At 57.3% G+C, this 113,515-nt stretch carries 105 protein-coding genes, 2 tRNA genes and 3 pseudogenes (1 of these 110 cut by a window edge); 47 read left to right on the top strand and 63 right to left on the bottom strand.

Annotated elements, in window-relative coordinates; all coding sequences use genetic code 11:
* Positions 1–61: 61 nt before the first annotated feature.
* Together CLU84_RS22110 and CLU84_RS01885 are read right to left on the bottom strand one after the other, a co-directional pair.
* Positions 62–262: a hypothetical protein gene (locus CLU84_RS22110; protein WP_199173669.1), complete on the bottom strand. Its 201-nt coding sequence runs from the start codon at positions 260–262 to the stop codon at positions 62–64.
* 8 nt (positions 263–270) lie between these two features.
* The gene (locus CLU84_RS01885; protein WP_199173668.1) at positions 271–954 is read right to left on the bottom strand and encodes a M28 family peptidase; all 684 of its coding nucleotides are present in this window, start codon (positions 952–954) and stop codon (positions 271–273) included.
* Between the two features lie 189 nt (positions 955–1,143).
* Between CLU84_RS01885 and CLU84_RS01880 the strand changes: the two genes are divergently transcribed.
* From CLU84_RS01880 to CLU84_RS01855, 6 genes are all read left to right on the top strand, one after another.
* Positions 1,144–2,988, top strand: coding sequence for an ABC transporter ATP-binding protein (locus CLU84_RS01880; RefSeq protein ID WP_099735681.1), 1,845 nt, complete (start codon positions 1,144–1,146; stop codon positions 2,986–2,988).
* Between the two features lie 183 nt (positions 2,989–3,171).
* Positions 3,172–3,438, top strand: coding sequence for a DUF2164 domain-containing protein (locus CLU84_RS01875; protein WP_099735680.1), 267 nt, complete (start codon positions 3,172–3,174; stop codon positions 3,436–3,438).
* Between the two features lie 90 nt (positions 3,439–3,528).
* Positions 3,529–4,785 carry an exonuclease subunit SbcD gene (sbcD, locus tag CLU84_RS01870; protein ID WP_099735679.1) on the top strand — a complete coding sequence of 419 codons (1,257 nt, stop codon included), beginning with the start codon at positions 3,529–3,531 and terminating at the stop codon, positions 4,783–4,785.
* Entirely contained in the window at positions 4,782–8,219 is a 3,438-nt protein-coding gene (locus CLU84_RS01865) for an AAA family ATPase (protein WP_099735678.1), read from the top strand. The genes sbcD and CLU84_RS01865 overlap by 4 nt, the downstream gene beginning before the upstream one ends.
* A 307-nt stretch (positions 8,220–8,526) precedes the next feature.
* Positions 8,527–10,311, top strand: coding sequence for an NAD(P)/FAD-dependent oxidoreductase (locus tag CLU84_RS01860; protein ID WP_099735677.1), 1,785 nt, complete (start codon positions 8,527–8,529; stop codon positions 10,309–10,311).
* A 356-nt stretch (positions 10,312–10,667) separates the two neighbouring features.
* Complete coding sequence (locus CLU84_RS01855) at positions 10,668–11,237, top strand: hypothetical protein (RefSeq protein WP_099737810.1); 570 nt, start codon at positions 10,668–10,670, stop codon at positions 11,235–11,237.
* 6 nt (positions 11,238–11,243) lie between these two features.
* Here the strand turns inward: CLU84_RS01855 and CLU84_RS01850 are convergent, their stop codons facing one another.
* The 6 genes from CLU84_RS01850 to pyrC all read right to left on the bottom strand — a co-directional run bounded on the left by CLU84_RS01850 (position 11,244) and on the right by pyrC (position 16,480).
* Positions 11,244–12,041, bottom strand: a complete 798-nt coding sequence (locus tag CLU84_RS01850; protein ID WP_099735676.1) for an oxepin-CoA hydrolase, alternative type — start codon at positions 12,039–12,041, stop codon at positions 11,244–11,246.
* A 95-nt stretch (positions 12,042–12,136) separates the two neighbouring features.
* The gene (locus tag CLU84_RS01845; RefSeq protein ID WP_099735675.1) at positions 12,137–12,505 is read right to left on the bottom strand and encodes a YXWGXW repeat-containing protein; all 369 of its coding nucleotides are present in this window, start codon (positions 12,503–12,505) and stop codon (positions 12,137–12,139) included.
* A gap of 113 nt (positions 12,506–12,618) precedes the next feature.
* Complete coding sequence (gene htpX, locus CLU84_RS01840) at positions 12,619–13,491, bottom strand: protease HtpX (RefSeq protein ID WP_099735674.1); 873 nt, start codon at positions 13,489–13,491, stop codon at positions 12,619–12,621.
* 73 nt (positions 13,492–13,564) lie between these two features.
* Positions 13,565–14,413: a DUF3025 domain-containing protein gene (locus tag CLU84_RS01835; RefSeq protein WP_369826783.1), complete on the bottom strand. Its 849-nt coding sequence runs from the start codon at positions 14,411–14,413 to the stop codon at positions 13,565–13,567.
* The gene (locus CLU84_RS01830; protein ID WP_099735673.1) at positions 14,410–15,282 is read right to left on the bottom strand and encodes an NYN domain-containing protein; all 873 of its coding nucleotides are present in this window, start codon (positions 15,280–15,282) and stop codon (positions 14,410–14,412) included. The genes CLU84_RS01835 and CLU84_RS01830 overlap by 4 nt, the downstream gene beginning before the upstream one ends.
* Positions 15,283–15,442: 160 nt before the next feature.
* On the bottom strand, positions 15,443–16,480 hold the full coding sequence (pyrC, locus tag CLU84_RS01825; protein WP_099735672.1) for a dihydroorotase: 1,038 nt from the start codon (positions 16,478–16,480) through the stop codon (positions 15,443–15,445).
* Positions 16,481–16,602: 122 nt separating this feature from the next.
* Between pyrC and CLU84_RS01820 the strand changes: the two genes are divergently transcribed.
* Positions 16,603–17,709, top strand: coding sequence for an ornithine cyclodeaminase (locus CLU84_RS01820; RefSeq protein ID WP_099735671.1), 1,107 nt, complete (start codon positions 16,603–16,605; stop codon positions 17,707–17,709).
* Between the two features lie 2 nt (positions 17,710–17,711).
* Positions 17,712–18,677, top strand: a complete 966-nt coding sequence (gene rocF, locus CLU84_RS01815) for an arginase (protein ID WP_199173667.1) — start codon at positions 17,712–17,714, stop codon at positions 18,675–18,677.
* A gap of 144 nt (positions 18,678–18,821) precedes the next feature.
* Here rocF and CLU84_RS01810 read toward each other — a convergent pair whose 3' ends face one another.
* The 5 genes from CLU84_RS01810 to CLU84_RS01790 all read right to left on the bottom strand — a co-directional run bounded on the left by CLU84_RS01810 (position 18,822) and on the right by CLU84_RS01790 (position 23,520).
* Positions 18,822–19,559 (bottom strand): amino acid ABC transporter ATP-binding protein, encoded by a 738-nt coding sequence (locus CLU84_RS01810; RefSeq protein ID WP_099735670.1) that lies wholly within the window; start codon positions 19,557–19,559, stop codon positions 18,822–18,824.
* A gap of 141 nt (positions 19,560–19,700) precedes the next feature.
* Complete coding sequence (locus CLU84_RS01805) at positions 19,701–20,372, bottom strand: amino acid ABC transporter permease (RefSeq protein WP_099735669.1); 672 nt, start codon at positions 20,370–20,372, stop codon at positions 19,701–19,703.
* Position 20,373: 1 nt separating this feature from the next.
* Positions 20,374–21,126, bottom strand: a complete 753-nt coding sequence (locus CLU84_RS01800; RefSeq protein WP_099735668.1) for an amino acid ABC transporter permease — start codon at positions 21,124–21,126, stop codon at positions 20,374–20,376.
* A 114-nt stretch (positions 21,127–21,240) separates the two neighbouring features.
* Positions 21,241–22,140, bottom strand: a complete 900-nt coding sequence (locus CLU84_RS01795; protein ID WP_099735667.1) for a transporter substrate-binding domain-containing protein — start codon at positions 22,138–22,140, stop codon at positions 21,241–21,243.
* A 429-nt stretch (positions 22,141–22,569) separates the two neighbouring features.
* On the bottom strand, positions 22,570–23,520 hold the full coding sequence (locus CLU84_RS01790) for a LysR family transcriptional regulator (protein ID WP_099735666.1): 951 nt from the start codon (positions 23,518–23,520) through the stop codon (positions 22,570–22,572).
* Positions 23,521–23,879: 359 nt separating this feature from the next.
* Between CLU84_RS01790 and CLU84_RS01785 the strand changes: the two genes are divergently transcribed.
* The 3 genes and pseudogenes from CLU84_RS01785 to CLU84_RS01775 all read left to right on the top strand — a co-directional run bounded on the left by CLU84_RS01785 (position 23,880) and on the right by CLU84_RS01775 (position 26,931).
* Positions 23,880–24,443, top strand: a complete 564-nt coding sequence (locus CLU84_RS01785; RefSeq protein ID WP_099735665.1) for a TRAP transporter small permease — start codon at positions 23,880–23,882, stop codon at positions 24,441–24,443.
* Positions 24,440–25,737 (top strand): annotated as a pseudogene (locus CLU84_RS01780) (TRAP transporter large permease). Before CLU84_RS01785 ends, CLU84_RS01780 begins: the two are co-directional and overlap by 4 nt.
* 156 nt (positions 25,738–25,893) lie before the next feature.
* The gene (locus CLU84_RS01775; protein ID WP_099735664.1) at positions 25,894–26,931 is read left to right on the top strand and encodes a DctP family TRAP transporter solute-binding subunit; all 1,038 of its coding nucleotides are present in this window, start codon (positions 25,894–25,896) and stop codon (positions 26,929–26,931) included.
* A gap of 279 nt (positions 26,932–27,210) precedes the next feature.
* On the opposite strand, the gene CLU84_RS01770 is transcribed toward CLU84_RS01775, so the two are convergent.
* From CLU84_RS01770 to CLU84_RS22290, 4 genes are all read right to left on the bottom strand, one after another.
* On the bottom strand, positions 27,211–28,152 hold the full coding sequence (locus CLU84_RS01770) for a 2-hydroxyacid dehydrogenase (protein ID WP_099735663.1): 942 nt from the start codon (positions 28,150–28,152) through the stop codon (positions 27,211–27,213).
* A 102-nt stretch (positions 28,153–28,254) separates the two neighbouring features.
* Positions 28,255–29,733: a nucleotide pyrophosphohydrolase gene (locus CLU84_RS01765; RefSeq protein ID WP_099735662.1), complete on the bottom strand. Its 1,479-nt coding sequence runs from the start codon at positions 29,731–29,733 to the stop codon at positions 28,255–28,257.
* Positions 29,734–29,774: 41 nt separating this feature from the next.
* Entirely contained in the window at positions 29,775–31,595 is a 1,821-nt protein-coding gene (locus CLU84_RS01760) for an ABC transporter ATP-binding protein/permease (RefSeq protein WP_099735661.1), read from the bottom strand.
* Positions 31,553–32,137 (bottom strand): hypothetical protein, encoded by a 585-nt coding sequence (locus tag CLU84_RS22290; protein ID WP_233209901.1) that lies wholly within the window; start codon positions 32,135–32,137, stop codon positions 31,553–31,555. Before CLU84_RS22290 ends, CLU84_RS01760 begins: the two co-directional genes overlap by 43 nt.
* 112 nt (positions 32,138–32,249) lie before the next feature.
* Between CLU84_RS22290 and CLU84_RS01750 the strand changes: the two genes are divergently transcribed.
* On the top strand, positions 32,250–32,723 hold the full coding sequence (locus CLU84_RS01750) for an acyl-CoA thioesterase (protein ID WP_099735660.1): 474 nt from the start codon (positions 32,250–32,252) through the stop codon (positions 32,721–32,723).
* Between the two features lie 68 nt (positions 32,724–32,791).
* On the opposite strand, the gene CLU84_RS01745 is transcribed toward CLU84_RS01750, so the two are convergent.
* From CLU84_RS01745 to argB, 15 genes are all read right to left on the bottom strand, one after another.
* Positions 32,792–33,412 carry a polymer-forming cytoskeletal protein gene (locus tag CLU84_RS01745; RefSeq protein ID WP_099735659.1) on the bottom strand — a complete coding sequence of 207 codons (621 nt, stop codon included), beginning with the start codon at positions 33,410–33,412 and terminating at the stop codon, positions 32,792–32,794.
* 244 nt (positions 33,413–33,656) lie between these two features.
* Complete coding sequence (locus tag CLU84_RS01740; RefSeq protein WP_099737806.1) at positions 33,657–34,172, bottom strand: thioesterase family protein; 516 nt, start codon at positions 34,170–34,172, stop codon at positions 33,657–33,659.
* 10 nt (positions 34,173–34,182) lie between these two features.
* On the bottom strand, positions 34,183–34,359 hold the full coding sequence (locus CLU84_RS21970) for a hypothetical protein (RefSeq protein WP_158235159.1): 177 nt from the start codon (positions 34,357–34,359) through the stop codon (positions 34,183–34,185).
* Positions 34,360–34,381: 22 nt separating this feature from the next.
* Positions 34,382–35,176 carry an enoyl-CoA hydratase gene (locus CLU84_RS01735; RefSeq protein ID WP_099735658.1) on the bottom strand — a complete coding sequence of 265 codons (795 nt, stop codon included), beginning with the start codon at positions 35,174–35,176 and terminating at the stop codon, positions 34,382–34,384.
* A gap of 45 nt (positions 35,177–35,221) precedes the next feature.
* Positions 35,222–36,055 (bottom strand): acyl-CoA thioesterase II, encoded by an 834-nt coding sequence (locus CLU84_RS01730; RefSeq protein WP_099735657.1) that lies wholly within the window; start codon positions 36,053–36,055, stop codon positions 35,222–35,224.
* 52 nt (positions 36,056–36,107) lie between these two features.
* A complete protein-coding gene (locus CLU84_RS01725; protein WP_099735656.1) occupies positions 36,108–37,031 on the bottom strand; it encodes an alpha/beta fold hydrolase in 924 nt (307 codons plus the stop codon).
* A gap of 16 nt (positions 37,032–37,047) precedes the next feature.
* Positions 37,048–38,244: an acetyl-CoA C-acyltransferase gene (locus CLU84_RS01720; protein WP_099735655.1), complete on the bottom strand. Its 1,197-nt coding sequence runs from the start codon at positions 38,242–38,244 to the stop codon at positions 37,048–37,050.
* Between the two features lie 22 nt (positions 38,245–38,266).
* A complete protein-coding gene (locus CLU84_RS01715; RefSeq protein ID WP_099735654.1) occupies positions 38,267–40,669 on the bottom strand; it encodes a 3-hydroxyacyl-CoA dehydrogenase/enoyl-CoA hydratase family protein in 2,403 nt (800 codons plus the stop codon).
* Between the two features lie 79 nt (positions 40,670–40,748).
* A complete protein-coding gene (locus CLU84_RS01710) occupies positions 40,749–41,192 on the bottom strand; it encodes a DUF2147 domain-containing protein (protein ID WP_099735653.1) in 444 nt (147 codons plus the stop codon).
* 86 nt (positions 41,193–41,278) lie between these two features.
* Complete coding sequence (locus CLU84_RS01705; protein WP_099735652.1) at positions 41,279–43,075, bottom strand: acyl-CoA dehydrogenase C-terminal domain-containing protein; 1,797 nt, start codon at positions 43,073–43,075, stop codon at positions 41,279–41,281.
* Between the two features lie 70 nt (positions 43,076–43,145).
* The gene (locus CLU84_RS01700; protein ID WP_099735651.1) at positions 43,146–43,964 is read right to left on the bottom strand and encodes a TetR/AcrR family transcriptional regulator; all 819 of its coding nucleotides are present in this window, start codon (positions 43,962–43,964) and stop codon (positions 43,146–43,148) included.
* Between the two features lie 186 nt (positions 43,965–44,150).
* Entirely contained in the window at positions 44,151–44,846 is a 696-nt protein-coding gene (slmA, locus tag CLU84_RS01695; RefSeq protein ID WP_099735650.1) for a nucleoid occlusion factor SlmA, read from the bottom strand.
* 174 nt (positions 44,847–45,020) lie between these two features.
* Entirely contained in the window at positions 45,021–46,520 is a 1,500-nt protein-coding gene (locus tag CLU84_RS01690; protein WP_099735649.1) for a sensor histidine kinase, read from the bottom strand.
* Positions 46,521–46,667: 147 nt separating this feature from the next.
* The gene (locus CLU84_RS01685; RefSeq protein ID WP_099735648.1) at positions 46,668–47,387 is read right to left on the bottom strand and encodes a response regulator transcription factor; all 720 of its coding nucleotides are present in this window, start codon (positions 47,385–47,387) and stop codon (positions 46,668–46,670) included.
* Positions 47,388–47,544: 157 nt separating this feature from the next.
* Entirely contained in the window at positions 47,545–48,444 is a 900-nt protein-coding gene (gene argB, locus CLU84_RS01680; protein WP_099735647.1) for an acetylglutamate kinase, read from the bottom strand.
* 148 nt (positions 48,445–48,592) lie between these two features.
* On the opposite strand from argB, the gene CLU84_RS01675 reads away from it, so the two are divergent.
* From CLU84_RS01675 to CLU84_RS22610, 9 genes and pseudogenes are all read left to right on the top strand, one after another.
* A complete protein-coding gene (locus tag CLU84_RS01675; protein ID WP_099735646.1) occupies positions 48,593–49,702 on the top strand; it encodes a glycosyltransferase in 1,110 nt (369 codons plus the stop codon).
* Positions 49,699–50,442 carry a glycosyltransferase family 2 protein gene (locus tag CLU84_RS01670; RefSeq protein WP_099735645.1) on the top strand — a complete coding sequence of 248 codons (744 nt, stop codon included), beginning with the start codon at positions 49,699–49,701 and terminating at the stop codon, positions 50,440–50,442. Before CLU84_RS01675 ends, CLU84_RS01670 begins: the two co-directional genes overlap by 4 nt.
* Before the next feature lie 2 nt (positions 50,443–50,444).
* Positions 50,445–51,566, top strand: a complete 1,122-nt coding sequence (gmd, locus tag CLU84_RS01665) for a GDP-mannose 4,6-dehydratase (protein ID WP_099735644.1) — start codon at positions 50,445–50,447, stop codon at positions 51,564–51,566.
* A 2-nt stretch (positions 51,567–51,568) separates the two neighbouring features.
* Positions 51,569–52,546 carry a GDP-L-fucose synthase gene (locus CLU84_RS01660; RefSeq protein WP_099735643.1) on the top strand — a complete coding sequence of 326 codons (978 nt, stop codon included), beginning with the start codon at positions 51,569–51,571 and terminating at the stop codon, positions 52,544–52,546.
* Positions 52,546–53,967 (top strand): mannose-1-phosphate guanylyltransferase/mannose-6-phosphate isomerase, encoded by a 1,422-nt coding sequence (locus CLU84_RS01655; RefSeq protein ID WP_099735642.1) that lies wholly within the window; start codon positions 52,546–52,548, stop codon positions 53,965–53,967. The genes CLU84_RS01660 and CLU84_RS01655 overlap by 1 nt, the downstream gene beginning before the upstream one ends.
* On the top strand, positions 53,968–55,017 hold the full coding sequence (locus tag CLU84_RS01650; protein ID WP_099735641.1) for a glycosyltransferase family 1 protein: 1,050 nt from the start codon (positions 53,968–53,970) through the stop codon (positions 55,015–55,017).
* A gap of 797 nt (positions 55,018–55,814) precedes the next feature.
* A pseudogene (locus CLU84_RS01645) lies at positions 55,815–56,080 on the top strand (DUF1153 domain-containing protein).
* A gap of 187 nt (positions 56,081–56,267) precedes the next feature.
* Positions 56,268–56,447 (top strand): hypothetical protein, encoded by a 180-nt coding sequence (locus CLU84_RS21965; protein ID WP_158235158.1) that lies wholly within the window; start codon positions 56,268–56,270, stop codon positions 56,445–56,447.
* 149 nt (positions 56,448–56,596) lie between these two features.
* Entirely contained in the window at positions 56,597–56,878 is a 282-nt protein-coding gene (locus CLU84_RS22610) for an integrase core domain-containing protein (RefSeq protein ID WP_369826782.1), read from the top strand.
* Positions 56,879–56,918: 40 nt separating this feature from the next.
* Here the strand turns inward: CLU84_RS22610 and CLU84_RS01635 are convergent, their stop codons facing one another.
* From CLU84_RS01635 to glyQ, 4 genes are all read right to left on the bottom strand, one after another.
* On the bottom strand, positions 56,919–58,109 hold the full coding sequence (locus CLU84_RS01635; protein ID WP_158235157.1) for an O-antigen polymerase: 1,191 nt from the start codon (positions 58,107–58,109) through the stop codon (positions 56,919–56,921).
* Between the two features lie 2 nt (positions 58,110–58,111).
* The gene (locus CLU84_RS01630; protein ID WP_099735639.1) at positions 58,112–59,326 is read right to left on the bottom strand and encodes an oligosaccharide flippase family protein; all 1,215 of its coding nucleotides are present in this window, start codon (positions 59,324–59,326) and stop codon (positions 58,112–58,114) included.
* A 78-nt stretch (positions 59,327–59,404) separates the two neighbouring features.
* Positions 59,405–61,519, bottom strand: a complete 2,115-nt coding sequence (gene glyS, locus CLU84_RS01625) for a glycine--tRNA ligase subunit beta (protein WP_099735638.1) — start codon at positions 61,517–61,519, stop codon at positions 59,405–59,407.
* Between the two features lie 83 nt (positions 61,520–61,602).
* Positions 61,603–62,541: a glycine--tRNA ligase subunit alpha gene (gene glyQ, locus CLU84_RS01620; protein ID WP_099735637.1), complete on the bottom strand. Its 939-nt coding sequence runs from the start codon at positions 62,539–62,541 to the stop codon at positions 61,603–61,605.
* A 378-nt stretch (positions 62,542–62,919) separates the two neighbouring features.
* Here glyQ and CLU84_RS01615 point away from each other — a divergent pair, with 378 nt between their 5' ends.
* Positions 62,920–64,029, top strand: coding sequence for an SPFH and helix-turn-helix domain-containing protein (locus tag CLU84_RS01615; RefSeq protein ID WP_099735636.1), 1,110 nt, complete (start codon positions 62,920–62,922; stop codon positions 64,027–64,029).
* A 211-nt stretch (positions 64,030–64,240) separates the two neighbouring features.
* Complete coding sequence (locus tag CLU84_RS01610; protein ID WP_099737805.1) at positions 64,241–65,335, top strand: zinc ribbon domain-containing protein; 1,095 nt, start codon at positions 64,241–64,243, stop codon at positions 65,333–65,335.
* Positions 65,336–65,445: 110 nt separating this feature from the next.
* On the opposite strand, the gene rfbC is transcribed toward CLU84_RS01610, so the two are convergent.
* The 5 genes from rfbC to CLU84_RS01585 are packed head-to-tail and all read right to left on the bottom strand — an operon-like array spanning position 65,446 to position 69,688.
* A complete protein-coding gene (rfbC, locus tag CLU84_RS01605; protein WP_099735635.1) occupies positions 65,446–65,997 on the bottom strand; it encodes a dTDP-4-dehydrorhamnose 3,5-epimerase in 552 nt (183 codons plus the stop codon).
* Positions 65,994–66,881, bottom strand: coding sequence for a glucose-1-phosphate thymidylyltransferase RfbA (gene rfbA, locus CLU84_RS01600; protein ID WP_099735634.1), 888 nt, complete (start codon positions 66,879–66,881; stop codon positions 65,994–65,996). Before rfbA ends, rfbC begins: the two co-directional genes overlap by 4 nt.
* Before the next feature lie 19 nt (positions 66,882–66,900).
* The gene (gene rfbD, locus CLU84_RS01595) at positions 66,901–67,794 is read right to left on the bottom strand and encodes a dTDP-4-dehydrorhamnose reductase (RefSeq protein WP_099735633.1); all 894 of its coding nucleotides are present in this window, start codon (positions 67,792–67,794) and stop codon (positions 66,901–66,903) included.
* Positions 67,791–68,861, bottom strand: coding sequence for a dTDP-glucose 4,6-dehydratase (rfbB, locus tag CLU84_RS01590; RefSeq protein WP_099735632.1), 1,071 nt, complete (start codon positions 68,859–68,861; stop codon positions 67,791–67,793). Before rfbB ends, rfbD begins: the two co-directional genes overlap by 4 nt.
* Positions 68,862–68,914: 53 nt before the next feature.
* Positions 68,915–69,688 carry a type III pantothenate kinase gene (locus CLU84_RS01585; protein ID WP_099735631.1) on the bottom strand — a complete coding sequence of 258 codons (774 nt, stop codon included), beginning with the start codon at positions 69,686–69,688 and terminating at the stop codon, positions 68,915–68,917.
* A 172-nt stretch (positions 69,689–69,860) separates the two neighbouring features.
* Here CLU84_RS01585 and lysM point away from each other — a divergent pair, with 172 nt between their 5' ends.
* Both lysM and galE read left to right on the top strand, forming a co-directional pair.
* Positions 69,861–70,331, top strand: a complete 471-nt coding sequence (gene lysM / locus CLU84_RS01580) for a peptidoglycan-binding protein LysM (protein WP_099735630.1) — start codon at positions 69,861–69,863, stop codon at positions 70,329–70,331.
* A 70-nt stretch (positions 70,332–70,401) separates the two neighbouring features.
* The gene (gene galE, locus CLU84_RS01575) at positions 70,402–71,424 is read left to right on the top strand and encodes a UDP-glucose 4-epimerase GalE (protein ID WP_099735629.1); all 1,023 of its coding nucleotides are present in this window, start codon (positions 70,402–70,404) and stop codon (positions 71,422–71,424) included.
* Positions 71,425–71,443: 19 nt separating this feature from the next.
* On the opposite strand, the gene CLU84_RS01570 is transcribed toward galE, so the two are convergent.
* The 10 genes from CLU84_RS01570 to CLU84_RS01525 all read right to left on the bottom strand — a co-directional run bounded on the left by CLU84_RS01570 (position 71,444) and on the right by CLU84_RS01525 (position 80,578).
* Entirely contained in the window at positions 71,444–71,860 is a 417-nt protein-coding gene (locus tag CLU84_RS01570) for a rhodanese-like domain-containing protein (protein WP_099735628.1), read from the bottom strand.
* Positions 71,861–71,896: 36 nt separating this feature from the next.
* Positions 71,897–72,877: a M48 family metallopeptidase gene (locus CLU84_RS01565; protein WP_099735626.1), complete on the bottom strand. Its 981-nt coding sequence runs from the start codon at positions 72,875–72,877 to the stop codon at positions 71,897–71,899.
* 20 nt (positions 72,878–72,897) lie between these two features.
* A complete protein-coding gene (locus CLU84_RS01560) occupies positions 72,898–73,644 on the bottom strand; it encodes a 1-acyl-sn-glycerol-3-phosphate acyltransferase (RefSeq protein ID WP_099737804.1) in 747 nt (248 codons plus the stop codon).
* A 120-nt stretch (positions 73,645–73,764) separates the two neighbouring features.
* Entirely contained in the window at positions 73,765–74,349 is a 585-nt protein-coding gene (locus CLU84_RS01555) for an HAD-IIIA family hydrolase (protein WP_099735625.1), read from the bottom strand.
* 86 nt (positions 74,350–74,435) lie between these two features.
* Positions 74,436–75,659: a beta-ketoacyl-ACP synthase I gene (gene fabB / locus CLU84_RS01550; RefSeq protein ID WP_099735624.1), complete on the bottom strand. Its 1,224-nt coding sequence runs from the start codon at positions 75,657–75,659 to the stop codon at positions 74,436–74,438.
* On the bottom strand, positions 75,656–76,180 hold the full coding sequence (fabA, locus tag CLU84_RS01545; protein ID WP_099735623.1) for a bifunctional 3-hydroxydecanoyl-ACP dehydratase/trans-2-decenoyl-ACP isomerase: 525 nt from the start codon (positions 76,178–76,180) through the stop codon (positions 75,656–75,658). The genes fabB and fabA overlap by 4 nt, the downstream gene beginning before the upstream one ends.
* Before the next feature lie 218 nt (positions 76,181–76,398).
* On the bottom strand, positions 76,399–78,039 hold the full coding sequence (lnt, locus tag CLU84_RS01540) for an apolipoprotein N-acyltransferase (protein ID WP_099735621.1): 1,641 nt from the start codon (positions 78,037–78,039) through the stop codon (positions 76,399–76,401).
* 66 nt (positions 78,040–78,105) lie between these two features.
* Complete coding sequence (locus tag CLU84_RS01535; RefSeq protein WP_099735620.1) at positions 78,106–78,987, bottom strand: HlyC/CorC family transporter; 882 nt, start codon at positions 78,985–78,987, stop codon at positions 78,106–78,108.
* A gap of 236 nt (positions 78,988–79,223) precedes the next feature.
* The gene (locus CLU84_RS01530; protein ID WP_099735619.1) at positions 79,224–79,946 is read right to left on the bottom strand and encodes a GNAT family N-acetyltransferase; all 723 of its coding nucleotides are present in this window, start codon (positions 79,944–79,946) and stop codon (positions 79,224–79,226) included.
* Between the two features lie 149 nt (positions 79,947–80,095).
* A complete protein-coding gene (locus tag CLU84_RS01525; RefSeq protein WP_099735618.1) occupies positions 80,096–80,578 on the bottom strand; it encodes an Lrp/AsnC family transcriptional regulator in 483 nt (160 codons plus the stop codon).
* Positions 80,579–80,797: 219 nt separating this feature from the next.
* Between CLU84_RS01525 and hppD the strand changes: the two genes are divergently transcribed.
* From hppD to CLU84_RS01500, 5 genes are all read left to right on the top strand, one after another.
* Entirely contained in the window at positions 80,798–81,919 is a 1,122-nt protein-coding gene (gene hppD, locus CLU84_RS01520; RefSeq protein WP_099735617.1) for a 4-hydroxyphenylpyruvate dioxygenase, read from the top strand.
* Positions 81,920–82,169: 250 nt separating this feature from the next.
* Positions 82,170–83,255, top strand: coding sequence for a tripartite tricarboxylate transporter substrate binding protein (locus CLU84_RS01515; RefSeq protein WP_099735616.1), 1,086 nt, complete (start codon positions 82,170–82,172; stop codon positions 83,253–83,255).
* A 131-nt stretch (positions 83,256–83,386) separates the two neighbouring features.
* Positions 83,387–84,352, top strand: coding sequence for a Bug family tripartite tricarboxylate transporter substrate binding protein (locus tag CLU84_RS01510; protein ID WP_369826781.1), 966 nt, complete (start codon positions 83,387–83,389; stop codon positions 84,350–84,352).
* A 54-nt stretch (positions 84,353–84,406) separates the two neighbouring features.
* A complete protein-coding gene (gene phhA, locus CLU84_RS01505; protein ID WP_099735615.1) occupies positions 84,407–85,252 on the top strand; it encodes a phenylalanine 4-monooxygenase in 846 nt (281 codons plus the stop codon).
* Positions 85,253–85,437: 185 nt separating this feature from the next.
* Entirely contained in the window at positions 85,438–87,882 is a 2,445-nt protein-coding gene (locus tag CLU84_RS01500; protein WP_099735613.1) for a DUF3772 domain-containing protein, read from the top strand.
* 2 nt (positions 87,883–87,884) lie between these two features.
* Here the strand turns inward: CLU84_RS01500 and CLU84_RS01495 are convergent, their stop codons facing one another.
* On the bottom strand, positions 87,885–88,829 hold the full coding sequence (locus tag CLU84_RS01495) for a triacylglycerol lipase (RefSeq protein ID WP_099735612.1): 945 nt from the start codon (positions 88,827–88,829) through the stop codon (positions 87,885–87,887).
* A gap of 172 nt (positions 88,830–89,001) precedes the next feature.
* Between CLU84_RS01495 and CLU84_RS01490 the strand changes: the two genes are divergently transcribed.
* From CLU84_RS01490 to CLU84_RS01480, 3 genes are all read left to right on the top strand, one after another.
* Positions 89,002–90,711 (top strand): AMP-binding protein, encoded by a 1,710-nt coding sequence (locus CLU84_RS01490; protein WP_099737802.1) that lies wholly within the window; start codon positions 89,002–89,004, stop codon positions 90,709–90,711.
* Positions 90,712–90,778: 67 nt separating this feature from the next.
* Positions 90,779–90,853 (top strand) — tRNA-Val (locus CLU84_RS01485).
* A 6-nt stretch (positions 90,854–90,859) separates the two neighbouring features.
* Positions 90,860–90,934: transfer RNA gene (locus CLU84_RS01480), tRNA-Val, on the top strand.
* A gap of 146 nt (positions 90,935–91,080) precedes the next feature.
* On the opposite strand, the gene istB is transcribed toward CLU84_RS01480, so the two are convergent.
* Positions 91,081–91,866, bottom strand: a complete 786-nt coding sequence (gene istB, locus CLU84_RS01475; RefSeq protein ID WP_099735610.1) for an IS21-like element helper ATPase IstB — start codon at positions 91,864–91,866, stop codon at positions 91,081–91,083.
* Positions 91,856–93,382 (bottom strand): IS21 family transposase, encoded by a 1,527-nt coding sequence (istA, locus tag CLU84_RS01470; protein WP_099735609.1) that lies wholly within the window; start codon positions 93,380–93,382, stop codon positions 91,856–91,858. Before istA ends, istB begins: the two co-directional genes overlap by 11 nt.
* Positions 93,383–93,462: 80 nt before the next feature.
* On the opposite strand from istA, the gene CLU84_RS22605 reads away from it, so the two are divergent.
* The 3 genes from CLU84_RS22605 to CLU84_RS01455 all read left to right on the top strand — a co-directional run bounded on the left by CLU84_RS22605 (position 93,463) and on the right by CLU84_RS01455 (position 95,596).
* A complete protein-coding gene (locus CLU84_RS22605) occupies positions 93,463–93,777 on the top strand; it encodes a 4'-phosphopantetheinyl transferase superfamily protein (RefSeq protein ID WP_369826780.1) in 315 nt (104 codons plus the stop codon).
* 204 nt (positions 93,778–93,981) lie between these two features.
* Positions 93,982–94,434, top strand: coding sequence for a bacteriohemerythrin (locus CLU84_RS01460; protein WP_099735606.1), 453 nt, complete (start codon positions 93,982–93,984; stop codon positions 94,432–94,434).
* Positions 94,435–94,642: 208 nt separating this feature from the next.
* On the top strand, positions 94,643–95,596 hold the full coding sequence (locus CLU84_RS01455; protein ID WP_099735605.1) for an MBL fold metallo-hydrolase: 954 nt from the start codon (positions 94,643–94,645) through the stop codon (positions 95,594–95,596).
* Here CLU84_RS01455 and CLU84_RS01450 read toward each other — a convergent pair.
* Both CLU84_RS01450 and CLU84_RS01445 read right to left on the bottom strand, forming a co-directional pair.
* A complete protein-coding gene (locus CLU84_RS01450) occupies positions 95,590–95,871 on the bottom strand; it encodes a DUF2798 domain-containing protein (RefSeq protein WP_199173745.1) in 282 nt (93 codons plus the stop codon). The genes CLU84_RS01455 and CLU84_RS01450 overlap by 7 nt on opposite strands.
* The gene (locus CLU84_RS01445; RefSeq protein WP_099735604.1) at positions 95,864–96,655 is read right to left on the bottom strand and encodes a siderophore-interacting protein; all 792 of its coding nucleotides are present in this window, start codon (positions 96,653–96,655) and stop codon (positions 95,864–95,866) included. The genes CLU84_RS01450 and CLU84_RS01445 overlap by 8 nt, the downstream gene beginning before the upstream one ends.
* A gap of 77 nt (positions 96,656–96,732) precedes the next feature.
* Here CLU84_RS01445 and CLU84_RS01440 point away from each other — a divergent pair, with 77 nt between their 5' ends.
* Complete coding sequence (locus tag CLU84_RS01440) at positions 96,733–97,173, top strand: MarR family winged helix-turn-helix transcriptional regulator (RefSeq protein WP_099735603.1); 441 nt, start codon at positions 96,733–96,735, stop codon at positions 97,171–97,173.
* Between the two features lie 62 nt (positions 97,174–97,235).
* Positions 97,236–97,352, top strand: a pseudogene (locus CLU84_RS01435) (PKHD-type hydroxylase); the annotation flags it as partial.
* Positions 97,353–97,428: 76 nt separating this feature from the next.
* On the opposite strand, the gene CLU84_RS01430 reads toward CLU84_RS01435, so the two are convergent.
* From CLU84_RS01430 to CLU84_RS01420, 3 genes are all read right to left on the bottom strand, one after another.
* Positions 97,429–97,992 (bottom strand): DUF4124 domain-containing protein, encoded by a 564-nt coding sequence (locus tag CLU84_RS01430; RefSeq protein ID WP_099735601.1) that lies wholly within the window; start codon positions 97,990–97,992, stop codon positions 97,429–97,431.
* A gap of 199 nt (positions 97,993–98,191) precedes the next feature.
* On the bottom strand, positions 98,192–100,372 hold the full coding sequence (locus CLU84_RS01425; protein ID WP_099735600.1) for a TonB-dependent receptor domain-containing protein: 2,181 nt from the start codon (positions 100,370–100,372) through the stop codon (positions 98,192–98,194).
* A gap of 362 nt (positions 100,373–100,734) precedes the next feature.
* Positions 100,735–102,714 carry a lytic transglycosylase domain-containing protein gene (locus CLU84_RS01420; protein WP_099735599.1) on the bottom strand — a complete coding sequence of 660 codons (1,980 nt, stop codon included), beginning with the start codon at positions 102,712–102,714 and terminating at the stop codon, positions 100,735–100,737.
* A gap of 15 nt (positions 102,715–102,729) precedes the next feature.
* On the opposite strand from CLU84_RS01420, the gene CLU84_RS01415 reads away from it, so the two are divergent.
* Together CLU84_RS01415 and CLU84_RS01410 are read left to right on the top strand one after the other, a co-directional pair.
* Positions 102,730–103,302, top strand: a complete 573-nt coding sequence (locus CLU84_RS01415) for a 5-formyltetrahydrofolate cyclo-ligase (RefSeq protein WP_099735598.1) — start codon at positions 102,730–102,732, stop codon at positions 103,300–103,302.
* 18 nt (positions 103,303–103,320) lie between these two features.
* Complete coding sequence (locus CLU84_RS01410; protein WP_099735597.1) at positions 103,321–103,581, top strand: hypothetical protein; 261 nt, start codon at positions 103,321–103,323, stop codon at positions 103,579–103,581.
* Positions 103,582–103,705: 124 nt separating this feature from the next.
* Here the strand turns inward: CLU84_RS01410 and queC are convergent, their stop codons facing one another.
* Positions 103,706–104,467 (bottom strand): 7-cyano-7-deazaguanine synthase QueC, encoded by a 762-nt coding sequence (queC, locus tag CLU84_RS01405; protein ID WP_199173666.1) that lies wholly within the window; start codon positions 104,465–104,467, stop codon positions 103,706–103,708.
* A 116-nt stretch (positions 104,468–104,583) separates the two neighbouring features.
* Between queC and CLU84_RS01400 the strand changes: the two genes are divergently transcribed.
* The 6 genes from CLU84_RS01400 (at position 104,584) to CLU84_RS01375 (ending at position 110,491) form a co-directional block, all read left to right on the top strand.
* Complete coding sequence (locus CLU84_RS01400; protein WP_099735596.1) at positions 104,584–105,267, top strand: glutathione S-transferase family protein; 684 nt, start codon at positions 104,584–104,586, stop codon at positions 105,265–105,267.
* Between the two features lie 50 nt (positions 105,268–105,317).
* Positions 105,318–106,622 (top strand): multifunctional CCA addition/repair protein, encoded by a 1,305-nt coding sequence (locus CLU84_RS01395; RefSeq protein WP_099735594.1) that lies wholly within the window; start codon positions 105,318–105,320, stop codon positions 106,620–106,622.
* A 156-nt stretch (positions 106,623–106,778) separates the two neighbouring features.
* The gene (locus tag CLU84_RS01390) at positions 106,779–108,299 is read left to right on the top strand and encodes an aldehyde dehydrogenase family protein (RefSeq protein ID WP_099735593.1); all 1,521 of its coding nucleotides are present in this window, start codon (positions 106,779–106,781) and stop codon (positions 108,297–108,299) included.
* Between the two features lie 243 nt (positions 108,300–108,542).
* A complete protein-coding gene (gene adhP / locus CLU84_RS01385) occupies positions 108,543–109,577 on the top strand; it encodes an alcohol dehydrogenase AdhP (protein ID WP_099735592.1) in 1,035 nt (344 codons plus the stop codon).
* Between the two features lie 73 nt (positions 109,578–109,650).
* Positions 109,651–110,025, top strand: a complete 375-nt coding sequence (locus CLU84_RS01380) for a DUF779 domain-containing protein (RefSeq protein ID WP_099735591.1) — start codon at positions 109,651–109,653, stop codon at positions 110,023–110,025.
* 10 nt (positions 110,026–110,035) lie between these two features.
* On the top strand, positions 110,036–110,491 hold the full coding sequence (locus CLU84_RS01375) for a DUF4124 domain-containing protein (protein ID WP_233209899.1): 456 nt from the start codon (positions 110,036–110,038) through the stop codon (positions 110,489–110,491).
* Between the two features lie 5 nt (positions 110,492–110,496).
* Here CLU84_RS01375 and trxC read toward each other — a convergent pair whose 3' ends face one another.
* A complete protein-coding gene (gene trxC / locus CLU84_RS01370) occupies positions 110,497–110,931 on the bottom strand; it encodes a thioredoxin TrxC (RefSeq protein ID WP_099735590.1) in 435 nt (144 codons plus the stop codon).
* A gap of 124 nt (positions 110,932–111,055) precedes the next feature.
* Positions 111,056–111,256 carry a DUF2905 domain-containing protein gene (locus CLU84_RS01365; RefSeq protein WP_099735589.1) on the bottom strand — a complete coding sequence of 67 codons (201 nt, stop codon included), beginning with the start codon at positions 111,254–111,256 and terminating at the stop codon, positions 111,056–111,058.
* A 314-nt stretch (positions 111,257–111,570) separates the two neighbouring features.
* Between CLU84_RS01365 and CLU84_RS01360 the strand changes: the two genes are divergently transcribed.
* Positions 111,571–112,563, top strand: coding sequence for a tripartite tricarboxylate transporter substrate binding protein (locus tag CLU84_RS01360; RefSeq protein ID WP_099735588.1), 993 nt, complete (start codon positions 111,571–111,573; stop codon positions 112,561–112,563).
* Positions 112,564–112,748: 185 nt separating this feature from the next.
* Here CLU84_RS01360 and CLU84_RS01355 read toward each other — a convergent pair whose 3' ends face one another.
* A protein-coding gene (locus CLU84_RS01355; protein WP_199173665.1) for a class I SAM-dependent methyltransferase crosses the window boundary here: on the bottom strand, positions 112,749–113,515 show its 3' portion. It continues 349 nt past the right edge of the window; only the last 767 of its 1,116 coding nucleotides appear in the window; its start codon lies off the right edge, out of view; the stop codon is at positions 112,749–112,751.

The following is a 113,515-nucleotide window of genomic DNA, read 5'->3' as shown; positions in this document are numbered from 1 at the left end:
TGCGAACCACCCGCGCCATGCGGGTGTAGTCCAGCCGCTCCCATGTGTCGGTGCGCTGGTGCTAGTGCGGGTTACGCATGAACGAGGTGTCCGTCACCATGATGGCCGGATAGCCCAGCCGCCAGTAGTTCAGGTGATCCGAAAAATCCACCCCATGCACAAAGCGCGGTGCATTGAGCGAATGCACGTCCAATGGATTCGGCCCACCGCCTGCGGCGCGTATGACAGCCTTGATGCGGCGCATTTCGCTGAAGTTTTTCATCTCGCCAATCAGCGCGATGAAGTTGCCCTTGTCCGGGTAAATCCAGCCCAGTGGAGCCAGTGGATAGCTCTGGCTTCCCGCCTCGTCGCTGTAATAGCCACAGACAGCATCAGCCGCACGGGCTGGTCGCGCTGCTGCGGCGCAAGCGCATGGCGGTAGCTGCCCATATCGTCGGTGCGAAAGTTGGGTGGCTCCTCCAGTGTGTAGAACACCAGCTCCACCGGCTGGCCGGGTGTGGTTTGCTTCAGCAAGCGGGCCAACCCAAGCAGACTTGCCACGCCGCTGGCATTATCGTCCGCACCGGGGGTAGGTACGCCCTCATGCGTGAGTGCACTGTCGTAATGCGCTCCCATCACCAGCAGCGGCTTGGTGCCCTGTGCAGGGCCAAAGCGCGCTATCAAGTTTTCATAGCCTTGGCCGTCCACCTCAAAGCGCTGGCGCTCTGCCGTCACACCTGACTTGGCCAGCTCCGCCACGATGTAATCAGCAGCGCTTTGCAATGTCTGCGGCTGGTCAAAACCTCGCCCCAGAAAGCCCTCGCTCAGCACGCGCACATGGTCACGCAGCCGCTCTGGTGATGCATGCAGATCAGGGATTGCTGTGTGTGCCAAACCCACCACAGGCTGAGAAATCACACAGCCGCTCATGCCCACAGTCAACGCCGCCAGACTCATCGCAATAACAGCGGCCATACGCCATCTGCGAGATGCAGAATTGTTATGAAGCAAAGAAGATGCAGCAGAAAATTTCATGGCTTTGAAGACAACAGGGTATGAGCCCATGGTCTGAGCGGGCTTGGCCGCATCATCACACCGCCGCCGCCCACTCCCCTACCATGACGAACAAAAGTGCCAATAGCTGGCACTGGGAGTATTGCCATCGTGTTCCGATTTTTTGAAAAACAGGTTCCCCCCTACCCCGCGCAAGAGCCCAAGGTTCCGCCCGTGGGCTTCTTTGCCTTTGTCTGGGCCTGCACACAGGGCATGCGCGGCTGGATTGGGTTGATGACGCTGACATCCGCCCTGCTGGCAGCCTATGAGGCGGTGCTGTTCGCCATCATGAGCCGCGTGGTGGACTGGCTAGGCGCTGCCGCACCCGCCGACTTCCTGGCAGAGCAGCGCGGCACGCTGATCGGTATTGCCGCCATCTTGCTGGGCAGTGTGGCGCTGCTGGCCTTGCACACCACCGTCATGCACCAGGTGCTGGCCATCAACTTCCCCATGCGCCTGCGCTGGGTGTTCCACAAGCTGATGCTGGGTCAGAGCATGTCCTTCTATGCGGACGAATTTGCCGGCCGTATCACCACCAAGATCATGCAGACCGCGCTGTCCGTGCGTGAAGTGGTCTTCATGGTGGTCGATGTGTTTGTGGGCGTGGGCGTCTACATGATCGGCATTTTGATTCTGGCGGCCAGCTTTGAGTGGCGGCTGATGATTCCGTTTGCGCTGTGGTTTTTGGCGTACACCGCCGCCTGCTTTTACTTTGTGCCGCGTCTGGGCAAGATCGGCAAAGAGCAGGCCGACGCCCGCTCGATGATGACGGGCCGCGTGACCGATGCGTACACCAACATCGCCACCGTCAAGCTGTTCGCCCACACACGCCGCGAAGCCGAATACGCCCGCAATGCGATGGAATCGTTCAAGTCCACCGGTTATGCACAGATGCGTCTGGTCAGCCTGTTCGAGATCACCAACCACCTGATGATTGCTCTGCTGCTGCTGGGCAGCGGCGGCACCGCGCTGTATCTGTGGACGCAAGGCCAGGCATCGGCTGGCGTGGTGGCCGCCGTGATTGCCATGGCGCTGCGCCTGATGGGCTATTCGCACTGGGTGATGTGGCAAATGACGGGGCTGTTTGAGAACGTGGGCACCATTCAGGATGGCATCACCACACTGACCAAACCCCGCACGATTGTGGATGACACCGACGCCAAGCCCCTGCAAGTGGCCCAGGGCGGCATTGCCTTTGAAGACGTGAGCTTTGGCTACAAGGCCGATGGCAAAAAGGTGATGAACCACCTGAACCTGCACATTCGCCCCGGCGAGCGCATTGGTCTGATTGGCCGGTCGGGCGCAGGCAAGTCCACGCTGGTCAACCTGCTGCTGCGCTTTCATGAAGTGCAAGGCGGGCGCATCACCATTGACGGCCAGGATATTCGCCACGTCACCCAGGACAGCCTGCGCGGCGCGATTGGCATGGTGACGCAAGACACCTCGCTGCTGCACCGCTCCATGCGCGACAACATCCTCTACGGCCGCCCCGATGCGACGGAAGCGCAGATGCAGGCCGCCGCCGACAAGGCCGAAGCATCGGATTTCATCGCCACGCTGACCGATCTGAAAGGCCGCAGCGGCTACGACGCCCAGGTGGGCGAGCGCGGCGTCAAGCTCTCAGGCGGCCAGCGCCAGCGCGTGGCCATTGCCCGCGTGATGCTGAAAGACGCCCCCATTCTTTTGCTGGACGAAGCCACCAGTGCTTTGGACAGCGAGGTCGAAGCCGCCATCCAGCAGAGTCTGGACGGTCTGATGCAGGGCAAGACCGTGATTGCCATTGCCCACCGCCTGTCCACCATCGCCGCCATGGACCGGCTGATTGTGATGAACGACGGCCATATCGAAGAAGAAGGCACGCACCAGCAACTGCTGGCCAAGGGCGGCATCTACGCCAAGCTGTGGGCGCACCAGAGCGGCGGCTTTCTGGCCGAGGCCGACAACTCGGTTCTTTGAACCTAGTCAGCAGGAAATTCAATAAAAACCGGCTGCAGCGCTTTATAGATAAGCGCTAGCAGCTCTCTTTATCAGAGCAACCACAGTTTGACGCAAGCGGTCTGCAGGTACCTAGTCCACTCGCACCAAGCGGCCCTTCCGAAGGTTTGCAAAAATGCAAGCAATCCAGCCACACAGATCACCATGAGCATCGAACTCCCCAAGCACGCACAGCAACAGGCCATCACGTCCATCGAGCGCTATTTCCGCGAGAACATGGACGAGCCCATCGGCAATATGCAGTCCGGCGCGCTGCTCAACTTCTTTCTCGCCGAGATTGGCCCGACCATCTACAACAAGGCCATCGCCGATGTTCAGGAGAACATGCAGGCCCGCCTGCAAGAGCTGGACTATGAAGTGGGCAAGGAAGAGTTCAGCTACTGGACGGCCAAGCGCCCCGGGCGCAAATAAAAGCGATATCAGCAGCCTGACTCCCTCTGTCAGGCTGTTTTGTTCTGATCTACGAGTCCTTTGCCCGGCATCCCCTCGTAACATCAGCACATGCGCATCCTCCACACCTCCGACTGGCATCTGGGCCAGCATTTCATGGGCTACAGCCGCCAGGCCGAGCATCAGGCCCTGATCGACTGGCTTCTCACTCAGGTCCAGACCCAAGCGGTGGATGCCGTGCTCATCGCCGGCGATATTTTTGATACCGGCGCGCCGCCCAGCTATGCGCGGGAACTGTACAACCAGCTGATTGTTCGACTGCACGAAGCGGGCGTAGCCCTGCTGCTGCTGGCTGGCAACCACGACTCGGTCAGCGTGCTCGATGAAAGCCGCAACCTGCTCTCACACCTTGGCACACAGGTCGTCAGCTCCACCGGCGACGATGCCCAGCATGTCGTCACGCTGCCGCTGAGAAATACCGACAAAAAACCCGGCTGCATCGTCTGCGCCCTGCCCTTTATCCGCCCGCGCGATGTGCAGCAAAGCCAGGCCGGGCAAAGCGCGCAAGACAAACAGCAGGCGCTGCAGAACGCCATCGCAGCCACCTACCAGCGCGTGTATGCCGTCGCCCAGCAAAAGCAGGCAGATTTGCTGGCCAGCACGGGCCAGCAACTGCCCATCATCGCCACCGGCCACCTGACCACCGTGGGCGCCAGCAGCAATGAATCGGTGCGCGAGATTTATGTGGGCGCGCTCGAAGCCTTCCCCACCAACGCCTTCCCGCCCGCCAGCTATATCGCACTGGGTCATATCCACAAGCCGCAAACCGTGGGTGGCCTGGACCATATCCGCTACAGCGGCTCGCCCATCGCGCTGGGTTTTGACGAAGCCAGGCAAACCAAGCAAGTGCTGCTGGTGGACTTGGATGCAGGCGGTCTGCACGCCGTGACCGCCTTGCCTGTGCCGGTGTTCCAGCCCCTGCTCGCCCTCAGCGGCAGCCTGACCCAGTTGCCCGCCTTGCTGCAAGAAGCGGCAGCCAAAGCCAGCGGCGAAACCACCGTCTGGGTTGAAGTGACAGTACAGGAAGACGACTATCTGGCTGACATGGCCAGCCGCGTGCAGAACATGGCCGAAGGCTTGTTGCTTAACATTCTGCGCATCAAACGCCAGCGCGGCACCGCAGCTGCGCAGCTGATGGGCAATGCGCGTGAATCGCTCGACGAACTCAGCCCGCTTGATGTGTTTGAGCGCCGCTTGGCACAAGAAAATCTGGAGCCCCCCCTGCAACTGGCACTGACCGAGCGCTACCAGCAAGTGCTGCGCAGCCTGAACGACACAAGCGGAGCTGCAGCTGGAGACGCCGCATGAAGATTCTGAAGCTGCGCCTTAAAAACCTGAACTCGCTCAAGGGCGAGTGGAACATCGACTTCACCGCCGCACCCTTTGCCGACAGCGGCTTGTTCGCCATCACCGGCCCCACGGGCGCGGGCAAGTCCACGCTGCTCGACGCTATTTGTCTGGCGCTGTACCACCAGACACCGAGGCTGAAAAAGGTGGGAAAAGGCGGCAATGACATCATCACTCGTCATACCTCCGACTGCTTCGCCGAAGTGGAGTTTGAAGTCAAAGGCATGGCCTACCGTGCCTTCTGGAGCCAACGCCGTGCACACAACAAGCCTGATGGAAATCTCCTAGACCCCATTGTGGAACTGGCTCGAGTCGCTGACGGCTACATCATTTCAACGCGTCTCAGCGAAAAGCCGGAATGCATCGCCGAGATCACCGGGCTGGACTTTGCGCGCTTTACCAAATCCATGCTGCTGGCCCAGGGCGGCTTTGCGGCTTTCCTCAACTCCGATGCCAAGGAACGCGCCGAGTTGCTGGAGGAGCTGACTGGTACAGACATCTATAGCCGTATCTCCGAAGCCGTTTTTGTACAGGCTCGCGACGCCAAGCAAGCACTGGAAAAACAGCAAGCTCAGGCCAATGGCATGCAATTGCTGGATGAAGCCACGCGCAGCGATCTGCAAGCGCAGACCCAACAACTGAGCGCCACGCTGGCCGATCTACACACACGGCACGCCCAGTTGCATGCCGTGCAGCAATGGCAAACGCAAACGGCCCACACCAGCGCCGAAGTGGAGCAAGCCCGCAGCGCAGAAGCCGCAGCCCGGCAAGCGGTAGCAGACGCCGCGCCGGACTTGCAGCGCCTGCAAGCCCATGCGCCCGCCTTGGCGATTCGCCCATTGCACATGCAGTGGCAGCAAGCCAGCCATCAATTAGCCGCAGAGCAACATCAGTTGCAAGGCCTGCACGCCAGCTTGTTGCAAGCGCAGGTCGTACAGAGGCTTCAGCACCAGCAAGCCCAGCAGTTAAGCGCCAACGCGCTACAAAAATCACAGCTGCAACGGCAAGCCACAAGAGCGCAACAGGCTGATTTGACGGCATGGAGCCAGACCCACGCCAGCCACGCCCAGCTGGGCGAAAACCTCAGCGGCTGGCGCGAGCAGTTGCAGCAACACCAGCAACTGCAGCAGCAAACAGCGCAGGCTGAAAACCAGCTGCTGCAGCTGCAGCGCACTGCCGCGCAACTGCAACAACAAGCCAGCACCCAAGCCCAGCACAGCGCGCAAGCTGCCGAGCAAGTGACTCGCGCCCTGCAGCAGCAACAAGCCGCAGAACAGGCCCAGCAGCAGCGGCTTGCCGCCCATGGCGCCAGCCTGCCGCAGCTGCGCGCCAACTGGCAAGCCGCACAACAGCAGTTGCACCACTGGCAGCAACTGCAAGCCCATGCTGCGCTGCGCCAGCCGCTGGAACTGCAGCAGCAAAGCCATGCGCAAGCGCTGACTGCCAGCGAAGCCCGAATTCAGCAACAGATGAGCCAGCGCGAGGTTTTGCGCGCGCAGTACCGTGCCATCAAAGAAAAGGTCGCCGACAAGCAAGCCCTTCTGACCCAGGAGCAGCGCATTCAAAGCCTGCAAGCCCACCGCGCCGCGCTGCAGCCCGATGAAGCCTGCCCCTTGTGCGGATCGCACGATCACCCTGCGATCACCGAATACGCGGCGCTCGATGTTTCGGCCACTGAAGCTGCACTCAAGCAGGCGCAACAAGAGCGCGATGCATTGCAGCAGCAAGGCGAGTTGCTGAATACCGCCCTTGCCACCACACAGAGCCAGCAACAACACCTGCAAGCGCAGCGCGATGCCACCGCCACGCAAATTGCACAGTGGCAAGCGCGCTGGAATTCCTTGCGTGAGCAAGCAACGGAGCCCGTGGCTGACACTGCATGGCAGCAGCCCGACGCTTTGAGCGCCACCTGTGACAAGGCGCAGCAGCAAATCACAGCGCTGGAGAAAACCTTAGCCTTAGCCGATGCTGGCGAGCGCGATTTTCAAGCTGCCAAAGAGACCTGTCAGGCCGCGCTGCACCACCAGCAACAGGCAGACCACGCACAGGCCAGCACCCAGCAAGCACTGCAAAGCAACATGCAGCAACAGCTGCAAACCAGCCAAATGCTGCAAGCGGTGCAGCAGCAATCCACCGTTCTGCAAAACAGCTTACAAGCCTCCATACAAGCCGCTGGCTATGCACTGCCTGCGGCGGCGGACACCGCCGATTGGCTGACCGCCCGCCAGCAAGAATGGCAGCAATGGCAGCGCCAGCAAACGCTGCTGCAAGAAGTGGCGCACCAGATCGAAGTGCAGCAAGGCCAATACGCCCAAGCCGCGCAAGATGCCGAGCTCTGGCGGCAGCGCAACAATGCCTTGCCCGCACTGCCCGCCGATGTACCGGCTTATTCCGTGACACCCGCCGCCACGCTGGCCGACTGCATAGTGCAGATAGAGCGCACTGCGCAAACGCTGGCATTGCTGCAAGGCCAAATCACTCACGCCCAGAGTACGCTGGCGCAGTTGCAGCAATCGGCAGACCAAGCTCATGGCGCATGGCAGCAAGCGCTGCAAACCAGTCCATTTGCCGATGAAGTGCAGTACTCATCAGCCCTGCTGGCCGATACCGAGCACAGCCGCTTGCAGGCGCTGAGCGATCAATTGCACGCCGCAGAGCAGCGCGCCAGCACCTTGCTGGCTGATGCAACCCAGCGGCTGGCTGCGCTGCAATCGCAGGCCTTGAGCGATGAGATGCCCGAAGCCATCACCCAGCAAATCACCCAGCTGGAAGCCGAACGCGCCCAGCAGGCCGAGCAACTAGGCGCGCACCGCGCCCGCTTAACAGACGACGACCAGCACCGCGCAGGCCAGCAAGCGCTGCTGGAGCAAATTGCAGCGCAGGAAAAAGACAGCGACCTGTGGCAGCGGCTAGACGGTCTGATTGGCTCCGCCAAGGGCGACAAGTTCCGCAAGTTTGCGCAGGGACTGACGCTAGACCATCTGCTGCATCTGGCCAACCAGCACCTGCTAAGACTGCATGGCCGTTACCTGCTGCGCCGCAAGCCCACGGGCGAACTGGAGCTCGATATTGTGGACAACTGGCAAGGCGATGTGGCGCGCGACACGCGCACGCTGTCGGGCGGCGAGGCATTCCTCGTCAGTCTGGCTCTGGCGCTGGCATTGTCCGATCTGGTTAGCAGCAAGACCTCTATCGACTCCCTGTTCCTCGACGAAGGCTTTGGCACCTTAGACGGCGACACGCTGGAAGTGGCGCTGTCTGCGCTGGATGCACTGAACGCCAGCGGCAAGATGATTGGCGTCATCAGCCATGTGGAGGCGCTCAAAGAGCGCATTCCGGCACAGATCAAGGTCGAGAAGGCTGCGGGGATTGGTTATTCCAAACTGGTGATCTAGCGCTACGTGATGTGACCGTGGCAGCAGCAACGCATACCCGCAACAATGCCGATCAGGCCTCAGATCGGCCTGTGGCTGCTGCAACTGCTCTACAAGCCAAGCCGACAACTATCGAATCAGTAGCGTGTAGCGGTTGATATGTATTTACTTCAACTTGAAATTGATCCACAAATGAATGCAACCAAACGCAAACCGCTCACTTTTTAAACACCATAAGCACAACACAAACGCAGGTCACCGCTGCCTTGCTGCGCAGCCCTGCTGGCTTTGCCTTACCATCCAAGCCCTTGCTTGATAGGTACAAGCCATGATCCGGATCGCAGAACTCAAACTCCCTTTGTCGGCGGTGGAATACCACCCCGAAAACCACACCGAATTTCAGCCCCTTGAAAAGCTCACGGCTTTAGCCGCCGAGCGTCTGGGCTTGCCCGCCAAGGCCATTGCAGGCCTGCAGGTGCACAAGCGCAGCTTTGATGCGCGCAAGACCGAGTTGCTGGCGGTGTATATCGTCGACATCACGCTGGCCGATGAAAGCCAGGAAGCCGCGCTGCTGGCGCACTTTGCGGACCACTCCCACGTCAACCTCACGCCAGACATGCGCTGGACGCCGGTGGGCCAGGCTCCCGCCGATATGGATGAGCGCCCCGTGGTTGTAGGCTTTGGCCCCTGCGGCATGTTTGCCGGCCTGGTTCTGGCCCAGATGGGTTTCAAGCCCATCGTGCTGGAACGCGGCAAGACCGTGCGCCAGCGCACCAAGGACACCTGGCGCCTGTGGCGCAAGCGCGAGCTGACACCCGAATCCAACGTGCAGTACGGCGAAGGCGGTGCGGGCACGTTCTCTGACGGCAAGCTCTACAGCCAGATCAAGGATCCACGCCATCTTGGCCGCAAGGTACTGACAGAATTTGTGACTTTCGGCGCACCGCCAGAGATTCTCTACACCGCCCACCCCCATATCGGCACTTTCAAGCTGGTCAAGCTGGTTGAAGGCATTCGCGAAGAAATCGTGCGTCTGGGCGGGGAAGTGCGCTTTGAACAGCGCGTGACCGATGTGCAGATCGAGGGCGAAGGCGAGCAGCGCCAGCTGACTGGCCTGCAAGTGCTCAATCAGGTCACCGGCGAAAGCTACCACCTGCCCACCCACCACGCGGTGATGGCACTGGGCCATAGCGCACGCGATACTTTTGTCAACTTCTACGAGCGCGGTGTGGCCATGGAAGCCAAGCCCTTCTCCATCGGCTTCCGTATCGAGCACCCGCAAAGCGTGATTGACCGCGCCCGCTGGGGCAAGGATGCGGGTCACCCGCTGCTGGGCGCTGCGGATTACAAGCTGGTGCACCACGCCAAGAACGGCCGCGCCGTTTACAGCTTTTGCATGTGTCCCGGCGGCACCGTGGTGGCTGCGACCAGCGAGCCCGGCCGCGTCGTCACCAATGGCATGAGCCAGTACTCGCGCGCCGAGCGCAATGCCAATGCGGGCATGGTCTGTGCCATCAGCCCCGAAGACTATCCGCAAGATGCCGAGAGTTTTTCCTGGGCGTTTGACGGCAAGACCTTGGGCGTGGAAAAGATGCAAAAAGGTGAGCATCACCCGCTTTCAGGCGTTGTGCTGCAGCGCCAACTGGAATCCAAAGCCTACGATCTGGGCGGCCAGAACTACAGCGCGCCCGGCCAACTGGTGGGCGATTTTGTAGTGGGCACACCTTCGTCAGAATTTGGCGCGGTTCAGCCATCGTACAAGCCTGGCATTCATCTGGGTGACCTGCACCAAGCCCTGCCCACCTACGCGATTGAAGCCATGCGCGAGGCCCTGCCCGCGTTTGGCAAGAAGATTCGCGGCTACGACATGAATGATGCCGTGCTGACGGGGGTGGAAACACGTACCTCATCGCCCGTCAAAATTGGCCGTGGCGCAGACTTCCAGAGCGACAACACGCGCGGCCTATACCCCGCAGGTGAAGGTGCCAGCTACGCTGGCGGCATTTTGTCCGCAGGTGTGGATGGCATCAAGGTCGGTGAAGCCGTGGCCTGCGCTATCTTGAACCTGCCTGTGCCTTCGTCCGGCTCACGTGGTTCTGGCGGTGCGCTGTAAATCGCAGCCATCAGCCTCGCTACGCCCTATCCGCGCCCCGGTACGCCAGCCCTGCTGCTGGCGGTATCGGCCATGGGCGTGGTGGTGCTCGCCTCCAACATACTCGTTCAATACGCCATCAACGACTGACTGATCCCAGGGGCCTCACCCAACCGTTTGTCTTTCTGGTCAGCGAGCCGCTGAACCAGCGCTTTGATCCGAGCCAGCTCTGGGCGTCTGCCTGCTGCTGCAGTTTCGCCTTTTGCTGGGGCACACATCAGTCTCCATCGCCTTTTACAAGTTTTGGGGCACTGGCTGACAGGAGCCGATGACGAGCATGAGTACGCTGATCGCTTCATCGCATGTCAGGCATCACCATGAAAACTCTGCGCATTGCTGCTCTATCCCTCTCCTGCCTCGGGCCCACCGGCCTGATAGTCAGTACTGCAGCCCTGGCGCAAACCAGCAATTCACCCCCTGCGGCAGACAATGCCGGCACGCCCTCAGCGTTGTCAGGCTGGATGTTTGGCTACGCCCCCTTCGACTGGCATTTCTCCGACGCCAGGAAGGAGAACGACTTTGAGCCCGACGAGCAGAAACATGCCTATGTCTGGCTGATTCAGGCCGAGAAAGAACTAGACAAACGCCATATCGCAGGCTTTGCCTATTTCAAGAACTCATTCGGCCAGCCCAGCCAGTACGCTTATTACGGCTGGCGCTTCAGGCCGTTCGACAGCGCCCCTGGCCTGTTCATCAAGCTCACGGGCGGCATCATTCACGGCTACAAATTTCCGTTCAACAAGAAAATCCCGCTCAACAACAAGCATGGCTGGGGCATCACGGCCATTCCTGCCTTGGGCTATGACTTCAACCGTAACTGGGGCGCACAGGTCAATGTGCTGGGCAATGCCGGCGTGATGTTCCAGCTCAATTACACGGTGCGTTAAGCCGCTTTATTCAGCGCTTCGCAGCCTGGCAAAGTCTGGGGCGCGCTTTTCCAGAAATGCGCCAATGCCCTCGCGGGATTCTTCGCTGCCCTGGGCCTCGACCATATAGTCGGCCTCCAGTGCCAGCTGCTCTTCCAAGCTGTGGTGGTGTGCTACGCGGCACAGCGTCTTGATTCGGGCGGTAGCCACTTCCGGCCCCTGCGCCAGTTGCTGGGCCAGCGCCAGTGCCGCATGCAAGGCTGCGCCGGTTTCCGTCAAACGGTTGATGCAACCCAGAGCATGCATGCGCTCGCCGCTGATGCGTTCGCCCGTCAGACAAAGCTCGGTCAGCACCTGGCGCGAGACAAACTCGGCCAGAAACGAAGTGGCCCCGCCATCCGGCGTCAGCCCCACTTTCACATAAGCCACAGAAAACACGGCGGACTTGGCTGCCACCATCAGGTCGCAAGCCATGGCCAGAGACAGGCCTGCCCCCGCTGCTGCGCCTTCAACCGCTGCAATCACCGGCTTGGGGCAGTCGCGTATGGCGCGAATGAGATGGTTAAGGTCTTCGAGCTTGATGCGCCGCTCAGCCAGCGGCATGGCTCGGCGCGTGGCCAGCTGATTCAGATCACCACCAGCGCAAAAATGGCCGCCTTCACCCGTCAGGATGATTGCGGCCACAGAGGCATCGGTACCCGCAGCACGCAGGCCATCCATGACGGCGTGGTAGTACTCTGGCGACAGCGCATTGCGCGCTGCCGGGTTGTTGTTGGAGAGGATAAGAACAGCGCCTTCGCGCCGGGTGACAAGTGCAGAATTCATAGCAGACCTCCTGCACCCCACTGTAGCGACAGCCGCCCAGCCCGCCTAGCGGGATAGCGCGGCCAGCTGTCACCTGGCGGACCGCTCACGGGCGATTAGCGGCGCGGCCCCCAGTGGCCACCATGTCCACGCCAACCACCGGGGCCATGATTCCAGCCCCCCTCATGCCAGCCATAGCCGGGGCGTGGCGGCATGGCCCAGCGACCAGGGTTCCAGTTGTAGCGGCCACCGCCCCAGCCCCAGGAACCGCCTATCCAGACATAGGCTGGCGAGGGTGCAATCGGGATCACCTCATTGCGCAAGGGAGGCGGTGCCATAGGCGCATAAACATCGCCGACCACCACCTCGGAGCCATATGCCGGATAGGCCGGAGCCACTACACAGCCGGTGAGCAAGGCACAGGCCCCGCCAAGCACCAGAGCGGGTAGCAGACGGCGGGTTGAAGATTGAGAGATGAAAGACATGAGCACTCCTGAAAGTCTTAGCTCTACAACGCGAAAGCCCCTGCCAGTTGTTGACAGGGGCTTGTGAAGCGAGCGTAAAGACAGGCTACTGCCGTTTACATATTAATCATCCGTCAGCGTGCGTTTTGCAGGGCTGCAATGCGCTCTTCCATCGGAGGATGAGTGGAGAACAGCTTGCCGATATTGCCGGTGATACCCATGGCTTGCACGCTCTTGGGCAGCTCGCCCGGATGCATGCCGCCCAGACGGGCCAGGGCATTGATCATGGGCTGGCGATTGCCCATCAGCTGTGCGGCGCCGGCATCGGCACGGAATTCACGCTGGCGCGAGAACCAGGCCACGATCATGGCGGCCACAAAGCCCAGCAGGATATCGAGCACGATGGTGGTTACGTAGTAACCAATGCCGGGGCCTGAGCTGTTTTCGTCGTTCTTGCGCAAGAAGCTGTCCACCGCATAGCCGATGACACGCGACAGAAAGACCACAAACGTGTTCATGACGCCCTGGATCAGCGTCATGGTCACCATGTCGCCATTGGCGATGTGGGCCACTTCGTGGCCGATCACGGCTTCGACTTCTTCACGGGTCATGCCTTCGAGCAGACCTGTGGACACGGCGACCAGTGCCGAGTTCTTGAAAGCGCCCGTCGCAAAGGCATTGGGCTCGCCTTCGTAGATGCCGACTTCGGGCATGCCGATACCGGCCTTGTCGGCAAAGCCGCGCACGGTGTTGACGATCCAGGCCTCGTCAGCATTGCGCGGCTCGTTGATGACTTGCACGCCCGAGGTCCACTTGGCCATGGGCTTGGAGATCAGCAGCGAAATGATCGCGCCGCCAAAGCCCATGATGAAGGCAAAGCCCAGCAGGGAGCCCAGATTGAGGCCGTTGGCGGTGAGAAAGCGGTTGACGCCCAGCAAGTTGGCGACAATGCCCAGCACCGCTACAACGGCGATGTTGGTCAATAAAAATAAGGCAATACGTTTCATCGAGGGTGTACTCCACACAGGGGACAAAATGGCCAAAACCCCTCATGCACCGCCTGTGTGCGGCGAATGCTCATCAAGCCAGATCTCTTTCTGGCAGTACCGGTTGTTGTGGTGTTTGTACGGTACGTGGGGCTCGGAAAACGAGAGAGTCATCATAGAAGGAAAAGTTCTGGTTTTGATGGCACCAGCCCGGGATTCCTAGTATGGGAATAGGTAGATAGGGTTTGTTTGCCAGATTGCAAGCTGCATTCAGCAACTGCTCGCTCAACCAGCCATCGGCTGCCATCATGGAGGTGATGGACGACGAGCCTTGCGCAAGCGGCACGCAGATCACATGCGCCGTAATCGCCTTGCGCGGCTGCACCAGCTTTTCCAGCAAGGCGTGGCCTATGGGGAAAAACTGGGCCTGCGCCCACAGATCACGCTGGCGCACAAACAAGTCCTGCCAGCGCTTTTCTCGCAATGCGTCGCACAAAGCCTGCGGGGCCAGCAGCAAGCCGCCGTTTTCATCGAGAACCGTGACCGAATCACGCAAGCGTCCACGCTGCGCACCCACGCCTTGCCGCTCAATCTCGCTTGCCTGCAGCACATTGAGCTGCTGTTTAAGTCGGGGCCAGTGCAGCCAGATCAGACCGTTGAAGAAGTCATGCAAATTATCCCGAGTGGGAATGCAGCGCTGATTGCGAATAAAGGCCTCATACGCCTGGCCTGCGGGCAGTTGCTGCTGATCAACAAACTGCCAGCCCTGCAGCAAACCATGTGCCGCCGCCACCTGTTGCAGCGCACTGGCCACCGATGCCCCGCCCTGCACCAGTGCATGCACCTGCTGGCCCAGCGCTCGCAGCTGCGCAAGCCACAGGGCTTGCCAGTCAATAGTCCAATCCGTCGCCAGCTCTACGGGCAGGTTATCCACAGCAGTCAATGCGCCACTCCATCGCCTGCCGACCGTTTGTCACGCACCGCCACGCGGGGCGTGCCTTCATCGCGCAAATCAAAGGCCTGAGTCGCGGCCATGAGCTTGGTCAGCGAGGCATAGCCGTAGTTGCGCGCATCAAAAGAGAGTTTGTTGCCGATATGTGTGCCCACGGCGCTGACGCGCGCCCAGCCGGTTTCATCCTGCATGGCTTTGACGGCGTCACGCAGCATGGCGATTAGCGGCCTGTCTTCACGCAGCAGATGCGATGGCACGCGCAAATTGGCACAGGCCGGTGCTGCTATGCCTGTACCGCCAGCGGCCTTGGAATTGTTGGTGGGTTGAGCCTGTGTGGCTTGCTCGGCTGGCTGGCGCACTGCGGCATCGGCTTCCTGCAATTCACGGCGATCGCTGCGGCTGGTGATGCCGTCGCCCAGCTCCAGCAAGGCCTCAAAGTACAGAAAGCGCGAGCAAGCGTTGACGAAGGCGCGCGGCGTCTGCGCTGCGCCAAAGCCATAGACAGCAGCGCCCTTGGCGCGCAGGTGCATGACTAGCGGGGTGAAGTCGGCATCCGACGAGACAATGCCAAAGGCGTCGGGCTTTTCTGTGTAGAGCAGCTCCATGGCATCGACCGTCATCGCCATGTCGGTGGCGTTCTTGCCTTTGGAGTAATCAAACTGCTGCATGGGCCGCACTGCATTTTCCAGCAGCTTGCTCTGCCAGCCATGCAGGCCGGGCTTGGTCCAATTGCCATAAGCACGGCGAATGTTGATGAGGCCGAAGGTGGACAACTCGGTCAGGATTTCATCAATCATCTCGGCGGGCGCGTTGTCCGCATCAATCAACAAGGCAATCCGGGGCTGAACATCGGTAGGCATGCAATCTCCTGAGTGATCTTGTGAGCCAAGACTAACCGAGCCACTTGACAGCACCAAATAAACACCCAATAAAAAAGGAGCAGCTTGCGCCACTCCTTTCTTGCTTTCAAGCTAAATACATCTGCAAACCCAGAAGATGCAAGCGCTTTCAGTTCACTTTTTAATCAAGCATCTTCCAGGGCAAGGCATCGCCAAAGCGCAGTGGCTTGAGCTGGGCGCCTTCGCCGTACTCAAAGCTCACGGGCGGCGTCCAGCTTTCCTTGACCAGGGTGATGGTGTCGGTGTTGCGGGGCTGGCCGTAGAAGTCTGCACCGTTGAAGGAGGCAAAGCCTTCGAGCTTGTCCAGCGCGCCAACGCCGTCAAACACTTCGGCATACATCTCAATCGCGGCGTGGGCGCTGTAGCAGCCTGCGCAGCCCGTGGCGGCTTCCTTAAGGTGAGCTGCGTGGGGAGCGCTATCTGTGCCCAGGAAGAACTTCTTGCTGCCGCTGGTAGCGGCCTGCACCAGTGCCAGACGGTGGGTTTCGCGCTTCAGAACTGGTAGGCAATAGAAGTGCGGGCGCACGCCGCCCAGGAAAATGGCGTTGCGGTTGAACAGCAAATGCTGGGGCGTGATGGTGGCAGCCAGAAAGTCATCGGCAGCAGCCACATATTCGGCAGCTTCCTTGGTCGTCACGTGCTCCATGACAATCTTCAGCTCAGGGAAGTCCTTCCGCAGAGGCTTGAGTTGCTGCTCGATAAACATAGCCTCGCGGTCAAACAGGTCAACGCTCTGATCGGTGACTTCACCATGCACCAGCAGCACCAGGCCTTCGCGCTGCATGGCTTCGAGCGTGGGGTAAATCTTGCGCAGATCAGTCACGCCGTGATCGGAATTGGTGGTCGCACCAGCGGGGTAGAGCTTGCAGGCCACCACACCCGCCGCCTTGGCACGCACGATTTCATCGGGGCCCAGGTTATCCGTCAGGTACAGCGTCATCAAAGGCTGGAATTGGCTGCCTGCGGGCACGGCCGACAAAATGCGATCGCGGTAAGCAATAGCCAGCTCAGCCGTCGTCACAGGCGGCTTGAGGTTAGGCATGATGATGGCGCGGCCCATCTGACGGGCGGTGTGCGGCACCACGCAGCGCATGGCATCGCCATCGCGCACGTGCAGGTGCCAGTCATCGGGGCGGGTGATCGTGAGAGTCTGAGTCATGCCGATATTGTCCCATCATCCCTGCTCACCGCCGCAGCCTTTCTCTTGCACAGGCATCTCGGTTAACAGCCTCTGGCTTTCAGGGCGGAAATCCTCAAGAATGGGGCAAAGGAGGACACATCATGTCTATCCCTCAACGCCAGTCTGCAGGGCAAGTTCAGACCGACTTTCTCAGCGCCAGCGATGCGGCACGCCTGGTCGCCCGCGTGGGCATTACCAAGGTGCTGCGCCTCATCGCCGAAGCCATAGAAGCCGACTTTGGTCGCTGGCAAGACTTTGACAAAAGTGCACGCACTGCGGCGCATTCCCCCAGTGGCGTGATTGAGCTGATGCCCGTGGCCGATGCGCAGGACTACGCCTTCAAATATGTCAACGGCCACCCGTTGAACCCTAGCCACGGCCTACCTACGGTGATGGCTTTTGGCGCGCTGGCTGATGTCGCCACCGGCATGCCCCGCGTTGTCAGCGAGCTGACGCTGACCACCGCCCTGCGTACCGCCGCCACATCTGCCATGGCAGCGCGCCATCTGGCCCGTGGGAACAGCCGCAGCATGGCGCTGATCGGCAATGGCTCTCAAAGCGAATTTCAGGCCTTGGCCTTCATGGAGCTGCTAGGCGTCAGCGAGCTGCGCCTGTTTGACATCGACCCGGCCGCATCGCAAAAACTGCTGCGCAATCTCCAACCCTTTTTGCATCAATTTGCAGCCACCGCCATCATCTGCACCAGCGTGCCGGATGCCGTGGCAGGCAAAGACATAGTGACCACAGTCACCGCCGACAAGACCCGCGCCGTCATCGTTGCAGGCCACCTGCTGGAGCCCGGCATGCATATCAACGCCGTGGGCGGAGACTGTCCAGGTAAGACCGAATTCGATGCCCCGGCCTTGCAGCGTGCGCAGGTCTTTGTCGAATACGAGCCACAGACGCGCATCGAAGGCGAGCTGCAGCAAATGCCAGCCGACTTTGCCGTCACCGAGCTTTGGCGTGTGCTGCAGGGGCAGGCTCCCGGTCGCACCGCCCCAGAGAAGATCACCTTGTTCGACTCGGTGGGCTTTGCACTGGAAGACTACTCAGCCCTGCGCACCATGCACAGCCTTGCACGCCAGTTCGGCCTACTGTCCCAGATCGAGCTAGTGCCTGCGCTGAGCGATCCCAAAGATCTGTTCGCCATGGTTCGGCAGGCAATAAGCGCGCAAGCCATGAGCCTTGTGAAACGCAAAACGGCGTAGCCATGAAAAACAAGCCTTCGCCCATCCCCGAAAGTCACACCATGCAAGCCACCTTGATTGGAATTCCCACCGATGTGGGCGCATCACGGCTGGGAGCGGCCATGGGGCCTGATGCGCTGCGGGTTGCGCAACTGGCCCCGGCACTTGAGCAGCTTGGCGTCGCAGTGAATGACCTGGGTAATCTCGCAGGCCCCTCAAACCCACGCGGCGGGCGCGATGCACAGGGGCTGCGCAATCTGGCCGAAGCCCTGCGCTGGAACCAAATCGCACATGACGCCGTGCTCCAAGTGCTGCAGCAAAGTCGCCTGCCCATCATGCTGGGAGGCGACCATACGCTAGCCACCGGCTCCATAAGCGCCATTGCCCGGCATTGCCGCGCCACGGGCAAGCGCCTGCGCGTGCTATGGCTTGATGCGCATTCAGACTGCAACACCCCCGAAAGCTCGCCCAGTGGCAATCTGCACGGCATGCCTGTCTCCAGCCTGTGCGGGCTAGGGCCTGCTGAACTGGCATCGCTGTCTGGCACGACACCCGCCCTGCCCGCTTCGGCCTTTTGCCAGATTGGGCTGCGCAGCGTGGACACCAGCGAGAAGCTGATGATTCGCGAGCTGGGACTTGAGGTTTACGACATGCGCGCCATCGATGAGCTGGGCATGCGAGAAGTCATGCGCCGTGCGCTGGACGGGCTGCTGGGCACCGAAGGCGAAGACACTCACCTGCACCTGAGCTTTGATGTGGATTTTCTCGATCCCGATATTGCACCCGGCACCGGCACGCCGGTGCGCGGCGGCCCCACCTACCGTGAAGCCCAGCTGTGCATGGAGATGATTGCAGATACAGGCCGCCTCGCATCGCTGGATATTGTGGAGTTGAATCCCGCGCTGGACTTGCGCAATCAGACGGCGGAGCTGGTCGTGGATTTGGTGCAAAGCCTGTTTGGCCAAAGTGTACTCATGCGCTCCCCCTGAGGCGCTTCTGCGCCTTCCTCCGGAAGGTCAGAACATCTTCGCCGCGAGGCGGCTCTTGCTCGGTATCTCTGTATTGAAGTGCATCAGTTTGGGGTCGTAAAAAAGGCGCTATTTCGAGCGCCTTTTTCTGGGTGACCTACCGCATCAGTGCTGCAGGATCTTGTTGAGGAATTCCTTGGTGCGCGGCTGGCGGTTTTCGGGGTGACCGAAGAACTCTTCCTTGCTGCAGTCTTCCAGAATCTTGCCGCCCACATCCATAAAGATCACGCGGCTGGCCACCTTGCGGGCAAAGCCCATCTCGTGGGTCACACACATCATGGTCATGCCTTCATTGGCCAGGCCCATCATGACATCCAGTACTTCGCCGACCATTTCAGGGTCCAGCGCCGAGGTAGGTTCATCAAACAGCATGACGATGGGGTCCATGGACAACGCACGCGCAATGGCCACGCGCTGCTGCTGACCACCGGAGAGCTGACCGGGGAACTTGTCCTTGTGAGCAGTCAGGCCCACGCGGTCCAGCATCTTCAGGCCACGGGTCTTGGCATCGTCTGCACTGCGGCCCAACACCTTCATCTGCGCGATGGTCAGGTTCTCGGTCACGGACAGATGAGGGAACAGCTCAAAGTGCTGAAACACCATGCCCACGCGGCTGCGCAGCTTGGGTAGGTTGGTCTTTGGGTCATGCACCGCAGTGCCGTCCACAAAGATCTCGCCCTTCTGGAAGGGCTCCAGCGCGTTGATGGTCTTGATCAGGGTGGACTTGCCCGAGCCCGAAGGCCCGCACACGACCACCACTTCACCTTTGTCAATATTAGTGGAGCAATCGGACAGCACCTGAAAGCTGCCGTACCACTTGGAAACGTTCTTGAGTTCAATCATTTTTAACTCCGACTCGTGTCAGTTATCCATCACAACGCCCGCAAGCAGCGGAGCCATCGTGTGAGATGGCCAGAAAGGCCAATCCCGCAGCAAAGGTCGTCGTCCCCTTCAGGGGGAAGATGCGAAGTGACTCAGGGAAGATCATCGAATAATCGCGATTTTTTTATGCAACTGCTTGACGGCCCAGGACAGTGCAAAGCAGATCACGAAATACGTTGCGGCGGCAGCCAGATAGGACTCAATGGGACGGCCAAAGTTCTTGCCCGCAATCTCGAAGCCCTTGAGCATGTCATAGGCGCCGATGGCGTAGACCAGCGAAGTATCTTGGAACAAGATGATGGTCTGCGTCAGCAGCACGGGCAGCATGTTGCGGAAGGCTTGGGGCAGCACCACCAGACGCATGTTCTGGCTATACGTCATACCCACTGCCTGGCCTGCATGGACCTGACCACGCGGAATGGACTGAATACCAGCACGCATGATTTCAGAGAAGTACGCAGCCTCAAACGCCACAAAGGTAATGATGGCCGAGGTTTCCGCTCCAATAGGCTTGCCGATGATCATGGGCATCAGCAGGAAGAACCACAGAATCACCATCACCAGTGGAATGGAGCGCATTCCGTTGACATAGATGACGGCTGGAACTTCCAGCCACTTCTTGCCAGACAGACGCATCAGCGCCAACAGCGTGCCAAAGATGATGCCACCCAGCGTGGCAATCACCGTCAGGGTCAAGCTGAACACCAGGCCCTTGGCCACGAAGTTGGTGAACAGATCCCAGGAGAAAAACGACCAGTCGAGGTTGAGATTCATATCAGTGGCCTCCACCGCTGGCTGCAATCAGGCCGGGAACGCGTGAGCGTTTCTCAATGAAAGCCATGATGCGGTTGATGACGAAGGCGGAAATCACATACAGACCCGTGACAGCCAGATAAATCTCGACGCCACGTGCGGTTTCTTCCTGTGCCTGCATGGCGAACATGGTCAGCTCGGCCACAGACACGGCAAACGCCACGGACGAGTTCTTGAACACGTTCATGGCTTCGCTGGTCAGCGGCGGAATGATGATGCGAAATGCCATGGGCAGCAGCACATAGCGATAAGTCTGGAAGGTGGTGAAGCCCACCGCCATGCCCGCATAGCGCTGACCGCGTGGTAAAGCCTGAATGCCGGAGCGCACCTGCTCGGCAATACGCGCGGAGGTAAAAAAGCCAATCGCAAACACCACCAGCACATAGCTATCCAGCGACTTCATTGCAGGAATCATGGCTGGAATCACGTGGTACCAGATGAATACCTGAACCAGCAGCGGAATATTGCGAAACAACTCTACCCAGGCATTGCCCAGACGCACTATCCACGGTCGATCGGGCAGGGTACGCAAAGTGCCAATCACGGCACCCAACACCAATGCAATCACCAGCGACAGCAACGCCACCGAGACTGTCCAGCCCCAGGCGGACAGCATCCAGTCCAGATAGGTGATATCGCCGTTTTTGCCAAAACAGCTCTGCCCGACCTCTTGGGTAATGGTGTCCTGACAGAACACCTGCCAATCCCAACTCATACGAGCACCTCTTTCATTCTTGGTTTACGAGGGCAAACACTCACACCGCACCTCTTAACAAAAAAGCCCCTTCAAACCGCGTGGCAGAAGGGGCGGTACACCAGTCAGGTGAGATTACTTGGCGTCGTACGCTTCCATGGGCTTGTCATTGGGATGCGCCCATGCATCCTTGGTGGCAGCCGACAGAGGCAGGCCCACCTTCACGTTGTTAGGTGGAATGGGTTGCATGAACCACTTGTCGTACAGCTTGGTCAAAGAGCCATCCTTGATCTGGCGCACGATGGAATCGTCCACAGCCTTCTTGAAAGCGGGGTCGTCCTTGCGCATCATGCAGGCGATGGGTTCCACCGACAACACTTCGCCAACGACCTTGTAATCGTTGGGAGCCTTGGACTTAGAGATGTTGGCGGCCAGGATTGAGCCGTCCATGATGAAGGCGTCGGCACGGCCGGTTTCCAGCATCAGGAAGCTATCTGCGTGATCCTTGCCCATGACTTCCTTGAAAGTCAGGCCATCAGCGCGCTTGTTCTTGCGCAGGGTCTGCACGGAAGTCGTACCCGTCGTGGTCACGATGGTCTTGCCGTTCAGGTCCTTGATGCCGGTGATGCCGGAGTTGGCACGCGTGGCAATACGCACTTCTTCCACGTAGGTAGTGAAGGCAAAGGCGGCGTCTTTCTGACGAGCCGTGTTGTTGGTGGTGGAGCCGCACTCAATATCCACCGTGCCGTTTTGCACCAGAGGGATACGATTTTGCGAAGTCACAGGCTGATACTTCACTTCCAGAGCCGTCAGACCCAGTTGCTTCTGAATATCTTTCAGAATGCGCTCGCCCATTTCTGTATGGAAGCCCACGTACTTGCCATTGCCCAGCGTGTAGCCCAGACCGGACGATTCACGCACGCCTAGTGTGACGCTGCCAGAGGACTTGATCTTGGCCAATGTGTCATTGGCTTGTGCAAACACCGTACCAGCAGCCAGCGCGGTTACGGCGATGGCCAACAATTGCTTCTTCATATGGATCTCCTATTGGTAAGGACCAAAAATGCTTGCCGTTCATTAACGCTCTGCCCCTTATGGGGGTAGACAAGCGAAATTTATTAACGTTCTGCACTCATTGTGCAGCCACGCAGGGCACTGCGATGCAAACATTTCTAGGACTTTTCCCGTAGGAAGATCTCAAGTGCGAGCGCGCACTTTCGACATGAATCCATTGCTGCAAAGAAGTACCGTTTTCGCGCAAGGTGCAAACTCTAATGCCTGACCTATTTCTGAATCCAATGCCGATAGCAAAAATCCTTATGTCCTACTTGCATACTTGGTATTTACCCGGAACATAACTTAAGGGTTTTTACCAAGAAAATCACCAAAAACACGTCTTGGGCATCTGAAAAACAAAAAAAGGGCCATCTGGCCCTTTTGGAGAAAAGCAACAGTGTGCTCAGGCTACACAGCCTTGATTTCGCCGTTGGCGGTCTCGCCCTGTTCTTTAAGAAAGGCCCAGAGCGCAGCTGCGCCGCCCTGCGGGGCATCACCCTGCGGTTTTTCACGATAGGCACGCACTTCCATGTCCATCTGGAAACCGTTCATGCCTTCTGGCACAGCGCGAACCAGGCGGCCCGCCTCCAGATCGCCGCGCACGGCGCTGTAGGGCAGGAAAGCGACGCCATGGCCTTCCAGCGCCATGGCCTTGAGGCCTTCGGCCATATCGGTTTCATAGACGCGCTCAAGATGCACGGCTTCGGAGGACTCCTTGAGGATCAGCTCCGTCACACGACCCAGATATGCGCCTGCGGCATAGCCTAGATAGGGCAGCGGCTGCCCCTGCTGACCGGGTAGCATGAAAATGGGATTGCCATCCGCATCGGGCTTGGAATAGGCCGCCAGCACCTCATGCCCCAAGCTCACCATTTCATAGCGTGCGGGGTCCAGCTGGAAAGGCTGCGAGGAGTGATAGTAGGCGATCAGCAGATCGCAACCACCTTCCACCAGCCGCATCACCGCATCGTGCACATTGAGCGCAAACAGGCGACTGCGGAATGGGCCAAACTTCTCGTGCACTGCCGAGACCCAGTTCGGGAAGAAAGTGAACGCCAATGTGTGCGGTACGGCAAAGCCCACCATGCCCTTGCCCGCACTGACGTGGGCGCGCAGCATGGTGCGGGTACTTTGCAGGGACTGCAGTATTTCCAGCGCCTGCTCATACATGGTCTTGCCTGCGGGCGTCAGACGCGTCGGGTACGAGCTTCGGTCGACTAGATCCGTTCCAGCCCAAGCCTCCAGCGCCTGAATGCGGCGCGAGAAAGCGGGCTGCGTCACGTGGCGCAACTGGGCCGAGCGGCTGAAACTGCGAGTTTCAGCAAGGCTGACAAAATCTTCAAGCCATTTGGTTTCCATAGACCACCATTATCCGCTGCCCCGCACCAAGGCAGTGCAACTGAAGTAATCCTTGTGGGCTAGTCAGCGCAGTTCAGCCGCCTGAGCAATGTCGCGATGACCTCAATTGCGCCTCTAGCCCCGGTTATTCAAACAAACCCTAGGGGTAATGCCTGCTATCCGATGTAAGCCCTGAGACATAGATAGCTTGATAATATTTAGTCACATCTATCCGATGTGTTGACTCGCTCCATACCATCCCGGTGCACAACACCGCGAAGGTCAAGGACAACATAAGAGCACTTTTTTGAGTGCGCGCAGATCGCGCCATCCATACGAGCTGCCCTGGTCCATATGTGTTTTTCTGACTTCCCGCGTTCATGTCCTCCACTCCTCCCGAGACCGATGGTGCGGCCGATACCGGCACTCGCCCGGATGAGCCTCGCTCCCTTTGCATCGAAGACTGGCTGACGGTGATCATCATGGCGGCCCTCGCCTTGATCACCTTTGCCAATGTTCTGGTGCGCTATTTCACCAACTCCTCCTTTGCCTGGACCGAAGAGATCTCCGTCTTTCTGATGATCTTGCTGGCTCTGGTTGCAGGTTCTGCCGCCGTGGCGCGCAACCTGCACATTCGCATCGAATTCTTTGCCGAAGGTGGGTCTCTGGCCCGCCGCAAAGCACTAGCGCGCTTTGGCTCGCTGATGATGGCGCTGCTGTTTGCCCTGATCGCCGTGCTCAGCGTGCGCGTGGTCTGGGACGACTTCCGCTACGAAGAAACCTCGCCCGGCATTGGCTTGCCACAATGGTGGTACTCCATCTGGCTGCCCGTCGTCTCTGCGCTGATTACTCTGCGCGCTCTGGGTCTGTTCATTCGCCAGGGCAAGCCCGGCGCTTTCAGCGAAGAGCCCGTTGAAAAAGACCACAGCAAGGAGATCGCATGATTGCTACCTTGCTGTTTGTGGCCTTCCTCGGCCTGATGTTTATTGGCGTGCCCATTGGCGCAGCACTGGGCTTGGCCGGAGCCACCGCTATTGCCCTGGCCAATGCCGATACCCAATGGTTTGGCCTGCTGGCCGTGCCGCAGAACTTCTATGCCGGTCTGGGCAAATATCCGCTGCTGGCCATTCCCATGTTTGTGCTGGTGGGCTCCATCTTTGACCGCTCTGGCGTGGCCCTGCGGCTGGTGAATTTCGCCGTCGCCATCGTGGGGCGTGGCCCCGGCATGCTGCCACTGGTCGCCATTGCCGTGGCCATGTTTCTAGGTGGCATCTCGGGCTCTGGACCGGCCAATGCGGCTGCCGTGGGCGGCGTGATGATTGCGGCCATGAGTCGCGCCGGCTACCCAAAGAGCTTCTCTGCCAGCGTGGTCGGCGCAGCAGCGGCCACCGACATTCTGATTCCGCCATCGGTCGCCTTCATCATCTACTCCGTGCTGGTGCCCGGTGCCTCGGTACCTGCGCTCTTTGCTGCGGGGATGATTCCCGGCATTCTGGCGGGCGTTGCGCTCATCATTCCCGCCGTGTGGATGGCGCGCAAGCACAAGATGGGCGCACTCGAAGCGTCCATGCCCCGCCCAGAATTCTGGAAAAGTCTGCGCGAAGCGGCCTGGGGTCTGGCTGCACCGGTGCTGATTCTGGGCGGCATGCGCATGGGCTGGTTCACACCCACAGAAGCCGCCGTAGTCGCTGTGTTCTATGGTCTGTTCGTCGGCATGGTGATTCACCGCACCATCGGCGTGCGCGACCTGTTCCCCATCTTGCGTGAAGCAGGCGAGCTGTCTGCCATCATCTTGCTGGTGGTCTCGCTGGCCGGCATTTTTGCCTTCTCGCTATCCACACTTGGCGTGATTGACCCGGTGGCCAACGCCATCGTCAACTCTGGCCTGGGTGAGTACGGCGTGCTGGGCCTGCTGATCCTGCTGTTAATCACCGTGGGCATGTTCCTGGACGGCATCTCGATCTTCCTGATCTTTGTGCCTCTGCTGCTGCCCATCATGAACCACTACCAGTGGGATCCCGTCTGGTTCGGCGTAATCCTGACACTCAAGGTCGCACTGGGCCAGTTCACCCCCCGCTGGCAGTGAACCTGATGGTCAGCTGCCGTATCGCAGGCGTGCGCATGGAGTCCACCGTGCGCTGGGTGGGCTGGATGCTGCTTTCCATGTTCATGGTGATGATTCTGGTCATCGCCTTCCCGCAGCTTGCCTTGTGGTTGCCAGCAAGACTTGGCTATTGACCTGCCGCGTCCCTCCCTCTCGCTTCTCGGGAGTGGGGACGACACCAGCGCAGCGGGGCGGGGCAGCCCTTGCGCGGTGTCTGCAGAAACAGGCCATGATTGTTCAAAACATCAGTGCACCAAGCACTGAATCTTTTTCTTTAGGGAGACAAACCAATGAAACTGCGTACATTCCTCGCTTCCGCCGTGGCTACGGCTGCCGCTCTGGCCTTCGCATCGCCCATGGCCATGGCACAGACCAAGTACAAGAGCGAATACCGCATGTCGCTGGTGCTGGGCACCGCCTTCCCATGGGGCAAGGGCGGCGAGCTGTGGGCCGACAAGGTACGCGAGCGCACTCAGGGCCGTATCAACATCAAGCTCTACCCCGGCACATCGCTGGTACAAGGCGATCAGACGCGTGAATTCTCCGCACTGCGTCAGGGCGTGATCGACATGGCAGTGGGCTCCACCATCAACTGGTCGCCCCAGGTCAAGTCGCTGAACCTGTTCTCCATGCCCTTCCTCTTCCCCAACTTCAAGGCCGTGGATGCCGTGGTACACGGTGAAGTCGGCCAGGAAATTTTCAAGACGCTGGAAAAAAGCGGCGTCGTGCCACTGGCATGGGGTGAGAACGGCTACCGTGAAATCTCCAACTCCAAGCACGCCATCAAGACGCCTGCGGACCTGAAGGGCATGAAGATCCGCGTCGTCGGCTCACCTCTTTTCCTGGACACCTTCACTGCACTGGGCGCCAACCCCACGCAGATGAGCTGGGCCGATGCCCAGCCCGCCATGGCCAGTGGCGCTGTGGATGGTCAGGAAAACCCCATCGGCGTGTATATGGCCGCCAAGCTGCAGTCCGTGGGCCAGAAGCACCTGACCATGTGGGGCTACATGAACGACCCGCTGATCTTCGTCGTCAACAAGGATGTGTGGGCCAGCTGGACACCTGCTGACCAGGCCATCGTCAAACAAGCCGCGCTGGACGCCGCCAAGGAAGAAGTCGCCATCGCCCGCAAAGGTCTGGTTGAGGCCGACAAGCCCTTGCTCAAAGACCTGGCAGGTTTAGGCGTGACCGTGACCACGCCTAACGCCGCCGAGCGCGAAGCTTTTGTCAAGGCCACCCGCCCCGTGTTCGACAAGTGGAAGAGCCAGATCGGCGCACCTCTGGTGGACAAGGCTGAAAAGGCCATTGCTGCAAGTCAGAAGTAAAGTCCCCCTGAGCCGCTGCGCGGCTTCCCCCTCTCTCTTCGGGAGGGGGACGACACCTTCGCCGCGAGGCGGCTCTTGCTCGGTGTCACTGGCTTGCGCCCTGCACAGATCGAGATCTGGTGAATAAAAAGTAAAAATCCCCGCCACAGTGAACTGTGACGGGGATTTTTATTGCTACGAATATCAAAGCTGTCAGCGCTTGATATGGAATGATTTCAGTACCAAAGCACTTCGGGCTCTTTATTAATCATGCGCAAGTAGCTTTCAATTCAATAGCACTTAGACTGGCGATACAAGCGGTTTGCCATTCAGATGGAAGCGCATATTGGCGATAAATCGGTCCACAGAGTTCTGCACCGCCTCGGGCGACCAGCCCCCCACATGGGGCGTCAGCACCACGGAGTCCAGCTCGATCAGCTCCTGCGGCGGAAGCGGCTCGCTTTCGTACACATCAAGGCCAGCACCGGCCACACGGCCTTCGCGCACAGCTTGGGCCAACGCCTGGGTATCGACCACCGAGCCGCGTGCAATGTTTACCAAAACGCCCTTTTCGCCCAGCGCATTGAGCACCTCGGCATTGATCAAGTGCTTGGTACCGGCACCGCCGGGCGTAGCCACCAGCAGCACATCGGCCCAGGCCGCCAACGCCAGCAAATCGCCAAAGTACTGATGGCTGACACCATCGCGTGGCTGACGGTTGTGATAGCCGATGGGCATGTCAAACGCTGCCGCACGCTTGGCGATTTTTGCGCCAATGGTGCCCAGACCCACGACTCCCAGACGCTTGCCTGAGACATTGGCGGGAAGCGGCATGGCCGAGCGCCAGATGCCTGCGCGCGTGGCCTTGTCCAGCTTGACGATGCCGCGCACAGCCGCAATCAGCAGGCCCATGGCGTGATCGGCCACGCACTCGTCATTCGTGCCCACACCGTTGCCCACAGCAATGCCATGCGCCTTGGCATGGGCCACGTCAATGTTCTCGTAGCCCGCGCCCATGGCGCAGACCAGCGAAAGCTTGGGCATGCGCTGCATCTGCGCGGCGGACAGGCCTGTTGCGCCAATCGTGCACACGCATTGCACGCGCGCGCCATTGGCGGCAATCGCTGCTTCGGCCTGATCGGCCTCGGGCGCGTAGATCACGTCAAAGTCGGGGAAGGTCTGCACCATCTGTTCAAGATGGGCTGGGACTTGCAAATTCAGAACGAGCAGGACTGGCTTCATGGCAGACAAAGCGATTGCGAAGCGCTAAGCATTCGCAATCCGAAGAACGGTAGAAGCTCCATTGTGGAGCGCCTGAGCAAGCCATATCGCTCACATCAGCATTCACCCCGAAGTCTGCTGCTGAACTTGGGCCTCAGGCGACTTGACCGCCTTTGCTTGACTGAAATATGCCACCTCGCCCTTGGGTGAAATCCGCACCACCTGTCGCGACTGCAAAACAATGCATACCTGCTCCGGCGTCATTACGGGAGCAAGCACTGTCCCAATATGAGTGGCTATGACCTTCATCAGACCATCGCGGCGAACCGGGCGATTGCTGGTCATTTTTTTTAACGACAACTCCACCCGTTTGGCAACATGACTAACTCCTTGTTTAGGCTTCGCGGCCAGCGGCTTTACAAGCTTGGGTTTAGGTGCTGTCTTGGGCTGGATTGCCGCCTTTTCTACGGCAACCACTGGCAATGCTGGCGCTTGCACCGCATTGACCACAAGCTCTGAAGAAGCTCCCCGTTGTACGGGATCAGGACAGCGGTAGCGCAGGTTACCTCCATCCACATCAAGCATCACCGTTCCATAAAGCTGCAGTACCCGGCAAGCCTTTCGCGCCAAGTCTTGCCTGTCTGCTACAGGCTCTGTAATCAGCCCCTCAGTCAGCGTCAGTAACGCCTCCCAGCTAGCCGGGCGCTGATTCGCCACCAGCAGACTCAATGCATCCTTGGCACGGAATGCAATGCGTGCAGAAGTGGGTTCAGCCACAAGCGGTTTCGCAACCGGCACAAGCTTGGGCCTGGAAAGCGTTGGAGGTACTTTTTTATCTGCCGGAGCCGGTTTTTTCTGAGCCGAAGAAGGCTTTACGATTTGCACAACAGACGTTACAGGAGTGGCCAGCGCGGGTGGTTTTCTGTACTCGCTACGCGTGGCCTGAAACTCCAGCTTGCGCGCATGCTCCAGCATGGGCTCGTAGCCCTTGTCGTTGGACACCACCACAAAGCGCGCATCAGGCTGCCTTGCCATCAAATAACCCGCGTAGTAGCTCAGCTGAAAATCCAGCGCGTTCTTGCCTGCACCTGTGCGCTCTACCAGCGTCACGCTATTTGCGCCATAGGCTCTCTTATGCTTTTCCGCATCAACCCGCTGCGCCGGTGCGTGAAACAGCCAGACATCTGTTCCTTCAGGCACCAGTTGCCTTAGCGCCTCCGCATCCGGGTTCACATTCTCGCAATCAACCAGCAAGTGAACTTTGGGGCCCAAAGGCAGCAATTCTGGCAACTTGGCCGGGTGCTTCTGCGCATTCTTGATGAGCTTTTTCTCTACCGCTTCTTCAAGATCAATTCCTGTGCGATCGGCAATTTGCAGCAGGTATAGAAACACGTCGGCGATTTCATCAGAGACCTTTTCCCGGTCTGCGGGCTCTTGGGTCAAGGTATGAGATTGCTCCGTCGTCAGCCACTGAAAAAGCTCTAGCAGCTCGGCAGACTCCACCATCAAGGCCATCGCCAGATTTTTTGGCGAATGAAAAGACTGCCACTCTCTGGCAGCAGCAAAGTCGCGCAGCCTTTTCTGCATGGCCTTGATGTTCATACCTGCATCTCCCTCTCTTTATTGAACTTTATGCAACGCCTTCAGGCGTCCGTCACCTCACCGGCGTTCTGCATATTCCACATGCTGGCGTAGCGCCCACCTGCAGCCAGCAACTCGTCATGCGTTCCGCGCTCGATGATGCGGCCGCTGTCCATAACCAGAATTTCATGCGCTTCAACCACGGTAGATAAACGGTGCGCAATCACCAGCGATGTCTTGCCTTGCGCAGCGCTGCGCAGCTCATTTTGAATGGCACGTTCATTGGCGCTGTCCAAGGCCGATGTGGCCTCATCAAAAATCAGAATGGGCGGATTTTTCAGCAATGTACGGGCAATGGCCACGCGCTGCTTCTCACCGCCAGAGAGTTTGAGGCCGCGTTCACCCACGCGCGTTTCATAACCCTGCGGCGTAGCCACAATAAAGTCGTGAATACGCGCGGCTTTGGCGGCGGCTACGACTTGATCATGCGAGGCACCGGGCTGGCCGTAGGCAATGTTGTATTCCACCGTATCGTTGAACAGCACGGTGTCTTGCGGCACGATACCCACGGCACGGCGCACACTGGTTTGGGTCACATCGCGAATATCTTGGCCAGCAATACGCACATTACCAGCCTGCACGTCATAGAAGCGGAACAGCAGTCGCGCCAGCGTGCTCTTGCCCGAGCCAGAGGGCCCCACCACGGCCACCGTTTTTCCTGCCGGAATCGTGAAGCTCAGATCGTGCAGGATGGGACGTGCCGGGTCGTACGCAAACTGCACGTTTTCAAAGCGCACTTCAGGCGGTTGTCCATTCAGCGGCAGCGGCTGTGCATTGGGGGCATCGGCCACCTCGCGGTCTTGATCCATCAGCGTGAACATGCGGTTCAGATCGGTCAGGCTCTGCTTGATCTCTCGGTAGATAACGCCCAGGAAATTGAGCGGAATATAGAGCTGAATCATGAAGGCGTTGATCATGACCAGATCACCCAAGGTCAGGCGACCATCGACCACACCTTGCGTGGCGCGCCACAAAATAGCGACCAGCGCAGTACCAATAATGAGCTGCTGACCTGCATTGAGCATGGACAGCGTGGTCTGGCTCTTCAGGCGCACACGGCGCAGCTTTTCCAGGTTTTCGTCGTAGCGTGCAGCTTCAAACTCTTCGTTGTTGAAGTACTTGACGGTCTCGTAGTTCAGCAGCGAATCAATGGCTTTGGTGTGCGCCGCAGACTCCTGCGCATTGGCTTCTTTGCGAAAGCGCGTGCGCCACTCGGTCACCGTGACGGTGAAGGTGATGTAGAACACCAGCGCTGCCAGCGTAATGATGGCAAACCAGGCGTCAAAACGCACAGCCAGAATGCCCAGCACCAGCCCCATTTCGATCAGCGTGGGCAGGATGGAGTACAGCGAGTACGAGATCAGCGATTCCGTGCTGCGCACGCCGCGCTCGATATCGCGTGTCATGCCGCCGGTCTGACGCTCCAGGTGAAAGCGCAGGCCCAACGCATGCAGATGCTGAAAAGTCGAAAGTGCAATCGAGCGCGAAGTGCCCTGCGTGGCCTTGGCAAAGACCAGGTCGCGCAGCTCGGTAAACATGGTGGTGGAAAAGCGCAGCAGACCATAGGCCAGCAGCAGCCCCACGGGCACGACCAGCACCGCCTGGGCCTGGCCGGGCTTTATGTCCAGCGCATCGACCAGATGCTTGAGCAGGACTGGCACGCCCACGTTGGCTAGTTTGGCGCCCAGCATGAACAGCAGCGCCGCCAGCACGCGCCACTTGTATTGCAGGATGTAGGGGAGGAGGCGGCGCAGCGTGGCCGAGTCGGGGTTGGGCGCCGCTACTGCGGCTTCTTCAGGGGTTGTATGTGGCCGTGAACGCATTGTGGGGAGGTATCGCCTTGCAGGCAGTCTGAAGCTCGGTAAAAGGCTTCTATTTCTATGACGGGAATGGAATCGCCTGCGAATTCTGCCTGCCCCGTTACTTTTCCGCCAATCAAGCCCAAGGTAAACGGCTGCAGCAGCGTCCTGTCATAGTGTCCCGGCCCGCAGGCCTTGAAGAACGATGCATCCCGCGGCCAGCCCCAAAAGACCCTGGGGCTGAGCTCTGCATACAACATGACCACGCAGTCGCGCCCTCCTTCAACGGCCTCTATCGTGCGCAGACCTCCGCCCCAGCAAACGCGCTTGCCCTTTGCGCTGGCGGCCAGTGCTTGCGTGGGAATGAGTGCCGAAAATGGCCCCGCCTGTGCCTCAGCGTCCGTCAATCGATCGGGATGGCAGGATGACTGCTCGGCTGTGCCGCTCAAGCCATGCAACGGCTGCGATACAGGATCGTTTGTCTGATCGGATACCACAGGAGAAACGCCGCAGCCCGCCAGCACTAAGCACAACACCCCATACAACGACCACGAAAGCAGATTCATAGTTATCACCTACTCACTTTCCTGAACCGGCGTCATTGGTATTTCCCAACAACATAGTAGAAACCCGAATCTGAAGCACAATTCCACCTTTACCTCTGTGCCCGCCACGTCCATGCCTCCTCGTCCCAACCTCCCCCCTCAGCCTTTGCCCGAAGACAAGGAGCTGGTTCTCAAAGTCGTCCCCATGCCTGCCGATGTCAACGCCAATGGCGACATCTTTGGTGGCTGGGTTATGGCTCAGGTGGACTTGGCAGGTTCGGTGCTGCCCCAGCGTATCAGCCACACCCGCATGGTGACCGTGGCGGTTAACGAATTCATCTTCAAGCAACCCGTACGCGTGGGTGACATTCTGTCCTTCTACGCTGGTGTGCTGCATGTGGGCCGTACTTCGGTCACGGTGAATGTGGAAGTGTTTGCCGAGCGTTTCTCGGATCAGGGCAAGTTCGTCAAAGTGACCGAGGCCCGCCTCACCTATGTGGCCATTGATGCCACCGGCAAGCCACAGGCCCTGCCCGATACCGAACAGACCCGCGCATGGCGCGAAGCCATTCAGTCGCAGGAGCAGAGCGCGCCTCAGAAAAGCTGAGCCCTCTCTTCATGGCACAAAAAAAGCGACTCAATGAGTCGCTTTTTTCATGGGCTGTGCACGAAATTTCAGGCAACGGCGGCGATGCCTGCTGCCTCTGACGTACTGGCAACCGCGCTCAGAGGGCTGGTGCTGAGCGTGCTGATGGATTTGCCCCGGCTGCTTGCTGCGCTTGCACTGCTGGCTGCGGCTGAAAAGCCTGTACCGGCTTCAATCTGGCCTGTCAGCTCACCACCCTCTTCGATCACGACCTTGCCGTAGCGAATCTTGCCGCTGACTTTGCCGGAACCATAGATCACCAGCTTCTCACGCACAGTCAACGAGCCATCAAAGCGGCCATGAATTTCGGCAATATCAATTTCTGCTGTGCCGTGAAAGGCACCGTTCTCGGCAATCTTGATGACGCGGGAGTTCATGGTCGCCTCAACCGTGCCTTCGACGACCAGAGTGTCGCAGTCGGTAATTTCCACGCCCTTGAGCTTGATGTTGGGGCCCACAGTGAGCTGGCTGCCACCCGTTGCCTCAGCCACAGGAGCAGCAGGCGGCGTTGACGGGCGCATATTGCTGGAGGGCGGCACGCCCAGTCCAGAGCTGCTCAAAGTACCTGCCGAAGGCATCCCTGTCGCGGAATTGCGGGAAGAAAAAGTATCGTTTTCTCGTTTACCGAAGAACGGGTTTTGCACAGCCATGGCAGGAGCCTCCTTGTCAGAAAACGCCGATCCTACGCAGCATCAATGGCTATATTTGCCGTCATCTCGCAAGAACAGTAAGCAAAGCTTTCACAAGTTTCAGTTACTTGCATGCATTGCTTCATCTCACACCATGCAATATTTGGCTGCATCCGGGCAAGTATTCACTTGCCTGTTTTTAAGGCAATTTAGACCTCCAGCCCAAGACTGGAGAGCGCAAGGCGCTCTCTTTTCAGGAGAAAACTCAAGAAACGATATAGGCAGCTGTACCCATGGACAACAATTCACCATCAGCAGACAGAAACTCCATCTGGGTATTGGCAACGCGTGAGCCCAGGCGAATCACCTTGGCGGTGAGCAAGAATTCCTTGCCAATACCAGGGCGCAGATAGTCGACACGCAAATCAATCGTGCCCAGCCGGGAAAAGCGCTGCAGGCGCTGCATGGGGGTGTCATCCATATGGCGGGCGGCAATAGCGGCCATTACCGCCAGACCGCCCATCGAGTCCAGCCCCGCGCTGATGACGCCGCCATGAATGCGCTCATAGGCCTCGTGCCCTATCAATTCAGGTCGCATGGCGATATGGCCATGTACCAGGGTTGGTGAGATTTCACCGATCTTGAGGCCGATGGTCTGATTGAATGCCACACGCTTTTCAAAAATCTCGTGCAGACCGGCGAGAAATTCAGGCTCGAACTGAACCAGCTCTGACTGAATATTCTTGCGAGTCTTAGGGGCGGGTGAGACCTGAGCTGTCATGGATTCGCTTTCAGACAAAAGAAGAAAGAATCGCCCAGCAACGGGCGATTTTCAGATCAGCACTTGCTGAAGCCAGGGTGACGCTTTTGGTGAAAGCATTACCCATCGCTTCACTGGCGTGGATTTCAGCAGTTGCTGAAATCCGGGTGGCGTTTTTGACGAAAACACCTTCCATCGCTTCGCTCACGCCAGCTTCGCTGGAGGGGATTTCAGCAGTTGCTGAAATCCGGGTGGCGTTTTTCCATAAAAGATGTCAGCGCTTCTTTGGCGGCAGGCTCACGCAGCATGCGGGCGAAGACAGCACCCTCTTCCGCAATGCGCTCGCTCACAGCCTTGGCCTGGCCGCCCTTCATCAGGCGCTTGGTTTCGATCAGCGAAGACAGGGGCTTGCGCGCCAGCTTCTTGGCCTGTGCCTGTGCCACGCCATTGCATTCGTTAGGGGGCACCACGCGGTTGACCAGTCCCACTTCCAGTGCGGCTTCAGCCATGAAGGGCTCGCCCAGCAGCAACGCCTCGGCCGCTCGGTGGTAGCCCAGCATTTGCGGCAGCAGCAAGCTGGATGCGGCTTCGGGGCAGACACCCAGGTTGATGAAGGGCAGCGAGAAGGCCGCGTTGTCGCCCGCATAAACCAGGTCGCAATGCAGCAGCAGCGTTGTACCAATGCCTACTGCCGGGCCACAGACAGCGGCAACCAGTGGCTTGGGGAAGGCCGAGACTTCCTGCAGAAAACGCCATACCGGGGCATCAGCCCCCATGGCACCGGGGGTCGAGGTTTGCTTGAGAAAGTCTGCAATATCGTTGCCCGCGCTGAAGATGGCGATATCACCCTGGAACACCACCACGCGCACGCCTGCATCGGCCTTGGCCGATGCCAGCGCATCTGCCATCTGCATGTACATGGCTTCGGTGAAGGAGTTTTTCTTCGCTGCGCGGTTGAAGGTGATGGTGCAGACGCCCTCTTCGGTGTGCACCAGAATGTCCTGGTTATCCTGGGTATTGCTCATGGTCTTGCCTTATCGAATGGTGAATCGGTCGCCGGATTCGGCACCTTATTCCTTGTAATAAACAATCTGGTGGCTGGTAGCCAGCATCTGGCCAGACTTGCTCCACAGCTGGGCTGTCTGATCAAAAAAGCCGTTGCGGAACTCCTGCCCGCGCGCCTGCGCCAGCAGCAGGTCATCGCCCACAGCGGCCAGCTCCTCACGCCCGGCATGAAAGTACACGGTGATGGACACCGTGCCCGCCGGCACGCGTTTGGCGCGGCGCAGCCACGCCCGCGGAAAGAACACGTCAGAGACCGCAGCCAGCGACGCAAAATCCAGCGGACGCGGCGGATTGTCTCTCACCCACAGCTGCGTCAGAGAGTCACGCTCTGAGCCGTCTTCCTCTTTAGGCAAAATACCGTTCACAAAACGCATCTCGTAGCGGGCGAGCCACTCAACACCTTTGAACAGAGGCGGTACACGCTCAAACTCTGCTGCTGGCTTGACGGCAGGCATGGGCATATCGTTCACGCTCCAGGTCTCGCGGCGCACAGCGGTTACGGCGGTAGCCGTGGTCACCACCTGCATCTTGCCGTCTGCGTCAGGCTGCAGCACGGTCAAAATCCAGTGCTGGGTCGAGCGGTTGGTGCGCACCGGGTTGGCCTCAATCTCGAAAGCACCGGGACCAACCGCCGCAGCGTAATTGACGGTGATGGAAATCGGGTCCCCCAGACATTGCGGATGCTGCTGCATGGCCTGAACCAGACTGGCAGCCGTAATGCCGCCATAGGGCCCGACCATGTTCCAGTAATCCGGCGATGCTTGCCCACGATACTGATTGGGCACTCCCGTGGCAGTCAGGGCCACGGCACGATCAAAGGGGTGGAGGTCTGTGCTCATAGGTCTCAGTGTTGCCCAAGGGCAGGAATGAAGGCCGTCAAACAGGTGACTATTACGGCCCAAACAAGGGTTTGCCAGGACTTCGATCACCCGCGCGCCAGCTCTGCAGCAATGGCAACAGGGGTCGCCACAGTAGCTCAGCCATCTCTTCTCTGAAATACCCCAGATGGCCTATGCGCCCTGACGGAGCAAGCGCCGCACTCACATGCTCCAGCGTGCTGGGCGCACTCCGGTACCAGCCCACCAGCGACTGCACACTGGCCAGCGACATCATTTCGTCGTCTTCCATATACAAAGCATGCAGCGGGTAGTGGGCAGCGGCATAGGCATCGGCCGCCCATTCGCCTTCAACGCCCATGGCATAACGCGGGTTCATGCACCAGCGCCGCCATTGCCAGAGCACGCCTGCAGGCAAGTCACCCACCATGCCCAGCTTGCGCCCCGGAAATGAGCCGTACAGCCAGGTCGCCAGCGGCGCCACGCCCCACCAAAAAAGTCGAATAACGCGTTTGGTCGGCGCAGCGTTATCGCGCCAGTAGCCGCTGCCACTGGCCACGGAAAGCAAGCCATTAATGGGCAAAGGTATTGAAGCCAGGCCCGGCAATTGCGAGCCCATGCTGTGCCCAATCCAGATCAAGGCCTGATCGGGGAATTGCTTTTTGAGCTGCGCCGCCACCAGCTCACAATCCTTGGCCCAATCCAGCAGGTCAGCCTTGGTATCGCGCATACGGCCTTGCAGCGAAAGGCCGTGACCGCGGTAGTCAAACGTGGTCACGCCATAACCCTGCTCTGCAAGCCAGCGCGCAAAGGGCTGGTAATAGCTTTGCTGCACACCCATGGCGGGAGCAACCACTACCTGCGCCAGCGCCTCTGCCGCTGTGGGCTGGCATTGGCGCAGCACCAGATGGGCCGGACCGACAGAGATGGGCAGGTTCATCTCCGTCCACTGCACTTCAGGCTGCTGCGCGGTCTGCATCAGGTGCCTGCGCTGCTTAAACGCGCTCGAAGATGCCGGCCGCGCCCTGACCCATGCCCACGCACATGGTCACCATGCCGTACTTGAGCTGCTTGCGGCGCAGCGCATGCACCACGGTAGCCGCACGAATCGCACCCGTTGCCCCCAGGGGGTGGCCCAGTGCAATCGCACCGCCCATGGGGTTGACCTTGCTGGGGTCTAGATTGAGGGTGTTGATCACCGCCAGAGACTGGGCTGCAAAAGCCTCGTTCAGCTCAATCCAGTCCATGCCGTTCTGGTTGAGACCGGCATAACGCAGCGCCGCCGGGATGGCCTCAATCGGGCCAATGCCCATGATGGAGGGCGGAACGCCTCTGCTCGCATAGCTCACAAAACGCGCCAGCGGCGTCAGGCCAAAGCGCTTGACGGCATCGCCGCTGGCCAGAATCAGTGCGCCTGCACCATCACTGGTCTGCGAGCTATTACCTGCCGTCACAGAGCCGCGTGCGGCAAACACGGTGCGCAACTTGGCCAGACCTTCGATGCTGGTATCTGGGCGCGGACCTTCATCCAGGCTCACGGTGCGGGTGCTGATAACGGGCTCGCCCGTGGCAATGTTCAGCGTGCGGTCTGTCACTTCAATCGGCGTGATTTCGTCGGCAAACTCACCCGCCTGCTGGGCGGCAATAGCACGGCGATGCGACTCCAGCGAAAACGCGTCCTGCGCCTCACGGCTGACCTGCCACTGCTGGGCCACCTTCTCGGCCGTCAGGCCCATGCCATAGGCAATGCCCACATCGCCATCGCGCTCAAAGATCGTGGGCGACAGGCTGGGCGAGTTACCCATCATGGGCACCATGCTCATGCTTTCCACACCGGCTGCAACCATCACATCGGCCTCGCCCACACGAATACGGTCAGCGGCCATGGCCACGGCAGACAAACCCGAGGCACAGAAGCGGTTGACGGTAATGCCGCCAATGCTGGTGGGCAGCCCCGCCAGCACCGCACCAATGCGCGCCACATTCAGGCCTTGCTGGCCTTCAGGAATGGCGCAGCCACAAATGATGTCTTCAATAGCCTTGGGATCCAGACCCGGAACCTGCGCCAGCGCTGCTTTCAGCGTAGTGGCCAGCAGATCGTCAGGACGGTAATTGCGGAAAAAGCCTTTATGGGAACGACCGATTGGCGTGCGCGTTGCGGCAACGATGTAGGCGTCTTGTACTTGCTTCATTTTTGTTTCTCCTCGCTTCGCCTTAGTTGCGCACCGGCTTGCCGGTGTTGAGCATGCCGAGAATTCTCTCGTGCGTTTTAGGATGAGCAATCAAATGGCAGAACGCCTTGCGCTCCAGCTTCATCAGATAGGCTTCATCCACCAGCGTTCCGGCATCCACATCGCCGCCGCACACCACGTTGGCTATCATTCCTGCGATGTACTGGTCAAACTCGCTGATAAAGCCGCCGTCGCGCATATTCACCAGCGAGCCCTTGATAGTGGCCTGACCGCTGCGGCCCGCCACGGGGAAGCTGCGCTTGAGCGGTGCACGCCAGCCGCTGGCTGCCATGGACTTGGCTTCATTGATGGCCACAAACAGCACTTCATCTTTGTGGGCCACCACGATGTCACTGTCCAGCAGGTAGCCAAGCTTGCGTGACTCCAGTGCGCTGGTGCCCACCTTGGCCATCGCGGCTGCTGTGAATCCTTCGGTGAGGAAGGGCAGCAAATCTTTACCCGTGCTGGTGGCGGCATTTTCCGCAGCGCGGCGGGCGATATAGGTCAGGCCGCCTGCGCCTGGCACCAGACCCACGCCGACTTCTACCAGACCGATATAGCTTTCCATATGCGCCACGCGGCGGGCCGAGTACACGGCCATTTCGCAGCCACCGCCCAGCGCCAGCCCATGAATGGCCGACACCACAGGCACCTGTGCATAACGCAGGCGCAGCATCAGGTTTTGCAGCTCTTGCTCGATGCTTTCAATGGCATCTGCGCCGCCAATCACAAAGGCGGGCATGGTGGCTTCAAGGTCAGCCCCCACGCTGAAAGGCGAGTCGCCCGACCAGATGACCATGCCATCAAAGTCGCTCTCGGCCACGTCCACCGCCTCCATCAGACCTTCCATGACCTCGGGGCTGATGGCGTGCATCTTGTTCTTGATACTGGCAATCAGCACCTTGCCGTCCAGAGTCCAGGTGCGCAGCGCCTTGGTCTCGGCCAGCGTTGTACCTGCGCTCTGCCAGTCAGGCAGATTGGCTTCACCCAGCAGCTTTTCAGGGAAGAGCTGACGCTCGTACACGGGCAGCACGCGGCGCGGCACAAATTGGGCCTGAGATGCGCTCCACGAGCCATTGGCGGTGTGCACGCCACCGGCTTCGGCCACCGGGCCTTCAAACACCCATTGGGGCAGCGGCGCCTTGCACAACGCCTTGCCTGCATCAATATCTTCCTGAACCATCTTGGCCACATCCAGCCAGCCAGCGTCTTGCCACAGCTCGAACGGGCCTTGTTGCATGCCATAGCCCCAGCGCATGGCTTGGTCCAGATCACGTGCGCAGTTGGCAATATGCTCAAGATGCACGGCAGCGTAGTGGAAGCTGTCGCGCAGAATGGCCCAGAGGAACTGGCCTTCCTTGCCCTCGGCATTGCGCAGTAGTTTCAGGCGCTCAGTTGCAGGCTTTTTGAGCATGCGGCCATACACCTCGTCGGCCTTGCCACCGGCGGGAATGTAGTCCTCGCTATCGAGCTCAAACTGCATGGTTTCACGACCCACGCGCTTGTAAAAGCCCTGCTTGGTTTTATTACCCAGAAAGCCGAGATCCAGCAGCTTTTGCAGCACCTTTGGTGTGCCAAAGTTAGCAAAGAAGGGATCGCTTTGCTCATTCAGGTTCTCCTGCATGGTCTTGATGACGTGAGCCATGGTGTCCAAGCCCACCACATCCGCAGTGCGGAAGGTACCGCTTGATGCGCGGCCCAGTTTTTTGCCTGTGAGGTCATCGACCACATCAAAGTTCAAACCAAAATTCTCGGCCTGCTTCATGGTGGAAAGCATGCCCGCAATACCAATGCGGTTGGCGATGAAGTTGGGCGTGTCATGCGCGCGCACCACACCCTTGCCCAGCACCGCGGTCACAAAGGTTTCAAGCTGGTCCAGCACTTCGGGCTGGGTCGTGGGCGTGTTGATCAACTCCACCAGCTGCATATAGCGCGGCGGGTTGAAGAAGTGAATGCCGCAAAAACGCGGCTTGATGGCATCGGGCAAAGCCTCGCTGAGCTTGGTGATGGACAGACCCGAAGTGTTGGATGCCACCAGCGCATGCTTGGCAACAAAGGGGGCAACCTTGTGATACAGGTCCAGCTTCCAGTCCATGCGCTCGGCAATGGCTTCGATGACCAGATCGCAACCCTTGAGCAGCTTCATGTGCTCTTCGTAATTAGCGGGCTGAATCAGATCCACATCATCGGCCACACCAATGGGCGAGGGCTTGAGCTTTTTGAGATTGGCGATGGCGCGCTCTGCAATGCCGCTCTTGGAGCCTTCTTTGGCAGGCAGATCAAACAAAATGACCGGTACCTTGACGTTAACCAGATGGGCGGCGATTTGCGCACCCATCACGCCCGCACCCAGCACGGCGACTTTTTTCACATTGAATCGGGACATGAGCAATGTTCCATTAAGGGCCAGCTGCTGCTTAACCTAGCGTCAAGCAGCGTCAGCGCTGGCTGTTTTGTCTTGAAATTTATTGAACGCGGACCCAGGTCTGCGTGCGCCAGAAGGGGCCGATGGAGCCGCGCACTTCCAGCTTTTTGCCGTCTTCGATAGGCGTCAGCCTCACGGTGTAGGTCTTGCCGTTTTCGGGGTCGAGAATCTTGCCGCCCTCCCAGACTTCCTTGCCCTCGGCCTTTTTGACGCCGCTGATCAGCGTCATGCCCACCATGGGCTTGTCTTTCAGCTCGTCCTTGCACTCGGTGCACAGCTGATTGGGGTCAGCGCCTTTGCGCAGCAGCGCTTCAACCTTGCCGGAGACGATGCCCCCCGCTTCGGTGATCTTCACCTGCGCCTTGGGTGTGTTTTCCTTTTCGTCCATGCTGCGCCAGGTGCCTACGGGCGACATCTGCGCCATTGCAGTGGACATGCCACCCGCTACCAAAACAAGAGCTGCCAGCGCATTAATTTTCTTCATTTCCAAGTCCTTTAACATTAAAACAAGGGATGAATCAGCGCATGCAGCTACGCTTTCAATAGCGCGACTGCATGGCTTGTGGAGCTTCAGGCCAGAGCGGCGTCGGTGTCCATCAGCGACTGGCAGCCAGCACGGGCGGTGCGCATCAGCGTCAGTGTTTCGGGGAACAGCTTGGCAAAGTAAAAACGTGCCGTCTGCAGCTTGCCCAGATAGAAGGGGTCAGCATTGCCAGCAGCAATTTCGCGCAGCGCCACCTGCGCCATGCGGGCAAACAGGTAGCCAAAGACCAGGTGACCGGCCACGCGCAGATAGTCCACAGATGCAGCGCCCACGTCGTCGGGGTTTTGCATGCCCTTGAAACCGATTTCGGTGGTGAACTTGGTCATCTGGTCGCCCAGCATGGCGATGGGCGTGATGAACTCGCTCATCTTTTCATTGACGCCCTCTTCCTCCACCAGCTTGGCGATCAGCTTGCCAAACTTCTTGAGCGTGGCGCCCTGGTTGCCCAGGATCTTGCGACCCAGCAAATCCAGCGCCTGCACGCCGTTGGTGCCTTCGTAAATCATGTTGATGCGGTTGTCGCGCACAAACTGCTCCATGCCCCACTCGGTGATGAAGCCGTGGCCGCCATAGACCTGCTGGCACATGGTGGTGGAGATCCAGCCGTTGTCGGTGATGAAGGCCTTGACGATGGGCGTGAGCAGCGCGACCAGCTCGGCGCTGTCTTTACGCACTTTTTCGTCTGGGTGGTTCAGTTCGGTATCAATCAGCAGCGCGCTGAAAGTGGACAGCGCACGCCCCCCCTCGGCATAGGCCTTGGCTGTCATCAGCATGCGGCGCACATCGGGGTGCACGATGATGGGGTCCGCTGGCTTGTCTTTGGCCTTGACGCCAGACAGGGAGCGCATCTGCAGCCTGTCCTTGGCATAAGCCAGCGCGTTCTGGAAAGCCACTTCGGTCAGGCCCAGCGACTGGTTGCCTACACCCAGACGGGCGGCGTTCATCATCACAAACATGGCTTGCAGGCCCTTGTTGGGCTCACCCACCATGGTGCCGATGGCGCCATCGATATTGATCTGCGCCGTGGCATTGCCGTGGATGCCCATCTTGTGCTCCAGCGCACCGCAGAAGATGGGATTGCGCTCGCCCAGGGAGCCATCGGCCTTGATCAGGAACTTGGGCACCACAAACAGGCTGATGCCCTTGGAGCCCACAGGCGCATCAGGCAGGCGGGCCAGCACCAAATGCACAATGTTTTCGGTGAAATCGTGCTCACCGGCGGAGATGAAAATCTTGTTGCCGGTGATCTTGTAAGTGCCATCGGCCAGCGGCTCAGCCTTGCTGCGCAGCAGGCCCAAATCGGTGCCGCAATGCGACTCGGTCAGGCACATAGTGCCTGTCCACTCACCGCTGGTCAGCTTGCCCAGATAGGTCTTTTTCTGCTCGGGTGTACCGTAGGCATGCAGGGCTTCATAAGCACCGTGGGACAGGCCGGGGTACATGGTCCAGGCCTGATTGGCGCTGTTGAGCATTTCATACAGCGCCGAGTTCAGCACCATGGGCAGGCCCTGACCGCCGTATTCAGGGTCGCAGGACAATGCAGGCCAGCCACCTTCCACAAACTGGGCATAGGCTTGCTTGAAGCCTTTGGGCGTAGTCACCTCATGCGTGGCCTTGTTCAGCGTGCAACCCTCAGCATCGCCGCTGATGTTCAGCGGAAAGGTCACATTGGCCGCAAACTTGCCAGCCTCTTCCAGCACCGCATTGATGGTGTCTACATCCACCTCGGCGTGCGTGGGCATCTGCTGATAAGACTCAGCGACCTTGAAGACCTCATGCATGAGGAATTGCATATCACGCAGTGGCGGGTTGTAGCTGGGCATGTGTCGTCTCCTGAGGTAGTTTCGCGTTGGATAGGGTTGCTAGATGGACCGTCGCTTGCCGTGTGGGGCGTCAGGCCGCTGGGGGCTCACTGGCGTAGCGCGCCAGAATGTTGTTGAAGCCAGCATGGGCACGCTCGATCGAGCCTTCACTGTGCAAGAAGCGGGCTTCGTAGTGCAGAGCCAGAATCAGGCCGTGAATTTCAAACAGCAACTGGCTGGCATCGGCATCAGCACGCAGGTCGCCACACTCCTGACTCTGCTCAATCGTGCGACGCATGGCAGCCAGCCAGGTGCTGACGGACTCGACCAGCGCATCGCGCACGGGGCCGGTGCGGTCGTCAAACTCCACAGCGCCGCTGATATAGATGCAGCCTGAATCAATCTCCATGGAAGTGCGCTTCATCCAGTTCCCAAACAGCTCGCGCAGACGCGGAATGCCGCGCTCTGCCTCGATGGCCGGGTAGAACACTTCCTGCTCAAAACGGTCGTGGTATTCATGCACCACGGAAATCTGCAACTCTTCGCGCGAGCCAAAGTGGGCAAACACGCCCGACTTGCTCATACCCGTGAGTTCAGCAATCGCGCCGATGGACAGGCCTTCCAGACCTATATGGGTTGCCAAATTAAGAGCAGACTCCACAATCGTGGCCTTGGTTTGCTGACCTTTTGCCAATGAACGCCCTGATGTCTTGACGGCAGACTCAGTGCCCTCTGCCTTGTGGCTAGCAGCAGCTTGCGCAGGGGGCGGTGCCTTGCGAGACTTGGCAGCAGTCTTTGCAGGCATCTCTGGATGATTCAGCCCGGCACTCCCCTCTGCGCGGCCAGTCAAATGCGCCACATCCCGGCCAGCGGGAGAAGTTGAAGAACGGGGAACGGAAGACGAAACCATGAAATTTTGAATAAAACGAACGATCGTTCTATTTTGCACAGTTTCTCTATCGATTCAGGTGCACAAAGGGTAAATACTTATCCTTTCTTGCCAAGGATTTCCCTAGCTGCACCCTCCTCGCCGCCATGAAAAAACGCCGCCAGTCCTGCGACTGCGGCGTTTTTTCATGAATGGAAAGTCGCTGGATTACACAACAACCATCATGGCCAAGCTTGCATCCAGGTGCTCCGTCGGCAGGCGGCGAAAGCCCGAGCGGGCATAACGCTGCAGACGACCCAGCGCAAACGCAGTAAGCACGCTGGCTGCCACCGAAGCTTCAGCCGTAGGAGCGGAAGAGCCCATGGCACCCGCCGCAGGGCGCAGGCACTGGCGCAACGTAGATTCAATACGGTCAAAGAACTGGTTCATACGCGTTTGCAGACGCTCGTGCTCAAAAACGATGGCATCGCCCACCATTACGCGCACCATGCCAGGGTTCTTCTCACCAAACTGCAGCAGCAGAGCGATCACGCGGTTGGCATTGCGTGCACCCTCGATAGGACCGTGCGCTACCTCTGGCACATCACGGCCTACGATTTGCTGAATCATGGAGAAGACAGACTGCTCGATGAATTCGATCAGGCCTTCAAACATCTGGGCCTTGCTGGCGAAATGGCGATACAGCGCCGCCTCGCTCACACTCAGATGGGCAGCCAAGGCAGCCGTCGTAATGCGATCGGCACCGGGCTTTTCCAGCATGGATGCCAAGGCCTGCAGGATTTGCTCACGACGCTCTCCAGGCTTGGGGCGCTTGCGCGCAGGGGCCAATGCAGGAGAGACGGATGTGTCCTCAGCTGGATTTTCGTTATTGGAAACAGGCGACAGGACTTCAGACTCAGACATAGGCGACTCAGTATTTATTAGCAATTTTCTCACAGCCAGTTGCACTGTTAAGCACAAGACTCCCTAATAGGCAGGTTTTCAGGTTTGCAAAACCGTACTTAATCCGGTTTTGTGGTCTCCGCTCCTGAACATTCAACCCACCGCGCTCACCAACTCTCAAGCGTAACCGAGAAATCACCCTTTCAAACCTTCAGATGGATCATGGCTGCCTTCTGAAACTGATTGAACCGGAATTTCAAGTCTTACTAATAAGCCTTTACCTAAACTACCCTCGGTAAAACTCAAAACACCTTGATGGAGTTGAGTAATTTCATCGGCAATCGCCAAACCCAAACCCGTGCCCTCTTCCACCACACCCTGAGCGCGATAAAAGCGCTGGGTAATCTGGCTGCGCTCTTCCTCAGGCACACCGGGACCATCGTCATCGACCTCGACATAGGCCCATTGCGCCACTCCGGGCATATTCAGCAGCGTGACATCATCCGTGCCCACAGGCTTCGGGCGCAGTCCGCAAAGCAGCGTGACACTGCCGCCTTGGGGCGTGTATTTAATGGCGTTTTCAACCAGGTTGGAGACCAGCTCACGCAGCAGCCAGCTATGGCCCCAGACAGAAGCTGGCTGAACCTCCAGCCCAAAGTCCAGCCCCTTGGCTGAGGCACGGTCGATAAAGGTCTCCAGCATGCTCTCGCACAGGTCTTTGAGATCGACCTCTTGCAGCGGCTGCACCTCAGCATTGCGGGCATCCGCACGCGACAGAGCCAGCAACTGGCGCGCCAGCTGAGAGGTGCGCCGCGTGGCATCACGCAACTGCTCAATCTGCTCCACATTCAGTACAACCTGCGCCTGCCCTCCGCTGCCCTTGGCAATGCGCTGCGCCTCTTGCGCGCTCAGCGCCCAGGCCTCAACCTGCGCCTGCAAGGCGGCAAGCGGCGTGCGCAACTGATGGGCCGCATCAGCCACAAAGCGGCGCTGACCTTCGGCCTGCGCATTGACTAAAGAGAACAAGCGGTTGAGCGCACGCACCAGCGGGCGCACTTCAGCGGGCGATGTCTGCTCATCAATAGGGCTGAGGTCGCGCGGTGAGCGCCGCTCTACCGCCTGAGTCAGCTTATGCAACGGCTTGAAGGCCCGGCTGACCGACCAGTAAATCGCTATCGCCGCCCCGGCAATCAGCAGCAGATTGGGCAGCAGCACATGCATGATCAGCTGGCGCACCCATTGCTGACGCACATCACTGCTATCCGCCAGCATGACGACCATCTCGCCCGCGCCATAGGTTTCAGCCTTGAGCACACCCACGCGGTAAGTCACGCCGTCATGCTCCTGACTGTGAAATTCCGCCGTGCCCGTCGCCGGTACATCAAAGCGTATCCAGGCATCGCCCGCAACCACATTGCCTTGCAGATCGCCAATGGCATAAGCCACTTCATCGCCCTGATTGCGCAAAAAATCCTCTACCGAGGGAGTCAAAGACACCAGCGGCGGCGTGCCATCGGCAATCGAAGGGGCCAGCACCGAATCCGCCAATGCGGGCAGCAATCTAAGCAAGCGCTGGTCATGCTGGGTAGAAGCCTCATCCGCCGCGCTGTAACTGAACCAGCCGCCCATGACCCCCAGCAGCATCAGTGGCACCAGAAGCAAAACCAGCAGACGAAAGCGCAGATTGGCGGTCATTAATACGTATGTGAATAAAGAGGCTGACGACTCTATTTTTCATAGCCACCAGCACTTTATTAATAAATAATTAAGAGATATCTCTATCTGAAATTAATATCAATCAAGTGCAAGCAGCTATCAGTTTGATGAATCAAAGCACTTTAATCAAAGCACTTCAGGCATCAACTCCAACCGATAACCAAAGCCGCGAATAGAGCGCAAAGCTACCCCATGCGGCTCCAGTTTGCTGCGCAGGCGCGAGACATAAACCTCTACGGCATTGGGTGTGATTTCACGGTCCCAGCCCGTCAGCGCCTGCAGCAGTTTCTCTTTGCTGGCGGGCTTGGGCGCATTGAGCAGCAAATATTCAAGCACCGTCCATTCACGCGGACCCAGATCAATCGCCAGGAGCTTGCCTTCGTTCTCACCTTCTTGCGGCGCCTGACGGGCACCCGCACGGCGACCAGCCGTATCCAGCTCAATACAGCCAAAGTTCAGTACTGCAGACGTTGCCGCCTGCGAACGGCGCATCAGTGCCCGCAGACGCGCCAGCAGCTCGGGAAGCTCAAAGGGCTTGACCATATAGTCATCTGCCCCCCAGTCCAGTCCCTGCACCCGATCCTGCAGCGCATCACGCGCAGTGAGGATCAATACCGGCATGGCCTTGCTTTCCACCTCGCTGCTGCGCAGGCGGCGAGTCAGCTCCAGCCCGTTGATGCCGGGCAGACCGATATCGATCACCGCCACATCAAATGCTTCCTGAGCCAGCACCTCCAACGCACGCTCAGCACTGCCGACCCAGTCCACGGCATAACCTGCATCGGACAGACCCAGCTTGATACCGCTGGCCACCATCACATCATCTTCCACCAGAAGCAAACGCATAAAGTCCTACCTAGCTCAAAAACAAAAGCCGCCCAAAGGCGGCTTGCGGCGGGATCCTGAGCTCAGGTCCGCCCGGAAAAGCCCTGCGGCGATGTTAACGCTTTATGCGCCAAGCCACCCGGCACGGGCAGCCACACGTCAGGGCCAGACAGACTCATCAATGGCTACGAATCATCGTGCCATAAGCCTGATCCGTCAAAATTTCCAGCAGCATGGAATGCGGCACCCGACCATCAATGATGTGCACGGCGTTCACACCGGCCTTGGCTGCATCCAGAGCGCCTGCAATCTTGGGCAACATGCCGCCAGAAATCGTGCCATCGGCAAACAATCCATCGATTTCACGAGCTGTCAGATCTGTCAGCAGCTTGCCTGCCTTGTCCAAAACACCCGGAGTGTTGGTTAAAAGCACCAGTTTTTCAGCTTGCAACACAGTTGCCAACTTGCTGGCCACCACGTCGGCGTTGATGTTGTAACTCTCGTTCTCCTCGCCAAAACCGATAGGGCTGATGACTGGAATGAAAGCATCGTCCTGCAGCGCCTTCACCACACTGGGGTCGATGGCAACGATATCGCCCACCTGACCCACATCGTGCTCGATGCTCGGATCCTTGTTATCCAGCATCTTGAGCTTCTTGGCACGAATCAAGCCACCATCTCGCCCCGTCAGGCCCACGGCCTTGCCGCCGGCCTGATGGATCAGACCCACGATGTCCTGCTGCACCTCGCCAGCCAGCACCCACTCCACCACTTCCATGGTTTCTTCATCCGTGACACGCATGCCTTGAATGAATTCACCCTTCTTGCCAAGACGACCCAGCGCCGCCTCGATCTGAGGTCCACCACCATGAACCACCACAGGGTTAATCCCCACCAGCTTGAGCAACACCACATCTTCTGCAAAGTCCGCCTGCAGGGCGGGATCGGTCATGGCGTTACCGCCATACTTGATGACCATGGTCTTGCCATGGAACTTGCGAATGTAGGGCAGCGCTTGCGCCAGGATTTCGGCTTTGTCGCGGGGGGCGATCTGGGTGGTGGAGTCAATGGTGGTCATAGATCAAAGCTCAGTCCCGTGGGACAATGTTCAAGTCAGATGGGCTGCATTGTGCCGCAAATGCTCTTGGAGACGAGCAAGATGCCAACTTCCCCGAGTCAGCTACCCTCGATATAAAACTTAAAACAATTCCACATCCACACACTCCATGAATTCGATTATTTTCTCTGTTCAAGAGTTATTCAGGTATGACGCGTTTCTTGCAGGCTTGGCTTCGTTTATTACCTGCGTGTTGCTGGTTACCACCAAGAAATGGCATGGCAGCTTTTCCATGGACTCCAGTAGTGGGGTACAAAAAGTTCACACCACCCCGACTCCCCGAATTGGCGGTATCGGTATTGCAATAGGCGTCTTTGCAGGTTTCGCGGCCTCAAGCCATGGCGCAGCTGCGGCAGAGAAGAGAATGATTCTTGGTGCCATCCTCATGGCTGGAATACCCGCTTTCATTTTTGGCCTTTTGGAAGATTTGACCAAGAAAGTATCGGTAAAAATCCGTCTTCTGGCCACCATGGCCTCTGGCGTACTGGGCTGGGGTATTACTGGTACATCGCTCACCCATGTCGATATTCCAGGCCTTGACTTCTTGCTGGGATTTACCATCATCTCGGTCATCTTCACTGCCATCGCTGTTGGCGGGGTTGCCAACTCCATCAACATCATCGATGGACTGAACGGCCTGACTGCAGGCACTGCAATGATTATTCTTGCTGCCTTCGGCATCATCGCTCGGCTGGTAGGAGATATTCCTCTTGCATTTACCTGCCTGATCATAGCGGGTGCTGTGGCAGGTTTCTTTTTTGTCAACTGGCCAAAGGGGAAGATATTTCTGGGGGACGGCGGAGCTTATTTCCTGGGCTTTACACTGGCATGGATTGCCGTGCTGCTACCCGAGCGCAATCACTCTGTTTCCCCCTGGACCAGCCTGTTGATTTGTTCCTACCCCATTATCGAAGTAGGTTTTAGCATTTTGCGAAGATCTCTCCGAGAGGGCTACAGTCCAACTGAGCCAGACTTCTTTCACCTGCACTCTTTGGCCAACAAACGCTGGGCACGAAAAATATTCGCCAATTTTTCAAAACCTATGCAAAATGGATTGACTTCACCTTTTCTTTGGGTATATGCAACAATTCCCTGCATATTAGCAGTTCTCACCTATCACAGCAAAATACTCACAGCACTTTCATTTATAGCCAGTTTTTTATGTTATTTATCATTTTATAACAAGTTAGCATTTTTTCGTTGGATTCCAAAAAAATGAAAATATCAGTCATCACTGTCTCTTTCAACAGCGAAAAAACCATAGAGCGCACAATAAAATCCGTTCTAAATCAAGATTACTTTGATTATGAATACATAATAATTGACGGAGAATCAAAAGATCGAACGCTGGAAATTTGTCAAAAATACTCAAGTAGAATTTCTAAAATTATTTCAGAAAAAGACTCTGGAATATATGATGCCATGAACAAAGGAATATCATTGGCCTCAGGAGAAATAATCGCCATATTGAATTCTGATGATTATTTCTCAAACAACCAAGTCTTGAAAACAGTATCAGAAAATTTCTCACCGGAAGCAGACCTCCTGCTAGGCAATGTGGAGATATTCAGCGAATCCACAAACAAGGTCAAGAGATTTTACTCATCCAAAATTTTCAATCCAAAATTGAGTAGATTCGGAATACAACCGCCACATCCAGCTGTCTTCATAAGAAAATCCGCATATAAAAAGCATGGAACCTATGACAAACATTTGAAAATTGCCGCAGACTTTGACTTATTGACCAGATTTTTATCTGTACTAAAGCTAAAATTCAAAAGAATCGACAAAACATTGGTTCTCATGAGCGATGGGGGAATTAGTAACAGCAGTCTAAGATCAAGGCACAAGGTTTCATATGAAATAATAAAATCTCTCAAAAAGAACAATATTTACTCAAATATACTCTTTGTCAATCTAAGATTTGCAATAAAGCTATCTCAATTTATCAAAATATAGCCATGAATAAAATCGCACTTATCACAGGCATCACAGGACAAGATGGCTCCTACCTTGCCGAGCTCTTACTTGAAAAAGGTTATCAAGTACACGGGATCAAACGTCGCGCGTCTTTATTCAATACTCAGCGTGTTGACCATATTTATCAAGATCCGCACGTCGACAATAAGAATTTCACCCTACATTATGGGGATCTTAGTGATACATCGAATTTGACGCGCATTATCCAGCAGGTTCAACCTGACGAGATTTACAATCTTGGAGCGCAATCTCATGTTGCTGTCTCATTTGAATCCCCTGAATATACGGCAGATGTAGATGCAATAGGAACGCTTCGGATACTTGAATCCATTCGCCTGCTTGGTTTAGAAAAGAAGACGAAATTCTATCAAGCTTCCACATCGGAGCTTTATGGATTGGTGCAAGAAATCCCTCAGAAAGAAAGCACTCCCTTTTACCCTCGTTCTCCATATGCAGTGGCCAAACTTTATGCCTACTGGATTACTGTGAATTACCGAGAAGCATATGGAATGTACGCTTGCAACGGTATTCTTTTTAATCATGAATCACCACGACGAGGGGAAACTTTTGTAACAAGAAAAATTACACGAGGATTAGCGAATATTGCTCAAGGCCTTGAATCTTGCCTTTACATGGGAAATATGGACTCTCTTCGTGACTGGGGGCATGCAAAAGATTATGTCCGCATGCAATGGATGATGCTACAACAAGATCAACCTGAAGATTTCGTCATCGCTACAGGGGTCCAATATTCAGTTCGTCAGTTCATTCAATGGTCGGCGGCTGAACTCGGCATCACGCTTCGTTTTGAAGGCAGTGGCGTTGACGAAATCGCAGTCATTACCAAAATTGAAGGAAACAAAGCACCTGCCTTGAGCGTCGGTGCTGTGATTGTGCGCGTTGATTCACGCTATTTCCGCCCTGCAGAGGTTGAAACCTTGCTTGGCGATCCAAGCAAGGCAAAGGAAAAATTAGGCTGGATACCAGAGATCACTGTCCAAGAGATGTGTGCAGAAATGGTTGCTGAGGATCTTCAAACTGCATGTCGCCATGCCTTGCTGAAACAGCACGGCCATCATGTACCGGTTTCTGTGGAAAACTGATAATGATTCGAGACACGAAAGCCCGCATCTTCGTCGTTGGCCATAGAGGCATGGTAGGCTCGGCTATCGTTCGCCGACTGTCCGAGCTTGGCCACACCCAGCTCATCATGACTACCCGCGATGAGCTTGATCTAGTCAATCAACAGGCCGTAAAGGATTTCTTCGCAGCACAGGACATTCAGCAAGTTTATATCGCTGCGGCCAAAGTGGGGGGTATTCACGCTAATAATATCTACCCAGCTCAATTCATCTATGAAAATCTGATGATTGAAGCAAATTTGATTCATGCCGCACATGAGGCAGGTATACAGAAGTTGCTATTCCTTGGTAGCTCTTGCATTTATCCAAAATCCGCACCTCAGCCAATGAGGGAAGAGGCTCTGCTAACAGGGTTGCTTGAGCCAACTAATGAGCCTTATGCAATTGCGAAAATTGCGGGTATTAAGCTCTGTGAAAGCTATAATCGGCAATATGGTCGGGACTATCGGTCTGTAATGCCTACCAACCTGTATGGTCAGAATGACAATTTCCACCCAGACAACAGCCATGTGATTCCGGCGCTGATTCGACGCTTTCATGATGCGGCCATGTCAAAGGCTGATGAAGTAGTGATCTGGGGCTCTGGTACACCTATGCGCGAGTTCTTACACGTTGATGATATGGCTGCAGCTTCGGTTCATGTGATGGAACTGGATGCAAGCCTCTATCATGCCCATACTCAACCCATGCTGTCCCATATTAACGTGGGAACAGGTGTCGATTGCACTATTCGCGAATTGGCAGAAACCATCGCCAAAGTGACAGGGTTTACGGGTCGTTTGACATTTGACAGTAGCAAGCCCGATGGCACACCACGAAAACTCATGGATGTGTCACGCCTTAAAGGCCTTGGCTGGCACAGCACAATACCTCTAGAAGCAGGTCTGCGAAATGCGTATGACTGGTATCTTGAAAATGTCGAAAACGTACGGGCGTCCTAATGCGAAATACAGAGCTGCTTCCTATCGTCATGGCCGGAGGATCCGGTACTCGCTTGTGGCCCTTATCACGGGAGCTGTATCCTAAACAGTTTTTGACCCTACCAGGGCAAGACCTCTCAATGCTGCAAATGACGCTATCGCGCGTAGAAGGCTTGAGCGATATGCGCCCGTTGGTCATCAGCAACGAATCACACCGCTTCCTGGTTGCGGAACAGCTACGCCAAGTCGGCAAGCTGGAACACAACATTCTGTTAGAACCTATTGGCCGTAATACGGCCCCTGCCGTCGCGCTGGCAGCGCTGCATGCGCAGCGTGATGGCAATGACCCCCTAATGTTGGTACTTGCTGCCGACCACATGATTGGCGATGTACCTGCATTTCATGCTGCGGTGCACGCGGCTTTGCCTCTGGCAGATGCAGGACTTTTAGTGACATTTGGTATTGTGCCAAGTACCCCGGAAACAGGGTATGGTTACATCCATCGAGGAAAGCCTTTAAGCGAACATGCTTTCGAAGTAGCTAGCTTTGTAGAAAAACCAGACCTAACTACAGCCGAAAAATATTTGGCCACTGGTGAATATGATTGGAACAGTGGCATGTTCTTATTTCGCGCCAGTGTCTATCTAAAAGAGTTGGCAACTTATCGTCCTGATATTCTTGCTGCCTGCGAGAAATCCATCGCATCTTCGCAGCCTGATCTAGACTTTATACGAATAGACAAAGAGGCATTCACGGCATGCCCCTCTGACTCCATTGACTACGCTGTAATGGAAAAAACTCTCCATGCGGCAGTTGTACCACTTTCAGCCAACTGGAGTGATGTAGGTGCCTTTTCGTCATTGTGGGAGGTATGCGACAAAGATAGTGATGGAAATGCATTTCATGGCGAAGTGTTAGCATTCAATACAGCTAATACCTTGATTTTGGCTGAAAATTGCATGGTCGCGACTATCGGAGTGAAGGACTTAGTAGTGGTTCAAACCAAGGATGCACTGCTAGTTGCTGACCTCAAGCAAGTCCAAGATGTAAAGCAGATAGTTCAGCAACTCAAAGCCTCCAATCGGCCAGAGGCCCAATTACATCGTCAAGTATATCGACCTTGGGGACATTACGACTCCGTTGACTCCGGTATGCGCCATCAAGTCAAACGCATTACAGTTAATCCAGGAGCAAAGCTTTCCGTACAGATGCATCATCACCGTGCAGAACATTGGATCGTAGTCTCTGGTACGGCTTTGGTTACTCTTGATGGTAAAGAAACCTTGCTTACTGAAAATCAGTCGATATATCTTCCAATTGGAGCCGTTCATGCACTGGAAAATCCGGGAAAAATTCCGCTCGAGCTAATTGAAGTTCAGGTCGGTCCATACCTTGGTGAAGATGATATTGTTCGTTTCTCAGATAAATATGGCAGATGTTAAATGAAAATTTTTCTTGATGGCATCGTGTATTCAATACAAAATTTTGGAGGTATCAGTGTCTACTTCAATGAGCTCATCAGAACTCTTGAAAATGAGAGCTGCAAATTTCAAATAACAACCTACAACGACAAAAAGCAAAATCCATTACCTTCCAATTCCGAAGTCACAGAAAACTGCAGGTTGCTGGAGCGGTACCGAAGTTGCAAAATAAATTCCAATGAATTTGATATATTTCACTCCACATACTACAGGAATCCAGAAGACAGAAAAATAAAAAAAGTTGTGACCGTCCATGATTTTGTCTATGAGCATTACAACAATGGTCTGCGGAAATTCGTTCATTCATATCAGAAATTTTCCTCTATCAGAAATGCTGATCGAATAATCTGCATTTCTGAAGCGACAAAAAAAGATCTTCTACATTTTTTACCCGATATCGATGAATCATTGATTGATGTCATCTACAACGGCGTATCAAACGCCTACCACCCTGATAACATTGCCAATTCTGAAGGCCAGCCTTTTCTGCTTTTTATCGGTGCAAGAGGTGGATACAAAAATTTCCAGGCAGTAGCAAAATCGCTGGAATACCTGAAAGACTTCAAGCTAATCTGTGTTGGTGGTGGGAAGTTATCCGAAAGCGATCTATCAGATCTTCCCTCTTCCATTCAAGATCGGATCGAGCATGCTGGATTCCTCAGCGAAGAGGCAATCAATCATTTGTACAACCAAGCTTTCTGCCTAGTGTACCCATCCTCCTATGAAGGTTTTGGAATTCCGGTTGCCGAAGCCATGCAAGCAGGCTGCCCAGTTGTTGTCAGCCAATGCGAGGCTGTAATCGAAGTCGGCCAGGAATCATTAACCGTTGTAGAGACCTTGGATTCTTTTGAGTTTGCCAAAGGGGTAGAAAAACTTTTTGATGCAGAATATAGACAAGAAAAAATAAGATCTGGCCTGATTTTATCAAAAAAATATGATTGGAGAAAAACCCATCAACATACATTGGATGTTTATCGTAAGGCACTGGGTCAATCATCAAGTAGTTATTAATTAACAATACACTCTTTAGTGTACGATGCATGCACATATGATTACAGAAGTCATTTTTATTAAACCTCATTAATATCAAGCCATCTTTTAATAGCTTTTCCAAAGCCAGAAACCCTTCGTGTGCGACATCCACAACTCAACGATGTCAGCCCAGCTTTCGATTCTTTATCCCAGAGTTCCTCCTGACTATACTAATAGCGTCAATAGATATAAATCCTTTTCTAGACGTACAGCTTGACCGGTTCTCGCATTCGCTCAATAGATATATACCGACTCAAATCGCAACTATGAACTTCTCACATAGGCTCTGGTGAATAGATCTGCGTTTGGCTAAACTTATCCCAACCCCAGATGTGACTTGGCACAGCCACCGTTTGAGGGCAGCACAGTTCAGTAAATAGATTGAAAAGGGTGGCTCGGATGTGCAACTTGTTGACCCACCTTTCAAACACGCAAGATATCACTGGCCTCCCATTCATTTGAGGTAGTACGACTTGGTTTGCTTGCACTAGGCTGCACCGACCGACAGCCACTCCAACTTTTAAGCACCTGCATGCTGTGATGGCTACATTGCGTGTGCACAAAGATATCGTATTTGCGCATTCGAGCGCTCTTTCTCAGAGGGCCTGCATCCGAAGACCGTCGCATACATAGGCTGGATGTGATAAGCGTAATCTCCTGTCATCGTAGGCAGTGACTCGTCAAGCGAGACGGTCGAGCCTTCGGCGCCGCTTTGTGATGTCATGTATTGACCCACTGAAAACCTGCTCAGGTGTTATCGTCGAAAGGAAAACACCATGAGCCCATTGATGGATGAAGAGATCAAACGCAGGACTGCAAAGCGCAAGACGGCACAGGTGCTGGGATCATCCAGGGCAAATCCAGCGTCGCTGTGGCCAGTCGGCCCGATGATCTGCCGCCCTCAGAGATAGAGAGTTGGGTGGAGAACGGCCACAAACGGATGGAAAATGCCCTGAAAGCCAACCCGCAGTACGTGCGCGAGCAATACGAACGCCAACTCAAGGGCTTGCAGGAAACCTATGGCGAGGCGATGCTGGAGTGACGCGCCAGAAACAAACTGCAGTCCCTGTTTCTGGACCAGGACGAGAAGTGATCGAGAAGATCCGCCAGGGACTGCAAGCCGACGACATACCATCTCGATTAGCAAACTGTCTCAATGGTTCGCAGTACCGCAGCAAACTGTGCACTACTGGCCGGTAAAGGCCGCACCCACGCGACAGGATCGCTTCATGGCACAGATCAAGGCCATGCTCGGCTACCGCACGGTGGCGCACATACTGGGGCTCAACAAGAACACGGTTCAGCGCATCTTCCGGATCAAAGGCTGGCAGGTGCGCAAAAGACCGGTTGGCTTCAGGCCCAGGATTCAATCGCTGCCTTCGGTGGCCAAGGCTCCCAACGAACGCTGAGCCACCGACATGTGCCGGGTCTGGGCCGGCCGTGATGGTTAGGCGAACGGCCCTGGCGATCGACGGCCATAGCCGCGAGTTGCTGGACAGGCATCTCTCACACAGCGGCCGATACAAGAAGGCAGAGTCAGCGTTGGAGCAAACCTTGATTGCCCACTTTGGCACTCTCTCTGGGTCGAGTTTCAAAGCGTTCCTGCTGCGTTCGTACAAAGGGCTGGCTTCACCAGCCGCAGTTTCACCGCGCTGGTCGAGAACTATGGATTGCGCCAGAAATTCATCACGCCACACAGCCCGAGCAGAATGGCCTGGTCGAGCGGAAGATTCGAACGCTCAAAGAGCAATGCGTGCACCGGCACCGGTTCGAATCGCTGCACCAGTCGCCTGATCGCGCGGCGGGGCTTAAGCTCATCGCAGCCGCTCTAAGCCAATAACAACGCCATTACAAACTGCTCAATCGCATCTTGTCGAAGACTAACTACTATCTTTACCAATTTTCAAAAAATTCAGCATGAACGATAATAAATAAACACACATCAAAATAAACATAGGTGTAATTAACATATTCCAATATATTTGCTTATTCAGTATCTCAAATCCATCTCTAAAAAATTGAAATGGAAGCAAGGAACATATCAATATATAATAAATCCTAATAAATGAAGATTTATAAGAATAATTATTTACTTGAGAAAAATAAAATCCAATAAAAAATATAAAAACCATAGAAAATAATATTCCAAAGTTCCCCAACAATGAAACAATTAAGCTTGTCGCTCCTAATGGAGAAGAGAAATTAGCGTATTCAGATATACTTATAATAAATTCGCTTTTATTCTCGAAAATATAAGACGGAATAAAGTTGTAAAATGAAGTGATGTACCCATCAGGATTAGCGGCCAATGAAATTATATCATTGCTATAAATATATGTTTGTGCACTCCACCAGGTAAACATTGGCTCCGCGAATAGAATATACATTAAGTTTTCAAAATTCAGATCTAATCCAACCCTCACAACCCCAATCATCAATATCAAAAAAAACATCAACAACATAAAAATAATATATTTCATATTGAAAACAATATTTTTGTATTTTAAATAATACATTGCAAATGAAATAATCAGCAGTAAAACATACATTCTTGCACCCAATCCAATCATAACTACCGAGCAAATTGATAGAGAGGCAAAAATAGGCAGCATCGTCACTTTTCCGATATTTTTTTCTAAAAAATAAAGAGATAAAAAGCAGCTAACAATGAAAATTGTGGCAATTTTCCCTAAAAAATCAGAGTTATAAAACTCATATCCTGAAAATAGAAAAACATCAGAATTCCATATCAAATAAAAAACAATAAAAAGAGATAAATTTCCTAAAATAAAAATTGACATTTTATTATATTTAACAACAGGAAAATATATCTTCAATCTTAAACCGCCACCAAAAAATGAACCAAGCATAAAAAAAATCAATAAAGAAAATATTACCAAATAATATTCAAATAACAGAGAAAAATTTAGTTTATAAAAATCAACGTACCATTCGTAAAACCCTGGATAATCATGAAAATGATCGAATCCTCCTAAAATAGGAGGTATAAAAAGATAATATCCCCATCCAAAAATAAAAAAATAATTATGATTTAAAAATTTTTTTATCATATTCATCCTCGAATATTATTATTTCTGACAAATAAATAATATTTTATATTAATTAATAGTAGGAGGAATTCCGATGCAAATGTGGTTAATGCTACTTGCACCCCTCGGTTTTCAAAAAAATTAAATCCTACAAAGCACAAAAACACAATAAAAGCTGAAAACATTCCCTTGACATACAGCCGATCATTACCAGATGCACACAAGAATTGTATTCCGAATGCATTATTCATTAATGATACCAACACCCAAATCATCAATATAGAAAAATAACTTTTATCGTAATGAACATTTTTTGAAAAAAAGAAATCAGCGATCAAGTATGCAAATAATAAGAATGTTATCGAGGAGCCAAATAGAATTATTGAAAATCTCTTATGAAAGTCTATTCCATTATTAAATTCAAGAGCAAATTTTCTGCTAAAGACAGGATAGAAAGCTGTAAAAATGGGAGAAAACAAACCAAGAAAAGACTTAGCAATACGCTCACAGAAACTGTAAATCCCAAGAATTTTATCATCGGCAAACAATCCAAGAAAAATGACTCCTCCATTGCTTAACAAAACTGCCAATACGTTGGCAGAGAATATATTTCGACCATCTTTAATGTATCTAATAACATTATCAAAGTAGCCCTCTTTTATTAATTTGAATTTTCTGAAGAATATTACTGAATAAATTATAGGTATTGAAGCAGATAAAAAATATGCAATAAAAATATTCTCCAGAGAGTAATTTTCAATAAAACAAAAAGATATAATAATGAAGGATAATTTCCCGAAAATATTTAATATAGAAATACTTTTTATGTTTTGAGTCCCCTGAAAAAACCAATTTGGCACCAACGAAGAGAAAAGTGCACCAAAGAATACAATTATTGCCAATTCCAAATTAAAATTAAAAAATAAGCTAGAAGAAAAAATTATAAGTAATAGAAAAGCAGCTATTATTATTTTAGAAAAAGAAACATAAAATAATAATTTTGACAAACTTTCATTTTCACTTTTATCATCTAATGCAGCAACCTCTCTTGTTGCAGTATAGTTGAATCCATAATCTATTACGGTCTGAAAATAGACTAGTACTGCATACCAGAATGCGAATTTTCCATAGATTTCTATGCTTGCATTCTTTGTCAAAATATACATTATTGCAATTGGCGCTATATAGTTAGCTCCTTGCACACATACCAAATAAATAAGATTTTTAAAATTTTTCACTTGATATTATTATATTATTTAATAACAAAAATGGCATTGGAATCTTGATTCCAATGCCATTTACAAAAGCACTTGAATTCAAGCGCCTATTCTTGAGATATCTGCTACTCGATTCATTTCGATATGCAAATTTCTCAATATAGACAACCTATTGATTTTGAGCGCCGAATCTTCAGCATTGACCATGACTTGCTCGAAGAACGCATCGACCGAAGCACGCAATGCTGCCAGTGTTTGCAGGCTGGCGGTGTAATCACCTGCTGCAAACTGTTGCTGAGCTTTGGGCGCCACTTGCTGCAGCACCGCATACAGGTCTTTTTCAGCCTGCTCCACCAGCAGCGCTTCGTTCACCTGGGGCTGAACCTCGGTTTCGGCCTTCTTCAGGATATTGCCCACACGCTTGTTTGCCGCAGCTAATGCAGCCGCCTCGGGCAGGGTCGCAAAGGCGCGCACGGCTTCCAGGCGCTTTTGCACGTCGGACAGGCGCTGGGGCTGCAGGGCCAGCACGGCTTCCACTTCCTGGGCGCTGTAGCCTTGTTCGCGGAACATATTGGCCAGGCGGTCGTAGATGAACTCGACCAGTTGGGGCGTGGCGTCCTGGATCTTGTCGCCAAAGGCGGGCAAGGTGCTGACCAGCAGGGTTTCCAGATCCAGCTCCAGATCCTTTTCGACCAGCATGCGGATCACGCCCAGCGCATGGCGGCGCAGGGCGAAGGGATCGCGGTCGCCGGTGGGCAGGTTGCCGATACCGAACATGCCGACCAGGGTTTCGAGCTTGTCGGCCAGGGCCACGATCACGCCCACATCGCCGCGCGGCAGTTCGTCGCCGGCAAAGCGGGGCTTGTAGTGATCTTCGATGGCATCGGCCACGGCCACATCCAGGCCGTCGTTCTGGGCGTAGTAGCGACCCATGATGCCTTGCAGCTCGGGGAACTCGCCCACCATGTCGGTGACCAGATCGGTCTTGGCCAGCATGGCGGCCTGATCGGCCAGACGACCCAGCTCGGAGTTGCCCAGCTGCTGGGCAATGCTCTTGGCGATGGCGCGCACGCGGGCGATTCGTTCGCCCTGGGTACCCAGCTTGTTGTGATAAACAACCTTGTCCAGCAGTTCGACTCGGCTGGCCAGCGTTTTCTTACGGTCTTGGTCAAAGAAGAACTTGGCGTCGGCCAGACGGGGGCGCACCACTCGCTCGTTGCCGCCAGTTACGGCAGAGGTATCTTGGGGGCTGATGTTGCTCACCACCAGGAACTGGTGCGTGAGCTTGCCGTCGGCGCTCAGCAGCGGGAAGTACTTCTGGTTGGCCTTCATGGTCAGAATCAGGCATTCCTGCGGCACGTTCAGGAATTCTTTTTCGAACTCACAAACCAGCACATTGGGGCGCTCGACCAGAGCTGTCACTTCGTCCAGCAGAGCTTCATCGTCGATGGCACGCACGCCACCACCAATGCGTTCTGCAGCCGCTTTGAGTTGAGCCGCGATATCGCCACGGCGCTCGGTAAAGCTGGCGATCACGGCGCCTTCGCTGCGCAGTTGCTCGGCGTAGCTGTCGGCGTTTTGAATTACCACCGGGTCCACAGCCGCTTCAAAGCGGTGGCCGTGGGTTGCAGCACCAGCGGTCAGGCCCAGAGCCTTCACACCGACCAGCACTTCGGTGCCGTGCATCACAACCAAACCGTGAGCGGGGCGCACAAAGTGCACGCTGCTCCAGCCGTCTTGCAGCTGGTAGCGCATGACCTTGGGGATGGGCAGCTTGGCCAGAGCTTCGTCCAGCGACTTTTGCACGCCGTCGGTCAGCATCACGCCTTTGGCGGTGGATTCATAGAACAAGGCTTCAGCCTTGCCTTCGCCTTGACGCTTCAGATCTGCAACAGCAGATTCATCGGCACCCAGCGCAGCTAGCTTCTTGAGCAATGCGGCGGTAGGCTTGCCTTCAGCGTCCAGAGCCACGGCCACAGGCATCAGCTTTTGCGAGATGGCCTTGTCTTCGGCTTGCGCCAGCACTTCGGTGACATGCACGGCCAGACGGCGGGGCGATGCGTAGGCGGTCAGGCGCGATTCGGTGGAAGCCAGCAGGCCCTGGGCCTTGAGCTGATCGAAGATGACGGTGGCAAAAGCATCTCCCAGCTTTTGCAGCGCCTTGGGAGGCAGCTCTTCGACAAACAGTTCAACCAGTAGATTCGATGCGTTCATGATATTTTGATAGCTGCTAGCGCTTAATAGATAAGGGCTAGCGGCAGATATTGCTTGTATATAGGACTTCAGTGAAGCGCGACTCAGGCGGCCTTCTTGGCGGCCTGTTCTGCGGCTTTGGCCAGCTCGGCCAGCACTTCACCGGCATGGGCCTTGGGTGCCATGGGGAAGCCCAGACGCGCACGGCTGTCCAGATAGCTCTTGCCCACGGCACGGGCCAGGTTGCGGATGCGGCCGATATAGGCAGCGCGCTCGGTCACGCTGATGGCGCCACGGGCGTCCAGCAGATTGAAAGTGTGAGCGGCCTTGAGTACTTGCTCATAGGCGGGCAGAGCCAGTTGGGCTTCAATCAGCTGGTTGGCCGTGCCTTCGTGGGCGTTAAAAGCGCTGAACAAAAAGTCCACATTCGAGTGCTCGAAGTTGTAAGTGGACTGCTCCACCTCATTCTGGTGGAACACGTCACCGTACTTCAGGCCATCGGTATAGACCAGGTCGTACACCGACTCCTTGCCCTGCAAGTACATGGCCAGACGTTCCAGACCGTAGGTGATTTCGCCGGTGGCGGGCTTGCAGTCAATACCGGCCACTTGCTGGAAGTAGGTGAACTGGGTCACTTCCATGCCGTTGAGCCAGACTTCCCAGCCCAGACCCCATGCGCCCAGAGTTGGGTTTTCCCAGTCATCTTCCACAAAGCGGATATCGTTCTTCTTCAGATCGAAGCCCAGCGCTTCGAGCGAGCCCAGGTACAGCTCCAAAATGTTGTCGGGTGCCGGCTTCAGAACGACCTGGAACTGGTAGTAATGCTGCAGGCGGTTGGGGTTCTCGCCAAAGCGGCCATCCTTGGGGCGGCGGCTGGGCTGCACATAGGCGGCCTTCCATGGCTCTGGGCCAATGGCGCGCAAAAATGTGCCGGTGTGCGAGGTACCGGCGCCAACTTCCATGTCATAGGGCTGGAGCAGTGCACAGCCTTGTTCGGCCCAGTAGGACTGCAATTTCAGAATGATTTGTTGGAAGGTCAGCATGACAAAAGGTACGTTCACGCGGCAGAAATAATCTGTCGCTTATGTATATAGGAGTGTCTGGGCGGTCTAGCCGCGTAGACAGTGATTCTAAGTCTGAGAGTCCTACGCTGGGCGTAGGCTGTATCCGCGGCCCCACGGAATGCATTCTCCAAGGGTGCTACTGCGGATGAGATTTCAAAATGTGAAAGTTCTTACAGCGCGGTTTCCGCGCCAATGCGATTGAAATCAGGCTTTTCAGGCACCTCGCCCATATAAATCAAGCGCAAGACGCTCACTTTTTTAACAATTTCCCTGCCGTTCCTTGGCGATAGCGAGGTTATGCGGCCTGCCAGCCTCCTAGAATGTTTCATTTCCCGTCATCCACTTCCGGAGCTCGCCATGGATTTCATGAAAATCATCACCAAGCAACTGATTGAAATCATCGAATGGACCGATGATTCGCGCGACACGCTGTCATACCGCTGGCCTGATGAGGACAAGGAAATCAAGAACGGCGCCCAGCTGATCGTTCGCGAGTCGCAACAGGTTCAGTTTGTCTCCGAAGGCCAGTTCGCAGACCTGTTCAATCCGGGTCGCTATCAGCTGACCACGCAGAACGTTCCCATCCTGTCCACACTGCGTGGCTGGAAGTACGGCTTCAACTCGCCCTTCAAGTGCGATGTTTACTACATCAACACACGCTTGTTCACGGGCAACAAATGGGGCACGTCCAACCCCATCATGATGCGTGACAAGGACTTTGGCGTGATCCGTCTGCGCGCCTTTGGTACCTATGACTTCCGCATCGTGGACCCAGCCAAGTTCCTCAAGGAAGTAGCGGGCACTGATCAAAATTTCCGTCTGGACGAGTTTGCCGACACCATGCGCTCGCGCATCGTCAGCATCTTTTCTGAAGCGCTGGCCAAGGCACAAATTCCCGCGCTCGACGTGGCCCAGCGCTATAGCGAGCTGGGTGATGCGCTGCTGCAGCTCATCAACCCACCTGTCGCAGAAAAATACGGCCTGGAGATCACCAGCTTCTTGCTGGAAAACGTCTCCGTGCCGCCCGAAGTCGAGCAAGCCATCGACAAGCGCTCGAGCATGGGCGCCATTGGCAATCTCAACGACTATGTGAAGTACCAGATGGGCCAAGCCATGGCCAACGGCGGCGAAGGTGCGGCTGCGGCCACCATTCCCGCCACCATGGCCATGGGCTTTGGTATGGCACAAGAGATGATGAAGGGCATGCAGTCTGGCGGCGGCACTATCGCAGCAGGAGCAACTGCCGCAGATCCCTTCTCGCCTGCTGCCTCACAGGCCGCGCAAACACCGGCCGCGCCTGCTGCTGGTGGACTGCAAGTTCTGACCCCTGCGCAAGCAGCGCAGGTGCTGGGCGTAGCCGAGGCCGATGTACTGGCCGAAATTCAGGCCGGAAACCTCAAAGCCCGCCAGATCGGCAGCCAGTGGCGTATTGCGCAGGCGGCACTTGACGAGTTCTTGAGAGGCTAAGAGCCCCCTGAGCCGTAACGCGGCTTCCCCTCTCTCGCTTCGCGGGAGGGGTCTACGCCCTCTTGCTGCGGGGCGGCCCTTTCCCGGCGTCTCTTTGATTGGCTGCGCCGGTGTCCAAGGTCCAATGCAGTGCCTTTGAGAAATGCACGCCGTGACCGACAAAGCCCCTTCTTACAGCTATTCCCCTGCCACTGAAGCAGCGCCGCCCGCCATGGTCGGCAAACACGTCTGTCCGGAATGCGCAGGCAATTTAGAGTGGAATGCCAAAGCCCAGTCTCTCAAGTGTCCCTACTGCGGAACGGTAGTGCCCTGGAGTGAGGAAACGCAGCCTGAACTAGGCCAGGCCGTCTTGGAGCAGGATTTAGCCGACGCTTTGCGCAACCCGGCCAATGGCCGCGGCTGGGGAACCAATGAGCGCTACGAGGTGCAATGCCAGAATTGCCGTGCCATTTCGGTCTTTCTGAACAAAACAACAGCCCAGCGCTGTGACTTTTGCGGTTCACCCGCCATCGTGGCCCACGAAGAGCGCAATGACGCCATCACGCCGCAAAGCATCTTGCCATTCAAGATCAGCGACGGGCAGGTTCGCGACAAGATTCGCCAGTGGTATGGCAGCCGCTGGTTTGCGCCCAGCAAACTCAAAAGCGCAGCACTGACCGATACGCTGCACGGCGTGTACCTGCCCTACTGGACCTTTGACGCCCACGCCGCCGCCCAGTGGCGCGCCGAGGCCGGCTATTACTACTACACCACCGAGTCGTATCGCGACAGCAACGGCAATGTGCAAACCCGCCAAGTGCAGCATGTGCGCTGGGAACCAGCATCAGGCAGCTTGCAGCATTTTTTTGACGATGAACTGGTGCCGGGCACCGTCGGCGTACAACCTAATCTGCTACGCCAGATTGAGCCCTTTCCCACCACCACTGACCTCAAACCCTACAGCCCCGAGTTTGTGCGCGGCTGGACGGTAGAGCGTTACCAGGTGGACCTGAGCAAAGCCGCCAAGCTCAACGAAGAAGATATGGATAGCCAACTGCGCAATCTTTGCTCACAACAGGTCCCTGGCGATACCCAGAGAAACCTGCAAGTGCAGCGCCAGTACTCAGGCCGCACCTTCAAACACACGCTGGTACCCGCCTGGCTGGTGGGCTACACCTACGGCAGCAAGACCTACCAGATCGTAGCCAATGGCTATACCGGGCAGATTGCCGGTGAACGGCCTTATAGCTGGGTGAAGATCACATTCGCCGTTCTGGCGGTGATTTTGCTATTGATGCTGATTGCTCCGATGTTGGTTCAGCGCTAATTTCATAGCTGCCTGCGCTTGATTTCATTGGGTTTCAGATCATTAATTAAATGAACCTCATACCATCCAAGCGCAAGCAACTATTAATTCAATAGCGCATCAGTCAATGCTTAATCGAACACTTCCGCCAACTTGAACGTTGGCTGCTTCAGATCCTTCTCGGACAGAGAGAACGCAACATCAAGCTCAGGCCACGCAATACCAATATCCGCATCGTTCCAAAGCAGGCCACGATCCGACTCAGGCGCGTAATAGGCTGTGGTCTTATAGACAAAATCAGCTGTATCGCTGAGCACCAGAAACCCATGGGCAAAGCCCGGCGGAATCCAGAGCTGATGATGATTCTCAGCCGTCAGCTCTGCTCCCACCCACTGGCCAAATGTCGGCGAGCTGCGGCGAATATCCACCGCCACATCAAACACTGCGCCAGAGGTCACGCGAACCAGCTTGCCCTGGGCATGAGGTGGCAACTGATAGTGCAAGCCACGCAGCACACCCTTGCTGCTGCGGCTGTGGTTGTCCTGGATGAAATCGTAGTCAGTACCCGTTGCCGCGTTGAATGAATCCTGCTTGAAGCTTTCCAGAAAAAAGCCTCGCCCATCCTTTTGCACATCTGGCTCAAGAAGTTTGACTTCTGCAATGGCTGTAGGCAGTACCTTCATCGAATACCACCCTCAAGACATTGCATCAAGTACCGACCATATCCATTCTTGAGCATAGGCTTGGCTAGGACTTCCAGCTGAGCCGCATCAATCCAGCCCGAGCGATAAGCTATTTCCTCTGGACAAGCCACCTTCAACCCCTGCCGCTGCTCCAGAGTCGCGATAAATTGCCCGGCCTCCAGCAAACTTTCATGCGTACCGGTATCCAGCCACGCATAACCACGCCCCATCAATGTCACATTGAGCTTTCCTCGCTCCAGATAAATGCGATTGACATCTGTAATCTCCAACTCACCTCTTGCAGAAGGTTTAATGGATTTGGCAATCTCTACAACCTCTGAATCGTAAAAATAAAGCCCTGTAACCGCATAATTACTCTTCGGTACTTTCGGTTTTTCCTCAATCGATATAACTCGACCCTTTTTATCAAACTCCACAACGCCATACCGATTAGGATCTTGGACATGGTAGGCAAATACAGTCGCACCAACACTAGACTGATTCGCCGTTTTTACCAACGCCTGAAAGTCATGCCCATAAAAAATATTATCCCCAAGCACTAATGCACAAGAAGCACCAGCCAGAAATGTTTCAGCAATCAAGAAGGCTTGTGCCAAACCATCGGGGCTGGGTTGAACTGCATATTCAAGACTTAGCCCCCACTGGCCTCCATCGCCCAGCAATTGCTGAAACCTTGGCGTATCTTGAGGCGTTGAGATTATCAGGATTTCACGAATACCCGCCAGCATCAGCACGCTGAGCGGATAATAAATCATGGGCTTATCATAAATCGGCAACAACTGTTTGCTGATTGCCAAAGTGGCCGGATGTAGCCTGGTACCCGTACCACCGGCCAAAATAATTCCTTTACGTGCTTGCGTCATTACTCAGTTCGACTCCAAACTAATCAGCAACCAAAAGCGTATATAACAAGCGTTCCACACCAAGCTGCCACATTGGCAAATGCAAATGCATTGTGGACTGAAGTCTTCCGGTATCCAGTCTTGAATTCAATGGGCGCCTGGTGCATGCCAGTTTTTTACTAGTCTCCACGCCATCAATATTTTTCACAGCCCAAGCGATATCAGGGCGCATGCTGCGCGCTTGCTGAATGACATAGCTTGCATACGAATGCCAGTTCGTTTCACCGCCTGCGCTTAAGTGGTAAAGGCTCATATCCTGCTCATTCGCAACCACATGTCTGATGGCATGCGACGTAATGTCTGCAATCAGGTCAGCCCCTGTTGGGGCTCCCCACTGGTCATTAATGACACTCAGCTCTTCTCGCTCCTGAGCGAGCTTCAGTATTGTTTTGATGAAATTGGAGCCTCGCGCCGAATAGACCCAACTTGTGCGAAAAATCAGATGACGGCAGCCAGTCGCTGCAATGCGCTGTTCACCTTCCAGCTTGGTCTTGCCATAGACCGACAAAGGTGCCGTGGCATCGCCTTCCTTGTGCGGATGACTGTCACCACCTTCAAACACATAGTCAGTGCTGTAGTGCACCAGCAAAGCGCCCAGACTCAGAGCCTCTTGCGCCATGATCTCCGGAGCCTCAGCATTCAGGCGCATTGCCAAGTCAGGCTCGCTTTCTGCCTTATCGACCGCGGTATGAGCTGCGGCGTTCACGATGACATCGGGTGCCATCGCGCGAATCATCTGCGCCAAACGATCCAAATCAGCAATATCACCGCCAATTACCTGCCGATCTAGGGCGACCACATCACCCAATGGCGCAAGACTGCGCTGCAGCTCCCAGCCGATCTGGCCATTTTTGCCAAGAAGCAGCAACTTCATATATCGGATCCATCGCTGTATTGCTTTTGAACCCAGTCACGATAGGAGCCAGACTGCACGCTTTTGATCCACTCCGGGCTATTCAAATACCACTGGACCGTTTTGCGAATACCTGTTTCAAAAGTCTCAACAGGCCTCCAGCCTAATTCACGCTCCAGCTTGCGCGCATCAACGGCATAACGACGATCATGCCCTGGGCGATCGGTCACATAGCTAATCTGTTCTGCATAAGGCAAGCCATCAGTGCGTGGTCGTATTTCATCGAGAATATGACAGATAGCAGTGACGATTTCTATATTAGTTTTCTCGTTCCAGCCACCAATATTGTAAGTTTCGCCCAGCTTACCTTCTTCCAAAATACGACGAATTGCACTGCAATGGTCACCCACATAGAGCCAGTCTCGGACTTGCAGGCCATCGCCATAAACAGGCAGTGGTTTCCCCCCGAGTGCATTCAAAATTACCAGCGGGACCAGCTTCTCTGGAAACTGAAGCGGCCCGTAGTTATTACTGCAATTAGTGGTCAGAACAGGAAAACCATAGGTGTGATGCCACGCTCTTACCAGATGATCCGAGGCTGCCTTGCTTGCCGAGTAGGGACTATTTGGTTCGTAGTTACTCGTTTCAGTAAATGCGGCCTGATCTGGGGCTAGCGATCCATAAACCTCATCGGTCGATACGTGCAAAAACCTGAACTCTGTTTTGGCCCTCCCTTCCAGCCCAATCCAATAGTTGCGCACAGACTCCAGCAAGCGAAAAGTACCAACGATATTGGTTTGAATAAAAGCATCAGGGCCGTCAATCGAGCGATCGACATGGGTTTCGGCTGCGAAGTTCACTACCGCGCGGGGCTGATGATGTGCCAGCAACCGCAAAAGTTCATCACTATCGGCAATATCTAGTTGCGCAAACGTATGACGAGAATCACCTCTCAAGCAAGCCAAGTTCTCAAGATTCCCAGCATAGGTCAACTTATCAATACTCAAAACTGATTCACCGACCGATGACAGCCAGCCCAACACAAAATTGGCACCAATAAATCCTGCTGCACCGGTCACAAGAATCATGGAATACGTCCCTAGTTAGTGACTCTCACTCAAACTTGATACAAATCTAAATCTCACCCCCAGCGCTTTTCAGCCATCACCAGCAAACCATCAAAAATCAGGTTATTGATCAGCTGAAAGGGGCGAGTCATGCTTGGAGACATCTTCCAGCCCGCACCGCCAGCCATGATGCACATGGGCTCAGTGCCGCAATACTCAGCCAGATGCTGGTACATGCGTTCAACAGCTCCCGCGATGGCATAGGTGCCGCCACTGGTCAATGCATCACTGGTGTTCTTGGGAAAGCTTTTGACATCGCCTGTAGGAACATGCAGGCCCGCCGTCCCCCCTTCCAAGGCTTTGAGCATGATGCCATGACCGGGAATAATCAGGCCACCGAGGAAATGTCCTTGAGCATCCATGGCATCCACCGTGACAGCGGTACCGACCATGACGGTAATCAATGGCCTTGCTTCACCCAGCTGCAGCATGTGGTGGCGCGCACCAATCATTGCGACCCAGCGATCAGCGCCTAGCCGGGAAGGATGGTCATAACCATTGCTCACGCCAGCCTCAGCCGTGGAGGGGATGGCCCACTGCGGCTCGAAGTTCCAGCCCACCATGAGTTCAATTTGTTCATGCACACGGCGTCTTGCCGTCTCTCCAGCCACGACGCAGCCCAGCATGCGATCGGGCGCCGGCAAGCCTGCCCAGGCTCCTTCTGCCAGTCGCTCGATATGCTCCAGAAACTCCGCCCCATGCGCCAGCAAGGCAGCCCCAGGACGGTGATCTTCATACATGGCCCACTTCAAACGAGTGTTGCCAATGTCTATCGCCAAAAATGTCATGCGGCGGATTATCAGTACTTTTCCCCGCTGCAGGCACTCGGTTGCAACATTCATTACCTATTGATGGGAAATTGTCAAAAAAGCGCTGAGTCCATGTCCTGCAAGGAATCTCCTGTATTTCCATGTAAAGTGAAACGCCTATTTCTTCCATCACTTTGAGGAGTTGAAAACCATGGGTCTGTTCAGTTTCATTAAGGAAGCCGGTGAAAAACTGTTTGGCGGCAGTGATGCTCATGCGGCAGCGCCATCGGACGACTTGAATGTCAAGGCGGCTCAAGCCATCGCAAACTACATCAACACCCAGAATCTGGGCCTCTCCAATCTGCAGGTGCAGTTCGATGGCTCTCAAGGCAAGGTCACGGTGCAAGGTGTCGCCCCCACCCAGGCTGCGAAGGAAAAAGTCACGCTTTGCTGCGGCAATGTCGCCAATGTCCAGTCTGTGGACAATCTGATGAGCGTCACCAACCCCGAACCCGAAGCCCAGTACCACGATGTGGTGCGCGGCGACACACTGTCGGCAATCTCCAAGAAGTATTACGGTGACGCCAACAAGTACAACACCATCTTTGAAGCCAACAAGCCCATGCTCAGCCACCCGGACAAGATTTATCCCGGTCAAAAGCTGCGCATCCCTGCGCTTTAAACACAATTGACACCGAAAAAAGCGCTCAAATGAGCGCTTTTTTCATACCTCCAACGCTAGACTACTTTCCATGAAAACTCTGCTCACAGGCGGCGCCGGTTATATCGGCAGCCACACCGCCATCGAATTGCTCAGCCACGGCCATGAAGTCGTGATCTTTGACAACTTCAGCAACAGCCATCCAGAAGCCATTCGGCGAGTAGAGAAAATCACCGGGCACTCGATTCCGGTCATCCGCGGCGACATCCGCGACCAGGGTGCACTGGAGCAGGCTCTTAAAGAGCACAACATCGACAGCGTGGTGCACTTTGCGGGCAAGAAGGCGGTTGGCGAATCGGTCGCCCAGCCCGTGGACTATTACGACAACAACGTTAACGGCACCCTGGTTCTGCTGCGCGCGATGAAGAACCAGAATGTACGCAAGCTGGTGTTCAGCTCATCGGCCACCGTCTATGGTTCACCGCAGTATCTACCGCTCAATGAAGAGCACCCCACTTCTGCCACCAATCCTTATGGTCGCAGCAAGCTCATGGTGGAAGAGATTCTGGCTGATCTCTACCGCTCTGACTCGCAGTGGTCGCTGGCTGTGCTGCGCTACTTCAACCCCATCGGTGCGCATGCAAGCGGGCTGATTGGCGAAGACCCCTCGGACATTCCCAACAACCTGCTGCCCTTTGTCGCGCAGGTCGCCGTGGGCCGCCGCGAGAAGCTGCAGATTTTTGGCGGCGACTATGACACTGTGGATGGCACCGGCGTACGCGACTACATCCATGTCGTGGATCTGGCCCGGGGCCATGTCAAGGCGCTGGAAAAACTGGCCGGCCTGGCCCAGCCCGAACTGCTGACGGTCAATTTGGGCACTGGCAAAGGCTATAGCGTGCTTGAAGTCCTGCAGGCCTTTGAAAAGTCGTGCGGCAAAACCTTGCCCTATGCCATCTCCGAGCGCCGCCCCGGCGACGTGGCTAGTTGCTATGCCAACCCGGACCACGCCCTGAAAACACTGGGCTGGCAAGCCGAGCACAGCCTGGAGGCCATGTGTGCTGACACCTGGCGCTGGCAGAGCCAGAACCCGAACGGCTACCGCGAGGCTTAAGTTTGTGGCTGCTCTGGCATCACTGATTCCAGGGCAGGCCACGTTTGCGCCAGCCGCTCAGGCGGCCCCGCTGACCGTTGGCGTCCACATCGCCTTCAAAGCCTTCTAGGATGTTGTAAGCCTCAATGCCCAGACCTGTGGCGCGCTGTGCGGCTGCGACAGAGCGCACGCCGCTGCGGCATAGCAGCACGACTTTTTTGCCTTCGGGCACGGCTGCGCGAAGCTGCTCATCGAAATTTTGATTGGCCGCCATGCCTGGCCACTGCTTCCACGCCACGGCAATCGCGCCCGGCACCTTGCCTACCCATTCACGCTCGGCATCGGTACGCACATCGACCAGCACGGCTTCGCCGCTTTGCAGCCATTGCCAGGCCAGCTCCGCTGGCACATCGCCGGCATAGCCGGTTGCGGGCTGAATTTGCATCGTATTGCTCATATTGAATCCTTGTTGTTGGGTGCCACGGCAGCCCGTCTACTCCCAGGCGGGCAACGGCTTGTCTCTCAATGACCTGCGCAACTGCTTCCAGTCGGGCAGTACCTGCTCCACCACGGACCAGAACTGCGGGCTGTGATCCATATGGTGCAGATGCGCCAGCTCATGCACCACCACATAGTCAATGATTTGCGGGCTGTGCTGCATCAGCCGCCAGTTCAGCCGGATGATGCCACCGCTAGTGGCGCTGCCCCAGCGCGTGCTGGCACTGCTCAGCCGCAGCGCATTCCAGCGCACATCCATCTGGGCGGCATAGTGCAGCATGCGCGCGGTGAAATGGGTGCGGGCTTCCCGCAAAATCCAGGCCTGAACGGCGGCGCGAATCTGCGCAGCAGATGCCTGTGCAGTTAGCGGCAGGTGCAGGCTTTGCGTGCCATCTGCCGCCTGTTCTCTATGAGTTTGCCGAGTGCGCAAAGGCTGGGTTGCATCACCCGTCAGCCGCATCACCATAGGTTGGCCCAGATAACCCAGCAGCCCGCCTTCTTGCCAGAAGATACGGGCTTGGTTCTTGATCTGCTGACGCTGGCCCGATTCCTGCAGTTTGCGCACAATCCAGTCGGCCTTGGTCTGAAGCGCGGATTCAATATCCCCCATGCCCAGCCATTGCGGCGCGGTAACCTCAAGGCCTTGCGCCCCCACACTAAAGCCGATGCTGCGGCGTGCTGAACGGCGCAGCAAGTAAGCCACGCTACGCCCTTGTAGCTGCGCGCTGTGACTGGCACCGGGGTGCACAGGCAAGGCCGCCTGCACTGGCGGCTCATCTTCTACAAAATCAATAGCATCTACCGCTGTATCAGCAAGCGGTTGAGCAAAATTTCTCTCAAAATCAAGCGCAGCCTGCTCTGCATCCATCGCCGTGCCGCGCAAGCGCCTGCGCGGTATCAAGCCGCCCTGCCCGTCTTCAACAGCAGGCGGAGTCAGCCATTGCCAAGCTTGCTGCAAGCTATCGCCTGTGGACATGGATTAGGTTCCGCGGCTGATTAACTTTTGTGGGCGTAGGCCTCGGGGTCAAGACGCTGCATTTCTGCCTCAATCCAGGCCTCCACCTCCGCCATCAGCTCATCATGCTTGCGGCCGACGGAAGGAATGGGATGGCCAATAGACACATCCACTACACCAGGCGACTTAATAAAAGCCTTGCGTGGCCAGCACTTGGCCGAAGTCACGGCGACGGGCACCACGGGCGCGCCGGTCATGATGGCCAGGCGCGTGGCACTGGTCTTGTATTCGCCCTTTTCGCCGCGCTTGATGCGTGTCCCTTCGGGAAACATGATGACCCAGGTGCCTTGATCGAGCAGGCGTTTGCCTTGCTCTACCACCTTGTGAAAAGCGCGCGAGCGCTGGGCGCGGTCAATGTGGATCATGTCCAGAGCACCAATAGACCAGCCAAAGAACGGAACCTTGAGCAACTCCTTCTTGAACACATAGGCCAGTGGACGCGGCATGATGGCTGGCATCAAGAAGGTCTCGTAGGTGGACTGGTGCTTGACCAGCAACACCACGCCTTGCTTGGGGTCGGTTGGCAGGTTCTCCATACCCTGCACCCGGTACTGAATCCCCATGATGACCTTGGCACTGTCCACCGACAGCTTGAGCCACGCACGAGCCACGCGATAAGTCTTGGAGGATGAACCACTGACCCACTTGGTCAAAAGCACAGCGAGGGTGTAGGGAATGACGGTGATGACCATCCACAGCATGTGGAGGACTGAACGGATCAGGGACATGACGGCAATCGAAAAGCTTGAGTGCAGGCACCCGTTAATGGGGCTCAAAATCTGCAAGAAACATAGCAGCTTGCGCTGATCTTTCAAGCGGTTGGGACTATTTTGACCTAAAACCTGAAATCAATGGAAGGCAGGCGCTGAATCGGCTGCGGGAGCTCCGCCATCACTGAGCGGCAGCAGCATGTTGACCACGGCTTCCAGATCAGGATAACGCTCACTGCCCTCTGGGAGATTGGCATCGCCGCTGGACTCGGGTCTGGCTGTGGACTCCACAAACACCAGATGCGCACCCAGCGCCTTGCCGGCCTGCAAATGCTCTACGCCGCTGCCAATGGCCCAGATCTCCTGGCCTTCCGCACCGTAGCGGTCAGCAATCTGCTCAAACAAGGCGGCACCCGGCTTGCGGCACAGGCAGTCTTCATCGGGGGCATGAGGGCAAAAAAACACGGCTTCGACCCGGGCACCCACGACCGCCAGTTCACGCTGCATCTTGGCGTGCACGGCATTGAGCTCAATCACATCAAACAGCCCGCGCCCCAGCCCCGGCTGATTGGTCGCCACCACCACATGCCAACCTGCGCGATTAAGGCGAGAGACCGCCTCCAGCGCACTGGGCACAGCCACCCATTCATCGGGACTTCCGATAAAGCCTTGCGCACCCCATTCATTCAGGGTGCCATCACGGTCAAGAATTGCGATCTTCATGAAGCAGGCTTTAGGTCAGTGACATCGGTGACAAAAAAGCCCGCTTACCTTGAGGTCAAGCGGGCTTGCGATCAAGGCTTAAGAGCTTACTGGCCTTCCCAGCGCTTGAGCACCAGGGAAGCATTGGTGCCACCAAAACCAAAGCTGTTGGACAGCACGGTCTTCAGTTCGGCATCACGGGTCTGAGTGACCAGAGGCATATCGCCCAGCAGCGGATCAGGGGTATCCACGTTCACGGAACCGGCGATAAAGCCCTTGTTCATCATGATCAGGCAGTAAATAGCTTCCTGCACACCGGTTGCGCCCAGCGAGTGGCCGGTCAGCGACTTGGTGGACGAGAACGGAGGCACCTTGTCACCAAACAGCGCACGCATGGCGCGCACTTCCTGCATATCGCCCACCGGGGTCGATGTACCGTGTGTGTTGATGTAGTCGATGGGCGCATCGATGGTTTCCATGGCTTGCTGCATGCAAGCAATGGCGCCATCACCCGAAGGTGCGACCATGTCTTCACCGTCGCTGGTAGCACCAAAACCGACCACCTCGGCCAGAATGTTGGCACCACGGGCAAGAGCATGCTCCAGGCTTTCCAGCACCACCGCACCGCCGCCGCCAGCGATGACGAAACCGTCACGGTTGGCATCGTAGGCACGCGAAGCCTTCTCGGGCGATTCGTTGTTCTTGCTGGACATGGCACCCATGCCATCAAACAGCAGGGACATACCCCAGGACAGCTCTTCGCCGCCGCCAGCAAACATCACATCCTGCATGCCCCAGGCGATCTGCTGCGCAGCCGCGCCAATGCAGTGTGCCGAGGTAGAGCAAGCCGAGGTGATGGAGTAGTTGATGCCCTTGACCTTGAAGTTGGTCGCCAGGCAGGCAGACACCGTAGAGCTCATGCAGCGTGTGACCTGGTACGGCCCCACGCGACGAATGCCTTTTTCGCGCAGCGTATCTGCCGCTTCAATCTGGTTGGCTGGCGAGCCGCCGCCCGAGCCCATGATCAGGCCGGTGCGGGGATGGCTCACCTGCTCAGGCGTCAGGCCCGCTTGCTTGATGGCGTCTTCCAGAGCGATCTGCGAGTAAGCCGCCGCATCACCCATGAAGCGCAACTGCTTGCGATCAATGCGTGCTTCGATGTCGATTTCAGGGATACCGGCCACCTGCGAGCGCATGCCCAGCTCGGTGAATTTCGGCATGGCCTTGATACCGGTGCGGCCTTCGCGCAGCGAGGTCTCCACCGTTGCCAGGTCATTACCAATGCACGAGACAATGCCCGCGCCGGTGATCACTACCCGCTTCTTGGTCATGCTGGCGTTCCCTTGGCACCGTCTTCGCGCAGGAAAAGGCCCACGCGCAGATCATTGGCCACGTAGATTTCCTTGCCGTCAGCCAGCAGGCGTGCATCGCCAATGGCCATGTTCAGCTTGCGCTTGATGACGCGCTTGATATTGATTTCGTAGGTCACCAGCTTAACGTCCGGGCCCACTTCGCCGGTGAACTTGACTTCGCCAGCGCCCAGAGCGCGGCCCTTGCCGGGCAGGCGCAGCCAGGTCAGGTAAAAGCCGATCAGCTGCCACATGGCATCGAGGCCCAGGCAACCGGGCATGACGGGATCGCCCTGGAAGTGGCACTTGAAGAACCACAGGTCGGGGTTCACATCCAGCTCAGCCACAATCTTTCCCAGACCGTGCTCACCGCCGTCTTCATCAATGTGCGTGATGCGATCGAACATCAGCATGGGAGGCAGGGGCAGACGTCCACTATCAGCGCCAAACAGCTTGCCTTCGCCGGACGCGATCAATTGTTCGTAGGAAAAAGATTCAGCCATTCTTTCAATTGCTCCACGGCAGCCTGTGCAAGCTACCCGTTACTCTATATTTGGGTGGGTGGGTCTACGCCCACACGGGCGCACATAACCCGGCATTATCAAGGCTGCCGCCATACCCGAGACAAAATACCCGTTATCTGGATCGAAACTCTGCCACAAATATGGCAAGACCTGATGACAGAAGTGCTTATCCCATATGGGGAACTGCCCCATGAAACTCAATCTTCTGCGCTTCGATTCCTGCGCCACGCAAAGCCACAGACCGCAAGGCACAGCAGCGTCAAAGGCAGCAGCCCCAGCGCATGTACCCAGCGCGCATAAGGCGTCAGAGTGTCTCGCCCCTGCACCTCGCCTTGCAAAACAGCCCGGTCAAAGGGTGCCAGCGCGCTGACGACCTCGGCCTTGTGGTTGATGACCACAGTGGCCCCTGTATTGGTGGCACGCAGCATGGGGCGCTCAAACTCCAGAGAGCGCATGCGGCTGATGGACAGATGCTGGTCAATGGCCACCGAATCGCCAAACCAGCCAATATTGCTCAGATTGACCAGCATCGTAGGGGCCGTGGCGGCATTGCCAAAGTGCGCTGCCAGCTCTTCACCAAACAAATCTTCGTAACAAATATTGGGGGATAGACGCTCACCCGCCCAGTTCATGGATGGCTGACCCAAAGCGCCTCGATTGAAGTCTCCCAGCGGAATATTCATCAACTCAGTAAACCAGCGGAACATGGGCGGAATGAACTCGCCAAACGGCACCAGATGGTGCTTGTCGTACTGATAAGGCTGGGTCTGCCCGGGCAGCCAACCCTCCACCGTATTGGTAAAGCCCTGGTCCCAGTTGCCCAGCGGAATACCTACCAGCGCGGCCTGCTGGGAGTTTTTGCTCACAAACGGCTGGCGCACAAAGTCCATATAGTCTTCGGGCAGTTGCTGGGGCAGCAGCGGGATAGCCGTTTCAGGCGCCACCACCAGTTGTGCCTTGGCGTCATGCAGCTGCTGGGCATACCAGCGCAACGCATCCACCACACCAGAGCCCATTTCAAATTTTTCATCCTGTGGAATATTGCCCTGCAGCAATGCCACGCTCATGCCAGGCTGCAAACTGGGAGCCTCAACGGCTTGATTGCGCTGCCACCACAGGCCGCCCAAGGCCAGAGACAGGGCAGCAACACTTACCACTGCGGGCTTGAGCTGTAGTACGCGCTGCTGCGTCTGCCAGCGCCAGACCAGCATGGCCAGCCAGGCCGCAATCCAAGCCGCCACAAAACCGGTGCCATAGACACCCACCCAGCGCGGCAGCGCGGCCAGCGGGCCTTCTACATGGGCATAACCGCCAGCCCCCCAGGGGAAGCCGGTCCACAGCCAGCCACGCGCCAGTTCTGCCAGCGTCCACAAAGCAGCAAAAATCATAGCTGTCAGCGCATACGGTGTATGCGATAGACGTTTAAAAAACCATGAGGCAATGGCGTAATAACTGCCCAAAAACGCGGCCAGCGCCAGCACCGCAGCCACAGCCAGCGGCGCGGCCAGGCCGCCGTAGGTGTGCATGGAGATAAACAGCCACCAGAAGGTAGCAGCCAGCCAGGCCGTGCCAAACAGCCATGCCCTGCCTGCGGCCTGCCTTGCGGTGCCCGCCGCCAGCAATGCATGAACCAGCACGGCCAGCGACAGGATCTGCAACCACCACAGCGGGCGACCATAGCCGCCCACCAGTGTCAGCAGCCCATCACCCTGCCCGCGCGCCCAGGGCCAGGCCAGAGAAAAGGCCTGCAAGCCGCCCGCGACCAGCATCAAAAGCCCGCTCATCCAGCCCTGGGGCTTGGCGACGGGGGTTTTAACAGTGGAGGCGGTTGTGGTCATAAGAATCGACAGGCTCTAACAAAAACACCCAACCGGGTGGCTGGGTGTGTTCAAGGATAAGGGATATCAGTTCCTCACCAGACTGTCTGGCGATGGATCGCGCACGACCTTGAACCAGCGCACCGCGCCACCCTTGGTGTGGAGCACGGTGAACTCCAGCCCACCCAGATGAATCTGCTCGCCGCGCTTGGGCACATGGCCGACTTCATGGGCGATCAGGCCGCCAATGGTGTCGAAATGCTCATCAGGATCGCTGGCCTGCAGCGTGGTCTCGAATTCCTCGCTCACATGCTCGACGCTGGCATCTCCCGCCACGCGGTAACTGTTGTCGGCCAGGGCGAAGATGTCGCCCTCATCCTCGGGGATGTCGAACTCGTCCTCGATCTCGCCCACGATTTCTTCGAGCACATCTTCAATCGTCACCAAGCCCGCCACGCGGCCAAACTCGTCGATAACGATGGCCAGATGGTTTCGGTTGGCGCGAAACTCGCGCAGCAAATCGTTGAGGCCCTTGCTCTCGGGCACAAACACGGCGTGGCGCACCAGAGCGCGAATATTCAGGGTTGGAGAGCGCTGCAGCTTGAGCAAATCCTTGGCCATGAGAATGCCAATGATGTTCTCGCGCTCGCCCTGATACACAGGAAAGCGCGAGTGGGCCGTGGTGATGACCTGGTGCAGGATTTCTTCAAACGGAGCGTCAATATTGACGAGATCCATGCGTGGCGCAGCCACCATTACCTCGCCGGCGCTCATATCGGCCATGCGAATCACGCGCTCCAGCATGACGCGGGACTCGGTGCCGATGACCTGGTTGTCTTCGGCCTCAGCCAGGGTTTCGATCAGTTCATCGGTTGATTCCGGAGCCGGATGAATGAACTCAGCCACCTTTTGCAGGAAGCTTCGCTTGTCTTCCCTCTCAGGAAGTCGCGAATGATGGGGGTCAGACACTGTCTTGGAGTGCAGGACGTGCGGTAGTCAAACAAGCTAGCAAGAATAACGGATTGTGATGACAACAAGCTTGCGACTGCGCAAAAGCCATGACCCGATATTCCAGCCATCGCTGAATTAGTCACCTTTTGATAGCTGTTTGCGCTTACCTGGATTGAGCCAGAGGCATTTCAACCTTCAAACTTCGAACACTGCTACAGATTTACAGCGCAATCGAAAACAAACGCCAAGGCAGCTTACTCGCCCGACTTGTGACGGCCTTCCTGCACACCCTTGCGCACTTCCTGTACGCCGGCCAGAAAGCTCCAGAAATTGACGGCCTGCTTCTTGAGCTGGTAGTCCATCTCGCCCAGATGCTCAGTCACCAGCTCGCTCACATGGGTCTCGAAGTTGGCAGGCGGCAGCTCCAGATAGGCTTCGGCTTCCGAGCCCTCACGCTTGACGGTCGCGCCCGCATTGCGTGCGATCTTGAGCATGGCCGTGTTCTCAGACAGCGCATGAATAAACATCATGCTCACATTCTTGCTGCGAGCATGCAGCACGGCACGGTCAAACAGGCGCGCGCCCAGCCCCTTGCCGCGTGCCGTCTTGAGCACGGAGACACCGAACTCGGCGCATTTTTCGTACTCAGGGTGACCGGCAAACGCCAGGTGGGCCATGGCGATCAGCTCCAGGCGGCGGTTGAAGATACCGAAGATATCGTCACGCTCGAAGTCCAGCTGCTCCACATAGCGCGCCACCTGTTCGTCGTTAGCCGCATAGCCGAAACGCAGATAGCGGTCCCGCGCATCGAGCCTGAGCAGGTGCTTGGTAATGCGATCACGGTGGCGCGGGCTCAACGAGCGAATAGGCACCAAGGACGGCGAGCGACGCTCGGCGCTATGGGGCTTACCCATGTCGCGCAGCCAGCCTGAGCCAGCCTGCCAGGGCGATTTCAACCAGTCTTTGGGGAGGTTCATGGCATGAAATATAGGTAAAAACCCGAATCATCACAAGCTCCATATTGCATCGCAACAATCTTGTAAGGATTTTGCGTTAATTCAACACCTTAGCGCCATTTTTTGGCTAGTCCATGGTCCGTATGAAGGACGCCAGCGCCCCTTGCACTCTACAGGGGAACCGCTGTTGTGACCTTGACCCTGTCCATCACAAAGCTGGTCTTGCAATCTTGCACGCTGGGGTGCTTGAGCAGGGTATCCATGATGAAACGGCTGTAATGCTGCATGTCAGCCACCACCACGCGCAACAAATAGTCCATCTCACCGGTCAGGGACACGCACTCCACCACCTCGGGCCAGGTCTGCACGCTGGCGCGAAACAGATCCATGGGGTTACGCTTGCTGGTTTCGGTGTACTTTTCCAAGCGCACGTTGATGTAAGCCGTCAAGCCCAGACCCACACTTTCGGGCTGCACCAGTGCGACATAGCGATCGATAACGCCGTTTTCTTCGAGGCGTTTGACCCGGCGCAGCACGGCGCTGGGCGACAGGCCGACCTGCTCGCCGATCACGTCATAAGTTTCTCGGCCGTTGGCCTGCAATCGGCGCAAAATCGCCTTGTCCAGTTTGTCGATGGTGTGCGTAGGGCTCATGGCGGCAGATTATAAAAAAAGCGCAGGTTTTGTTCGGGGTTAACCCGCAATATCCACTTAAATTGCATGAAATCAATATTTCTTGCAATTTTCATGCAATCAAGTGGTGGTGGCCACGATATTTTTGCATGAAGGCTGTTCATGCTCTGCCCTACAGTGAATCCATTCTTCGACACCTGTTCTTCAAGTGTTGACCCCCTACCGGATGGAGACCCCGCCATGAAAGCAGACCTGACCCAAAGCACCCCCAGCAACTTCCAGACTTGGGACAACCCCATGGGTACGGACGGTTTCGAGTTCGTCGAATACGCCGCCCCTGATCCCGTGGCGATGGGCGCTCTGTTCGAGCGCATGGGCTTTACCGCCATCGCCAAGCACCGCCGCAAGAATGTGACGCTGTACCGCCAGGGCGAGATCAACTTCATCATCAACGCCGAGCCCGACAGCTTTGCCCAGCGCTTTGCCCGCCTGCACGGTCCCAGCGTCTGCGCCATTGCCATTCGTGTCGACGATGCCAAGTTTGCCTATGAGCGCGCCACCTCGCTGGGGGCCTGGGGCTATGCCCAGCAGGCCGCCCCCGGCGAGCTGAATATTCCCGCCATCAAGGGCGTTGGCGACTCGCTGATCTATTTCATCGACAAATGGCGCGGCAAGAACGGTGCCAAGGATGGCGATCTGGGCAACATCAGCTTTTTTGATGTGGACTTTGAGCCACTGCCCGGTGCCGACTTGCACCCCGAAGGTCTGGGCCTGACTTATATCGACCACCTCACCAACAACGTCTACCGGGGCCGCATGAGCGGACTGGCCGATTTTTACGAGCGCATCTTCAACTTCCGCGAAATTCGCTACTTCGACATCGAAGGCCTGTCCACGGGCGTCAAGAGCAAGGCCATGACCAGCCCCTGCGGCAAGATTCGCATCCCCATCAACGAAGAAGGCAACGACAAGGCCGGCCAGATTCAGGAATATCTGGACATGTACCACGGCGAGGGCTTTCAGCACATCGCGCTGGGCTCCACCAATCTGTACGACACGGTGGATGGCCTGCAGATGAACGGCATCAAGCTGCTCAACACCAGTGAGACCTATTACGAGCTGCTGCCCAAGCGCATCCCCAATCTGCAAGAACCTGTGCCAGAGCTGATGGCGCGCAATATTCTGGTGGATGGCGCACAGGGCGAGTTGCTGCTGCAAATCTTCAGCGAGAACCAGCTGGGGCCCATCTTCTTCGAGTTCATCCAGCGCAAGGGCAATAGCGGCTTTGGCGAAGGCAACTTCAAGGCCCTGTTCGAGACCATGGAACTCGACCAGATGCGCCGCGGCGTGCTCAAGAACTGAGCCTGCCACGCCCATCACACCGGCAATACGGCCATGTTCACCCCTCGCCCCAGCCCTTCTGCCTGCGCCAGCCGCCCTGCAGCAGACTGGAGCGAGATGCTGTTGCCCAACAGCCACCAACGATCAAACAGACCATATCCGCTACATTTTTCATATCTATACTTTCACAAATGTTGCATCGCCGCATTTGTGGTCAAACCACAGGTGACACCGGCCCGCTGCAGCGCTGATCAACGCCCTGAAAGCCAACGTGCCGCACCCTCATCCACCCGCCACTGCCTCACAAGCCTGCGGAGCGCCGGGAGTCGAGTTACCTGCCGCAGCCCACGGTCTTTCAAGACGCCAGGCACTCAGGCTGGCCGCCACGACTGCTACATCTTTAGTAGCTTCCAGCGCACTAGCTGTAGGGTCACATGGCGAATTTCCCTCAAACACCGGCCGCCGCAAGAGCGAGCTGTCTCTGGTCGTTCCCTACTCAGCGGGCGGCCCGCTCGATCGCTCAGCGCGCAAGCTGGCGGCGGAGACCACGACACTGGGCTCCATTCAGGTGCTCAATGTGCATGGCGATGGTGGGGCAAAGGGCGCAGCCATGGTGGCCAGAGCGGGCGCACGCGAGCCCATGCTGCTGATGGGCGCGGTGGCCACGCATGCCGTCCTGCCCTGGCTGAACCCGCAACTGCCCTACGACCCGCTGCGCGACTTTCAGCCTCTCACCATGGTCGCGCGCATGCCCCATGTGCTGGTCATGCGCGCCGATCTGGCCATTCAATGGCGCATCTACACGCCCGACGATTTGCTGCGCTTCATGAGCAAAACCAAGCAGCCCCTGCGCTATGCCTCAGCGGGCAATGGCAGCATTGGCCATATTGCGGGCCAGCTGTTTCAGTCACTCACCCGCATTCCGCTGCAGCACCTGCCGTTTTCCGGGGCCAATCCGGCGCTGTCGGCGCTGCTGGACGGGTCAGCCGACCTGATGTTCGACAACATTGCCTCAGCGCTGATTCATCTGCGCGCCGGTCGCCTCAAGGCGATTGGTGTGACTGCGCGCTCACCGTTGCCCGTGTTGCCGCAAGTGCCCAGCCTGGAGCCCAGCGTACCGGGGCTGAACCTGCCTACCTGGTTTGGCGTGTTTGCCACAGCCGGCATACCGGATGCACTGGCCAAGCGCTGGTCAGACGCTTTTGCGCAGACGCTGCAAAGGCCCAAGGTGCAGGAATACTTCGACGCCATGGGCGTGATCCGCGAGGACTTGCGCCTGCAAGACTTCGCCCGTTTTTTGCAGCAGGAGCACAGCTACTACGGCAAAATTCTCAAGGACTATCAGCTGATCCCCTGACGCTGCCGCCCAAAGCGACGCAAGCCTTTACTGACGCTGCGGAATATATTCCGCCTGCAGGGATTTCGCTGTCCTCTGCGTTTCTATACTTCCGGACGCCCTCGGTGGGGCTCTCTTTCCCGGAAACCATTGTGAAACGTACCTTACTGCTTGCTGCCCTGCTCTCCGCCTCCGCCTTTAGCGCCTTTGCCCAAAACGCGGCCCAGCCCCTGTCCTTCGTCGTCCCTTATCCTGCTGGCGGCCCTCTCGATACCTCAGCGCATCTGTTGTCCGAAGGTGCCCGGCAAAACCTGGGCAATATCACCGTCACGAACAAGCCCGGCGCAGGGGGGGTGACAGGCGTCGATCTCATCGCCAAGGCCCAGCCCCAGCAAAACCTGGTTGTCATGGGTGCCGTAGCCACGCATGCCGTGCTCCCGCATCTGGGCAAGGCTCTGAGCTATGACGTCAACACAGACTTCAAGCCCCTGATTCTGGTAGCCCGCGTACCTAATGTGCTGGTCACCACCAAGGCCCGCGCAGCCGAGCTGAAACTGCAAAACACCACCGACCTGGTCGCCTATATCAAAGCCCACCCCAATGGTCTGAAACTGGGCGCTGCAGGTAACGGGAGCATTGGCCACATCGCGGGTGAGATGTTCAAGACGCTGGCCAATCTGCGTATCAGCAACCAGCAGTACGAGGGCGCATCTGCCGCCCAGAAAGCCTTGCTCAAAGGCGAGGTGGACATGGTTTTTGACAACCTCGCCTCCGCCCTGCCCCTGATCGCATCGGGCGAGCTGGTCCCGCTGTCCGTCACCACCTTGTCGCCCAACATTGCCCTGCCCAATGTGCCACCGATGAACGAAGCCGTGCCGGGCTTTGATGTGGCTACCTGGTTTGGCGTGTTTGCACCGGCCAGCCTGCCAGACAAGGACGCCCAGAAGTACGCAGAAGCATTTCAGGCAGCACTGAATGACCCGAAATACCGCAGCCAGTACCGCAAGATGGGCATTGCCCAGGAAAACATGCGACTGCTTGAGTTTTCAGAGTTTGTGAAGCGCGAGAACCGAAAATTTCAGTTTTTGATCAGCGCAACCAAGATCAAGGCAGGCTAAGTCGTCGCCTGCGGGCGGTGGTTTAGCCAGACCTTCTACAAAAAGGAGCACATGATGGGACAAGCCCCTGTTGTCTATGGCCAATCCGACCGCCCACCGCGAGGCGACTACACGCGCGCCCATGCCGACTACACCTGCACGCAGGACTACGCCGCCTATACCGAAGCCGAGCACGACACTTACCACCGTCTTTACGAGCGCCAGTCCGCATTGCTGGCGGGCCGCGCCAGCCAGCATTTCATCGACGCTTTGCCATCGCTGGGTGCCAAAGAGCGTATTCCGCGCTTTGAAGAGATCAACGACCGCCTGTTCAAAGCCACAGGCTGGGAGATTGTGGGTGTGCCAGGGCTGATCCCCGAGGTGCCCTTCTTCTCGCTGCTGGCCCAGCGCAAGTTCCCCGTCACAGACTGGATTCGCAAGCCCGAAGAGTTTGAATACATCGTTGAGCCTGACATCTTTCACGACCTGTTCGGTCATGTGCCCTTGCTGTTCAACCCTGTGATGGCCGACTTCATTCAGGCCTACGGCCAGGGCGGACTGAAGGCCGCCGAGCTGGGTGCCTGCGAAATGCTCTCGCGCCTGTACTGGTACACGGTGGAGTTTGGACTGATTCGTGAGGATGGCGGCGTGCGCGCCTATGGTGCGGGCATTCTCAGCTCCGTAGGCGAGCTGGAATACAGCGTCAACAGCCCTCAGCCGCACCGCCTGCCCCTGCAGCTGGAGCGCACCATGCGTACTCTCTACAAGATCGACACCTACCAGCAGACCTATTTCGTCATCGACGATATGCAGCAACTGCTAGCTCTGGCCAACACCGAATTTGCGCCGTTATATGAGCAGCTGCGCCAGCAGCCTAGCGTCGGTGCCAAGGAGTTGCTGGCAGGTGAACAGCTGCTGTAGAAACAATTCATTTAGGGCTCCAGCGCTTGCACATCAATCGCTTGCCGCTATCTTCTACATAGCAGACCAGAGGGATACGGGGAAACCCTGATCGCAGCATTGCACCTATAGTTGCAGCGTGCTGGCGGCCCACAAGGCCGCCAATCCGCGCCGCGTTGCGGCACCGACCCACTCCTCATCAAACCATGCAACACCCTTGCATCCGACTGCTGCGCTGGCTCATCGCGCTTCATCTCTGTATAGGCCTGGCCATCGCGGCTGAGATTTCGCCGTCCACCACCGATCCGCAGACCGCATCGCTTCAGCAACTGGAGCAGGCCGCCACCTCGCTGGACGCCATGCGCAAAGCACTGGACGACACCGACTCGGCCGATACCCTGCAAACCCTTTCTGAAAGCGCGCTGCAATCCAAACGCGATGCGGACAGTGCCGTCGCGGCGCTGGAGCCCTTGCTCAAGCAGCTTGACGCCCGCATCGCCCAGCTAGGCAGTGTGGCCGATGGCGTGGAAGAAAGCCCAGAGATCAAGCAGCAGCGCAAGGAGCTGTCGCAGCAGCACAGCGATCTGGATTCAGCTATCAAACGCGGCAAGCTGCTGTCCGTTGAAGCAAAGCAGGCGGTCGACAGCATTGAAAAAATCCGCACCCAGCAGTTCAACGCTCAAATTGCGCGCAAAGTCGAATCCCCCCTGTCGCCCTCGCTGTGGAAGAAGTTTGCCGCTGACATTCCCCTTGACCTGCAGCGCATCCATGGCCTGATTCGCCAGGGCGAAGCCAGCTTCAACGCCGCCATTGCGCAGCACGGCTGGAAGATTCCGCTGCTGGGCACGCTGGCCGCACTGATGCTGATGTTTCCGCTGCGCATCTGGCTGCGCACTCTGGGCCGCAGCTTTGCCGCGTCTGAACGCGCGCCCAATGGCCGCTTGCGCCGCTCGGGTCTGGCGGTGTGGATGCTGCTGGTGGGCACAGCCCTGCCCGGCCTGGCGAGCATGGTCTTTATCGAAAGCCTGCGCTTCATCGACGCCATTGCACCGCGGCTGGATCTGGTGGCAGACGCCTGGGTCAAGGGCATGTTTGTGGCGGCGTTCTTCCTGTCCGTCAGTGCCAGCTTACTGGTGCCAAAGCGCCCCTCATGGCGGCTGCTGAATATTGACGACGAAGCCGCCCCCAAGCTCACCCGCCTGGCCTGGGGCGCCGCCGCGCTGACCTGGTTTTCAATCATGCTCAACGCGGTAGACATCGCCGCGCGCACCAGTGCCATCAGCAGTGTGGCGCTGGATGGACTAATCGCACTAACCTATGTCGCCCTCATCATGTCGGTGCTGGTGGTGATCAAAAAGCAGCGCCAGCGCCAGCAGGTCATAGACCGCGAAAAAGCCGCCCAGAACCCGCAAGAGCATCGCCCCGCCACCACCAGCAACTGGCTGATGTTCGCCTGGCTGGGCGGGCACCTGACGGTATTGGCCGCGCTGATTGCGGCGCTGATCGGCTACCTGAACTTCTCCGTTTTTGTCGCCACGCAAATGGTGTGGATCACCGTCGTGGTGCTGGCCACCACGCTGCTGATGAAGTTCACCGATGACTTCTTTGGCTGGATATTTTCTGCCGACAGCCGCATTGGCCAGGGCATTGTGATGGGCACGGGCCTGAAGTCATCGCGGCTGGAACAAATTGGCGTGCTGCTGTCTGCACTGGGCCGTGTCTGCCTGCTGCTGCTGGGCATGCTGGCCCTGACTGCCCCCTTCGGCAACTCCAGCAGCCTGCTGGCCCTGACCGACACGCTGACCAAGGGCCTGCCCATTGGCGATGCCGTGCTGCGCCCCATGACCATCGTGCGCGGCCTCATCGTGCTGATTGCGGGCCTGACCATCTTTCGCACACTGCAGCACTGGCTGGTCGAGACCTATCTGCCCAAGACAGAGCTGGACATTGGCGCCCGCAACTCCATCAGCACCGTGGCGCGCTATGTGGGCATCACGCTCTCGGCCCTGTGGACGCTGGCTGCGCTGGGCATTGGTTTTGAAAAGGTGGCGCTGCTGGCCAGTGCGCTTTCCGTCGGTATCGGTTTTGGTCTGCAGGCCATTACTCAGAACTTTGTCTCTGGCCTGATCTTGCTGGCCGAGCGCCCCGTAAAGCTGGGCGACAGGGTGCGCATTGGCGATCAGGTGGGTGACATTCGCCGCATCAGCGTGCGTGCCACCGAGATTCAGACCGATGACAAGTCGACCATCATCGTCCCCAACTCCGAGTTCATCACCAAGTCCGTGCAGAACCTGACCATGGATGGCGCGCTGGGCCGCATCGCGATTGCGTTTTCCGTGCCGCTGAACACCGACATCGTCAAGCTGCGCGAAGTACTGCTGGGCCTGTACGCCGAGCATGAAGCCGTGCTGGCCACCCCGGCACCAGCCATGTATGTGGACTCCATCAACGGCAGCGTGGTCAACATCACCAGCTTTGGCCATGTCTCCAGCTCGCGCAGTGTTTACAGCACCCGCAGCGATCTACTGTTTGGACTGCTGCAGCGCTGCGCCGAGCAGAACATTGCGCTGGTAGCGGCCACCGATATCCACCTGGTCCGCGACCCGGAAAGCTCTGCAGCTGCGGCGGCCCCTGCGTCGCAAACCCCATAGCCTCAGGCCTGATCCACCGCCTCCTGCAACTGCCTACGCAGTTGCAGGCAATAGCGCCACACCCGCAAATCAAACAAAAGCTGCATATGCGCTGCATCATCCACCTGATGTAGCTGTGCCTGCGGCAAGGTAGCCAGATTGGGCGGGAACACGATGTTGTCGCTGCTGCTGCACCAGCAGCTGAAGGGCACATCCAGCGGCGGCTGGCCCAGCTGCTGCAACCAGTCACTGCCTTCGCGCATATCCACGGCTGGCTGGCGGTGCGCAAACCGCGCCAGCCATGTGCCGCCATGCGGCGTGGCAACCGTCACCACATGGGCGGCGTACTGCGCCCGCTCACTGGCGCTCAGCCGCTTGAGCCAGGCCCGCACCACCAGTCCGCCCATGCTATGCGCTACCAAAAGTGGAGCTACCCCCGTATGCTGCACAAGCGCCTTGACGCATTGATCCAAATCTTCCAGCATGGCTTCGACAGGGCTACCGTGGGCTGGCTCCAAGGTCATGGCTGCGCAGGGAATGCCGCATGCCTTGAGCTTGCGCAGCCAGCCATTCCACACAGCGCGGTTGCAAAAATAGCCATGCACCAGCACCACGCCTACCAGCCCTTGCGCAGCTATATCGGCCTGCACGGCGCGATGATGGTGGATGCCATCCGCCTCGGCATCTTCCTGAAAAGGAATCTGCCAGCCAAAGATGCGCACCGCCCAGCGCCACTCCGCCAGCCATGCGCGCCAGGCGATGCTGGCTGCTGGCAGCGCTTGCCCCCTGCTGCGCAACACCGCACGCATCATCAGCATCTGCGCACCCAGTTGCAGCCCTGCAACGCAAGCAATCAGGCCCGCGCCCAACAAGGCGATCGCAACTGAGCGCTGCCACCAGTAGCCGCACCACAGCAGCAGCGCCAGCCAGCTACTCATCACCACACAGCGCCAAAACCAGGTATTCACGTTTAACACCTCCACCAGCGCAGCCTAGCAAACCGGGCCGCAAGCGCCTAGGACAAGCCCCCGTAGACCCTTGCAGAGTCGATCCGCAGAATCAGCCGCAGCGCAAGCACGCTTCACTTTGTTCAACCTGCCGCCTTCAACATGCATGAGCGGCCTCTCCAAGGTGCCTTTCATGGACGCTGCAGCTCCCTGGCTCAAAAACTACCCGCCCAATGTGCCGCACGATGTGCATCCCGAGCAGTACCGCTCGCTGGTGCACCTGCTGGAAGAGGCTTTTACCCAGCATGCAGACCGCCCGTTTTCGGTCTGCATGGACCGCTGGATGAGCTATGCGGAGCTGGACCAGTTATCCACAAAGATGGGCGCATGGCTGCAAAGTCTGGGGCTGGAGCCCGGTGCGCGCGTGGCCATCATGCTGCCCAACGTGCCGCAGTTCGCCGTCAGCATGGCCGGTGTGCTGCGTGCGGGATTTACCTGCGTGAATGTGAACCCGCTCTACACCCCGCGCGAGCTGGAGCACCAGCTCAAGGACTCGGGTGCCACGGCCATCATCATTCTGGAAAATTTTGCGAAGACACTGGGCCAGGTGCTGGAGCGCACAGCCATCCGCCACATCTGCCTGAGCAGCATGGGCGACCTGCTGGGCGGCCTGTATGGCAGCTGGATCACGTTTGCCGTGCGGCATCTGGCCAAGATGGTGCCCGCCTTTGATCTGCCCCTTGGCGCAGGTCCTGGCACCGGTAACCAGCAGCGCCAGGTCACGCCGTTCACCAAGGCGCTGGCGGCGGGTGCAGAGCGCAAGCTGATCCCCAGTACGGCCACGCTCGACTCCACCGCCTTTTTGCAATACACGGGCGGCACCACGGGCCTGTCCAAAGGCGCGGTGCTGACCCACCGCAACATCGTGGCGGCCACGCTGCAAGCCCACACCTGGTTCACGCCTGCGCTTGAAGGCCGGGTCAAGGCCCATGAAACCCATATCGTCGCGGCCTTGCCGCTGTATCACATCTTCGCGCTCACGGTCTGCCTGTTCGCCATGCGGCTGGGCGGCAGCCTGAGCCTGATCCCCAATCCGCGCGATATTCCGAAGTTTGTCAAGGTGCTCAAAAAGCGCCCCGTCCATGTGTTCCCAGCGGTCAACACGCTGTTCAACGCCTTGCTGAACAACCCCGAGTTCCGCCAACTCGATTTCTCGCAGCTCTTCATCTCACAGGCTGGCGGCATGGCTGCATCAGAAGGCACGGCGCGCCAGTGGCAGCAGGTCACGGGCTGCGCCATGATTGAAGGCTGGGGCATGAGCGAGACCTGCGCCATCGGCACCAACAACCCGGTCACCAACAAAGAGTTCACCGGAACCATCGGCCTGCCCCTGCCCAGCATCTCGGTGGCGATCAAGGATGACGACGGCAACAGCGTCCCCAACGGGCAGCCCGGCGAGCTGTGCATCAAGGGCCCTAATGTCATGCACAGCTACTACAACCAGCCTGCAGAAACCGCCAAGGCCTTCACGGCAGACGGCTATATGCGCACCGGCGATATCGGCGTGCTGGACGACGAAGGCTACACCCGCATCATTGACCGCAAGAAGGACATGATGGTGGTCAGCGGCTTCAACGTCTACCCGAATGAACTGGAGAACATCATCTCCATGTGCCCCGGCGTGCTGGAGTGCGCAGCCGTCGGCGTCAAAGACGAGCAGCAGGGTGAATCCATTAAGGTCTATGTGGTGCGCAGCGACCCATCGCTCACCGAAGACCGCGTCATGCGCTACTGCCAGGAGCAGCTGACTGGCTACAAACGCCCGCGCTTCATCGAGTTCCGCGACGAGCTGCCCAAGACCAATGTGGGCAAAATTCTGCGGCGCGAGCTGCGGTCGAGCTGAGTTTTTTCAGGAAATTTACGAGTTTTCCCGAAGAGCCGCTTTGAATGCTGCTAGAATCTCATTCTTCGGGTGATTAGCTCAGCGGTAGAGCACTGCCTTCACACGGCAGGGGTCACATGTTCGATCCATGTATCACCCACCAATTAAAGCGCGATTAGCTCAGCGGTAGAGCACTGCCTTCACACGGCAGGGGTCACATGTTCGATCCATGTATCGCGCACCAAGATAAGCCTCTTGAATCATTGATTCAAGAGGCTTTTTCTTTTCTGGCGATTCCCCTGACTGTTAATTTCCACGCAAATCTGACCCGCAATTTCCATCTCAAACTGACCCACCCTTTGGCTTGAGCCGCAAGGCTCAAGATGTGGATCAGGTTTTGTTTCTCTCCTTCTTCATGGGCGGTTGTTGGACTGCACTGCTGTGCTTGAAGCGGTAGCTGTCGTTGCCTGTTTCCAGAATATGGCAGTGGTGGGTCAGGCGGTCCAGTAATGCGGTGGTCATCTTGGCGTCCCCAAACACGCTGGCCCATTCGCTGAAGCTCAGGTTGGTGGTGATCACTACGCTGGTGCGTTCGTAAAGCGTTGAGAGCAGATGAAACAGTAGCGCACCACCAGATGAGCTGAAGGGCAGATAGCCCAGCTCCTCGAGTATCACCAGATCGGTATGCACCAGCCTGTGGGCGAGCTGTCCGGCTTTGCCTTGTACTTTCTCTTGCTCCAAGGCATTAACCAATTCCACCGTAGAGAAGAAGCGCACCCTTTGACGGTGGTGCTCAATGGCCTGAATACCCAGGGCCGTAGCGATGTGCGTCTTGCCAGTACCGGGGCCTCCGACAAGCACCACATTGTTGGCCTTCTCGATGAATTCACAGCGATGAAGGCTGCGCACCAAGGCTTCATTGACCTCGCTGTGTGCGAAGTCAATGCCTGCCAGATCTCTGTAGACAGGGAACTTGGCCACCTTGAGCTGATAGGCAATGGAGCGCACTTCTCGCTCTGCGCTCTCGGCCTTGAGCAGTTGCGAGAGTATGGGATGTGCTGCTTCAAAGGCTGGTGAGCCTTGCTCGGCAAGTTCTGTCACGGCCTGGGCCATGCCAAACATCTTGAGTTGGCGCAGCATGATGATGATCGCAGCAATGGCGGGGTCATGACGCATGGCGCACCTGTCGGAGTTGGTCGTAGCGCACGACGTTGGCCTGGGGCTCAACGATCAAGGCCAAGGCTTGGGGTGAATGGATGGGCTCAGGTTCCGGTGTTCCATCAATGAGGCGGTGCAAGACATTGATGATGTGGGTCTTGCGGGGTGCGCCATCCTCCAGAGCCAACTCGACAGCGGCCAGGACGGCCTGCTCATCGTGCTGCAACACCAAGGCAAGCACCTCCACCATCTCACGGTCGCCACCGGGCTGCTTCAGGAGTAGTGCTTGCAGGCGCTTGAACGCATCTGGCAGTTCGACGAACGGAGCACCATTACGCAATGCGCCGGGCTTGCGCTGCAATACGGCCAAGTAATGACGCCAGTCATAGACCGTACGCCCAGAGCCTTGGTGATTGCGCTCAATGATGCGCGGGTGTTCACAGACGAACTGGCCTTCGGCCACGACGACCAGGCGGTCGGCATACACCTGCAAGCTCACAGGTCGGTTGGCATAAGAGGCCGGCACGCTGTAGCGATTGCGCTCGAAGTGAACTAGGCAGGTGGGAGAGACTCGTTTGGCATGCTCGACAAAGCCGTCAAACGGCCGAGGCATGGGCATCAAGGTTGAGCGTTCTTGCTCCCACACATCAGCAAGTGAGCCAGGCAATTGGCCATGCGCAATCTCTTGCCATAACTGTTGACACCGTTGCTCTAGCCAATCGTTGAGGGCTCTGAGTGTCGGAAACGCTGGTACAGATTGCCAGATACGATGGCGAGCGTCCCGAACATTCTTCTCGACCTGTCCCTTCTCCCATCCCGAGGCCGGATTGCAAAACTGTGCCTCGAACAGGAAATGGCTGGCCATCGCACTGAAGCGGGCGTTGACCTCTCTGAGCTTGCCACGGCCGACACGATCGACGGCTGTGCGCATGTTGTCGTAGATCCCCCGCCTAGGGACGCCTCCAAACACCGCAAAGGCACGGTTGTGGGCATCGAACAGCATCTCATGGGTTTGCAGGGGATAGGCCCGCAGATAGAAGGCTCGGCTGTGGCTGAGCTTGAAGTGAGCCACTTGCAGCTTGGTGCGTACACCCGCAATGACAGCCCAATCCTCGCTCCAATCAAACTGGAAGGCTTCTCCAGCGCCGAAGACCAGGGGCACAAAAACGCCTCGCCCTGATGTCTGCTCCGCCGCATGACACTGAGCCTTCCATACTCTGGCAAAGGCAGCGACTCGGTTGTAGGAGCCGGTGTAGCCCAACGCCTCCAAGTCCAGAAACATCTGCTTGATCGTGCGCCGCTGCTTGCGAGAGCGGTTGACTTCTGTACGCAGCCAGCCTGACAGCTTGCTGGCGAAGGGGTCGAGCTTGGTGGCAATGGTGCGCTGTGCAAGTTGAGGTTGCACAACGTCGGAGCGCAAATACTTGCGGATGGTATTGCGAGAAAGCCCGGTTCTGCGGGCGATCTCTCGGATGGACAGGTGCTCACGTAGAGCCCAGCGTCTGATGACACTCAAAGTAGCCACGTCAATCACTCCTGGTCTCCTACTGCACAAGAAAGCAGCAGGCTAGGGTTAATGCGTGGATCAGACTGAGATGGAAAAACCGGGGGCTAGTGGGTCACTTCTGGGTGGAAATCAACAGCTTTGTGCAACTGTGGTGCCTGAAAGAAGCGTATTTCAAGTGCCTGGGTACCGGGGTGGACCTTGAGAAGATTCGTCGCTGGGCATGGCACCCCAGTACATCAGCATTAGTGACAGAACCTGTTGCTTACGCTCGCCTGTGGCAAGCCACAGCCGAGTCAGGTGAATCACTGTATCTGGCTATGTGCGCCTTGTATCCTTTACCTGATCTCACCCCGTGGCAGGTGGGTGCAGAGCTTCCGATGAAGTGGCACAGAGTCTCTGACTGGCTGCTTCATGCATCATGAGGGCAGTGTCAGCCCCAGCAAACACCAGGCCTGACGCTTTAAAGACCTTGCCGCCAAGGGTCGAGAAAATTGCGTACGGGCTATTCCCCGATCTTTGAGAAAGCACTGCCAAGATAGGCTTGGGATGTCTACCTGCTAAGGGCAGTTCAACCCTGCCTTGCATAATGGACAACCGCACAAAGCACAGCCAACAAGAAGATTGATATGAGAGACAAACCCACTTTGACCTGGGGCGACGAGCTGCTGATGGGCCACGGCCCCATGGATGAGATTCACGAAGAGTTCGTGCAATTGATCGGCCAGCTGCAAACCGCTGACGACGCGCAACTGCCCGAGCGACTGCAGAAAATGGAAGTGCATTTAAAGCACCATTTCGCTGAAGAAGATCAGTGGATGCTAAGCACCAGCTTCCCGCCCCGTGATTGCCACATTGACGAGCATGCAGCCGTGCTCAAATCGGTGGACGAGGTTCGCACCAAGCTCGCCGAAGGCAATGTCACGCTCTGCCGCGACCTGACCAAGGCGCTGGTGGACTGGTTTCCCGGCCACGCCACTCACCTTGATTCAGCGCTGGCGCATTGGCTGTCAAAACAGCGCTTTGGCGGCAAGCCTGTGGTGATTCGCCGCAATATTCTGTCTTCGACCGAATATCACTAAAAGGCGCTAACACCAGCCAGCAAATCACAGATTTGCGGTTGAGACGAGGCGTGAAGCCGCAGGCAGTACAAGCGTACGACAAGGCGAAATAACGACGTATCAAGGGTGGTGTGAGCGACTCCAAGCGACTCGCCCGCGCGACAGCTGCACCGGGACCTGTCTGCTAGGCTGGTGCAAAACACAAAGCACAGCGCAGGAGACGAGCCCCATGACCCCTTCCCCCATATCGCTGCCGCCCGGCATGACCGTGCTGGAGCGCGGCTGGCTGTCGGCCAACAACATCGTGTTTGCGGCAGCGTCCGGTGATATGGAAGGCTCCGCCGTGGTCGATACCGGCTATGTCAGCCACTCGGCACAGACACTGGCCTTGATTGACAACGCGCTGCAAGGCCAGCCGCTGGCGCGCATTCTCAACACTCACCTGCACAGCGACCATTGCGGCGGCAATGCCGCGCTGCAGCAGACTTATCCACAGGTGCAGACTTTTATCGCTCCGGGCGAGGCAGAGCAGGTGCGCAACTGGAATGAATCCGCACTCAGCTACGCGCCCACAGGGCAGGAATGCCAGCGCTTTGCCATCACCGGCTTGCTGCAGCCCGGCAGCAGCGTGTGCCTGTCCGGCCGCGACTGGCAGATTCATGCTGCACCCGGCCACGACCCGCATTCGGTGATTCTGTTCGAGCCCGAGAGCCGCACCCTGATCTCAGCCGATGCGCTGTGGGAAAACGGCTTTGGCGTGGTCTTCCCAGAGATTGAAGGCATCGCCGCTTTTGATGAAGTGGCGGCCACTCTGGACGTAATTGAGCAATTGCGGCCGCTGACAGTCGTGCCTGGCCACGGCAGCGTGTTTACCGATGTTCCTTCAGCGCTGGCCATTGCGCGCAAGCGGCTGGCAGGCTTTGTGCAATCGCCCGAGCGCCATGCCAGTTATGCGGCCAAGGTTCTACTCAAGTACAAGCTGCTTGAGTGGCAAAGCATCAGCCTGCAAGATCTAAGCCACTGGACTCATGCCACGCCCTATTTCAGCCTCTTGCACCAGACCTACTTCGGAGCACAGACATTGCAGCAATGGCTGGATAGTCTGATCGACGGTCTGATCGCCAGCAAAGCTGCCAAGCTGCAGCACAACGCAGCTGGCGCAGCCGTTCTGCTCAATCAGTGATGCACAGTGGCGGCCACCAGCCGCATCACCACGGGGCGCACCAGCACCACACAGCAAAAAGCCGAAGGCATGGCCACGGCATAGGCCTTGAGTACCGTCCACCAGTAACCCGCGCCCAGCCCTCCATTGACAGCCACGATGATGCAGCACATGAAAAACGCCATGATCAACGCCATGTAGAAGGCAAATACCAATGGCGTAAAGCGCTTGTGCAGCCTGCGACGCGGCTGCGCGGCCGAGTGACTCAAGCCGCCTTTTTCCGTCACCTCAATCATTGGCATTCAGCTCTTCATGGTGAGCCGCTTCCCCTTGCTTCCAGTACGAGGCAATGCGCATGCGCTTGGGGTTGGTACCGGGCTTGGCCAGAATGCGTTGGCGCAAATCGGCCATGGCACGGTTCTCTCCAGAAGCCCAGATGAAGCCATCGCCCGCAGGCAACGTCAACGCATCAGCCGCGTCGGCCAGCGATGTCACCCACTGCAAATCCAGCGCAGCGGCACTGGCCCATGCGCGTTGATCGGCTGGGTTGTTGATCTGCACCCGCACAATGGCACGGCTGCCGGCGGGCAACTCGGCCAGCCTGCGCTCAATGGCAGGCATGGCGCTTTCGTCGCCCAGAAGCACATGCCAGTCCAGATCGGCAGGCACGACCAGACTGCCGCGCGGCCCGGCCAGACCCAGCCACTGGCCGATGGGGGCCGTGCGCGCCCATTCCACGGCAGGGCCATGGCCATGCTCGGCAAACTCCATCTGCAGCGTGTTGCGCTCTGCGTCGTAATTGAGCGGCGTGTAGTCGCGCATGGTGGGGCGTTCGCCGTCGATATGCGGACGGCCATCGATCATCTGTGGCAGATTGGGTTTCTCCAGGCCGGCCTGGGGCAGGATGAGCTTGGTATGGTCGTCAAAACCCGCGCTGACAAAACCTGCCAGCTCCGGCCCGCCCAAGGTCAGACGGATAAAGCCAGGGCTGATCTGCTCTCGCGCCAGCAATTGCACATGGCGAGCGCGAAATTCGTGACGTACACGTTGCATGATGGGTGTTACTTCGGTGTTGGACATTTTTCTGAAGAAGTTGATAAAGTCCACTAAATATCAATCAATAAGTTGACTAAGTCAACAAATTAACCTTTCCCACCATGAGTTCATCCCTTGCCGCCGATGTGTTTGAAGTGCTGCACGACCTGCTGCACCTGTTTCGCGCGCGCCTGCTCCAGTCGCTGGAGCGCATTCAACCGGGGCTGACGTTCAATGAGTTCCGCATCCTGATGCACGCAGGTCGCCACCCGGGCATTACGCAAAAAGAGCTGGTTGAGCACAGCCACACCGACAAAGCCCAGATGGCGCGCATGCTGACCCAGTTGCAGGACAAGGGGTGGCTGGAGCGCTCAGCCAGCGAGGCCGACAAGCGCGTGCGCTGCCTGCAGCTCAGCGCGCAGGGGCTGCAGTTGTTCGCCCAGCTCAAGAACCAGCGCGAGCAGATCGCCGCCGAGCTGCTGAGCGACTTCCCCGTCAAGCAGCAAACCCAGCTGCGCGAGCTGCTGAAACTGGCGCTGGACAGCGCGCGAGTGATGGATTAATCGTACTCTGATGCTTCCATAACAGAGCTGAAAACGCCCATCCATCAATGCGTTCAGGCCTAGTTGAACGAGGCGAACGCATGTACTCCTTCTTCTGGACCCAGAGCATGGTGCGCGATGACGCCAAGCGTGTGCTGCTGTTTGAGAGCGATCAGGCCGCGCAAAGCTTGAAGAAGCGCCGAAAACCGTGAGCCTGCCAGCCACGATCACAACCCGCTGCGCACGCGGGCCGAGACCTGAGACCCAGTCACAAGCTCAAGGCATGTGCTTTTCTATACAGCCAAGCAGATGGTTGTGCATGCTGGTCATGCACTGGTACATATCGCGCGAACGGCCGGTAGCCGCCTTGCAATCGCTGACCGATGCTTTGGAGCGCAGGTTTTTTAAGCCTCCTGCCGTACCGTCATGTTGCGCCTGGGTGATATAGCCGCCCTTGAGGTTTTTCTGGCCGTTTTCCAGCATGATCTCGATCTGGCTGCGGATATTGTCCACCGCCAGTGCGCAATTCAGCGGCACCTCTTTGCCGTCGACTTTTTTCAACCCCTTGGTCAGGCCATCGACCAGTTCCTGCGCCTCTTTGGGCAGCTTCTTCGTACCGTCCGTGTTGCGCTGTTCGCCAAAGCGCCCCGCGCCCGCTCCCGAGCTGCCATTGGCCGAAACCTTGAGCTGTGACGCATCGGCCTGCTGCGGCGGCAACTGCGAGCCGTAATGCGTCTGGCCCTGCGCATCCACCCACTTGTAGACAGGCTGCGCCACCAGGGCACCGGCCCAGACCAGTCCCAGCACGGTGATGAACACGCGGCCTCTAGCTGCTGACATTGCGACTTTCTCCCTCACTGAGTGGTGGTCTGCAACATGCAGACCCAGCACCATGTAAGTAAGTGTCGATAGATATGAAAACAGGAGCTGTCAGCGCTTATTCATCGTGGGCTTCAGAAATAAAAAAGCCTGAAACCCTTGATTCGATTGCGCTGACGGCTCCTGATTTACAGGCTCATGCCGCTTTGAGGGCTCAGCCTCAGAACTTCATATTCGCCGTAACCCAGAAGGTACGACCTGCCTGTGTCACGCCAGACACGGAAGAGCCACCTTGGAAGTAGCTATTGACCCAGGTCGGCGTGCCGTTGACGCTGACCTGCTGGTACTTGCGGAAGTCCTTGTCGAACAGGTTGAAGATGTTGGCGTTGATGCTCAGGTTCTTGTTGACTTGGTAGCTGCCACCGAGGTGGAACAGTGCATAACCCTTGATATCGCCCACGGCGTCAAACACCGCCTTGTTGGCGTTGCTCAGGTTATCGTAGGAGCCGCTGAAACGCGGGCTCTTGCTGCGGTACTCGCCACGGGCCCACAGACGCCACTGGCTGCTCGGCGTCCAGTCCAGCTGGGCACTGGCAATGTGCTTTGCGGTATTGGCCAACTGACCGTTCTTGCGGCCTCCCTCGATCACCTCGCTGTTGGTCCAGGTGTAGCCGGCCTTGACCGACCAGTCCTTGGCCAGCTGGGCGCGGCTGCTCAACTCCATACCCCAGGTCTTGGCCTTGTCCACGTTGATGGCGTAATCGGCCGTTGGGTTGAAGGCACAGCTGGAGATGGCCGACGTCAGGCAGGATCCGCCCGAGGCAATCTTGTCCTTCACATCGTTGTGGAAGAGCGTCGCCGAGCTGGTCCATCCAGCCTTGTTGTCGAACAAGGCCGACAGCTCCACATTGGTGCTGGTCTCGGGCTTGAGGTTGGGGTTGCCGATGTTGATCGTCGTGCCCTGACCGCTGACGCCGCTCACGCCGTCAATCAGCTGGTTCAGACGCGGTGCCTTGAAACCTTGGCTCACGCCACCCTTGAAGGTCCAGCTTGTGGTCGCATCCCAGACCAGATAGGCGCGGGGGCTGAACTGGCCGCCAAACGCGTCGTGGTGGTCATAACGGCCACCCAGCGTTGCCGTCAGTCCCTGGCGCAGACGCCATTCGTCTTCGACAAACAACGACCACATGGTTTGCTTGTGGCTTTGCGGCAACAGGCCGTCCTTGAGCTTGGCATCCCAGAACTGGCCGCCTACGGTCAGCATATGGGCGTCGCCCAGAGGCGCGACCAGCTTGGAGTCCAGCACCAGATTGGTGGTTTTGAGCTCACGGTCCGCACCGCGGCGTGGGTCGTTCGTAGGCACGGCAGCGCCGGGAATCGTGCGGCCAATGGTCTCGGTTTCGGTGTGCATCAGGCTGCTTTCCAGCGTACCGAAGCCCAGGCGTCCTGTGTGACCGATGCTGACCTGATCGCGGTTGAAGCGCAGCGCATCCTTGTAGCCGGGCGGATTGCGTGGCGAGTCCGCATCACGATTGCCCAGACGACCATCTTCGTTGTTGTACCAGGTGCGCGCCTGATCCACATCCAGCCAGATATCGTGATAGCGGTTGGGGGTCAGCGTCAACTTGGCTCCCAGGCTGTGCTGGCGGCTCTCTGCCGGTGCGGGGTTACGTGCCGCTGCGGGCTGGTTTGCGCCCGGTGCCAGCACCCAGTCCGAAGCGTCACGACCACTGTAGCTGCCGCGCACGGCCAGGCCCAGCAAGTCCTGCTTGATGGGGCCGTTGATGTAGAAGTTGCTCTTGTACTGATTGCCCCACTCGCTGTCTTGCGGAATGCCCGCGCCGACGCTGACTTCGCCACCCCATTCCTTGCTGACCTTGCGGGTGATGATGTTGATCACACCACCCATGGCGTCCGAACCATACAAGGTGGACATGGGGCCGCGAATAACTTCAATGCGTTCGATGGCCGACATCGGCGGCATGAAGCTGGTCAGCGCTGCGCCAAAGCCGTTGGGCGTCACGTCGCCCGCCACATTCTGGCGGCGGCCGTCAATCAGAATCAGCGTGTAGTCGCTGGGCATGCCGCGAATGCTGATGTCCAGACCGCCGGTCTTGCCGGTAGCGCCCATGACGTCAATGCCTTCCACGCCTTGCAGGGCTTCGGCCAGGTCGCGGAAGTTCTTGGTTTCGAGTTCCTTGCGGGTTACGACGGAAATCGAGGCAGGAGCGTTCTTGAGCTCCTGCTCGAAGCCGCTGGCGGAGACCACCACCTCTTCCATGGTGGATTCTTTGGCTTGGGCAAATGCAGCCGTACTGGCGCAGGCAGCGGCTGCGGCCAGTGCCAGCAAACGGGGTTGCCAATAGGTGTGACGAGCGCGGCTTCGGGCTGCGTTGGACATGATGACTCCTCGGCCTGACAGATCAGGTCGTTGCTATGTATTGAGAAGATGAGTCGGCCCCTGATGGGCCTTTGAGACAGCTGGCGGAGCAGCTAAAGGGAGACAAAGCCGAGGTTGTATGTGGCGTTATGGGCTTTGACGGTTGCAATTATGTACTTTTGTAAACACAAACCAGTCTCATTCGCCTTAGCTTTGTAAGGTATTCACCTACAGACAGTCTTGCGTGCTATTTCACGCGCGCTCCGGCGCAGGCTTGCGCGCTTTCTTGAGTCATCAACGCCCATGAAAAAAGCGCTCAACCCCAGAAGGAATGAGCGCTTTTAGCGACTAATGAATGAGCAATCAGCCCATCATGAACGATTTTATGGCAGATCCTTCATAGGCTCTGCCTCGTTACCGGGACGTGGGCCAACGGTGCCCAGACGGCTTTTGAGCGACTGGGGCTGGCCCGTAATCAGCGCCGCGTAGTTGGTGGTGTTGGAGAGCACCTTCTTCACGTAGTCGCGCGTTTCGCTGAAGGGAACGTTTTCAGCCCAGATGGCTGCGTCCAGCGTGGGGCCGTTGCGCCAGTTGCGGGGACGGCCGGGACCTGCGTTGTAACCTGCGGCCGCCATGGCCATGGAGCCGTCAAAATCGTCCAGCGCCAGCTTGAGATACGACGTGCCGATGGTGATGTTGGTATCGCGGTCGTTGATCATGTCAGGCGTAAAGCCGGTCATGCCGATCTTCCTGGCCGTCCAGCGCGCCGTGGCAGGCATGACCTGCATGAGGCCCGAAGCACCCACGCCCGAACGTGCATCCATGATGAAGCGGCTTTCCTGGCGGATCAGGCCATAGACATAGGCCGGGTCCAGACCGATGTTCCGCGACTTGGCCAGCACCGTGTCGTGATAAGGCATGGGATAGCGCTGCTTCCAGTCGGCAAAGGTCTTGGTGCGCTCGCTGGTGTTGATGCAACGGTCCCAGATCTGGCGCTCGCAGGCCAGGTCGGCTGCGGCATACAGCTCGCGGTCTTCCAGGCCGCCGGGCTGGTGCAGGTTGGTGCTGTAGTTCCACTCGCGCACGCCTTCGCTGCGCAGGCCGATGCCAATCGCATACAGGCTACGGGCCAAGCCGGGGTTGCTGCGCGCTGCGGCTTTTTCCTGCGCTGTCAGCGGTGCGGGGGCAGGCGGCACGGTAATGCGCTGGCCGATTTCTTCCAGCGCCAGTTGCTCATAGAAGCTGTGGTTGCCTGCCGTGTCTTCCAGCAGTTGGCGGGCTTCCGCCTTTTCTTCTGCGCTGGGGCGACCAGCCAGCATGGACTTGGCCTTCCAGTAAGCCCAGGTCGGGTCGGTGCGCTCGGGCCCCATGGCGTCGATAGCACGGCGCACGGCTTTCCAGTCACCGGCACGCAGTGCGGCGCGCACCTTCCAGCCCAGCAGCTCATCGCTCAGGTCTTCGTTGCGGCGCACTTTGCCAAAGTAGGTGTTGGCATCAGGCGAGAGCTTGAAGGCCGCCTGCTTGCCGGCCACGGCCCAGGCCCAGTTGCGCTCTTCAGCGCTGAGCTGTGCGCCCCAGCCGCCTTCAATCTGACCGGCTGCGCCATCGGGGTCACTCGCTGCCATGCGAATCAAGGCCAGCAGCGCCAGCTCCTTGCGCTCACGGCCACGGGACTTGCTTTGCCCGGCCAGATATTTGGCAGGCGAGGCAAAAACCTGCGCCACCTGGTCTGCCGCATCGGGGGCGACGATGGCCACCGCATCACGCGCCGCCTTCTGGCGGTTATTCTCAGTCGCTACGCGGGCGCGGCGCCACACATCTTCAGCGCTGATGAGTTTGCTGGCGTACATCTGGCCAGCAGCGGTGGTGCAACCGTCATCGGCATCTTTTTGCGCCATCCACAAATCGCGCACCTGCTGGCCCACATTGGGCGCGCCACGGCCTTGCACGGCATCGGCCAGCAAGGCATAGCAGGTGACGGACTTGTCATCACGCATACGGAACTGCGGGTAGACGCGGCTGAAAGTACTCCAGTCACGCTGCTTGCCCAGCATCAGCAGCCAGTCGTTGCGCATACGATCTTCCTGGTAGGTGCCGGCGTAACGGGTGAGGAAGCCCTGAATTTCATCAGGCGCCGAGGTTTCAAGACGGTTCTTGAGTTCCCAGTAAGCGGCCCAAGGTTGGAGGGGGTGGCCGCTGGCCTGTGGCAGCAGCTGGGTCAGGGCCGCCTGGTTGCGCGCGCGGAATGCTTTTTGCATATCCAGCAACACGGCATCACCCGAATTTTGTGCCTGCGCAAACGGAGCAGCTACAGTCAACATGGAAGCCGCACAAAGCGGTGTCAAAATCTTCAGCCAGTGCATGGAGGAAATTACCCGATGGACAAAGCAGCGTTACGCCGCAAGTTGATTGAACTGCGCCTCAACCTTCCAGATCGCCTGCAGCGTGCAGATGCGCTACAGCAGGTGATGCGCTTTTGGCTGATGGAGCGACCCGATACCGTGATTGGCGCCTACTGGCCCATCAAGGGTGAATTCGACCCGCTGCCCGCACTGCATCGCTGGAAAGAAGATGGCGAGCTACAGGGTACCCCACAACGACGCCGGATTGGGCTGCCAGTGATCGACAAACAGCGTAAGACATTGAGTTTTCACGCCTGGTATCCCGGCTGCCCTATGGAAGAGGACGCCTATGGCATCCCCAAGCCCAAAGACACCGAGCTGCTGGTGCCCACGCTGCTGTTTGTGCCCTGCGTGGGCTATGCCGCTGGCGGCTACCGGCTGGGCTACGGCGGCGGTTTTTATGACCGCACGCTGGCCGAGCTGACCCCGCGCCCATTTACCGTGGGCCTGGGCTACACCAATGGCTATGTGGATGACTTCCATCCTGAGGCGCATGATTTGCCCCTGGACGCCATCCTGAACGACAACGGTGTAGTCTGGCCCGTCTGAACCTTTGAACTGTTTGCCATGAGTCGCCCGAACAAGAAAATTCCCCAGCGCCGCTACCGCCCGCGCCCTCCTCTTACCGTGATGCAGCTGCCGCTGAACTGCGAAGAAATGCACAGGCTACAAGCCCATATGCGCCGCCACGGCGCACTGAGCCTGACGCCGCGCCAGCACAACGCGATCTGGGACTTTCTGTTTGAAACGCCCGAGAGCCACGCTTGGCTGAGCCATATGACCAAGCAGATCCGGGCCGGGCAGATCGCGACACGGCCCCGCGTTTAAGGCAAAAAAATGCTCCTTATCAAGGAGCATTTACCGCTTTTATTCAAAGGACTTCAAAGGTAAATCACCTTGAAGTCCTTTTTTATTGCGCGCTTGCAGCTATCAAATTCAAGTAATCAACCGTTCAAGCCGACTGACTGGCGCGCCAATTCTTCCAGCCCGATGCACGCAGTTCGCAGGCCGGGCAGCTGCCGCAGCCATAGCCCCATTCGTGCAACGCATCACGCGTGCCCTGGTAGCAGGTGTGAGTCTCCACCCGGATCAGCTCCACCAGCGCATCGCCGCCCAGGTCGTGCGCCATCTGCCAGGTCTGTGCCTTGTCCAGCCACATCAGCGGGGTGTCAATACGCAGGCGGCGTTCCAGCCCCAGGTTCAGCGCCAATTGCTGCGCCTTCATGGTGTCGTCGCGGCAGTCGGGGTAGCCGGAGTAATCGGTCTCGCAGACGCCGGTGACGATCACCGTCAGCCCACGTCGATAGGCCAGCGCACCAGCCAGCGTCAAAAACAGCAGATTGCGGCCCGGCACAAAAGTGTTGGGCAAGCCATCAGCCTGCATAGCAAAAGCCACATCGTCCGTCAGCGATGAGCCGCCAATCTGCTTGAGCACATCCAGCGACAGCACATGGTCTTCACCCAGACGCGGTGCCCATGCCGGAAAGCGCTGCGCCAGCTGCTCGCGCACACCGGCGCGCACGGCCATCTCCACGCTGTGACGCTGGCCATAATCAAAGCCCAGCGTCTCCACACGGTCGAACATGGCCAGCGCCTGCGCCAGACAGGTGGTCGAGTCCTGACCGCCAGAGAACAGCACCAGCGCGCCCTTGTGATGACCGGCACCGGCCACATTGGCGGTGACGTTTGCAGAAGTAGTGGAAGTATTTGCCATAGGTGTGCAATTACATCATTTGCCGCACAGCCCTGTGCATAAGTGCGGCGCTCGGAACTGCAGACCGCCGCCAGCCAGCGTAATATGCTGAAAAGCATTGAAACTGGGGAACCGTCATGCTCAAGCTCTATATAGGCAACAAGAATTACTCGGCGTGGTCCATGCGCCCATGGGTGTTGATGCGCCAAAGCGGCATCCACTTTGAGGAGGTCAAAGTACGCTTTGACAGCTTTTCAGCAGACTCTCAATTCAAGAAACAGATGCTATCGCTCTCGCCAGTCGGCAAGGTGCCGGTGCTGGTTGATGACGACCTGACCATCTGGGACAGTCTTGCCATCTCTGAATACTTGGCCGAGCGCTTTCCTGAAAAGCACCTCTGGCCCCAGCACGCCACCCACCGCGCCCGCGCGCGCAGTCTGGTCGCGGAGATGCACAGCGGCTTCGGCGCGCTGCGCAACATCTGTCCCATGAATATCGAAGCCGGTCTGGACAAAGTCGGCGCTCAGCTCTGGGAACGACACCCAGAACTACGCGCCGATGTGCGCAAGCTTGAAGCACTCTGGCTGCCCCAGCTGCAAGCCGCCCACGGCCCCATGTTGTTTGATCAGTTCAGCATTGCCGATGCGTTTTTTGCCCCGGCCTGCATGCGCATCAAGAGCTACGGCCTGCCCACCTCCCAGCTCGTCACCGCCTATGTGCAACGCATCTGCCTGCTCCCGTCCACGCAGGAATGGGTGCAGGGCGCGCTGGCCGAAAATGATTTTTTACCGCTTGAAGAGCCTTATCGCACGCAGCGCTGAGCATAAAAAAACCAGTCAGCACCGCACCGAGTAAGCACTACCATTGCAGCATGAGCGAATTCAAGGTTTACAAGGTAGGCGGTGCAGTGCGAGACCAGTTGCTGGGCCTGCCCGTCAACGACACCGACTGGGTGGTGGTGGGTGCCACGCCAGAGCAGATGACTGCGCGCGGCTTTGTGCCCGTTGGACGCGATTTTCCCGTGTTTCTGCACCCCAAGACCCATGAGGAATATGCGCTGGCCCGCACCGAGCGCAAGAACGGCATGGGCTATCGCGGCTTTGTGGTCCATACAGCGGCCGATGTCACGCTGGAGGAAGACCTGGCGCGGCGCGACCTTACTATCAACTCCATAGCTGCTCCCGCAGACTGGAAAAGCGCCAACGAGCTAAAAGACTTGGTAGACCCCTATAACGGTCAGCAAGACCTGAAAGACCAAGTGCTGCGCCATGTGACCGATGCCTTTCGCGAAGACCCGGTGCGCATTCTGCGTCTGGCCCGCTTTGCGGCGCGCTTTACTGATTTTTCCGTAGCGCCCGAAACCATGACCCTGATGCGCGAGATGGTGGCTGCAGGTGAGGTGGATGCCCTGGTGCCCGAACGCGTCTGGCAAGAAATCAGCCGCGGCCTGATGGAGACCCAACCCTCGCGCATGTTCAACATCTTGCGCGACTGCGGTGCGCTGGAGCGGCTGCTGCCTGAACTCAACAAACTCTGGGGCGTGCCCCAACGCGCCGAATACCACCCCGAGGTGGACACCGGCGTGCACGCCATGATGGTGCTGGACATGTCCGCCCGCCTGCAGGCCCCGCTCACCGTGCGCTTTGCGTGCCTTTGCCATGACTTTGGCAAAGGCACGACACCCGCCGATGTGCTGCCGCGCCACATCGGCCACGAGCAGCGCAGCGCCCGCCTGCTGCTGCAGGTCTGCGACCGCTGGCGCGTGCCCAATGACTGCAAGGAACTGGCCGAAGTCGTGGCCCGCGAGCATGGCAACATTCACCGCAGCAATGAGCTGAATGCCGCAGCCATGCTGCGATTGCTGGAGCGCTGCGACGCCATACGCAAGCCCGAACGCTTTGAAGAAACCCTGTTGGCCTGCGAATGCGACGCCCGTGGCCGCCTGGGTTTTGAAGAAGCCCCCTACCCGCAGCGCCAGCGCCTGGGCAGTGCGCTGAACGCCGCGCTGGCCGTAGAGACCGCCCCCGTCGCACAGGCCGCCGCCCTGCGCGGACTCAAAGGAAAAGCCATTGGCGATGCGGTAAGCCAGGCACGCGAACAGGCAGTTGCACTGCAATTGCAACAACCACAAGTGACTGCAACCCATTTGCCCGACTCGGCGACACCTGCCGTCTGAGCCTTTGCACGCCAAGGGAAATCCCGCAGAGGGAAAACCGCCTCCATCGAGCACCAAGTCAGGCCGGAATATGTAGGACTGCAGGCTTCACGACCACCGTGAAGTAAGGCCTGCACACCTTTTATTCCCCCTGCTTTCTTGCTCTGGAGGTTACCCATGGCTTACGCCCTTCCCGGCCAGTCCGGTGCGCTGCATACATACCAAGACCGCTATGAAAACTTTATTGGCGGCCAATGGGTTCCGCCCAGCGGGGGCGAGTATTTCGACGTAGTCACGCCCATCATCGGCAAGGTCTACACCAAGGCCGCGCGGGGCACTGCGGCCGATATTGAAAAAGCCATCGATGCAGCCCACGCCGCCGCCGATGCCTGGGGCAAGACCAGCCCCACCGAACGCAGCAACATCCTGCTGCAGATTGCCGACCGCATTGACGCCAACCGCGAGTTGCTGGCCTATGTGGAAACCATAGACAACGGCAAAGCCATCCGCGAAACGCTGGCCGCCGACATTCCGCTGACGGCCGACCACTTCCGCTACTTTGCAGGCGCCATTCGCACGCAGGAAGGCGGTATCAGCCAGATTGATGGCGACACCGTGGCCTATCACTTTCACGAGCCGCTGGGCGTGGTGGGGCAGATCATTCCGTGGAACTTCCCCATCCTGATGGCGGCGTGGAAGCTGGCACCCGCGCTGGCGGCCGGCAACTGCGTGGTGCTCAAGCCTGCGGAGCAAACGCCCATCTCCATTCTGGTGCTGGCAAAACTGATTGGTGATTTGCTGCCGCCCGGCGTGCTCAACATCGTCAACGGCTTTGGCCGAGAAGCCGGCATGCCGCTGGCGCAAAGCAAACGCATTGCCAAGATTGCCTTCACCGGCTCCACCAGCACCGGCCGCGTGATTGCGCAAGCCGCTGCCAACAGCCTGATTCCTGCCACACTGGAGCTGGGCGGCAAGTCGCCCAATATCTTCTTTGCCGATGTGATGGACAAAGACGACAGCTTCCTCGACAAAGCCATCGAAGGCTTGGTGCTGTTTGCCTTCAACCAGGGCGAGGTCTGTACCTGCCCATCGCGCGCGCTAATCCACGAATCCATCTACGAAAAGTTCATGGAGCGCGTGCTCCAGCGTGTCGCAGCCATCAAACATGCCGACCCGCTGGACCCCACCAGCATGATGGGCGCGCAGGCCAGCAAGGAGCAGCTGACCAAGATCCTGTCCTACCTGGAATTGGGCAAGCAAGAAGGTGCTGAAGTACTGTGTGGCGGCGCGCAGGCACAGCTAGGCGGTGCACTGGATGGTGGCTATTACGTGCAGCCCACCATCTTCAAAGGCCACAACAAGATGCGCATCTTCCAGGAAGAAATCTTCGGCCCCGTGCTGGCCGTGACCACCTTCAAAACCGAGGAAGAAGCGCTGGAGCTGGCCAATGACACGCTGTACGGTCTGGGCGCCGGTGTGTGGAGCCGCAACGGCAACGTCGCCTACCGCATGGGCCGCGCCATCAAGGCTGGACGCGTGTGGACCAACTGCTACCACGCCTACCCCGCGCATGCGGCGTTTGGCGGCTACAAGGAATCGGGCATAGGGCGGGAGAACCACAAGATGATGCTGAACCACTACCAGCAGACCAAGAACCTGCTGGTGTCCTACTCCGAATCCAAACTCGGCTTCTTTTGAAGATGACCGCCACATGACATCGTGGCGAAAAAGAGGCCTATTTGAGCTGCCTCAAATGCCTTGAGACACCTGAGGCTTCATAGTGCATGGAGATCGTTGCTCTTTCCCAGGATGCGCGACGGTCTTCTGCACAGGGCCATCCGGCCTGCGTACAACATCCATGCCACCCGCATGGTTCTTTGACAAGGTACACGCACAGCCCACCGGCTGTGGCCGTGCTCCCTACTTCAAGAAGGTACTCTGATGTCTTTACCCCAGACCATGAAAGCTGCCGTGGTGCGCTCCTTCGGGAAGCCCCTCACCATTGAAGAAATGCCCGTACCACGCCCGGCGGACGATCAAATTTTGGTCAAGATCGCTGCCTCCGGCGTGTGCCACACCGACCTGCATGCTGCGGAAGGCGACTGGCCTGTCAAACCCCATCCCCCCTTCATTCCTGGCCACGAGGGCGTCGGCTATGTCGCCGCTGTGGGCAAAAACGTCAAGCATGTCAAGGAAGGCGACCGCGTGGGCGTGCCCTGGCTGCACAGCGCCTGCGGGTTTTGCCGCCACTGCATCGGCGGCTGGGAGACCTTGTGTGAATCCCAAACCAATACCGGCTACTCGGTCAATGGCGGCTTTGCCGATTACGCGCTGGCCGACCCCAACTATGTGGGCCACCTGCCGCCGAATGTAGGGTTTGTCGACATCGCTCCCGTACTCTGCGCCGGGGTCACGGTGTACAAAGGTCTAAAGGTCACCGATGCCAAGCCCGGCGACTGGGTGGTGATCTCAGGTGTCGGCGGCCTAGGCCACATGGCCGTGCAATACGCCAAAGCCATGGGCTTCAATGTGGCGGCAGTAGACATTGACGACTCCAAGCTCGCCCTGGCGCGCCAATTGGGTGCCACCGTCACCGTCAATGCCATGACGACAGACCCTGCGGCCTATCTGCAAAAAGAGATTGACGGTGCACATGGCGTGCTGGTCACGGCCGTGTCACCCAAGGCCTTTGAGCAGGCGCTGGGCATGGTGCGCCGAGGCGGAACGGTTTCCCTCAATGGCTTGCCGCCAGGAGATTTCCCACTCCCTATCTTCTCCATGGTGCTTCAGGGCATCACGGTGCGCGGCTCCATCGTCGGAACCCGGCTGGATCTGCAGGAGTCACTGGACTTTGCCGCCCAAGGCAAGGTCAAGGCGACGGTCTCGACCGACAAGCTGGAAAACATCAACGATATCTTTGCCCGCATGCACCAGGGCAAGATTGAAGGCCGCGTGGTGCTGGACATCGCCGCTTAAAGCAACGCCGAATATGCATTGCTGCGCCATCCGAGCGTGAGCTCGGGTAGCGCAGCCACATAGGGAGAGCATCATGGTCTATCGCGTCATTGCCACCCCGGCCACAATTGCATTGATCGATGTGCTCCGCGCCAAATACGGGCCGAATCTGTTTTTTCACCAGTCCGGCGGCTGCTGCGACAACAGCGCAGCCAATTGCTATATCGAGGGTGAGCTGACCATCGGCCCCGGCGACGTGAAGCTGGGCGAGATTGGTGGCCTGCCGTTTTACATGAGCGTCTCGCAGTTTGAGTACTGGCAGCACACCCAGCTCATCATCGACGTGATCGACGGCCATGGCGGCGGCACGCTGTCGCTGGAGGGACCGGAAGGCAAGGCCTTTTTGACCCGCTCGCGCGTGTTCAGCGACGAAGAGCTGGCGGCATTGCGCCAGCAGGCACCCCAGTAAGACCTGTCCCATGCCTCAAAAACACGCCGGCAGCCTGCTATTGACCTGTCTACAGATCGTGCCGCTGGTGGCCCTTGGTCAGCAGGTCTATCGTTGCGAGATCAACGGCAAGACAGGCTACTCACATGAGCCATGTGTGGGAGCCAAGGCCATCGACACCACGCCCACACAGGGCGTGGACAAGATGACGGGTCAGTCAAAAAAGGGAGCGGATGTCCGCAAAGCCGAGCACAACCGGCGGCTTGCCGAAGCCATCCAACCACTGACAGGCAAGACCCCCGAAGAGATGGAGGTCGCCACCCGTCGCCAGAAGCTGTCCCCTCTGGAAAAGCACAACTGCACTCTGCTGGATAGCGCCCTGCCGCAACTGCACCAGAATGCAGCCGGAGCCAATACAGAGGAAAAAGACAAAGCGGAAGGCCAGCTTTACAAAGCCCGCAAGGCCTTCCGCGACCTGCGCTGCTAGTCCAATCAGATGACCGACTGAACCCAGCGCACGATCTCCCCCGCCGGCATGGCACCCGAGACACTGGCCAGTTCCTTGCCTTCCTTGAAGATCACCATGGTGGGAATGCTGCGAATGCCGAACGGCGCCGCAGGCTGCGGATAAGCCTCGGTATCGAGCTTGGTGAACTGGGCCTGACCTGCCAGCTGCTGCGCGGCCTGGGCAAAGGCCGGAGCCATCATGCGGCAGGGGCCGCACCAGGGAGCCCAGAAGTCCACCACCACCGGTAGCTGGCTGCGACCAATATGCTTGGCAAAGCTGGCGTCATCCAGAGCCACGGGCTGGCCCGTGATCAGCGGCTGGTGACAGCTGCCGCAATCGGGCTGGTTGCCCAGCTGCTCTCTGGCAATGCGGTTGGTGGTGTGGCAATGGGGGCAGACATAGTGCAGGGACTCGGACATGGGCAGGACTTTCAAGAAGCGTGTCGGATGACAGGGCTAGGCGGCCTGGTCGCTGCCAGATAGTTGCTGCCACGGCAGCAAGATTCAAGCCCGGCCAGCGCGAGCAAGAACAAGCAATCGCGACTCAGAGCTTCACAAAGCGCGCAATCAGGGCCGCGACAAGGCTGAGCAGCACGGTGCTGGCCAGGGGCAGAAACAGCTCGCGCCCGAACAGCCGAAAGCGGAAATCGCCCGGCAACCGGCCCAGGCCGATGCGCTCCAGCCAGCCGTGCAGGCCGTTGATCAGCAGCAGGGCCAGGAAAATAATAATCAGCCAGCGAATCATGGTGCGCCAAGTGTACGGCCGTCGTGGGTGCCATCGTCTTTGCGGGAGAAAAGACCGGCCGCCGCTCGATAACGACTCTTGGAGCCAGTGACGAACCGACATCGGCGACCGATACCGGGCTGACCAGGCATTCCGCAATGGAATGCCCATCTTCCAAAACATTGTTTGACGTCAAAGACACCGCCTGCTCATCATGCGCACAGCTTTTTGCCTGGCCACTGTCGATTGTCTTCGGTCGCCGCATCCAGCGACAAACGGCGCTTGTACGCAAGGCCTGCAAGGCAAGCGCTCAATTCATAACAAGGAGACATGACATGCCCCAAAATTTCTCGCGCCAGAAATTCCTGCGCTCGGCCGCGCTGCTGTGTGCCGCTGTTGCCATGCCGGCCATCGCCGCTGCCGATGCCTTTCCCGCCCGCCCCATCAAGCTCGTCGTGCCCTTCGCTCCCGGCGGCAACACCGATGTCGTGGCGCGCCTGCTGTCGCAAGGTATGGCGGAAGCGCTGGGCCAGCCCGTGGTAGTGGAAAACATTGCCGGCGCCAATGGTGCGATTGGTACGGCCCGCGTTTCGGCGGCCAGCAATGACGGCTACACATTGCTGTTCGGTACGGCCGGTACGCAGGCCATCAACCTCAGCCTCTACAAGAATCTGAGCCAGAAAAATCTGAGCGATTTTGAATACATCGCCCTGGTGACGTCGATTCCCAATGTGCTGGTGGTCAATGAAGCCAAGACCCCCGTCAAGTCGGTTGCCGAACTGGTGGCCCGCGCCCGCGAGCAGCGCTCCGGCATGAGCTACGGCTCGCCCGGAACGGGATCGACCGTGCATCTGTCCGGCGAATTGCTCAAGAGCGCCGCGCGTCTGGATCTGGTCCATGCCCCTTACAAGGGCAGCGCACCCGCACTGACCGACCTGCTTGGCGGCCAGATCGACTTCATCTTCGAGAACATCACGCCGGCCCTGCCTTTTGTGCAAGGCGGCAAGCTCAAGGCGCTGGCCGTCACCTCCTCCGAGCGCCTGCCGCTGCTGCCGAACGTGCCCACCATGAAGGAAAGCGGCTTTCCCTCCTTTGTGACGGCGACCTGGAACGGCGTGCTGGCCCCCAAGGGAACGCCGCCGGCCATCGTCAAGCGCCTTGAGGCTGCGGCGCTCAAGGCGGCTGCCAGCAACGAATTCAAGACCAAGGTCGCCGCACTGGGAGGTGAACCCCGCAGCCTGGACTCCGCAGCCTTCCAGAGCTTTACCCAGAACGAATTCAAGCACTGGGAAGGCATCATCCGCGCCGCAGGACTGCAACGCCAATAACCGCCGCTCCGACTTTAAGGAGCTGCTTGCGCAGGCTACCGCTTGATTTCAGAGGGTTTTCAAATTGAAACCCAATGAAATCAAGCACCATAAGCTATCAAAACCAATAAGCTCAGGCAATCGCAAGAGATTACCAAGCTGCCTCGGCCATGCCAGCAGCAACAGCTTGGCCTGGCGACCAAGCCTTACAGCCGATGCGTGCGGTCACCCTGCACAAAGCCCAGCGGCCGCCAGGGCTCTACGCCCTTGCACAGAGCGATGACCTTGAACAGCTCCCCCATCTCATGCTCCATCACCAGCTTGGACGCCATGGAGCGCGCCTTGAGGTTGGCGGCGTCCAGCTTGGGCGCCAGCCCGCAGTTGATGAGGAAATAGGCCTGATTGGTGTAGCCCAGCACATCAAAGCCCGCATCTTGCGCGGCCACGGCTGTGCCGGTGAAGTTGACGTGGGCCGTAATGTCCTTGAGCCCGACCAGCACCAGCGGGTCGCTGTCGACCTGATGCTGGTAGTGACAGACTACGGTGCCCATGTGGCGCTGCTCGTGGTAGTACTCACTCTCACCAAAACCATAGTCAATGAAGAAGGCTGCGCCGCGCGTAAGGTGCTCACCCAGCGTACGGATAAAGGCCTCGCCCTGCGGATGAATTTCGGTCAAATAGTCCTGCGGGCCTCCAATATCCACCGGAGCGCGCAGCTCGGTGGGGCGGTCTTCCCAGGCAAATTCATCACCATTCATGACCACGCCGCGCTCATGCCACTGGCCTTTGGTGCGTTGCAGCAGCTGAACGGGCATGGCGTCCAGCACTTCGTTGCCAATGATCACGCCTTCCATGGCATCGGGCAGCGCATCAACCCAGCGCACCAGATGCTCATATTTGGTCAATGCCTGCTTCTGGCGTGCGCGCAGCGTGCCGGAGAGATCAACGATGGTGTAGCGCTCGGGCAACGTGC

This window comes from Comamonas sp. 26, assembly GCF_002754475.1.
Taxonomy (GTDB): Bacteria; Pseudomonadota; Gammaproteobacteria; order Burkholderiales; family Burkholderiaceae_C; genus Comamonas.
This window is presented reverse-complemented; position numbering and strand designations above follow the sequence as displayed.

What these genes read in the sequence shown, in the direction of transcription:
- CLU84_RS22110 (WP_199173669.1), bottom strand. Translation starts at nt 262, where the DNA reads ATGAAAAACTTCAGCGAAATGCGCCGCATCAAGGCTGTCATACGCGCC.
- CLU84_RS01885 (WP_199173668.1), bottom strand. Translation starts at nt 954, where the DNA reads ATGGCCGCTGTTATTGCGATGAGTCTGGCGGCGTTGACTGTGGGCATG.
- CLU84_RS01875 (WP_099735680.1), top strand. Translation starts at nt 3,172, where the DNA reads ATGAGCATCGAACTCCCCAAGCACGCACAGCAACAGGCCATCACGTCC.
- sbcD (WP_099735679.1), top strand. Translation starts at nt 3,529, where the DNA reads ATGCGCATCCTCCACACCTCCGACTGGCATCTGGGCCAGCATTTCATG.
- CLU84_RS01865 (WP_099735678.1), top strand. Translation starts at nt 4,782, where the DNA reads ATGAAGATTCTGAAGCTGCGCCTTAAAAACCTGAACTCGCTCAAGGGC.
- CLU84_RS01860 (WP_099735677.1), top strand. Translation starts at nt 8,527, where the DNA reads ATGATCCGGATCGCAGAACTCAAACTCCCTTTGTCGGCGGTGGAATAC.
- CLU84_RS01855 (WP_099737810.1), top strand. Translation starts at nt 10,668, where the DNA reads ATGAAAACTCTGCGCATTGCTGCTCTATCCCTCTCCTGCCTCGGGCCC.
- CLU84_RS01850 (WP_099735676.1), bottom strand. Translation starts at nt 12,041, where the DNA reads ATGAATTCTGCACTTGTCACCCGGCGCGAAGGCGCTGTTCTTATCCTC.
- CLU84_RS01845 (WP_099735675.1), bottom strand. Translation starts at nt 12,505, where the DNA reads ATGTCTTTCATCTCTCAATCTTCAACCCGCCGTCTGCTACCCGCTCTG.
- htpX (WP_099735674.1), bottom strand. Translation starts at nt 13,491, where the DNA reads ATGAAACGTATTGCCTTATTTTTATTGACCAACATCGCCGTTGTAGCG.
- CLU84_RS01830 (WP_099735673.1), bottom strand. Translation starts at nt 15,282, where the DNA reads ATGCCTACCGATGTTCAGCCCCGGATTGCCTTGTTGATTGATGCGGAC.
- pyrC (WP_099735672.1), bottom strand. Translation starts at nt 16,480, where the DNA reads ATGACTCAGACTCTCACGATCACCCGCCCCGATGACTGGCACCTGCAC.
- CLU84_RS01820 (WP_099735671.1), top strand. Translation starts at nt 16,603, where the DNA reads ATGTCTATCCCTCAACGCCAGTCTGCAGGGCAAGTTCAGACCGACTTT.
- rocF (WP_199173667.1), top strand. Translation starts at nt 17,712, where the DNA reads ATGAAAAACAAGCCTTCGCCCATCCCCGAAAGTCACACCATGCAAGCC.
- CLU84_RS01810 (WP_099735670.1), bottom strand. Translation starts at nt 19,559, where the DNA reads ATGATTGAACTCAAGAACGTTTCCAAGTGGTACGGCAGCTTTCAGGTG.
- CLU84_RS01805 (WP_099735669.1), bottom strand. Translation starts at nt 20,372, where the DNA reads ATGAATCTCAACCTCGACTGGTCGTTTTTCTCCTGGGATCTGTTCACC.
- CLU84_RS01800 (WP_099735668.1), bottom strand. Translation starts at nt 21,126, where the DNA reads ATGAGTTGGGATTGGCAGGTGTTCTGTCAGGACACCATTACCCAAGAG.
- CLU84_RS01795 (WP_099735667.1), bottom strand. Translation starts at nt 22,140, where the DNA reads ATGAAGAAGCAATTGTTGGCCATCGCCGTAACCGCGCTGGCTGCTGGT.
- CLU84_RS01790 (WP_099735666.1), bottom strand. Translation starts at nt 23,520, where the DNA reads ATGGAAACCAAATGGCTTGAAGATTTTGTCAGCCTTGCTGAAACTCGC.
- CLU84_RS01785 (WP_099735665.1), top strand. Translation starts at nt 23,880, where the DNA reads ATGTCCTCCACTCCTCCCGAGACCGATGGTGCGGCCGATACCGGCACT.
- CLU84_RS01775 (WP_099735664.1), top strand. Translation starts at nt 25,894, where the DNA reads ATGAAACTGCGTACATTCCTCGCTTCCGCCGTGGCTACGGCTGCCGCT.
- CLU84_RS01770 (WP_099735663.1), bottom strand. Translation starts at nt 28,152, where the DNA reads ATGAAGCCAGTCCTGCTCGTTCTGAATTTGCAAGTCCCAGCCCATCTT.
- CLU84_RS01765 (WP_099735662.1), bottom strand. Translation starts at nt 29,733, where the DNA reads ATGAACATCAAGGCCATGCAGAAAAGGCTGCGCGACTTTGCTGCTGCC.
- CLU84_RS01760 (WP_099735661.1), bottom strand. Translation starts at nt 31,595, where the DNA reads ATGCGTTCACGGCCACATACAACCCCTGAAGAAGCCGCAGTAGCGGCG.
- CLU84_RS22290 (WP_233209901.1), bottom strand. Translation starts at nt 32,137, where the DNA reads ATGAATCTGCTTTCGTGGTCGTTGTATGGGGTGTTGTGCTTAGTGCTG.
- CLU84_RS01750 (WP_099735660.1), top strand. Translation starts at nt 32,250, where the DNA reads ATGCCTCCTCGTCCCAACCTCCCCCCTCAGCCTTTGCCCGAAGACAAG.
- CLU84_RS01745 (WP_099735659.1), bottom strand. Translation starts at nt 33,412, where the DNA reads ATGGCTGTGCAAAACCCGTTCTTCGGTAAACGAGAAAACGATACTTTT.
- CLU84_RS01740 (WP_099737806.1), bottom strand. Translation starts at nt 34,172, where the DNA reads ATGACAGCTCAGGTCTCACCCGCCCCTAAGACTCGCAAGAATATTCAG.
- CLU84_RS01735 (WP_099735658.1), bottom strand. Translation starts at nt 35,176, where the DNA reads ATGAGCAATACCCAGGATAACCAGGACATTCTGGTGCACACCGAAGAG.
- CLU84_RS01730 (WP_099735657.1), bottom strand. Translation starts at nt 36,055, where the DNA reads ATGAGCACAGACCTCCACCCCTTTGATCGTGCCGTGGCCCTGACTGCC.
- CLU84_RS01725 (WP_099735656.1), bottom strand. Translation starts at nt 37,031, where the DNA reads ATGCAGACCGCGCAGCAGCCTGAAGTGCAGTGGACGGAGATGAACCTG.
- CLU84_RS01720 (WP_099735655.1), bottom strand. Translation starts at nt 38,244, where the DNA reads ATGAAGCAAGTACAAGACGCCTACATCGTTGCCGCAACGCGCACGCCA.
- CLU84_RS01715 (WP_099735654.1), bottom strand. Translation starts at nt 40,669, where the DNA reads ATGTCCCGATTCAATGTGAAAAAAGTCGCCGTGCTGGGTGCGGGCGTG.
- CLU84_RS01710 (WP_099735653.1), bottom strand. Translation starts at nt 41,192, where the DNA reads ATGAAGAAAATTAATGCGCTGGCAGCTCTTGTTTTGGTAGCGGGTGGC.
- CLU84_RS01705 (WP_099735652.1), bottom strand. Translation starts at nt 43,075, where the DNA reads ATGCCCAGCTACAACCCGCCACTGCGTGATATGCAATTCCTCATGCAT.
- CLU84_RS01700 (WP_099735651.1), bottom strand. Translation starts at nt 43,964, where the DNA reads ATGGTTTCGTCTTCCGTTCCCCGTTCTTCAACTTCTCCCGCTGGCCGG.
- slmA (WP_099735650.1), bottom strand. Translation starts at nt 44,846, where the DNA reads ATGTCTGAGTCTGAAGTCCTGTCGCCTGTTTCCAATAACGAAAATCCA.
- CLU84_RS01690 (WP_099735649.1), bottom strand. Translation starts at nt 46,520, where the DNA reads ATGACCGCCAATCTGCGCTTTCGTCTGCTGGTTTTGCTTCTGGTGCCA.
- CLU84_RS01685 (WP_099735648.1), bottom strand. Translation starts at nt 47,387, where the DNA reads ATGCGTTTGCTTCTGGTGGAAGATGATGTGATGGTGGCCAGCGGTATC.
- argB (WP_099735647.1), bottom strand. Translation starts at nt 48,444, where the DNA reads ATGACCACCATTGACTCCACCACCCAGATCGCCCCCCGCGACAAAGCC.
- CLU84_RS01675 (WP_099735646.1), top strand. Translation starts at nt 48,593, where the DNA reads ATGAATTCGATTATTTTCTCTGTTCAAGAGTTATTCAGGTATGACGCG.
- CLU84_RS01670 (WP_099735645.1), top strand. Translation starts at nt 49,699, where the DNA reads ATGAAAATATCAGTCATCACTGTCTCTTTCAACAGCGAAAAAACCATA.
- gmd (WP_099735644.1), top strand. Translation starts at nt 50,445, where the DNA reads ATGAATAAAATCGCACTTATCACAGGCATCACAGGACAAGATGGCTCC.
- CLU84_RS01660 (WP_099735643.1), top strand. Translation starts at nt 51,569, where the DNA reads ATGATTCGAGACACGAAAGCCCGCATCTTCGTCGTTGGCCATAGAGGC.
- CLU84_RS01655 (WP_099735642.1), top strand. Translation starts at nt 52,546, where the DNA reads ATGCGAAATACAGAGCTGCTTCCTATCGTCATGGCCGGAGGATCCGGT.
- CLU84_RS01650 (WP_099735641.1), top strand. Translation starts at nt 53,968, where the DNA reads ATGAAAATTTTTCTTGATGGCATCGTGTATTCAATACAAAATTTTGGA.
- CLU84_RS21965 (WP_158235158.1), top strand. Translation starts at nt 56,268, where the DNA reads ATGGCACAGATCAAGGCCATGCTCGGCTACCGCACGGTGGCGCACATA.
- CLU84_RS01635 (WP_158235157.1), bottom strand. Translation starts at nt 58,109, where the DNA reads ATGATAAAAAAATTTTTAAATCATAATTATTTTTTTATTTTTGGATGG.
- glyS (WP_099735638.1), bottom strand. Translation starts at nt 61,519, where the DNA reads ATGAACGCATCGAATCTACTGGTTGAACTGTTTGTCGAAGAGCTGCCT.
- glyQ (WP_099735637.1), bottom strand. Translation starts at nt 62,541, where the DNA reads ATGCTGACCTTCCAACAAATCATTCTGAAATTGCAGTCCTACTGGGCC.
- CLU84_RS01615 (WP_099735636.1), top strand. Translation starts at nt 62,920, where the DNA reads ATGGATTTCATGAAAATCATCACCAAGCAACTGATTGAAATCATCGAA.
- CLU84_RS01610 (WP_099737805.1), top strand. Translation starts at nt 64,241, where the DNA reads ATGGTCGGCAAACACGTCTGTCCGGAATGCGCAGGCAATTTAGAGTGG.
- rfbC (WP_099735635.1), bottom strand. Translation starts at nt 65,997, where the DNA reads ATGAAGGTACTGCCTACAGCCATTGCAGAAGTCAAACTTCTTGAGCCA.
- rfbA (WP_099735634.1), bottom strand. Translation starts at nt 66,881, where the DNA reads ATGACGCAAGCACGTAAAGGAATTATTTTGGCCGGTGGTACGGGTACC.
- rfbD (WP_099735633.1), bottom strand. Translation starts at nt 67,794, where the DNA reads ATGAAGTTGCTGCTTCTTGGCAAAAATGGCCAGATCGGCTGGGAGCTG.
- rfbB (WP_099735632.1), bottom strand. Translation starts at nt 68,861, where the DNA reads ATGATTCTTGTGACCGGTGCAGCAGGATTTATTGGTGCCAATTTTGTG.
- CLU84_RS01585 (WP_099735631.1), bottom strand. Translation starts at nt 69,688, where the DNA reads ATGACATTTTTGGCGATAGACATTGGCAACACTCGTTTGAAGTGGGCC.
- lysM (WP_099735630.1), top strand. Translation starts at nt 69,861, where the DNA reads ATGGGTCTGTTCAGTTTCATTAAGGAAGCCGGTGAAAAACTGTTTGGC.
- galE (WP_099735629.1), top strand. Translation starts at nt 70,402, where the DNA reads ATGAAAACTCTGCTCACAGGCGGCGCCGGTTATATCGGCAGCCACACC.
- CLU84_RS01570 (WP_099735628.1), bottom strand. Translation starts at nt 71,860, where the DNA reads ATGAGCAATACGATGCAAATTCAGCCCGCAACCGGCTATGCCGGCGAT.
- CLU84_RS01565 (WP_099735626.1), bottom strand. Translation starts at nt 72,877, where the DNA reads ATGTCCACAGGCGATAGCTTGCAGCAAGCTTGGCAATGGCTGACTCCG.
- CLU84_RS01560 (WP_099737804.1), bottom strand. Translation starts at nt 73,644, where the DNA reads ATGTCCCTGATCCGTTCAGTCCTCCACATGCTGTGGATGGTCATCACC.
- CLU84_RS01555 (WP_099735625.1), bottom strand. Translation starts at nt 74,349, where the DNA reads ATGAAGATCGCAATTCTTGACCGTGATGGCACCCTGAATGAATGGGGT.
- fabB (WP_099735624.1), bottom strand. Translation starts at nt 75,659, where the DNA reads ATGACCAAGAAGCGGGTAGTGATCACCGGCGCGGGCATTGTCTCGTGC.
- fabA (WP_099735623.1), bottom strand. Translation starts at nt 76,180, where the DNA reads ATGGCTGAATCTTTTTCCTACGAACAATTGATCGCGTCCGGCGAAGGC.
- lnt (WP_099735621.1), bottom strand. Translation starts at nt 78,039, where the DNA reads ATGACCACAACCGCCTCCACTGTTAAAACCCCCGTCGCCAAGCCCCAG.
- CLU84_RS01530 (WP_099735619.1), bottom strand. Translation starts at nt 79,946, where the DNA reads ATGAACCTCCCCAAAGACTGGTTGAAATCGCCCTGGCAGGCTGGCTCA.
- CLU84_RS01525 (WP_099735618.1), bottom strand. Translation starts at nt 80,578, where the DNA reads ATGAGCCCTACGCACACCATCGACAAACTGGACAAGGCGATTTTGCGC.
- hppD (WP_099735617.1), top strand. Translation starts at nt 80,798, where the DNA reads ATGAAAGCAGACCTGACCCAAAGCACCCCCAGCAACTTCCAGACTTGG.
- phhA (WP_099735615.1), top strand. Translation starts at nt 84,407, where the DNA reads ATGGGACAAGCCCCTGTTGTCTATGGCCAATCCGACCGCCCACCGCGA.
- CLU84_RS01500 (WP_099735613.1), top strand. Translation starts at nt 85,438, where the DNA reads ATGCAACACCCTTGCATCCGACTGCTGCGCTGGCTCATCGCGCTTCAT.
- CLU84_RS01490 (WP_099737802.1), top strand. Translation starts at nt 89,002, where the DNA reads ATGGACGCTGCAGCTCCCTGGCTCAAAAACTACCCGCCCAATGTGCCG.
- istB (WP_099735610.1), bottom strand. Translation starts at nt 91,866, where the DNA reads ATGCGTCATGACCCCGCCATTGCTGCGATCATCATCATGCTGCGCCAA.
- CLU84_RS01460 (WP_099735606.1), top strand. Translation starts at nt 93,982, where the DNA reads ATGAGAGACAAACCCACTTTGACCTGGGGCGACGAGCTGCTGATGGGC.
- CLU84_RS01455 (WP_099735605.1), top strand. Translation starts at nt 94,643, where the DNA reads ATGACCCCTTCCCCCATATCGCTGCCGCCCGGCATGACCGTGCTGGAG.
- CLU84_RS01450 (WP_199173745.1), bottom strand. Translation starts at nt 95,871, where the DNA reads ATGATTGAGGTGACGGAAAAAGGCGGCTTGAGTCACTCGGCCGCGCAG.
- CLU84_RS01445 (WP_099735604.1), bottom strand. Translation starts at nt 96,655, where the DNA reads ATGTCCAACACCGAAGTAACACCCATCATGCAACGTGTACGTCACGAA.
- CLU84_RS01440 (WP_099735603.1), top strand. Translation starts at nt 96,733, where the DNA reads ATGAGTTCATCCCTTGCCGCCGATGTGTTTGAAGTGCTGCACGACCTG.
- CLU84_RS01430 (WP_099735601.1), bottom strand. Translation starts at nt 97,992, where the DNA reads ATGTCAGCAGCTAGAGGCCGCGTGTTCATCACCGTGCTGGGACTGGTC.
- CLU84_RS01425 (WP_099735600.1), bottom strand. Translation starts at nt 100,372, where the DNA reads ATGTCCAACGCAGCCCGAAGCCGCGCTCGTCACACCTATTGGCAACCC.
- CLU84_RS01420 (WP_099735599.1), bottom strand. Translation starts at nt 102,714, where the DNA reads ATGCACTGGCTGAAGATTTTGACACCGCTTTGTGCGGCTTCCATGTTG.
- CLU84_RS01415 (WP_099735598.1), top strand. Translation starts at nt 102,730, where the DNA reads ATGGACAAAGCAGCGTTACGCCGCAAGTTGATTGAACTGCGCCTCAAC.
- CLU84_RS01410 (WP_099735597.1), top strand. Translation starts at nt 103,321, where the DNA reads ATGAGTCGCCCGAACAAGAAAATTCCCCAGCGCCGCTACCGCCCGCGC.
- queC (WP_199173666.1), bottom strand. Translation starts at nt 104,467, where the DNA reads ATGGCAAATACTTCCACTACTTCTGCAAACGTCACCGCCAATGTGGCC.
- CLU84_RS01400 (WP_099735596.1), top strand. Translation starts at nt 104,584, where the DNA reads ATGCTCAAGCTCTATATAGGCAACAAGAATTACTCGGCGTGGTCCATG.
- CLU84_RS01395 (WP_099735594.1), top strand. Translation starts at nt 105,318, where the DNA reads ATGAGCGAATTCAAGGTTTACAAGGTAGGCGGTGCAGTGCGAGACCAG.
- CLU84_RS01390 (WP_099735593.1), top strand. Translation starts at nt 106,779, where the DNA reads ATGGCTTACGCCCTTCCCGGCCAGTCCGGTGCGCTGCATACATACCAA.
- adhP (WP_099735592.1), top strand. Translation starts at nt 108,543, where the DNA reads ATGTCTTTACCCCAGACCATGAAAGCTGCCGTGGTGCGCTCCTTCGGG.
- CLU84_RS01380 (WP_099735591.1), top strand. Translation starts at nt 109,651, where the DNA reads ATGGTCTATCGCGTCATTGCCACCCCGGCCACAATTGCATTGATCGAT.
- CLU84_RS01375 (WP_233209899.1), top strand. Translation starts at nt 110,036, where the DNA reads ATGCCTCAAAAACACGCCGGCAGCCTGCTATTGACCTGTCTACAGATC.
- trxC (WP_099735590.1), bottom strand. Translation starts at nt 110,931, where the DNA reads ATGTCCGAGTCCCTGCACTATGTCTGCCCCCATTGCCACACCACCAAC.
- CLU84_RS01365 (WP_099735589.1), bottom strand. Translation starts at nt 111,256, where the DNA reads ATGATTCGCTGGCTGATTATTATTTTCCTGGCCCTGCTGCTGATCAAC.
- CLU84_RS01360 (WP_099735588.1), top strand. Translation starts at nt 111,571, where the DNA reads ATGCCCCAAAATTTCTCGCGCCAGAAATTCCTGCGCTCGGCCGCGCTG.